104 protein-coding genes, 1 tRNA gene, 1 riboswitch and 5 other annotated features (2 of these 111 cut by a window edge) are annotated in these 115,343 nt (G+C 34.7%); of the genes, 97 read left to right on the forward strand and 8 right to left on the reverse strand.

Going from position 1 to position 115,343, the window contains the following annotated elements; all coding sequences use genetic code 11:
- From hflK to JOC75_RS18060, 19 genes are all read left to right on the forward strand, one after another.
- Positions 1-427, forward strand: the 3' end of a protein-coding gene (gene hflK / locus JOC75_RS17970) for an FtsH protease activity modulator HflK (RefSeq protein ID WP_204955395.1). 554 nt of this gene lie to the left of the window's left edge; 427 of the gene's 981 nt are visible here — the last part of the coding sequence; its start codon lies beyond the left edge, outside the window; its stop codon occupies positions 425-427.
- The gene (gene hflC / locus JOC75_RS17975; RefSeq protein ID WP_204955396.1) at positions 417-1,346 is read left to right on the forward strand and encodes a protease modulator HflC; all 930 of its coding nucleotides are present in this window, start codon (positions 417-419) and stop codon (positions 1,344-1,346) included. Before hflK ends, hflC begins: the two co-directional genes overlap by 11 nt.
- A 266-nt stretch (positions 1,347-1,612) precedes the next feature.
- Entirely contained in the window at positions 1,613-4,243 is a 2,631-nt protein-coding gene (gene polA, locus JOC75_RS17980) for a DNA polymerase I (protein ID WP_204955397.1), read from the forward strand.
- A 214-nt stretch (positions 4,244-4,457) separates the two neighbouring features.
- Positions 4,458-5,282 carry a DNA-formamidopyrimidine glycosylase gene (gene mutM, locus JOC75_RS17985; RefSeq protein ID WP_204955398.1) on the forward strand — a complete coding sequence of 275 codons (825 nt, stop codon included), beginning with the start codon at positions 4,458-4,460 and terminating at the stop codon, positions 5,280-5,282.
- A gap of 290 nt (positions 5,283-5,572) precedes the next feature.
- The gene (gene ytaF, locus JOC75_RS17990; RefSeq protein ID WP_204955399.1) at positions 5,573-6,223 is read left to right on the forward strand and encodes a sporulation membrane protein YtaF; all 651 of its coding nucleotides are present in this window, start codon (positions 5,573-5,575) and stop codon (positions 6,221-6,223) included.
- A 22-nt stretch (positions 6,224-6,245) separates the two neighbouring features.
- Positions 6,246-6,839 carry a dephospho-CoA kinase gene (gene coaE / locus JOC75_RS17995; RefSeq protein ID WP_204955400.1) on the forward strand — a complete coding sequence of 198 codons (594 nt, stop codon included), beginning with the start codon at positions 6,246-6,248 and terminating at the stop codon, positions 6,837-6,839.
- A 166-nt stretch (positions 6,840-7,005) separates the two neighbouring features.
- Complete coding sequence (locus tag JOC75_RS18000; protein WP_204955401.1) at positions 7,006-8,025, forward strand: glyceraldehyde-3-phosphate dehydrogenase; 1,020 nt, start codon at positions 7,006-7,008, stop codon at positions 8,023-8,025.
- Between the two features lie 346 nt (positions 8,026-8,371).
- Positions 8,372-8,752 carry an adenosylmethionine decarboxylase gene (speD, locus tag JOC75_RS18005; protein WP_204955402.1) on the forward strand — a complete coding sequence of 127 codons (381 nt, stop codon included), beginning with the start codon at positions 8,372-8,374 and terminating at the stop codon, positions 8,750-8,752.
- A gap of 146 nt (positions 8,753-8,898) precedes the next feature.
- Positions 8,899-9,297 (forward strand): cytosolic protein, encoded by a 399-nt coding sequence (locus tag JOC75_RS18010; RefSeq protein WP_204955403.1) that lies wholly within the window; start codon positions 8,899-8,901, stop codon positions 9,295-9,297.
- A 93-nt stretch (positions 9,298-9,390) separates the two neighbouring features.
- A complete protein-coding gene (gene nrdR / locus JOC75_RS18015) occupies positions 9,391-9,849 on the forward strand; it encodes a transcriptional regulator NrdR (protein WP_204955404.1) in 459 nt (152 codons plus the stop codon).
- A gap of 137 nt (positions 9,850-9,986) precedes the next feature.
- Positions 9,987-11,435: a replication initiation and membrane attachment family protein gene (locus tag JOC75_RS18020; protein WP_204955405.1), complete on the forward strand. Its 1,449-nt coding sequence runs from the start codon at positions 9,987-9,989 to the stop codon at positions 11,433-11,435.
- A gap of 178 nt (positions 11,436-11,613) precedes the next feature.
- Positions 11,614-12,552 (forward strand): primosomal protein DnaI, encoded by a 939-nt coding sequence (gene dnaI, locus JOC75_RS18025; RefSeq protein ID WP_204955406.1) that lies wholly within the window; start codon positions 11,614-11,616, stop codon positions 12,550-12,552.
- Positions 12,553-12,766: 214 nt separating this feature from the next.
- A complete protein-coding gene (gene ytxC, locus JOC75_RS18030) occupies positions 12,767-13,588 on the forward strand; it encodes a putative sporulation protein YtxC (protein WP_204955407.1) in 822 nt (273 codons plus the stop codon).
- 567 nt (positions 13,589-14,155) lie between these two features.
- On the forward strand, positions 14,156-16,093 hold the full coding sequence (gene thrS / locus JOC75_RS18035; RefSeq protein ID WP_204955408.1) for a threonine--tRNA ligase: 1,938 nt from the start codon (positions 14,156-14,158) through the stop codon (positions 16,091-16,093).
- 197 nt (positions 16,094-16,290) lie between these two features.
- Positions 16,291-16,414, forward strand: a sequence feature (ribosomal protein L20 leader region).
- An 82-nt stretch (positions 16,415-16,496) separates the two neighbouring features.
- Positions 16,497-17,018: a translation initiation factor IF-3 gene (gene infC / locus JOC75_RS18040; protein ID WP_168714488.1), complete on the forward strand. Its 522-nt coding sequence runs from the start codon at positions 16,497-16,499 to the stop codon at positions 17,016-17,018.
- Between the two features lie 20 nt (positions 17,019-17,038).
- Complete coding sequence (gene rpmI, locus JOC75_RS18045; protein WP_066326889.1) at positions 17,039-17,239, forward strand: 50S ribosomal protein L35; 201 nt, start codon at positions 17,039-17,041, stop codon at positions 17,237-17,239.
- A gap of 31 nt (positions 17,240-17,270) precedes the next feature.
- Complete coding sequence (rplT, locus tag JOC75_RS18050) at positions 17,271-17,630, forward strand: 50S ribosomal protein L20 (RefSeq protein ID WP_146949269.1); 360 nt, start codon at positions 17,271-17,273, stop codon at positions 17,628-17,630.
- 102 nt (positions 17,631-17,732) lie between these two features.
- Complete coding sequence (locus tag JOC75_RS18055; protein WP_204955409.1) at positions 17,733-17,999, forward strand: DUF1294 domain-containing protein; 267 nt, start codon at positions 17,733-17,735, stop codon at positions 17,997-17,999.
- Positions 18,000-18,459: 460 nt separating this feature from the next.
- Positions 18,460-19,059 (forward strand): TVP38/TMEM64 family protein, encoded by a 600-nt coding sequence (locus JOC75_RS18060; protein ID WP_338036607.1) that lies wholly within the window; start codon positions 18,460-18,462, stop codon positions 19,057-19,059.
- A gap of 40 nt (positions 19,060-19,099) precedes the next feature.
- Here JOC75_RS18060 and JOC75_RS18065 read toward each other — a convergent pair whose 3' ends face one another.
- Positions 19,100-19,495, reverse strand: coding sequence for a sigma-w pathway protein ysdB (locus JOC75_RS18065; RefSeq protein ID WP_204955411.1), 396 nt, complete (start codon positions 19,493-19,495; stop codon positions 19,100-19,102).
- Between the two features lie 334 nt (positions 19,496-19,829).
- Here JOC75_RS18065 and dut point away from each other — a divergent pair, with 334 nt between their 5' ends.
- Together dut and JOC75_RS18075 are read left to right on the forward strand one after the other, a co-directional pair.
- Positions 19,830-20,267: a dUTP diphosphatase gene (gene dut, locus JOC75_RS18070; RefSeq protein WP_204955412.1), complete on the forward strand. Its 438-nt coding sequence runs from the start codon at positions 19,830-19,832 to the stop codon at positions 20,265-20,267.
- Positions 20,268-20,456: 189 nt separating this feature from the next.
- On the forward strand, positions 20,457-21,542 hold the full coding sequence (locus JOC75_RS18075; RefSeq protein WP_204955413.1) for a M42 family metallopeptidase: 1,086 nt from the start codon (positions 20,457-20,459) through the stop codon (positions 21,540-21,542).
- A gap of 47 nt (positions 21,543-21,589) precedes the next feature.
- Here JOC75_RS18075 and sspI read toward each other — a convergent pair whose 3' ends face one another.
- The gene (gene sspI / locus JOC75_RS18080; protein WP_146949257.1) at positions 21,590-21,799 is read right to left on the reverse strand and encodes a small acid-soluble spore protein SspI; all 210 of its coding nucleotides are present in this window, start codon (positions 21,797-21,799) and stop codon (positions 21,590-21,592) included.
- A 116-nt stretch (positions 21,800-21,915) separates the two neighbouring features.
- Between sspI and JOC75_RS18085 the strand changes: the two genes are divergently transcribed.
- From JOC75_RS18085 to pheT, 3 genes are all read left to right on the forward strand, one after another.
- Positions 21,916-22,668, forward strand: a complete 753-nt coding sequence (locus tag JOC75_RS18085) for a TrmH family RNA methyltransferase (protein ID WP_204955414.1) — start codon at positions 21,916-21,918, stop codon at positions 22,666-22,668.
- Between the two features lie 51 nt (positions 22,669-22,719).
- Positions 22,720-22,960: a binding site (T-box leader), on the forward strand.
- 103 nt (positions 22,961-23,063) lie between these two features.
- On the forward strand, positions 23,064-24,098 hold the full coding sequence (gene pheS, locus JOC75_RS18090; RefSeq protein WP_204955415.1) for a phenylalanine--tRNA ligase subunit alpha: 1,035 nt from the start codon (positions 23,064-23,066) through the stop codon (positions 24,096-24,098).
- A 16-nt stretch (positions 24,099-24,114) separates the two neighbouring features.
- Positions 24,115-26,529: a phenylalanine--tRNA ligase subunit beta gene (gene pheT / locus JOC75_RS18095; protein WP_204955416.1), complete on the forward strand. Its 2,415-nt coding sequence runs from the start codon at positions 24,115-24,117 to the stop codon at positions 26,527-26,529.
- 257 nt (positions 26,530-26,786) lie between these two features.
- Here the strand turns inward: pheT and rnhC are convergent, their stop codons facing one another.
- On the reverse strand, positions 26,787-27,719 hold the full coding sequence (gene rnhC / locus JOC75_RS18100) for a ribonuclease HIII (RefSeq protein WP_204955417.1): 933 nt from the start codon (positions 27,717-27,719) through the stop codon (positions 26,787-26,789).
- 121 nt (positions 27,720-27,840) lie between these two features.
- On the opposite strand from rnhC, the gene zapA reads away from it, so the two are divergent.
- The 13 genes from zapA (at position 27,841) to JOC75_RS18165 (ending at position 44,856) form a co-directional block, all read left to right on the forward strand.
- Complete coding sequence (zapA, locus tag JOC75_RS18105) at positions 27,841-28,098, forward strand: cell division protein ZapA (protein WP_204955418.1); 258 nt, start codon at positions 27,841-27,843, stop codon at positions 28,096-28,098.
- Positions 28,099-28,107: 9 nt separating this feature from the next.
- Positions 28,108-28,650 (forward strand): CvpA family protein, encoded by a 543-nt coding sequence (locus JOC75_RS18110; RefSeq protein WP_146949245.1) that lies wholly within the window; start codon positions 28,108-28,110, stop codon positions 28,648-28,650.
- Positions 28,651-29,210: 560 nt separating this feature from the next.
- Entirely contained in the window at positions 29,211-30,938 is a 1,728-nt protein-coding gene (gene polX, locus JOC75_RS18115; protein WP_204955419.1) for a DNA polymerase/3'-5' exonuclease PolX, read from the forward strand.
- A gap of 112 nt (positions 30,939-31,050) precedes the next feature.
- Positions 31,051-33,411, forward strand: coding sequence for an endonuclease MutS2 (locus tag JOC75_RS18120; protein ID WP_204955420.1), 2,361 nt, complete (start codon positions 31,051-31,053; stop codon positions 33,409-33,411).
- A 14-nt stretch (positions 33,412-33,425) separates the two neighbouring features.
- Positions 33,426-33,830 (forward strand): DUF350 domain-containing protein, encoded by a 405-nt coding sequence (locus JOC75_RS18125; RefSeq protein ID WP_204955421.1) that lies wholly within the window; start codon positions 33,426-33,428, stop codon positions 33,828-33,830.
- Positions 33,831-34,170: 340 nt separating this feature from the next.
- Positions 34,171-35,862: an AMP-binding protein gene (locus JOC75_RS18130; protein ID WP_204955422.1), complete on the forward strand. Its 1,692-nt coding sequence runs from the start codon at positions 34,171-34,173 to the stop codon at positions 35,860-35,862.
- Positions 35,863-36,156: 294 nt separating this feature from the next.
- Entirely contained in the window at positions 36,157-36,738 is a 582-nt protein-coding gene (locus JOC75_RS18135) for a TetR/AcrR family transcriptional regulator (RefSeq protein ID WP_146949238.1), read from the forward strand.
- Between the two features lie 323 nt (positions 36,739-37,061).
- On the forward strand, positions 37,062-37,835 hold the full coding sequence (locus JOC75_RS18140) for an enoyl-CoA hydratase (protein ID WP_204955423.1): 774 nt from the start codon (positions 37,062-37,064) through the stop codon (positions 37,833-37,835).
- An 88-nt stretch (positions 37,836-37,923) separates the two neighbouring features.
- Entirely contained in the window at positions 37,924-38,697 is a 774-nt protein-coding gene (locus tag JOC75_RS18145) for an electron transfer flavoprotein subunit beta/FixA family protein (protein WP_204955424.1), read from the forward strand.
- A 55-nt stretch (positions 38,698-38,752) separates the two neighbouring features.
- Positions 38,753-39,730, forward strand: a complete 978-nt coding sequence (locus JOC75_RS18150; protein WP_204955425.1) for an electron transfer flavoprotein subunit alpha/FixB family protein — start codon at positions 38,753-38,755, stop codon at positions 39,728-39,730.
- 700 nt (positions 39,731-40,430) lie between these two features.
- Positions 40,431-40,745 (forward strand): thioredoxin, encoded by a 315-nt coding sequence (gene trxA, locus JOC75_RS18155; RefSeq protein WP_146949231.1) that lies wholly within the window; start codon positions 40,431-40,433, stop codon positions 40,743-40,745.
- Positions 40,746-41,215: 470 nt separating this feature from the next.
- Positions 41,216-42,988, forward strand: a complete 1,773-nt coding sequence (gene uvrC, locus JOC75_RS18160; protein WP_204955426.1) for an excinuclease ABC subunit UvrC — start codon at positions 41,216-41,218, stop codon at positions 42,986-42,988.
- 83 nt (positions 42,989-43,071) lie between these two features.
- Positions 43,072-43,254, forward strand: a riboswitch (Lysine riboswitch).
- Between the two features lie 372 nt (positions 43,255-43,626).
- Positions 43,627-44,856, forward strand: coding sequence for an aspartate kinase (locus tag JOC75_RS18165; RefSeq protein WP_204955427.1), 1,230 nt, complete (start codon positions 43,627-43,629; stop codon positions 44,854-44,856).
- Between the two features lie 89 nt (positions 44,857-44,945).
- On the opposite strand, the gene JOC75_RS18170 is transcribed toward JOC75_RS18165, so the two are convergent.
- Complete coding sequence (locus JOC75_RS18170) at positions 44,946-45,440, reverse strand: YslB family protein (protein WP_338036608.1); 495 nt, start codon at positions 45,438-45,440, stop codon at positions 44,946-44,948.
- Positions 45,441-45,962: 522 nt separating this feature from the next.
- Here JOC75_RS18170 and JOC75_RS18175 point away from each other — a divergent pair.
- The 26 genes from JOC75_RS18175 (at position 45,963) to yihA (ending at position 75,952) form a co-directional block, all read left to right on the forward strand.
- On the forward strand, positions 45,963-46,571 hold the full coding sequence (locus JOC75_RS18175) for a succinate dehydrogenase cytochrome b558 subunit (RefSeq protein WP_204955429.1): 609 nt from the start codon (positions 45,963-45,965) through the stop codon (positions 46,569-46,571).
- 32 nt (positions 46,572-46,603) lie between these two features.
- On the forward strand, positions 46,604-48,367 hold the full coding sequence (gene sdhA, locus JOC75_RS18180; protein ID WP_204955430.1) for a succinate dehydrogenase flavoprotein subunit: 1,764 nt from the start codon (positions 46,604-46,606) through the stop codon (positions 48,365-48,367).
- On the forward strand, positions 48,367-49,128 hold the full coding sequence (gene sdhB, locus JOC75_RS18185; RefSeq protein WP_146949222.1) for a succinate dehydrogenase iron-sulfur subunit: 762 nt from the start codon (positions 48,367-48,369) through the stop codon (positions 49,126-49,128). Before sdhA ends, sdhB begins: the two co-directional genes overlap by 1 nt.
- 243 nt (positions 49,129-49,371) lie before the next feature.
- Positions 49,372-49,551 carry a hypothetical protein gene (locus JOC75_RS18190; protein WP_204955431.1) on the forward strand — a complete coding sequence of 60 codons (180 nt, stop codon included), beginning with the start codon at positions 49,372-49,374 and terminating at the stop codon, positions 49,549-49,551.
- A 575-nt stretch (positions 49,552-50,126) separates the two neighbouring features.
- Positions 50,127-50,351 carry a spore germination transcription factor GerE gene (gerE, locus tag JOC75_RS18195; RefSeq protein ID WP_003184172.1) on the forward strand — a complete coding sequence of 75 codons (225 nt, stop codon included), beginning with the start codon at positions 50,127-50,129 and terminating at the stop codon, positions 50,349-50,351.
- A 138-nt stretch (positions 50,352-50,489) separates the two neighbouring features.
- Positions 50,490-50,942 (forward strand): MarR family winged helix-turn-helix transcriptional regulator, encoded by a 453-nt coding sequence (locus JOC75_RS18200; protein ID WP_420828041.1) that lies wholly within the window; start codon positions 50,490-50,492, stop codon positions 50,940-50,942.
- A 9-nt stretch (positions 50,943-50,951) separates the two neighbouring features.
- Entirely contained in the window at positions 50,952-51,767 is an 816-nt protein-coding gene (racE, locus tag JOC75_RS18205; RefSeq protein ID WP_204955432.1) for a glutamate racemase, read from the forward strand.
- A gap of 152 nt (positions 51,768-51,919) precedes the next feature.
- Positions 51,920-52,999, forward strand: a complete 1,080-nt coding sequence (locus JOC75_RS18210) for a GerMN domain-containing protein (protein WP_204955433.1) — start codon at positions 51,920-51,922, stop codon at positions 52,997-52,999.
- A 253-nt stretch (positions 53,000-53,252) separates the two neighbouring features.
- Positions 53,253-54,020 carry a ribonuclease PH gene (rph, locus tag JOC75_RS18215; protein ID WP_204955434.1) on the forward strand — a complete coding sequence of 256 codons (768 nt, stop codon included), beginning with the start codon at positions 53,253-53,255 and terminating at the stop codon, positions 54,018-54,020.
- Positions 54,017-54,604 (forward strand): XTP/dITP diphosphatase, encoded by a 588-nt coding sequence (locus tag JOC75_RS18220; protein WP_204955435.1) that lies wholly within the window; start codon positions 54,017-54,019, stop codon positions 54,602-54,604. The genes rph and JOC75_RS18220 overlap by 4 nt, the downstream gene beginning before the upstream one ends.
- Positions 54,605-54,626: 22 nt before the next feature.
- On the forward strand, positions 54,627-55,136 hold the full coding sequence (locus JOC75_RS18225; RefSeq protein WP_204955436.1) for a metallophosphoesterase family protein: 510 nt from the start codon (positions 54,627-54,629) through the stop codon (positions 55,134-55,136).
- 205 nt (positions 55,137-55,341) lie between these two features.
- Positions 55,342-55,418: transfer RNA gene (locus JOC75_RS18230), tRNA-Arg, on the forward strand.
- Positions 55,419-55,944: 526 nt separating this feature from the next.
- Positions 55,945-56,850 carry a branched-chain-amino-acid transaminase gene (gene ilvE / locus JOC75_RS18235; protein WP_204955437.1) on the forward strand — a complete coding sequence of 302 codons (906 nt, stop codon included), beginning with the start codon at positions 55,945-55,947 and terminating at the stop codon, positions 56,848-56,850.
- A 12-nt stretch (positions 56,851-56,862) separates the two neighbouring features.
- Positions 56,863-57,118, forward strand: a binding site (T-box leader).
- A 103-nt stretch (positions 57,119-57,221) separates the two neighbouring features.
- The gene (gene ilvB, locus JOC75_RS18240) at positions 57,222-58,943 is read left to right on the forward strand and encodes an acetolactate synthase large subunit (protein ID WP_204955438.1); all 1,722 of its coding nucleotides are present in this window, start codon (positions 57,222-57,224) and stop codon (positions 58,941-58,943) included.
- The gene (gene ilvN, locus JOC75_RS18245) at positions 58,940-59,455 is read left to right on the forward strand and encodes an acetolactate synthase small subunit (RefSeq protein ID WP_204955439.1); all 516 of its coding nucleotides are present in this window, start codon (positions 58,940-58,942) and stop codon (positions 59,453-59,455) included. Before ilvB ends, ilvN begins: the two co-directional genes overlap by 4 nt.
- A 100-nt stretch (positions 59,456-59,555) precedes the next feature.
- Positions 59,556-60,587 (forward strand): ketol-acid reductoisomerase, encoded by a 1,032-nt coding sequence (gene ilvC, locus JOC75_RS18250; RefSeq protein ID WP_146949208.1) that lies wholly within the window; start codon positions 59,556-59,558, stop codon positions 60,585-60,587.
- Positions 60,574-62,124 (forward strand): 2-isopropylmalate synthase, encoded by a 1,551-nt coding sequence (locus tag JOC75_RS18255; protein WP_204955440.1) that lies wholly within the window; start codon positions 60,574-60,576, stop codon positions 62,122-62,124. The genes ilvC and JOC75_RS18255 overlap by 14 nt, the downstream gene beginning before the upstream one ends.
- A gap of 22 nt (positions 62,125-62,146) precedes the next feature.
- Positions 62,147-63,259 (forward strand): 3-isopropylmalate dehydrogenase, encoded by a 1,113-nt coding sequence (gene leuB, locus JOC75_RS18260; protein ID WP_204955441.1) that lies wholly within the window; start codon positions 62,147-62,149, stop codon positions 63,257-63,259.
- Between the two features lie 153 nt (positions 63,260-63,412).
- Entirely contained in the window at positions 63,413-64,840 is a 1,428-nt protein-coding gene (gene leuC, locus JOC75_RS18265; protein WP_204955523.1) for a 3-isopropylmalate dehydratase large subunit, read from the forward strand.
- Between the two features lie 129 nt (positions 64,841-64,969).
- On the forward strand, positions 64,970-65,566 hold the full coding sequence (leuD, locus tag JOC75_RS18270; RefSeq protein ID WP_204955442.1) for a 3-isopropylmalate dehydratase small subunit: 597 nt from the start codon (positions 64,970-64,972) through the stop codon (positions 65,564-65,566).
- A 579-nt stretch (positions 65,567-66,145) separates the two neighbouring features.
- The gene (locus JOC75_RS18275; RefSeq protein WP_204955443.1) at positions 66,146-67,156 is read left to right on the forward strand and encodes a tetratricopeptide repeat protein; all 1,011 of its coding nucleotides are present in this window, start codon (positions 66,146-66,148) and stop codon (positions 67,154-67,156) included.
- A 263-nt stretch (positions 67,157-67,419) separates the two neighbouring features.
- The gene (gene tig / locus JOC75_RS18280) at positions 67,420-68,709 is read left to right on the forward strand and encodes a trigger factor (RefSeq protein WP_204955444.1); all 1,290 of its coding nucleotides are present in this window, start codon (positions 67,420-67,422) and stop codon (positions 68,707-68,709) included.
- Between the two features lie 495 nt (positions 68,710-69,204).
- A complete protein-coding gene (gene clpX / locus JOC75_RS18285) occupies positions 69,205-70,470 on the forward strand; it encodes an ATP-dependent protease ATP-binding subunit ClpX (RefSeq protein ID WP_146949199.1) in 1,266 nt (421 codons plus the stop codon).
- A 572-nt stretch (positions 70,471-71,042) separates the two neighbouring features.
- Positions 71,043-72,722 (forward strand): ATP-dependent protease LonB, encoded by a 1,680-nt coding sequence (gene lonB / locus JOC75_RS18290; RefSeq protein ID WP_204955445.1) that lies wholly within the window; start codon positions 71,043-71,045, stop codon positions 72,720-72,722.
- A gap of 324 nt (positions 72,723-73,046) precedes the next feature.
- Complete coding sequence (gene lon / locus JOC75_RS18295) at positions 73,047-75,368, forward strand: endopeptidase La (RefSeq protein ID WP_204955446.1); 2,322 nt, start codon at positions 73,047-73,049, stop codon at positions 75,366-75,368.
- Positions 75,368-75,952 (forward strand): ribosome biogenesis GTP-binding protein YihA/YsxC, encoded by a 585-nt coding sequence (gene yihA, locus JOC75_RS18300; RefSeq protein WP_204955447.1) that lies wholly within the window; start codon positions 75,368-75,370, stop codon positions 75,950-75,952. Before lon ends, yihA begins: the two co-directional genes overlap by 1 nt.
- A gap of 121 nt (positions 75,953-76,073) precedes the next feature.
- Here the strand turns inward: yihA and JOC75_RS18305 are convergent, their stop codons facing one another.
- Positions 76,074-76,562: a LiaI-LiaF-like domain-containing protein gene (locus JOC75_RS18305; RefSeq protein ID WP_204955448.1), complete on the reverse strand. Its 489-nt coding sequence runs from the start codon at positions 76,560-76,562 to the stop codon at positions 76,074-76,076.
- A gap of 420 nt (positions 76,563-76,982) precedes the next feature.
- Between JOC75_RS18305 and hemA the strand changes: the two genes are divergently transcribed.
- The 8 genes from hemA (at position 76,983) to ysxE (ending at position 85,968) form a co-directional block, all read left to right on the forward strand.
- Positions 76,983-78,341: a glutamyl-tRNA reductase gene (hemA, locus tag JOC75_RS18310; protein ID WP_204955449.1), complete on the forward strand. Its 1,359-nt coding sequence runs from the start codon at positions 76,983-76,985 to the stop codon at positions 78,339-78,341.
- 18 nt (positions 78,342-78,359) lie between these two features.
- Entirely contained in the window at positions 78,360-79,190 is an 831-nt protein-coding gene (locus JOC75_RS18315) for a cytochrome C assembly family protein (protein WP_239589564.1), read from the forward strand.
- Positions 79,191-79,219: 29 nt separating this feature from the next.
- On the forward strand, positions 79,220-80,152 hold the full coding sequence (gene hemC, locus JOC75_RS18320; protein ID WP_204955450.1) for a hydroxymethylbilane synthase: 933 nt from the start codon (positions 79,220-79,222) through the stop codon (positions 80,150-80,152).
- Positions 80,152-80,937 (forward strand): uroporphyrinogen-III synthase, encoded by a 786-nt coding sequence (locus tag JOC75_RS18325; RefSeq protein ID WP_204955451.1) that lies wholly within the window; start codon positions 80,152-80,154, stop codon positions 80,935-80,937. Before hemC ends, JOC75_RS18325 begins: the two co-directional genes overlap by 1 nt.
- Positions 80,938-80,950: 13 nt before the next feature.
- Positions 80,951-81,934, forward strand: a complete 984-nt coding sequence (hemB, locus tag JOC75_RS18330) for a porphobilinogen synthase (RefSeq protein WP_146949190.1) — start codon at positions 80,951-80,953, stop codon at positions 81,932-81,934.
- A gap of 30 nt (positions 81,935-81,964) precedes the next feature.
- The gene (gene hemL / locus JOC75_RS18335) at positions 81,965-83,251 is read left to right on the forward strand and encodes a glutamate-1-semialdehyde 2,1-aminomutase (RefSeq protein WP_204955452.1); all 1,287 of its coding nucleotides are present in this window, start codon (positions 81,965-81,967) and stop codon (positions 83,249-83,251) included.
- A 383-nt stretch (positions 83,252-83,634) separates the two neighbouring features.
- Entirely contained in the window at positions 83,635-84,855 is a 1,221-nt protein-coding gene (gene spoVID / locus JOC75_RS18340) for a stage VI sporulation protein D (protein WP_204955453.1), read from the forward strand.
- Between the two features lie 81 nt (positions 84,856-84,936).
- Positions 84,937-85,968 (forward strand): spore coat protein YsxE, encoded by a 1,032-nt coding sequence (ysxE, locus tag JOC75_RS18345; protein WP_204955454.1) that lies wholly within the window; start codon positions 84,937-84,939, stop codon positions 85,966-85,968.
- Between the two features lie 154 nt (positions 85,969-86,122).
- Here the strand turns inward: ysxE and JOC75_RS18350 are convergent, their stop codons facing one another.
- Positions 86,123-86,314: a hypothetical protein gene (locus JOC75_RS18350; protein ID WP_204955455.1), complete on the reverse strand. Its 192-nt coding sequence runs from the start codon at positions 86,312-86,314 to the stop codon at positions 86,123-86,125.
- Positions 86,315-86,708: 394 nt separating this feature from the next.
- Positions 86,709-86,959: a binding site (T-box leader), on the forward strand.
- Between the two features lie 141 nt (positions 86,960-87,100).
- On the opposite strand from JOC75_RS18350, the gene JOC75_RS18355 reads away from it, so the two are divergent.
- From JOC75_RS18355 to pheA, 25 genes are all read left to right on the forward strand, one after another.
- The gene (locus JOC75_RS18355) at positions 87,101-89,749 is read left to right on the forward strand and encodes a valine--tRNA ligase (RefSeq protein ID WP_204955456.1); all 2,649 of its coding nucleotides are present in this window, start codon (positions 87,101-87,103) and stop codon (positions 89,747-89,749) included.
- Positions 89,750-89,822: 73 nt separating this feature from the next.
- Entirely contained in the window at positions 89,823-91,124 is a 1,302-nt protein-coding gene (locus JOC75_RS18360) for a bifunctional folylpolyglutamate synthase/dihydrofolate synthase (RefSeq protein WP_204955457.1), read from the forward strand.
- Positions 91,125-91,225: 101 nt separating this feature from the next.
- Positions 91,226-92,932, forward strand: coding sequence for a sensor domain-containing diguanylate cyclase (locus JOC75_RS18365; RefSeq protein WP_204955458.1), 1,707 nt, complete (start codon positions 91,226-91,228; stop codon positions 92,930-92,932).
- A 243-nt stretch (positions 92,933-93,175) separates the two neighbouring features.
- Positions 93,176-93,949 (forward strand): prepilin peptidase, encoded by a 774-nt coding sequence (locus JOC75_RS18370; protein ID WP_204955459.1) that lies wholly within the window; start codon positions 93,176-93,178, stop codon positions 93,947-93,949.
- A gap of 16 nt (positions 93,950-93,965) precedes the next feature.
- Positions 93,966-94,961: a type IV pilus biogenesis protein PilM gene (gene pilM, locus JOC75_RS18375; protein ID WP_204955460.1), complete on the forward strand. Its 996-nt coding sequence runs from the start codon at positions 93,966-93,968 to the stop codon at positions 94,959-94,961.
- A gap of 4 nt (positions 94,962-94,965) precedes the next feature.
- Positions 94,966-95,547: a hypothetical protein gene (locus JOC75_RS18380; RefSeq protein ID WP_204955461.1), complete on the forward strand. Its 582-nt coding sequence runs from the start codon at positions 94,966-94,968 to the stop codon at positions 95,545-95,547.
- Complete coding sequence (locus JOC75_RS18385; RefSeq protein WP_204955462.1) at positions 95,544-96,311, forward strand: hypothetical protein; 768 nt, start codon at positions 95,544-95,546, stop codon at positions 96,309-96,311. The genes JOC75_RS18380 and JOC75_RS18385 overlap by 4 nt, the downstream gene beginning before the upstream one ends.
- 120 nt (positions 96,312-96,431) lie before the next feature.
- On the forward strand, positions 96,432-97,469 hold the full coding sequence (locus JOC75_RS18390; RefSeq protein ID WP_204955463.1) for a hypothetical protein: 1,038 nt from the start codon (positions 96,432-96,434) through the stop codon (positions 97,467-97,469).
- Positions 97,470-97,744: 275 nt separating this feature from the next.
- Positions 97,745-98,314 carry a Maf family protein gene (locus JOC75_RS18395; RefSeq protein ID WP_204955464.1) on the forward strand — a complete coding sequence of 190 codons (570 nt, stop codon included), beginning with the start codon at positions 97,745-97,747 and terminating at the stop codon, positions 98,312-98,314.
- A gap of 153 nt (positions 98,315-98,467) precedes the next feature.
- The gene (radC, locus tag JOC75_RS18400) at positions 98,468-99,157 is read left to right on the forward strand and encodes a RadC family protein (RefSeq protein ID WP_146949165.1); all 690 of its coding nucleotides are present in this window, start codon (positions 98,468-98,470) and stop codon (positions 99,155-99,157) included.
- Positions 99,158-99,445: 288 nt separating this feature from the next.
- Positions 99,446-100,468 (forward strand): rod shape-determining protein, encoded by a 1,023-nt coding sequence (locus JOC75_RS18405; protein ID WP_146949164.1) that lies wholly within the window; start codon positions 99,446-99,448, stop codon positions 100,466-100,468.
- 240 nt (positions 100,469-100,708) lie between these two features.
- Positions 100,709-101,629 carry a rod shape-determining protein MreC gene (gene mreC, locus JOC75_RS18410; RefSeq protein ID WP_204955465.1) on the forward strand — a complete coding sequence of 307 codons (921 nt, stop codon included), beginning with the start codon at positions 100,709-100,711 and terminating at the stop codon, positions 101,627-101,629.
- On the forward strand, positions 101,626-102,144 hold the full coding sequence (gene mreD / locus JOC75_RS18415; protein WP_158638610.1) for a rod shape-determining protein MreD: 519 nt from the start codon (positions 101,626-101,628) through the stop codon (positions 102,142-102,144). The genes mreC and mreD overlap by 4 nt, the downstream gene beginning before the upstream one ends.
- A 137-nt stretch (positions 102,145-102,281) precedes the next feature.
- A complete protein-coding gene (gene minC, locus JOC75_RS18420; RefSeq protein ID WP_204955466.1) occupies positions 102,282-102,965 on the forward strand; it encodes a septum site-determining protein MinC in 684 nt (227 codons plus the stop codon).
- 2 nt (positions 102,966-102,967) lie between these two features.
- On the forward strand, positions 102,968-103,771 hold the full coding sequence (gene minD / locus JOC75_RS18425) for a septum site-determining protein MinD (RefSeq protein WP_146949160.1): 804 nt from the start codon (positions 102,968-102,970) through the stop codon (positions 103,769-103,771).
- A 277-nt stretch (positions 103,772-104,048) separates the two neighbouring features.
- On the forward strand, positions 104,049-104,837 hold the full coding sequence (locus JOC75_RS18430) for a M23 family metallopeptidase (RefSeq protein WP_204955467.1): 789 nt from the start codon (positions 104,049-104,051) through the stop codon (positions 104,835-104,837).
- Complete coding sequence (locus JOC75_RS18435) at positions 104,830-105,696, forward strand: M50 family metallopeptidase (protein ID WP_204955468.1); 867 nt, start codon at positions 104,830-104,832, stop codon at positions 105,694-105,696. The genes JOC75_RS18430 and JOC75_RS18435 overlap by 8 nt, the downstream gene beginning before the upstream one ends.
- An 87-nt stretch (positions 105,697-105,783) precedes the next feature.
- Positions 105,784-107,235 carry an Rne/Rng family ribonuclease gene (locus JOC75_RS18440; RefSeq protein WP_204955469.1) on the forward strand — a complete coding sequence of 484 codons (1,452 nt, stop codon included), beginning with the start codon at positions 105,784-105,786 and terminating at the stop codon, positions 107,233-107,235.
- Positions 107,236-107,442: 207 nt separating this feature from the next.
- Positions 107,443-107,524 (forward strand) — a sequence feature (ribosomal protein L21 leader region).
- Between the two features lie 13 nt (positions 107,525-107,537).
- Positions 107,538-107,846, forward strand: coding sequence for a 50S ribosomal protein L21 (gene rplU, locus JOC75_RS18445; RefSeq protein WP_204955470.1), 309 nt, complete (start codon positions 107,538-107,540; stop codon positions 107,844-107,846).
- Between the two features lie 11 nt (positions 107,847-107,857).
- Positions 107,858-108,217, forward strand: a complete 360-nt coding sequence (locus tag JOC75_RS18450; protein ID WP_204955471.1) for a ribosomal-processing cysteine protease Prp — start codon at positions 107,858-107,860, stop codon at positions 108,215-108,217.
- Entirely contained in the window at positions 108,211-108,501 is a 291-nt protein-coding gene (rpmA, locus tag JOC75_RS18455; RefSeq protein ID WP_146949154.1) for a 50S ribosomal protein L27, read from the forward strand. Before JOC75_RS18450 ends, rpmA begins: the two co-directional genes overlap by 7 nt.
- 493 nt (positions 108,502-108,994) lie before the next feature.
- Positions 108,995-109,558 carry a Spo0B C-terminal domain-containing protein gene (locus tag JOC75_RS18460; protein ID WP_204955472.1) on the forward strand — a complete coding sequence of 188 codons (564 nt, stop codon included), beginning with the start codon at positions 108,995-108,997 and terminating at the stop codon, positions 109,556-109,558.
- A 55-nt stretch (positions 109,559-109,613) separates the two neighbouring features.
- Positions 109,614-110,897 (forward strand): GTPase ObgE, encoded by a 1,284-nt coding sequence (gene obgE / locus JOC75_RS18465; protein WP_204955473.1) that lies wholly within the window; start codon positions 109,614-109,616, stop codon positions 110,895-110,897.
- Between the two features lie 240 nt (positions 110,898-111,137).
- Complete coding sequence (locus tag JOC75_RS18470; protein ID WP_146949151.1) at positions 111,138-111,581, forward strand: ACT domain-containing protein; 444 nt, start codon at positions 111,138-111,140, stop codon at positions 111,579-111,581.
- Between the two features lie 24 nt (positions 111,582-111,605).
- Positions 111,606-112,475: a prephenate dehydratase gene (pheA, locus tag JOC75_RS18475; protein ID WP_204955525.1), complete on the forward strand. Its 870-nt coding sequence runs from the start codon at positions 111,606-111,608 to the stop codon at positions 112,473-112,475.
- Positions 112,476-112,816: 341 nt separating this feature from the next.
- Here pheA and JOC75_RS18480 read toward each other — a convergent pair whose 3' ends face one another.
- Positions 112,817-113,362, reverse strand: a complete 546-nt coding sequence (locus tag JOC75_RS18480; protein ID WP_204955474.1) for a transcription repressor NadR — start codon at positions 113,360-113,362, stop codon at positions 112,817-112,819.
- A 43-nt stretch (positions 113,363-113,405) separates the two neighbouring features.
- On the reverse strand, positions 113,406-114,536 hold the full coding sequence (locus tag JOC75_RS18485; RefSeq protein ID WP_204955475.1) for an IscS subfamily cysteine desulfurase: 1,131 nt from the start codon (positions 114,534-114,536) through the stop codon (positions 113,406-113,408).
- A gap of 117 nt (positions 114,537-114,653) precedes the next feature.
- Between JOC75_RS18485 and nadB the strand changes: the two genes are divergently transcribed.
- Positions 114,654-115,343 carry the beginning of an L-aspartate oxidase gene (nadB, locus tag JOC75_RS18490; RefSeq protein WP_204955476.1) on the forward strand. The gene runs 855 nt beyond the window's last position, so the window shows 690 of its 1,545 coding nt (coding positions 1-690); its start codon is at positions 114,654-114,656; its stop codon lies off the right edge, out of view.

The raw sequence follows: 115,343 nt of genomic DNA on the forward strand, positions 1-115,343 counted from the left end.
TCAGGATGTGGATCTGCCAAATGAAGAAGTTAGAAAAGCATTTACAAATGTTACAGATGCACGTGAAACGATGAATACAAGAAAAAATGAAGCGAATAAATATAGAAATAAGCGTACTGAGGAAGCACTTGGTGAAAAAGATGCGATTATATCAGCTGCTGAAGGTGATAAGGCTGCACGTATGCAAGAAGCTCGTGGAGATGTAGCTCAGTTTAATGCAATATATAACGAATACAAAGATGCTCAAGATATTACACGTAAACGTTTAGTTCTTGAAACAATTGATCAAGTATTGCCAAATGCTGAGGTATATATAATGGAGGATAACGGTAATACAATGAAATATCTTCCGATTAAGGATGCATCATCAACCACCAAACCTGTAGCACCGGTTGAACAGGAAGGAAGTGAAAAGAATGGACAATGATAACGTTGTAAACATGGACGAAAAAAAGCCTTCATTCTCTTTCAAAGGATATCTTCGTGGAGGTATAGTTTTATTAATTATCTTACTTATTCTCTTTATCACATTAACAAACTTATATATTGTAAAAGAAAATGAATATAAAGTTGTTCGTCAGTTTGGTGAGGTTGTTAGAATTATTGAAGAGCCTGGACTAAATTATAAAATTCCATTTATCCAGTCTGTTACAACATTACCAAAATATCAAATGACTTATAATGTTGAAGAAGCAGAGATTAATACAAAAGACAAAAAACGCTTAATCATTGATAATTATACAGTTTGGCATATTGAAGATCCTAAACAAATGATTTCAAATGCTCGAACAATTGTTAACGCTGAAACGAAGATGGCGGAGTTTGTTTTTTCAACAGTGCGTTCAGAGTTAGGGCAGTTAGACTATGATCAAATTATTAATGATGAGAAATCATCAAGAGGAAGTTTAAATGATCAAGTAACTGACATTGTTAATGAATTATTAGCAAAAGATGGATATGGCATCAAAGTAACAGATGTAAGAATGAAACGAACGGATTTACCTGCTGAGAATGAACAATCAGTATTTACCCGCATGATTTCTGAACGTGAATCAACGGCACAAGGATATCTTTCAAAAGGTGACGCAGAAAAAAATAGGATTATAGCAAATACCGATCGAGAGGTAAAAGAACTGTTAGCTGAAGCTAAGGCAGATGCTGAGATAATCCGAAGTGAGGGTGAAAAAGAAGCTGCTAAACTTTACAACACATCCTATTCAAAAGACCCTGAATTTTATGAGCTGTTTAGAACTCTTCAATCATACAAACAAACAATTAATGAGGAAACAGTTCTAATCATTCCATTTGATTCTCCGTATGCAAATTTACTTAAGGGTAGTGAATAAGTAACAATAATGAACCACAGTTTTCCTTTCTATTTGGACTCATGATAAAATAGAGGAAGGCTAAGGTTCTTTTTTTATTGGTGCTTCCCACTATTTTTCTATAAGGTTGTTGCTAATTAACTTGTACTTGAAATCAACAAAGTTTAAAGAGGATTTCTAGAAAAATGTAAAATTTGTATGATCATTAGCTAAGAAGACCTGAGAGACAAACATAATTAAGTAAATGATATGAAAAACCTATTTACAAGCTATTGGAGGATTAAAAATTGACTAAAAAGAAAATTGTATTGATTGATGGAAACAGTATTGCATATAGAGCGTTTTTTGCTTTGCCGCTACTAAATAATGATAAAGGTGTACATACGAATGCAATTTATGGATTTACTATGATTTTAATGAAGATACTTGAGGATGAAAAGCCATCACATATGCTTGTAGCATTTGATGCAGGAAAAACTACCTTTAGACACAAAACGTTTCAGGAATATAAAGGTGGTAGACAAAAAACTCCTCCTGAATTATCAGAGCAATTTCCCTTTATTCGTGAACTACTTGATGCTTATCAAGTATCACGATATGAGCTTGAGAATTATGAAGCCGATGATATTATTGGGACTCTTTCTAGGCAGGCTGAAAAGGATGGCTATGAAGTTAAGGTCATCTCAGGTGATAAAGATTTAACACAATTAGTTACAAATAACATAACAGTTGATATAACACGTAAAGGAATCACTGATGTGGATTCTTATACTCCTAGTTTTGTACAAGAGAAATATGGCTTAACTCCCGAGCAAATTATTGATATGAAGGGCTTAATGGGCGATACTTCGGATAATATTCCAGGTGTACCAGGTGTGGGGGAAAAAACAGCGATTAAGTTACTAAAGGAATTTGCGTCTTTAGAAAATGTATTAAATTCAGTTGATCAAATAAATGGGAAGAAATTGAAGGAAAAGCTTGAGGAAAATCGTGAACAAGCTTTAATGAGTAAAGAGCTTGCAACAATTGACTGTGATGCCCCAATCACAATTGGGTTAACGGAATTAGAGTATGAAGGATTTGACCAACAAAAGGTAGCAAATATATTTAAGGAACTTGGCTTTAATTCATTATTAGATAAAGTTGGGGAAGAAGAATCACAAGATATAGCTGTAGAAGAGATAGAGTTTAAGAATGTAACAGATCTTACGAAAGAAATATTAATCGATGAATCTGTGCTATATATTGAAGTTCTTGAAGAAAGCTATCACCAAGCTGACATCATTGGGATATCGATTGTAAATAAAAATGGATTATTTTATGTGCCAGCCGATACTGCTTTAACTTCTGAAGAGTTTAAAGCATGGGCGGAAGACGAGTCAAATAAGAAAATAGTTTATGATGGTAAGAAAACAACGGTTGCTTTAAATTGGAAGGGTATTTCATTAAAAGGAATTAACTTTGATGTATTAATCGCTGCTTATTTACTAAATCCTTCAGCAACCTTTGAAGATGTTTCAAGTGTGGCAAAGGTCAACGGACTCTCGATCGTTCAAACAGATGAAAGTGTTTATGGTAAAGGAGCAAAACGATCAATTCCAGATGTAGAGCAATTGAGTGAGCATATTGTTAGGAAAGGACAAGCTCTTTTCTTATTGAAAGAAACACTAGAAGATCAGTTAGCTGAAAATGATCAAACTTCTTTATTAAATGACTTAGAATTACCTCTTTCTCTTATTCTTGCAAAGATGGAAGCAACCGGTGTTAAGGTAGATATAGAACAGCTTAAAGGTATGGGAAAGAAGCTTGCTGAAAAGTTAAAATCGCTGGAAGAGAATATTTTTGAACAAGCTGGTGAATCTTTTAATATTAATTCTCCCAAACAATTAGGCGTGATTTTATTTGAAAAATTAGGTTTACCAGTTATGAAAAAAACGAAAACTGGATACTCAACATCAGCAGACGTTTTAGAAAAACTTGAAGACAAACATGAGATCGTAAGGGAGATTCTTCACTATCGTCAGCTTGGGAAATTGCAATCAACCTATATAGAAGGTTTATTAAAGGTGGTTCATAAGGATACGCATAAAATTCATACACGATTTAACCAGGTGTTAACAACAACAGGTAGATTAAGTTCAATTGATCCTAATTTGCAAAATATCCCTATCCGTCTTGAAGAAGGGCGTAAAATTCGTCAAGCCTTTGTAGCTTCAAATAAGGATTGGGTTATCTTTGCAGCAGATTATTCACAAATTGAATTAAGAGTATTAGCTCATATTGCTAATGATAAAAATCTTGTTGAAGCTTTTAGAAATGATCTTGATATTCATACAAAAACAGCTATGGATGTATTTCATGTTGAGCAAAATGAAGTTACTTCTAACATGAGAAGACAGGCAAAAGCAGTAAACTTTGGAATAGTTTATGGAATTAGTGATTATGGACTTTCACAAAATCTTGGAATTACCCGTAAAGAAGCGGGAGAGTTTATTAAACGATATTTAGAAACATTTGTTGGTGTTCAGGAATATATGGACGATATTGTGGCAGATGCAAGAGGAAAGGGATATGTTAAAACATTACTTCATAGAAGAAGATATATCCCAGAGCTTACAAGTCGTAATTTTAATATAAGAAGCTTTGCAGAAAGAACAGCGATGAATACACCGATTCAGGGAAGTGCAGCTGATATTATTAAAAAAGCTATGATCGATATGGCAGATCGTCTCAAACAGGAAAAGCTTCAAACAAAATTATTGTTACAAGTTCATGATGAATTAATTTTCGAAGCTCCAAAAGAAGAAATTGGGATTCTAGAGAAAATTGTGCCTGAAGTAATGGAAAATGCTGTTGAGTTAATTGTGCCATTAAAGGTAGATTATTCTTACGGTGATTCATGGTATGATGCTAAATAATAAATTTTAAATCTGTTTGAAAGATAATAAATCCCTCTCACAGTTAGGTAAGGGGGAGTGACTGGTCTAAAAGACCTTGAGCTCTACACACATACTATTGGAAAGTAAAGCCTCTTTAGATACCCTAGAGGCTTTATGTGAAGTTTCTCTTGGATCTTTATTGTGTTAGACAATTAGACTTAGTTCTAGAACATAGATAAAAGGAAGTGATGATATGCCAGAGCTGCCAGAGGTTGAAACTGTACGCCGCACATTGCTTCAGCTTGTAAAAGGAAAAACAATCGAAAACGTAACAATACATTGGCCCAAAATGATTAAAAAGCCAGAGGAACCAGATCAATTTGTGGATGCATTAATTGGTCAGACAATTCACGACGTTAACCGAAGAGGAAAATTTTTAAAATTTATATTAGATGACTATGTACTGGTTTCTCATTTGCGAATGGAAGGTAGATATGGATTGTTTGAGCAAAAAGAGGAATCTGATAAACATACACACGCCATATTTACATTTACTGATGAAACGGAGCTACGTTATCGAGATGTACGCAAATTTGGCACAATGCACTTATTTAAAAAAGGATTAGAAGAAAAGGAATTACCTCTTTCTCAGTTAGGTCCAGAACCATTTTCTAAAAATTTTACTGTATCTTATCTTGAAGAACGATTAAAGAAAACAGCTAGAAAAATTAAATCTGCTTTACTTGATCAAACAATTGTTGTTGGACTTGGAAATATATATGTTGATGAGGCATTATTTCGCTCTGGAATAAACCCTGAAAGAATTGCCAACACATTAACAAAAAAAGAGTATCACCTATTACATAGGGAAATCATTTTAACCCTAGAAGAAGCTGTTGCCCAGGGAGGCAGTACTGTGCGCTCTTATGTAAACACACAGGGTGAGATAGGTATGTTTCAACTACAGCTATATGTATATGGTAGAACAAATGAGCCGTGTAAAAAATGTGGGACAATATTAACAAAGACAGTAGTGGGCGGAAGAGGTACACACTTTTGTGAAAAGTGTCAGAAATAAATAATTTATAAAAGCGAGAAGCATTATTATGTTTTTCGCTTTTTTTCTTTGATGTGATTTATTTTCACTGATTTTAACATTTTTATGCCTACTTAGATTAAACAAAATTTAAAGTTTTATTTAATTCATATCAACCTAAAGCTAGCCATAAACTCAATACAGTTCTGTTTTCGAACTATTTTTAAGCAACAAGGTTTACTGAAAACAGCTCTTAGAAAAAACCTTCTTTAACATTATATAGGCTACTATCATACACTATGTTAGCAATTAGAAGGAAGGGGCTAGGCTTTATGGTTCAATATTTATCATTATTGTTGTTAGCATTCGCAGTAAGCTTAGATAGCTTTTCTGTAGGATTTACGTATGGGATGAGAAAAATGAGAATACCATTTAAATCGATCATTGTTATTGCTTGTTGCTCAGCAGCAACAATGCTTGGAGCAATGGTAGTTGGTGATTTGCTAACAAAGATATTTCCTATTTATGTTACAGAAAGGCTCGGCGGAGTTATATTAGTCCTAATTGGTATGTGGGTTTTATATCAATTCTTTCGTCCTGGAAAAGAACATTCAGAGGAAGCAGAAAAGATAGAAAAAACAGAAAAAACATTAATTAACTTTGAAATTAAAACACTAGGTATTGTCATCAATATTTTAAGAAAGCCAATGTCTGCAGATATTGATAAATCTGGAACTATAACGGGTATTGAAGCATTTTTGCTAGGCTTTGCATTATCACTTGATGCGTTTGGAGCAGGAATAGGTGCATCATTGCTAGGCTATTCCCCGATGATAATGAGTATTCTTGTTGCATTAATGAGCTCGTTATTTGTCTCAATAGGCATACATTCTGGAAATGTACTATCAAGATTTAGCTGGATGGACAAATTTTCTTGCCTCCCAGGTATCATTCTCATTATGATAGGAATATGGAAAATATAAGGATGTACTGGAGGAAATGGTTGTGACAATTGTCATTGGATTAACAGGTGGAATTGCAAGTGGAAAAAGTACGGTTTCTACTATGCTTCAAGAAAAAGGAATTCGAGTAGTGGATGCTGATCACATTGCAAGGATTGTAGTGGAGGTTGGTAAACCATCTTATAACCAAATTGTTGAAGAGTTTGGTATCGGAATATTAAAAGAGGACAAAACAATCAATCGAGAAAAGCTAGGGACAATCATTTTCTCTAATGAGAAAAAACGTCAAACGTTAAACAGCATTGTCCACCCAGCTGTAAGGAATGAAATGCTAAAACAAGTAGAAGAAGAAAAAAACAAGCAATCTAATGCTGTTGTTTTAGATATTCCTTTATTATTCGAAAGTAAACTAACATATATGGTTGATAAAACTCTACTTGTGTACGTAGATCAAGAAACACAGAAGAAAAGGTTAATGAAAAGAAATGGATACAATGAAGAAGAAGCTAAAATGAGATTGAACTCTCAGCTGCCATTACATGAGAAAAGAGAGCTTTCAGATTACATTATTGATAATAATGGTTCAATTGAATCAACGAAGAACCAGTTAAATTATCTACTAGAAAAGCTTCTCTAGGTGCAGAATTTTAACTATATAAAAGCTTGAGAACCAGGAGACTAGAAATAGTCTCTTTTTGAATGGAAAAAAATTAATAAAGAAGTTAAATATATCATTGTATGTGTTATACTTAATGTGAAAATAAAATAATTAGTATAACATATATAGTGAGAGGGGTAATATGATGAGAGCCAATATTGCAATAAATGGTTTTGGTCGTATTGGGAGAATGGTTTTTCGTAATGCAATGATGCAAGGTATGAATATAAAGGTCATTAATGCGAGTTATCCAGCAGAAACGTTGGCACATTTAATAAAGTATGACACAAATCACGGTAAATTCGACGGTAATGTGATTGTAGAAGAAGGTCAGTTAATTGTAAACGGTAGCAAAGTAATCTTAATTAATGAAAGAAATCCTGAGAATCTACCATGGAAACAATTGGGGATTGATATTGTCATTGAAGCAACAGGTAAATTTAATCACAGAGATCAAGCCATTCTTCACATTAAGGCTGGTGCTAAAAAAGTTATCTTGACCGCACCAGGTAAGAAGGAAGATCTAACAGTTGTTATGGGAGTAAATGAAAATAAGTATAATTCAGAGCAACATAGTATTATTTCAAATGCATCTTGTACGACAAATTGCTTAGCTCCTGTGATGAAGGTTATTGATGAAAATTTCATCGTCAAAAATGGCTTAATGACAACAATACACGCATATACAAATGATCAAAGAAACATTGATAATCCACATAAAGATTTACGAAGAGCAAGAGCCTGTGGGCAATCAATTATTCCAACTTCAACAGGTGCTGCTAAAGCTTTAGAGTTGGTGTTACCACAATTAAAGGGGAAGATGCATGGAATGGCATTGCGTGTTCCAACACCTAATGTCTCTTTAGTTGACGTAGTGGTAGATGTAGAGAAGTCTGTTTCTGTAGATAGCGTGAATTTAGCCTTTCAGCAAGCAGCAAAAGGCTCTCTAAAAGGAATTCTTGATTATACAAACGAACCTTTAGTATCAATAGATTTTAATACAAACCCTTTTTCAGCAATCATTGATGGTTTATCTACAATAGTTATGGCAGGTAATAAAATAAAAGTTTTAGCTTGGTATGATAATGAATGGGGATATTCATGTCGCGTGACAGACCTTACGATGATGGTTGAGAAAAAAATGAATCATATGATTGAGGTTTAAGCATTTACCTTTTGTATACGAACCGTCCAAATGGTCGTGATCATTCACAATCTGGACGGTTTTTTTATCTGAAAATCAGCATGAATAGAATAAAAATACATGAGAAAAATAGTAAGCGATTGCCCCTTAACTTTAATGATTAACAAAACTTTTTGAAAAAGTTTGTTGCAAAAGGTATATAAACAAAGTATACTATTTTTCGTGAACTTCTTATAAAAAGCCAAGGTGTTAAAGGCTACTTAAAGGGTTAGGACCTCTCTGGACTAACTTTCCCCCGTGGTAGTTACACATATACCATTAAGCAGAGAATTCATGTAAAAAAATAGTTAAAGGGGGATCCATTAATATGGAAACAATGGGTAGACACGTTATCTCAGAATTATGGGGATGCGATTTTGATAAGTTGAATGATATGGATTACATTGAAAAAACATTTGTAAATGCGGCATTAAAGTCTGGTGCAGAAATTAGAGAGGTTGCTTTTCATAAATTTGCTCCACAAGGAGTAAGTGGTGTAGTAATTATTTCTGAATCGCATTTAACAATTCACAGCTTTCCTGAGCATGGTTATGCAAGTATCGATGTTTATACATGCGGTGATTTAAATCCGAATATAGCAGCAGATCATATTGCTGAATCTTTAGGTGCTCAAACTCGTGAAAATATCGAGATTCCTAGAGGCATGGGTCCTGTTCAAGTAAAACAAGCTCAAGCAAAAGTTCTTTAATTTTCGACTAATATTGAACATTTAGTTAAGAGGTGTGGATTTATTTAATCCACACCTCTTTTTATTATTGCAAAATTTCAGTATGATAGTAGGTAGAATACTTTGGACACGACAAGTGAAAATTTTGATAAAGGGGTTAAAACATAATGAGTTTTGTAAACAAGCTTAAAGATATTTTTAGTACACATCAAGAAACGCGTGAAAATCATTATAATGAAGATCTGAAAAGTCATTATTATAAAACAACGTATAAAAATGCTTTACAATCTGTTAAAACGATTATTGAAGAAACACCAGGAATGACAATAACATCGATATCTGAAGATCGTGGTGAAATGAGTGTAAATATCGATCGACCAAAAAAAGGTTTCTTAATTGTAACAATCATATCTGTTCGTCCTTTTGAAACAGCAGTTGATTTTACAGCAACAACAAATACCGTCTTACCAACAGATTTTGGATATAGTAAAAAGGTAATTCTTGAGCTATATAAAAAGCTTGATAAAAAAGAAACATTTGTAGGAACAGGTAAAAGTGGAAGATAAATAAAAATTTTATTATATACTGGTACATACTAAGAAAAATAATGTTATTCCAATGAATGTAATTATTTGAGAAATTGATTGGAGTTGGGTTTTATGAAATGTCCTTCATGTCAACATAATGGGACAAGGGTATTAGATTCTAGACCTGTTGACGAAAGTAAATCGATAAGACGTCGACGTGAATGTGAAGAATGTCAGTATCGTTTTACTACGTTCGAAAAAGTTGAAGAAATCCCTCTAATTGTTGTGAAAAAAGAAGGGACTCGTGAAGAATTCAGTAGAGAAAAAATATTAAGAGGTCTAATTAAAGCGTGTGAAAAAAGACCTGTTCCATTGCAAATATTAGAAGATCTTGTTCATGATATAGAAAAAGAATTAAGAAACCAAGGTGTATCTGAAATAAACAGTGAGCATGTCGGTGAAATGGTCATGAATCGCCTTGCGGTAATCGATGAAGTTGCTTACGTTCGGTTTGCTTCAGTGTATCGCCAATTTAAAGATATAAATGTATTTATTGATGAATTAACAGATTTAATTAAAAAAGTAAGATAAAAAAGGAAGAGCTAGTAAAGAAAAATTTCTTATAGCTCTTTTTTCAGTGAGTTAGGAAATGGTCAACAAAAGTTAACCAATGCCTTAGAAAATGAAACAAAGTGATGAGCGAATATGTTTTGAAAGGTTTGAAGGGGATGGATCAGCATCATTGGAAAGAAATTCTTGCAATTGATCGTTACAAGGTGAAAAGTAATTCGGTTCTTAACGATCTTGATCGTAAGATTTTAACATTATTATATCAACCTTTGATTGGTTCAAAATGTTTTAGTCTTTACATGACACTCTGGGGAGAGCTTGAGCAAAGCAGGGTATGGAGTGTAGAAAAAACACATCATAGTTTGATGACAATCATGCAAAGCAATCTTCGGGACATATATCTTGAACGTATAAAGCTTGAAGGATTAGGTTTATTAAAAACCTATATGAATGAATCAGAGGGGTGTAAACGATACGTATACGAGCTTCATGCACCGTTAAAACCTAATGAATTCTTTCAAGATGGTGTTTTAAATGTCTACTTATATAATCGAGTAGGTAAAAATACTTTCCTACACTTAAAGCAATTTTTCTCAGATGATCGAATTGATACAGAGATGGGTGAGATCACGAAATCCTTCGATGAGGTTTTTGATTCTGGGCAATCTGCTGATATGATTGCAAAATTGAACAATGAGACATTGGAAGATTTAACATTGCAAGTAGACAAAGAATATATGCAAACTGAAACCCGGGCATCAATGGAAGTATCAGATCATGCGTTTGATTTCGACTTGTTTTTATCAGGTATTTCGAATGTGATTATTCCTTCGAAATCAATTACGGCTAATGTGAAGGATGTTATAAAGAAATTATCGTACCTTTATGGCATTAATGCTGTAGATATGAAAAATGTTGTCATGAATAGCATTGATCAAAATGATTCTATTGATATTGAAATTTTACGAAAGTCAGCACGTGATTGGTATCAATTTCAACATGGTGATGAACTACCTGGTTTGTTAGATAAATATCAACCTCTTCCGTTAAGGTCAGAAATGAAGAAAGAAAACCTTACAAAGGACGAAGAATTGATACTACAGTTAGAATCTATAACTCCAAGGAAATTTTTAATCGATGTTTCTGGTGGTGTTCCACCTAGTGCTGGAGATTTGAAAATTATTGAGGAAGTTATGATTAACCAAAAACTTCATCCTGGTGTTATAAATGTATTGATCTATTATGTTTTACTAAAAACGGATATGAAATTAACTAAATCTTATGTAGAAAAAATTGCTAGTCATTGGAAAAGAAAAGAAATAAAGACTGTAAAAGCAGCGATGGACTTAGCTAAAAGTGAGCATCGCCAATATCAACAATGGGCAGAGGAAAATGCTAATAAGAAAAAAACAAATTATAAAAAAGCTCCAGTTCGAAAAGAATTGTTGCCAGCTTGGCTTGATCAAGAACAAGAAAGTCCAAATAAAGAAATCGAATCAAAAAAACCAGATGAGAAAACAGATCTTGAGCGTGAACAATTTGAGCTTGAGAAAAAGAAATTATTTGATCGAATAAAGAATTACAAGGATAATAAAACAAAAGAGTAATCAATGCTGTTTTCAATAGCTTTTTTACGATTTGAAAGTTGAAATGAATAGGAATGAATTTGGCGGCATCTTTTCTTCATAGATTGTACCCTTTAGTGAAAAAAACTATCTCCACCACATAGATCAACAATCTTCCAGAAAAGAGCCTCAATTAAAGAAAGAACTGAGGTGAAAAAGAATGGAACATATGAGTAAATCTCTTAAAAAATTACAAAGTAGACCTGATTTTAAAGATCGATATAATGATTTAAGAAAACAAGTTCTAAATGATCCAGATGTACAAGCGTTTATAACCAATCATGCATCAGAAATTGAGAGTGGGATGATTGATCGAAGTATCGGTAAATTATATGAATTCACGAATCAAAGTAAAAACTGCAAGAAATGTCCTTCTTTATCACAATGTCAAAATTTATTGCAAGGATATCACCCTCGATTAATGATTGTTGGAAGAATGATTGATGTCCAATATGATAAATGTCCAACAAAGGAAACTCATGATGAGCGCAAAAAACATGAGTCTTTGATAAAGAGTATGTATATTCCGAAAGATATTTTAGAAGCTCAATTTCATAATATTGATGTTGATGTAGAAGAAACAAGTAGACTAAAAGCAATAGGTATCGCACAAGACTTTGTCGAGGAATACAATAAAGGTAAACGTCCAAAAGGTTTATATTTATATGGCTCCTTCGGGATTGGTAAAACATATATCTTAGGAGCGATTGCCAATGAACTGGCTTCACATCGAGTTTCGTCGATGCTCGTTTATGTTCCTGAGTTTATGAGAGAGCTAAAAGGATCTTTCCAAGATTCTTCTTTAGATGAAAAATTGGAAGCTGTAAAGAAAATACCTGTGCTGATGTTAGATGACATAGGTGCTGAATCTGTATCAAGCTGGATGCGTGATGAAATTTTAGGGACGATTTTACAATATCGAATGCTAGAAAATTTACCAACGTTCTTTTCGTCTAACTTTAATTTGAAGCAGCTTCAACATCATTTATCTGTATCACAGCGTGGTGAAGAAGAGCCAGTTAAAGCAGCTAGAATTTTAGAACGGATTAAACATATGGCGATTCCTATTGAGTTAATTGGGAAAAATCGAAGAGGCTAGAAGATTAACGCTTATGATGAAAAACATCTAAAATAATATTATAATTTGTAGACCAAATCGATCATTGATTTGGTCTATTAATTTATCTTAATAGAAAAAAATAATAAACAATAAAATAACATGTGAATTTTGTTTTCTCTACATTCTTTACTTCTAATTTTAAATGTTTCCCCATATACATAGAACCAGGTATTGGTAAAAAGGGGGGACAAACATGCTTGAGATTTTATTTTCGTCTCCGAAAGAGGCAAGAACAATTTACGCTATTTTTCGTTCCATTCGTAAAGAGTTCCTTTCAGAATTACAACTTATTAATGACGAGCTTATAAAAATTAGCCCTAAATCATGGGATGTATCATTAGAGCAAATTGTAATTCCTGGATTTATTCAATTTATTTTAGAATATAAAGAACATCAATTCATGCTCTCAATACTTAAAGAAGAATATTATTTTGTAGAAGAAATAGAACAGCAACATATTTTACAAATTGCCAATTCAATCATTGAAGGGGAAAGAACAGACATACCAAGAATTCAGGGATTATGCTCCCGTGATGAAGTACTCAAGGAGACCTTGGGGATGTTTTTAAAGCCTGAGTTGAATTTCTCATTTGCTTCGTTTCAAAAATTCCGTCTTCATCGATATATTGCTAGATTAAGAGAATATGTTGAAGTGGCCATTGAGGAGTACAAGCTAGAGCAAGAATATCAATCCTTTATCCAAAGCTTACGAGATTATCAATGTGAACAGAAATCTAAATTAGAGAGGATTTCAATTGTACATAAAGAGGGCTATGATGTTTATGATGATAATAAACATCATCTAAGTGATGCTCAACTAACTACTTATGTAGATCAAGGGTTTATTTATCAACATCCAATGTATATTGATTCGAATTTATTGGCTCCTTTAGTATCAATTGCACCAAAAGAAATTTGCATCTACACAAATGACTCACTAGATGGTATGATTCTAACAATTCAAAATATCTTTCAAGAAAAAGTGAGAATACATAGTTTAGCTGAATTTACATAATAATTATTATAGTGAAATGTCTGCTTGATTTTAGAACCAAAACAATTTATAATACGAATTAATTGAAAAAATCATCAGTATTGATAAGGACATGAGCTTGTTTATACGGTTTTACAGAGAGGGAAGGATATGCTGAAAACTTCCTAACACGATAAACAACCTTACCACCTTTAAACTTCAGCTGTGAACACGATGTTTAGTAATAGCTGACGGTCTTCCCGTTATCGATTTAAAGCCATATCTATTTTTTTGCGTTTTTCTTTAAATGCAAAATCAATGATTTAATTAGATATTGGGAATAAGGGTGGAACCACGATCCATTGACTAGAGTATAACTCGTCCCTTTTTTAGGGGCGGGTTTTATTTGTTTTTAAGGGGATTTTAGGAATGTCCAATAGCTGATAAACAATTTTAAAAGATACTTTTGCCGTATTGTAGATGTTAAGACTATGAGCCACTTATAAATAGAATGTAAACATGTGCTTTCCCTTCTATTTATAAGTGTCTTATACAACGGATCTAATTCAAGAGGCACAACTATTAAAGATGATAGAGGAGTGAACAAGGATGTCAGACGTTATAAAGATTGCGTTCCCAGACGGAGCTGTTAAGGAGTTTGCTAAAGGTACCACAACTGAAGATATTGCGGCATCCATAAGCCCAGGTCTAAAAAAGAAATCTTTAGCTGGAAAATTAGATGGTCAAGTAATCGATTTACGTACACCTATTCAACAGGATGGTGCGATTGAAATTGTTACACAAGATAGCGGAGAAGCGCTTGAAATCATGCGTCATTCAACTGCACATTTAATGGCCCAAGCAATAAAGAGAATATATAAAGATCAATCTGTAAAGCTAGGTATTGGACCTGTTATTGAAAATGGTTTTTACTATGACATTGACATGGAGCATGCAATAACACCAGAGGATTTGCCCGTTATTGAAAAGGAAATGAAGAAGATTGTAAATGAAAACTTAGATATTACACGAATTGAAGTAACTCGTGAAGAAGCTAAGCGTCGATATGAAGAATTAGAAGATCCACTAAAGCTTGAGCTTCTAGAGGTAATTCCAGAAGGTGAAGCAGTATCTATTTATGAGCAAGGTGAATTTTTCGATTTATGTCGTGGAGTACATCTTCCTACAACAGGGAAAATCAAGGAATTTAAACTACTTAGTGTCGCTGGTGCTTACTGGCGTGGAGATAGTAAAAATAAAATGCTGCAACGTATTTACGGAACAGCCTTTTTTAAGAAAGCTGATTTAGACGAGCATCTACGTATTCTTGAAGAAGCAAAAGAGCGTGATCATCGTAAGCTTGGTAAGGAGTTAGGCTTGTTTGCTACATCACAAAAGGTAGGACAAGGTTTACCATTATGGCTTCCAAAGGGTGCAACTATTAGACGAATTGTAGAACGTTACATAGTTGACAAAGAAGAGCGACTAGGCTATCAGCATGTATATACGCCAGTTCTAGGTAGTGTTGAGCTTTATAAAACATCAGGTCACTGGGAGCATTACCAAGAAGATATGTTTCCGAAAATGGAGATGGATAATGAGGATCTAGTACTTCGCCCAATGAATTGTCCTCATCATATGATGATTTATAAAAATGATATTCATAGCTACCGTGAATTACCTATTAGAATTGCTGAATTGGGAATGATGCACAGATATGAAATGTCAGGTGCTTTAACAGGTTTACAGCGTGTTAGAGGAATGACATTAAATGATGCACATATTTTTGTACGCCCAGATCAAATCAAAGATGAGTTCATCCGTGTTGTTCGTTTAATCGAAGCGGTTTATAAAGACTTTGGTATTGAAAAATACTCATTTAGATTGTCGTATCGTGACCCAGAAGACAAAGAAAAATATTTTGACGATGATAGCATGTGGGAAAAAGCACAAAGCATGTTAAAAGGTGCAATGGATGAGTTAGGTCATGATTATTTTGAAGCAGAAGGAGAAGCTGCATTTTATGGTCCTAAGCTTGATGTTCAAGTAAGAACAGCACTTGGCAAAGATGAGACTCTTTCAACTGTTCAACTTGACTTCTTACTACCTGAGCGATTTGATTTAACATATGTGGGTGAAGATGGTAAGCAGCACCGACCAGTAGTCATCCATCGTGGAGTTGTATCAACAATGGAACGTTTTGTTGCTTTCCTTATTGAAGAATACAAAGGGGCATTTCCAACTTGGCTTGCTCCAACTCAAGTTCAAGTCATTCCAGTGTCTCCTGGTATCCATCTTGATTATGCTAAACAAGTACAGGAAGAGCTTCAAGAAGCTGGATTACGAGTTGAGTTAGATGCTCGTGATGAAAAAATCGGCTATAAAATTCGTGAATCACAAATGCAGAAAATTCCTTACATGCTTGTAGTAGGCGATAACGAAATCGCAGAAAAAGCTGTTAATGTTCGTAAATATGGTGAGCAAAAATCTGAAACACTTGCGTTTACTGAGTTTTTACAGAGCATAACAAATGAAGTAAAAAGATAAGAATAGTTTTTTAGTACAATGAGTTGCAGCAGAAAACACTTGATTTTAACAGTAATAAGAGCTTTTAAATAAAAGTGTTGCGGAATGATCATTGGTCTGATAGAATAACATATGTTGTTGAAATAAACATATAGCATCTACTTGCAATATCTTTTGTTCGATGTTATAATGTTCAAGGTAATTGAATAGTCTTTCATATATACAAGTAGAAGCACCCGCTTCTCACCTGATTGACACATCCGTTTGTAGTTGACAGGTTGCGATGAATTTTTATATACAATCGTAGTGTGGGTGTTTATACATCCGCACTTTTTTATTTTACAATAAAAAAACCAAGATCTATCTACAATTAAACGGATTTGAAAAACTACTATTCAGTTTGATAAAACCTTGGAGGTGGCTAATTATTAGCAAAGATATGATGGTAAATGACGGAATCCGCGCACGTGAGGTTCGTCTGATCGGTGCCAATGGAGATCAGCTTGGAATTAAATCTCGTCAAGAGGCGTTAGAAATTGCTACTAGAGCTAACTTAGATTTAGTTTTAGTTGCACCAAATGCAAAGCCTCCTGTATGTCGCATCATGGATTACGGAAAATTCCGTTTTGAACAGCAAAAGAAAGACAAAGAGGCTCGTAAAAATCAAAAGATCATTAATTTAAAAGAGGTTCGTTTGAGCCCAACTATTGATGAGCATGACTTTAACACTAAGCTTCGAAATGCACGTAAGTTCTTAGAAAAAGGCGATAAAGTAAAAGCTTCTATCCGTTTCAAAGGCCGTGCCATTACACATAAAGGAATTGGTCAAAAGGTGCTTGATCGATTCTCAAGCGAATGTGCAGACTTAAGTACAATTGAGTCTCATCCAAAAATGGATGGTCGTAGCATGTTCTTAGTATTAGCACCGAAAAACGAAAAGCAATAATTCTTAAGGAGGAATCCCTTATGCCAAAAATGAAAACACACCGTGGAGCTGCGAAACGTTTCAAAAAGACCGGATCTGGTAAACTTAAACGTTCACATGCTTACACTAGTCACTTATTTGCTAACAAATCTACAAAAGCTAAACGTAAACTACGTAAATCAACTGTAGTAAGCAAAGGCGATTTCAAACGCATTCGTCACTTATTAGACAATATTAAATAATCGGAACATCGTAATATAGGAGGGAATTTACATGCCAAGAGTAAAAGGCGGTATCGTTTCACGTAAACGTCGTAAAAAAGTATTAAAATTAGCTAAAGGTTATTTCGGTTCTAAACATACATTATACAAAGTTGCTAACCAACAAGTAATGAAATCATTAATGTATGCTTACCGTGACCGTCGCCAGAAAAAACGTGACTTCCGTAAGCTTTGGATTACACGTATCAATGCAGCTGCACGTATGAATGGTCTTTCTTATAGCCGTTTAATGCATGGCTTAAAGCTTGCTGGTATCGAAGTAAACCGCAAAATGCTTGCTGATATAGCTGTAACAGATGAAAAAGCATTTGCTCAATTAGCTGACGCTGCAAAAGCTCAACTAAGCAAATAATATATAAACATAAAAGAGTTGATTCCTAAGTGGATCAGCTCTTTTTTTGCTTCGTTTTGGGAAATGGATGGTACTATATAGAGAGAAAAGGAGAGATATTAAATGATCTTTATATTTTTATACTACTTAATAATAAATGTTATTGGTCTAGCTTTAATGGCTATTGATAAAGGGAGAGCCAAACGCCAGGAATGGAGGATCAAAGAAACTACATTGTGGTCTGTATCTCTAATAGGTGGTGCACTTGGGAGTTATATTGGAATGAGGTTATATCGTCATAAAACAAAGCATACTTCATTTAAAGTTGGCTTGCCTTTGCTAGTTTCTTTACATTTTGGTTTAGTTTTATATATAGCTATATTTTGGTGATTCTCTTTTATGGTGCGGGAGTGATTTCCCGACCAGATTTGGATGATCATACAGCCAAGAAAGCTGTAACAGCACGTGAAAGCGTATTCATCTTTGTTTTAAAAGCTGAACACGTGGGATTTTTTTATCTAACTAAGTTATTGTGAAAATTTATCGGCGATTTTTAAATTTTATCAGCGATTTTCTCGATTTATCGGCGATTCTGCAAATTTATCAGCGATTTTTCGGATTTATCGTCGATTAGACATTTTTCGACAAAAATCACCTTTGTATAGAAAAATCCCACTTAAAAAGAAAGCCACCACAACATTAGTCTTCTACCTTCTACAAACAACAGAAAAGAAAACAACCTGATTCCATACACACAAGAAGTTATCCGACGAATGAATTAGCATAAATCACAAAAATTCTCGTAAAATGTATAAACACTACTAACCTGCCAGAAATGACAAACAAGAAAGTGGTGATTAAAATCGAGCTTGCGACCTCTACTGTTTTAACTGCCATCCAAACTACAGGATTATTTGCACCGCTGTTCTTTATTTTATTTCATATCATTAGACAATTTCTGTTTATTCCAGTAGCTGTTGTTTGTGTTGCTGGTGGTATTTTATTTGGTACTGAATTAGGATCGTTATATTCAGTTATTGGACTTACTTGTGCTAGTATAACTTTTTATTTATTTTCTAGGATTTTCCCTAACTTGATTCATCGATTTGTGAAAATGAAAGAAAAATGGATAGGTGCGTACACCTATTTTTCAACAGGTCAAATTATGGTTTTACGCTTGATTCCATTTGTTAACTTTTCACTTATCTCTCTTTGCATTTTAGAAAAAACAAAAGGATTTATGAGGTATGTGAGGCTTTCATTTATCACTCATATACCATCATCACTTTGTTTTACCTTTTTAGGGGCATCAATTCAAAATTTGTCACCAATATTGATAGCTTCTATCTTATTAACCTTGCTTTTTCTTATTTATTTTTTAAGAGAGAAACAGGTCTTTATCAAGTGGGAAGATTTCTTTTTAAAAGAAAAAGGTACAGCTCGGCAATGAACTGTACCTTTTCTTACGAATAAGACTTAAATTTATGTTTCTATTTCTCACGTTTTTTTACAAGAAGCTCTTTAATTGGACTTTTCCAATCAATTTTTGCATGTGGATAACGTTTTTTTATTTGTTCCTCTACATATGAAAAATCCTCTAATGTTAATCCTTGTAGTGAACTAGTGGCTTTTGCCCATATGAAAATGGAGACAACCTCAAACGAATGTGTTGTTGTACCTAAGTATTTTTCCCCTTCAAATAATACACCTTTGTAGGTTAATAAAAAATTCTTGCGGACATTTTCTTTATCATCTAAGAAATGAAATTGTTTTTGTTCATGAGCTAATTCAAGCTTACGCTTTGGATTAAATAAATATTTAAATCCGGAATAAATAAGAAATAGAATGAAAATGATTAAGAGCAGCCTTAATAATATGACAAACATGTTTAACCCCTCCTGAGGGTATTTTTCCTTATTTACGAATAAAGAACCTAAAAGGTTTCAAGTTTTTTTCAATTTGATATAATTTTTTAGTAGGATTATTATATTTGGGGGCAAAATTGATGGGTTTTTCAAGTTTATTTCAAATGTGAAAATAATTAAATCTAAGATTTGAATCACAGCATTCGTTAGAAAAGGTAAAATAATAAAGTGAAAATACTGGTGTTAAAAATTTAGTTTGAGAACTTTGATCATCAATAAAAAGAGTCAGGAATATTTTTCCTCAAAAAACAGAAGTGATTATAGAAGTTAATACGAAATCAAGGGAGAGCTAAAATTGAAATATAAGTTGAAGGTAAAATTAGTAAATAAAGATGCTTTATTACCACTTCAAGCTAATGAAGGAGATGCTGGGTTTGATTTGTACTCTAATGAAGAAAAAGTAATTATGCCTGGGGAGGCTGAGTTGATAAGTACGGGTATTAGTATTGAGCTTCCTGAAGGAACTGAAGCACAAGTTAGACCTAGAAGTGGTTTAGCATTAAAGCATTCAGTAACAGTATTGAACAGTCCTGGAACAATTGATGAGGGCTATAGAGGGGAAATTAAAGTTATCTTAATAAACCATGGGAAAAATGAGTTTAAAGTAGAAAAGCACGTAAGAATTGCACAAATGGTTATTGCTCCAGTTCCGACAGTTGAATTAGTTCAAGTTGAAGAATTATCTAGCTCTGTAAGAGGTGAAGGTGGATTTGGTTCATCTGGATTGAAGTAAGATGTATTCAGGTATTAACTGGCTGAATAAAATATGTCACCTCAGAAAGTAGAAGAAGCGTATGTTTCTAAAAATGAAGTAAATCATATAAAACAACAAGGTTATTAAGCCATTCAAGTTCAGAAGTTCGTACAGGTAAGTGCTCTCATGTATAATAAAGATGATTGTTAATTAAGGAGGATTTACATAATGACTAAACTAGATGAAACATTAACAATGCTTAAAGATTTAACAGATGCAAAAGGAATTCCTGGAAACGAGCGGGAAGTTCGTGATGTGATGAAAAAATACATATCGAGTTATTCTGATGAAGTTTACACAGATCATCTTGGTAGCTTAATTGCTAAAAAAGTAGGTCAAGAAAACGGACCTAAAATCATGATTGCAGGTCATTTAGATGAAGTTGGATTTATGATTACTCAAATTGATGACAAAGGGTTTCTACGTTTTCAAACTGTAGGTGGCTGGTGGTCACAGGTTATGCTTGCACAGCGAGTGACGATTGTTACAAATAAAGGTGATGTAACGGGAATTATCGGATCAAAGCCACCACATATTTTACCTCCCGAAGCTCGTAAAAAACCAGTTGATATTAAAGATATGTTCATTGATATTGGGGCATCAAGTAAAGAGGAAGCCATTGAATTTGGTATAAAACCAGGAGATCAGGTTGTTCCATATTTTGAATTTACTGTTATGCAAAATGAGAAGATGCTTCTTGCTAAAGCATGGGATAATCGCATTGGCTGTGCAATCGCAATTGATGTTCTTAAAAACCTTAAAGAAACTGATCATCCTAATGTTGTTTACGGTGTTGGAACTGTTCAAGAAGAAGTAGGACTTCGTGGAGCTCGTACATCTGCAAACGTAATTCAGCCAGATATTGCATTTGGTGTTGATGTTGGAATTGCTGGAGACACACCAGGAATATCTGAAAAAGAAGCTGCAAGTAAAATGGGAAAAGGTCCACAAATCATTCTTTATGATGCATCAATGGTCTCTCACAAAGGCTTACGTGATTTAGTAACAGATACAGCTGATGAATTAGATATACCATATCAATTTGATGCGATTGCTGGTGGTGGAACTGATTCAGGTGCTATTCACATTTCAGCAAATGGTGTGCCAGCTTTATCAATCACAATAGCTACACGCTATATTCACTCACATGCTGCAATGCTTCATCGTGATGATTATGAACATGCAGTAAAATTAATTACTGAAGTTGTAAAACGTTTAGATCGCGATACTGTGAATAAAATTACATTTGAATAACAAAAAATGCTGGGACATAAGTGCCCAGCATTTTTAAAAGTTTTGTATTATTTCTTTAATCCTTGTTCTAAAGTTGCTAACATTTCTTGTTTATCCTGATCATTTGCATTTTGCCAAATTACCTCGAAAAGAACTCCTAAACCTGGTAGCATTTTTTCTTCTCCACTTTGAATGGCATCAACAATAGTATCTTGTAGCTGACCTTGGTCGTTTCCAGAAACATTTGAAATAACAGCATGACGAAGATTTAAATTCATTAATATCAACTCCTTTGCAGAAATGTTACTACTTATCCTATAGCATTTGTTAAACGATAAAATATTATGTATGATGAGTAAGAGAATTTGTAAAAGCACTTAAAAGGGGTATGAATGTGGACCGAATCGAATCTGTAAAAAACTCTAAAGTAAAACAATGGCGTAAGCTGCACACAAAAAAAGAACGTGAAGCAACAGGCACATATATTATAGAAGGATTACATTTAGTTGAAGAAGCATTAAAAACGAAAGATATTATTAAGGATTTAATTGTGTGCGAAGATATCACGATGCCAACACATTGGAATGTAGATGGCTTAAATATAATTTTAGTGACAAATGAGATCATGAAGGCTATAAGTGATACAGAAGCTCCACAAGGTGTTGCGGCAATTTGTGAATTTCAAAACCAGCATACACCAGACACATGGCAGAAAATCCTTTTAGTTGATAGTGTTCAAGATCCGGGTAATCTTGGGACAATTATTCGTACAGCTGATGCTGCAGGGATTGATGGTGTTATTTTAGGAGAAGGAACAGTTGATCATTATAATTCAAAGGTTATACGATCTAGTCAAGGCTCCATTTTTCACTTGCCTATTGTGAAGGGAAACTTGTTAGAAAAGATAATAGGTTATAAGGAACAGCAAATTCCGATTTACGGAACTTCTTTACAAAATGCGATAAGTTATAAAGAAGTAGAATCATCTGAGCAATTTTGCTTAATTATTGGTAATGAAGGTAGTGGAGTTAACGCTGATTTACTTGAGAAAACAGATGAAAACTTATTCATTCCAATATATGGTGGTGCTGAATCATTAAATGTTGCGATTGCAGCAGGAATTCTCTTATATCATTTACGTGGGTAGCCTTGCAGTAACATTTTGTTTTGATTATAATAGTATAGAAATTACATATGAAACAAAACGATGACAGAGCATAGTAATTTATCATTCGTTCATTCAGGGATAAAGTGCCTTAGACTGAAAGCACTTTTATGAAAGAGATAAATGAATTCACCTCTCGAGTTGACACTTAGACCATATGATAAATATGTAAAGGTGTTCCGGTTTTTACCGTTATGGAAATGAAGTGAGTCGTACGAGTTTTTCTATGTGCGATTAACAAGGGTGGTAACGCGAATTCAAACTCGTCCCTTTCTGGGGCGGGTTTTTTATTTTGCAAAAAAAGCTACTTTTAGAATGGCTTTAGTAATTAAACAAATGAAGTAAAACAGAAAGCCTAAAATAAGGAGGAAAAAATGATGCAGGAGCAATTAAAACAGCTGCAACAAGAAGCGCTTGAAAAGATTGAACAAGCGCAGGAACTAAAAGCGTTGAATGATATACGTGTTGCATACTTAGGAAAGAAAGGCCCTATTACAGAAGTGCTACGTGGAATGGGGAAATTGTCTGCTGAAGAACGACCAGTAATGGGAGCTCTAGCAAATGAAGTTCGTGAAGTGATCGCAAATGCTATTTCAGGTAAGCAAGAGCATTTAGAACAGTTAGCAGTAGAAAAAAGACTAGCAAATGAAACAATTGATGTTACGTTACCGGGACGACCTGTAAAAGTAGGAAATCATCACCCAATAACAGCGGTTGTAGAAGAAATAGAAGATCTTTTCCTAGGAATGGGCTATCAAATTGCAGAAGGACCTGAAGTTGAAACAGATTATTTCAACTTTGAAGCATTAAATCTTCCAAAGGGTCATCCAGCTCGCGATATGCAGGATTCATTTTATATCACGGAAGAATTACTTTTACGTACACATACTTCCCCAGTACAAGCTAGAACAATGCAAAAACATGAAGGTCAGGGACCAGTGAAAATTATTTGTCCTGGTAAGGTATACCGTCGTGATAATGATGATGCAACACATTCTCATCAATTCACACAAATTGAAGGACTTGTTGTTGATGAAAACATTAGCATGAGTGATCTTAAAGGTACTCTTGAAGTGTTTGCGAAGAAAATGTTTGGTGAAGAACGTGAAATTCGCCTACGTCCTAGCTTCTTCCCATTTACTGAGCCTTCAGTTGAAGTTGATGTGTCTTGCTTCTTATGCAGTGGAAAAGGCTGCAAAGTTTGTAAAAAGACAGGATGGATTGAAATGTTAGGGGCTGGAATGGTCCATCCAAATGTACTTAAAATGGCTGGTTTTGATCCGGAAAAATATACTGGCTTTGCATTTGGAATCGGTGGAGAGCGTATTGCTATGTTAAAGTACGGTATTGACGATATCCGACATTTCTACACAGATGATGTGCGTTTCTTAAAACAATTTAAACGAGCGTAAATAGGAGGATTTAAACATGTTTGTTTCATATAAATGGTTAGCAGAATATGTTGATTTATCAGGCATTACTCCAGATGAATTAGCAGAAAAAATTACACGTAGCGGAATTGAAGTTGAAGGTGTAGATGTCTTAAATGAAGGCATGAAGGGTGTAGTGGTCGGGCATGTTGTAGAAAAAGAACAACATCCAGATGCAGATAAACTTAATAAATGTCAGGTTGATCTAGGTAATGGTGAGCTTGTTCAAATTATTTGTGGAGCAAAAAATGTTGATAAAGGTCAAAAGGTAGCTGTTGCGACTGTTGGTGCTGTACTACCTGGCAACTTTAAAATAAAAAAAGCTAAACTTCGTGGTGAGGTTTCTAATGGAATGATTTGTTCGCTACAAGAACTTGGTATTGAGTCAAAGCTAGTGGCAAAAGAATATTCTGAAGGTATTTTTGTTTTTCCTAGTGATGTTGAAGTTGGAAAAGATGCACTAGCACAATTAAACCTTGATGATGCGGTTCTTGAGTTAGGGTTAACGCCAAATCGCTCAGATGCATTAAGCATGTTAGGTGTTGCACATGAAGTGGCAGCAATTTTAAGCCGGGAAGTTAAATACCCAGAGATTTCTTATGACAAATCTTCGGAAAAAGCTTCAGCTGTTGTAAGTGTCAATGTTGATGCAACAGAAGATAACCCACTATACATTGCTAAAGTGATTAAAAATGTTACAGTTGCACCTTCACCACTATGGATGCAAACACAATTAATGGCAGCAGGAATTCGTCCACACAATAATGTTGTCGACATAACAAATTTTGTTCTATTAGAATATGGCCAACCATTGCATGCTTTCGATTATGATCGTTTTGGTTCAAAGGAAGTACTTGTTCGTCGTGCTAATGATGGTGAAAAGATCGTGACGTTAGATGATCAAGAACGTACGCTAACATCTGAACATTTAGTGATAACAAATGGAACAGAACCAGTAGCATTAGCTGGTGTGATGGGTGGAGCAAATTCTGAAGTTCAAAATGATACAAAAACAATATTATTAGAATCTGCATTATTTAATGGTCAACGAATTCGAACTGCTTCAAAAGATCATGGTTTAAGAAGTGAAGCTAGTGCTCGTTATGAAAAAGGAGTAGATCCGAATCGTGTTCAAGCTGCAGCAGAGCGTGCAGCACAACTGATCTCCTTATATGCAGGTGGAGAGGTTTTAGAAGGATCTGTTGAAGTTCAGTCAGCTTCATTTGAACCAGCTGTTGTGCAAACTACAGTTGAGAAGGTAAATAGAATCTTGGGAATGAATATTTCTGGTGAAGAAATGAAATCTATCTTTGACCGTCTGCAATTTGATGTTGAGCTTGATGGATCTACATTGACTGTAACTGTTCCAACTCGCCGTGGAGATATTACTATTGAAGAGGATTTAGTTGAGGAAGTAGCAAGACTATATGGTTATGATAATATTCCAACTACATTACCAGTAGGTCAAGCAATTCCAGGTAAATTAACGGCATATCAAGAAAAACGTCGTAAAGCACGTCGTTATCTAGAAGGAACAGGTTTATATCAAGCAATCACTTATTCATTAACAAGTGAAGAAAAAGCTGCTAAATATGCTTTAGAAACAGCAGAATTAACAAAGCTTTCATTGCCAATGAGTGAAGAGCGAAGTGTGCTACGTTTAAGTCTACTTCCTCATTTATTAGATGCATTAAGATATAATGTAGCAAGACAAATTGATCAAGTTGCTTTATATGAAGTGAGTTCTGTTTTTCTATCACAAGGAAAAGATACTCAACCACTTGAAAAAGAAAGATTATCAGCTGCAATAACAGGTTTATGGCACTCACATTCATGGCAAGGTGAGAAGAAGCCAGTTGATTTTTATGTTGCTAAAGGAATAGTTGATGGTCTTGTTTCATTATTAGGCTTAACAAATCAAATTGAGTATAAGCAAGCAAAACGTGAAGGTATGCATCCTGGACGCACAGCAGAAATCTATTTAGGCGATAAGCTTGTTGGTTTTGTAGGTCAAATTCACCCTACTGTTCAAAAAGAATTAGATCTAAATGAAACCTATGTATTTGAGTTATCTTTAGAAGATCTATTAACTTTTGATGTTGAAGAAACACGCTTTGAGGTTATTCCACGTCATCCTTCTATCACGAGAGATATCGCTCTTGTTGTTGAAAAAAATGTTGTAGCAGGTGATATTGAGAAGGTAATCACTGAAGCTGGCGGAAAAATGTTAAAAGATGTGTCTGTTTTTGATTTATACGAAGGAGATCGTCTTGAAGAAGGTAAAAAATCGGTTGCTTTCTCATTACGTTATTTCGATCCAGAAAGAACATTAACAGATGAAGATGTGACAAAGGTCCATGATAAAGTACTAAAAGCTGTTGAAGAAAAAGTGAATGCTTCTTTACGTGGATAAATGTCGTAATTAAATCAAAAAGGAATCATCGAGGATGATTCCTTTTTGATTGCCATTTTTTAACGTAATGTATAGCTTCTAGTTTGTCGAAATTTGCAGAATCGCCGATAAATCCTCAGAATCGCTGATAAATCCAGAAAATCGCCGATAAATCTTAAAAATCGCTGATAAACTGAACCAATCTGTTCGCATGACTGAAAATCAGCCTGCATTTCAAGAATTCCGCATCTTTTAAAAGATCACATGAAATGTTGTTTTTATCTTTTAGCGATCTTAAGTACTTTTTCGGTATTAGCAAAATGCTTTTTCGTAATCGATGCTAAAAATTCCCCACCATTTCTTTTTAAAATCTTCGCAGCAGCTAGATCTACATGAGCTCCAGCACCTTTAGGTATTGTTACACCTGCAATATCTGATAACCGATCAAACTCTTTTACAAATGAATACCTTGCAATAATGGAGGCTGCTGCAACTGCCAAATGAATACCTTCAGCCTTTGTTGAGAAATAGGTTTTTTCATCAGGGATTTTTTTTCCTGCTAAGTGTTTAAAGTATATATTTGGATCTACAAATTGATCAATTAGCAATCCGTCAGGTTTTTGTGGTGCAATTTTACTTAATAAACGATTAATTGCTTGATTATGTAGTAAAGCTTTCATTTTACCCTGTGACATACCTTGCTGTTGAAGTTCATTATATTTTTCATTATGTAAAACAAGTAAACTATATGGAATTGTTTTGATAAGATCTTTAGCAATTTCGATAATTTGTGGATCTTTTAAATTTTTTGAATCCTTTACACCTAGTTCTTTAAGCAAAGGAATTTGCTCTTTTTGAACATAAGCAGCAACTACTGTTATAGGTCCGAAGAAATCTCCTGTTCCTACCTCATCTGAACCAATAATTGATAAACTTGCAATATTTGAAGGTGGTTGATAACTTGTTGGCGTTTTACTAGATAAAGCTGGCTTTTCTTTCTGCTCTAATTTAGTTCCCCATTTTGTTGATTCCGCTTCTGCAGATCCACCTTGGAATAAGACCTTACCTGATTTGTATGCAGTAATAGTACATCCATCTATTTTCGCAGAGAAAACAGCTCCTGGAGGTATTTTTGCTGTTTTATGATTTGAGTAATGAGCATCCATTTTATTAATAATAGATTGATTTACTTTAATAACGGAGTTTGCCAATAGGGACATCCTTTCTAGTACATGATTTAACTCATTTAAGAGTCTATTGAACTTCTTCCCATATCATTAAGCTTCGTGTTATGATAAGGAATAGGATTTGCAGGAAATGGAGGATTTATCGTTGTCAAATCGCCCTAAATCGAAAACAACAGTAGATATATATGGTCATCAATATTCAATTATTGGTTCAGAAAGTACGAGCCATATTCGGGCTGTTGCTTCAATTGTTGATGATAAAATGCGAGAGATTAATAGTAAAAACCCTTCTCTTGATATAAATAAGCTAGCTGTGTTAACAGCGGTAAATGTAGTGCATGACTATCTGAAACTAAAAGAAGACTATGAAAAATTAGAGAAACAATTAATAGAAAAGGATTGAAGCCAAGAAATGCTAGATTTCGTATTATTTATTATTTTAATGTTTGGGATACTAGTCGGCTTAAAACGCGGATTTATCCTTCAATTTATCCATTTAACTGGGTTTGTTGTTGCCTATATAGTAGCATACCAGTATTTTGATGATCTTGCACCGAAATTAAAGCTTTGGATTCCATACCCTGTAACAAGTGAGGGACCAGCAATACTCACATTATTAAGTGGGGAAGATCTTGAAGGAGCTTTTTATCGAGCGGTAGCGTTCGTTATATTATTTATAGGAACAAAAATTGTTATGCAAATCATTGGTTCTATGTTAGATTTTGTTGCATTATTACCAATATTAAAGCAATTAAATCGTTGGGCTGGTTCAATTTTGGGATTTCTGGAATCATATCTGGTTTTATTCATACTCCTTTTTATCGGCGCATTACTACCAATTGAACAAATTCAACTTGCCTTAGATCAATCTGTGCTTGCAGATTTAATTGTGAATCATACTCCATACTTCTCTGATAAAGTTAATGAGCTTTGGATTCAATACATATCATCATAAGAGGCTGACTTAATGAAACAATCCTTCCTCATAATCAATACTGGTTTGAGTGTCATAAATCATTCATTACTAGTGTTGTATGAAGGAAAATGTTTTTTTAAGTCAACCTCTTTTTTCTAGAAACAAACTTAAGGTGGGAAACAGTTAAAATACATAACAGATAAACAGTAGACCAACTTGTGAAGATGAATTGGTCTGCTTTTCTGATTTTAATTCTAATTTGATAAGATTAACCTATATAGTGATATCTGTAACAAAGTATTGACGTAAAAGATAAAGGTCATTCTATGATAAAATAGATGGAAGAGTTCTAAAGTGGCTCTGTATTATTAGACTATTTTTTTCGGAAATGATTCAGTACATAATTAAAAGTGGGGCAAATTTCAAACGTAAACCTGCAAATCGTAAATTATTGTATAAGCCTTTGCTTATAGGTTTAAATAAATAGTTTTGATATTTTATGTTGAAAATAGAATTCATCAATACCGGTAAAAAATTGTACATTTGTATTTTTTATTTGTATCATTTTTAATAACAAGTTACATATAGAGGTGAAAAAAATGGAACTACATAAAAAGGACGTTATTCGTCTATTAGAAAAGATTGCAGTTTTAATGGAATTAAAAGGGGATAATCCCTTTAAAATATCAGCATTTAGAAAAGCGGCAAATGCACTTGAAGTTGATGATAGAAGCTTATCACAAATAGATGATTTTACTAAAATCGCAGGAATTGGCAAAGGAACTTCTGCTGTTATTAAAGAGTTTGTTGACTCGGGAAAATCCGAAGTTCTTGAGCAATTGGAAGAGGAAGTTCCTTCAGGGTTATTACCATTACTAAAGCTACCAGGTCTCGGCGGTAAAAAAATTGCTAAGTTATATAAAGAACTAAATATCGATTGTGTAAATTCTTTAAAGCAAGCATGTGAAGACAATAAAATTCAAGCTTTAGCAGGCTTTGGCAAAAAATCAGAAGAAAAAATATTAGCTGCTATAGCTGAGATAGGAAATCGACCAGATCGTTTACCGTTAGCTTTTATGCTACCGATATCAGAAGATATTGATCAATATTTGCAGCAATGTGAGGGGATAGACAAATTCTCCAAAGCCGGAAGTCTTAGAAGAATGAGGGAGACAATAAAAGACTTAGATTTTATCATTGCAACAAATCAACCTGAAAAAGTAAGGGATCAGTTATTAGCGATACCAAAGCTTTCTGAAATTATTGCAAGTGGTGACACAAAGGTTTCCATTCAACTTAGCTATGAATATGAGGTTAGTGTTGATTTTAGATTAGTGAAGCCAGAAGAATTTGCCACAACACTTCATCATTTTACTGGTTCAAAAGACCATAATGTTAGAATGAGACAGCTAGCTAAAGAGCGTGGAGAAAAAATAAGCGAATATGGCGTTGAAAATATTGAAACAAACGAAGTGAAAACGTTTGAAACAGAAGCAGACTTTTATGAGTATTTTCAATTACCACATATTCCACCTGAATTAAGAGAAGATGGAACTGAGGTTGAATTATTTCATCATGAAACAAAGTCAAAGTTAATTACTTTAGATCATATAAAAGGCGATCTTCATATGCACTCTACCTGGAGTGATGGGGCATACACGATTAGGGAAATGGTTGAGGGATGCAGAAAAAAAGGCTATAAATATATAGCTATTACTGATCATTCACAATATTTAAAGGTTGCAAATGGATTAACATCAGAACGATTAAGAGCACAACGCAAAGAAATAGATGCTTTAAATGAAGAGTATAGTGATATAACCATTTTAGCAGGTGTAGAAATGGATATTTTACCTGATGCAACATTAGATTATGATGATGAATTATTACAAGAGATGGATCTCGTCATTGCCTCTATCCATTCGAGTTTTTCACAATCACAGGAAGTGATTATGGACCGCTTAAAAACAGCTTTAAAAAACAATCATGTTGATATCATTGCACATCCAACAGGAAGAATTATTGGCAAAAGAAAAGGATATGACGTAGATATAGATATGCTTATTGAGCTGGCAAAAGAAACGAATACCGCACTTGAGTTAAATGCAAATCCTAATCGTCTAGATTTAAGTTCAGAATATATTAAAAAGGCCCAGGAAGCGGGAGTAAAACTAGTTATTAATACTGATGCTCATAATATTGATATGCTTGAACATATGACAATTGGTGTGTCGGCTGCAATAAAAGGCTGGATTAAAAGTGAAAATGTCATAAACACATGGGATATTGACCAATTAAAAGCCTTCTTAGATAGGCACCATAATTAAAAAGATCAACTATTATGATGAAAAAGATATATTGATGAACACATGGATAAAGTGAAAAGGTGCTAGTGCTACTTAGAAAAAGTACATTGCATTTCATAGGAGGTTTATCGTTTTGCAGCAAAAAGTACTACATGTATTAGAGTTTGAAAAAGTAAAAGATCAGCTTGTTCAACATGCATCATCTTCTTTAGGGAAGGAAAAAGCAAAGGCGTTAATTCCTTCAACTAACTTTCAAGAAGTAGTGGTAGCTCAGGAGCAAACAGATGAAGCAGCTAAAGTATTACGCTTAAAAGGAAATGTTCCACTAGGTGGACTTGTTGATATAAGAACAACAATGAAAAGAGCTAAAATAGGTGGGATACTGAATGCAGTTGAATTAAACGAAGTTTCAGGAACACTATATGCAGCTAGGCAAATGAAAAGGTTTATTGAAAAGATGGTGGAGGAAGAGATTGAGCTTGTTCATTTACCGGTATTTGCTGATAAAATCGTCGTCTTACAAGAAGTAGAAAGGAAAATTTCTGAATGTATTGATGATAATGGCTATGTTCTTGATAGTGCAAGTGTTGCATTAAAAGGCATTCGTCAGCAATTACGAACAACAGAAGCAAGAGTTAGAGATAAATTAGAGTCAATGATCCGTTCGTCATCCGCATCAAAAATGCTATCAGATGCCATTATTACGATAAGAAATGAACGATTTGTGTTACCAGTTAAACAAGAATATCGCGGCTCTTATGGAGGAATTGTTCATGATCAGTCAAGCTCAGGAGCTACATTATTTATTGAGCCTCAAGTTATCGTTGATTTGAACAACACACTTCAACAAGCGAAGGTCAAAGAAAAGGTAGAGATTGAACGGATTTTAACGATTTTATCTAATGAAGTGGCTGAATTTAGTGATGACATATTACAAAATGTGTATTGTCTTGCTGAGTTGGATTTTATGTTTACAAAAGCCAAGTATGCTAAGAAAATGAAGGGCACTAGACCTGATGTTAATGAAAGTGGAATTGTTAGGTTAGTAAGGGCTCGTCATCCATTATTAGCTGAAAATGAGGTTGTTCCTAATGATATTGAGCTAGGTACAGATTTTACTACGATTGTTATAACAGGTCCTAACACAGGTGGTAAAACAGTAGCATTAAAAACGCTAGGACTTTGTACGATAATGGCACAAGCTGGATTACAAATACCTGCAATGGATGGCTCTGAAATTGCAGTATTTCAAGCGGTATATGCAGATATTGGTGATGAGCAATCGATTGAACAAAGCTTAAGTACCTTTTCATCACATATGGTGAATATAGTTGATATACTTGATAAAGTTGATCATAAAAGTTTGGTGTTATTTGATGAGCTAGGAGCTGGAACCGATCCTCAAGAAGGAGCAGCACTTGCTATCTCTATTTTAGATGAAGTGTATAACAGAGGAGCTCGTGTTGTGGCAACAACGCATTATCCAGAGCTTAAAGCATATGGTTATAACCGTAGCGGGGTTATTAATGCAAGTGTTGAATTTGACGTAGCAACATTAAGTCCAACTTATAAGCTTTTAATAGGAGTGCCTGGTCGAAGTAATGCTTTTGAAATATCCAAACGATTAGGGTTGCAGGAAAAAGTGATCAATAAAGCAAAAGCACAAATGACTGATGAGCATAATGAAGTAGATACAATGATTGCTTCATTAGAAACTAGTAAAAAAACAGCTGAAAATGAGTTAATAGAAGCTGAAAAAATCCGTAAAGAAGCAGAACAGCTACATAAAGAACTGCAGAAGCAAATACTAGAGTTTAATTCACAACGAGATGCTTTGTATGAAAAAGCAGAGCGTAAAGCACAAGAAAAAGTAGAGGAAGCTTCACAAGAGGCTCAAAAAATAATCCATGATCTACGAAAAATGAGAAAAGAGCAACATGCACAAGTAAAAGAGCACGAGCTTATTGATGCAAAAAAACGGTTGGAAGATGCGTTACCACAATTTGAAAAAAGTAAAAAAATTGATAAAAGTCAACCTGTTACACAATCCTTACAACCTGGTGATGAAGTGAAAGTAATAAGCTTTGATCAAAAAGGTCATTTAATTGAAAAAGTAAGTGATCATGAGTGGCAGGTCCAAATGGGAATTATGAAAATGAAGGTAAAGGAAAAAGATCTTCAATATATAAAAAGACCTAAACAGGAAATACAGGAAAAGCCTTTAGCAACTGTAAAGGGTAAGGATTATCATGTCTCACTAGAACTAGATTTACGTGGTGAACGTTTTGAAAACGCGTTGTTAAGAGTTGAAAAATATTTAGATGATGCTGTTTTAGCTGGTTACCCTAGAGTTTCAATTATTCATGGTAAAGGAACCGGTGCTCTTCGCACAGGTGTTAAAGAGCTACTTAAAAATCATCGAAGTGTGAAGAGTACACGCTTTGGAGAAGCAGGAGAAGGTGGCTCTGGTGTAACAGTTGTTGAACTCAAATAGCAGGGAGAAGAGTAATGAATACATTTTGGGAAAATGACTTAGTTCAGACTGCTGCTTATTACAGCGTTGTTGTTTTAAGCATAATCGTATTTTTAACAATTTTTGAGCTTGTGACTAAATATAAAAACTGGGACGAGATTCAAAAAGGAAATATGGCAGTGGCTATGGCAACAGGTGGTAAAATTTTCGGTATAGCTAATATCTTTCGTTTTTCAATAAACCAACACGACAGTGTGTTGGAAATGATGGGTTCGGGGTTATTTGGATTTATTTTGTTATTGTTAGGTTATTTTATTTACGAATTTATGACACCCAAATTTAAAATTGATGAAGAAATTCGAAAAGATAATCGAGCTGTAGGTTTTATATCACTCGTTATTTCAATAGGTTTGTCATATGTTATTGGGGCTAGTCTGTAAGGAGAGTGTAATGTGGAAACATTAGCTAAAGTCATGTTCGGACTATGTGGAGTATTTATTTTAATAGGAGTTATTTTTTTAGCTTTTTTCTAACGTTTTTATCATTCAGTATCTTAAAAAATGCTTAAAGAAAAAGTTTAGAAAAAACAGCCTTTTCTGAAATAATAATTTCAATATTGTAATAAAAAGGAAAGTCTATATACAAAGGCCTGACCCAATATGGTGTCAGGCCTTTGTATTATTTAAAAATATTTATATTTCTGAAAAAAGAAAAACCTGCTATACTTTTTACAAGGGGAGAAAACAGTTTTTAGTTATTAGATTTCAAGGGGGAGATAAGATGGAAGTGCAAAAACCTTGGTTAACTTTATATCCAGAAGAAATTCCTCACGAATTATTGCTTGATGATGGTAAATCATTACATGATTATCTTAAGCAATCTGCATTAGAATTCCCAACCAAAACAGCAATACATTTTCTAGGGAAAGAGCTATCATATTCAGAGGTTTATAATCAATCTTTGAAGCTGGCTAATTATTTCCAATCTCTTGGTTTACAAAAGGATGAACGTGTTTCAATTATGTTACCTAACTGTCCTCAAGCAGTGATTGCATATTATGGGGTTTTGTTAGCTGGAGGAATTGTTGTTCAAACAAATCCACTTTATATGGAAAGAGAGCTTGAATATCAGCTAAAAGATAGCGAGTCCACATTTATCATTACGTTGGATTTGTTATATCCGAGAGTTTCTAAAATGAAAGCGTTAACAAACATAAAGCATATTATTGTAACAAGTATTAAAGACTATTTACCTTTCCCAAAAAATCTTTTATATCCAATGGTACAGAAAAAGCAAAATCAATTAGTTGTAAAAGTTGAGCATGAAGGAACAACACATCAATTTAAAAAAATCATGGAAATAGCACAACCAGACATTGAGATTAAGGATTGTGATCCGATAAACGATATTGCACTTCTTCAATATACGGGTGGAACAACAGGATTTCCTAAAGGAGTAATGTTAACTCATCATAATGTTGCATCAAATACAAAAATGTGTTCAACCTGGATGTATAAATGCAAAAGAGGAGAAGAATCGATTTTAGGAATTATCCCATTTTTCCATGTGTATGGAATGACTACTGTTATGAATCTCTCTGTTATGCAGGGCTATAAAATGATTCTCTTACCGAAGTTTGATGCAAAGGATGCACTAAAAACAATAGGGAAATTAAAGCCAACATTGTTTCCAGGTGCACCTACAATTTATATCGCGTTACTAAATCATCCAGACATTCAAAAATATGACCTATCTTCAATTAAATGCTGTATTAGTGGATCAGCACCACTACCAGTTGAGGTTCAAGAGAAATTTGAGCAAGTTACTGGAGGACGTTTAGTTGAAGGATATGGATTATCTGAAACTTCTCCTGTTACACATGCAAATTTTATATGGGGTGAAAGAAAAAAAGGCAGTATTGGTGTACCATGGCCAAATACAGAGGCAATCGTTTATTCATATGAACGCGATGGTTTGGCTGAACCTAACGAGCTTGGTGAAATAGCTATTCGTGGGCCTCAGGTTATGAAAGGCTATTGGAATAAAAAAGAGGAGACAGAAGCCACTTTTAAGGATGGCTGGTTACTAACTGGAGATATTGGATATATGGATGAAGCGGGCTATTTTTACATTGTTGATCGTAAAAAAGATATGATTCTAGCAGGTGGTTATAATATATATCCTCGAGAAATTGAGGAAGTATTATACGAGCATGAGAAAGTACAAGAGGTTGTTGTTGCAGGTGTACCTGACCCTTATCGAGGAGAAACAGTAAAGGCTTATATTGTTTTAAAAGATGGCCATGATGCTACAACTGAAGAATTTAATGAATATGCTCGTAAGCATTTAGCAGCATACAAAGTACCGCGCATCTATGAATTTAGAGATGAACTTCCAAAGACAGCAGTTGGGAAAATACTTAGACGTGCATTAGTTGATGAAGAAAAAGAAAAAATGAAAAATGCTAACTAAATAAATGAAGAGCCATTTGGTTTAGCATGGTTCATTTTCTTTTACTGAAATTGTATCATGCTAAGTTTGTTTTCAATCTAAGCTTAGTAGACTCTTTTGTTGCTTAATATTGACCTAACTAAACAGTATTTTTTATTAGATACTTTTCTACTTACGCAAACAAGTTTACGAACATAGCCATTATAGTTACGAATAAAATCTATTTTTTTATGAAATAGTATTGACATAATAGAAAGGAAAAACTATGATTAAATTATGAATGATGATTCATTCATTTCAAAAGGAGAGTTTAGATTGAAACAGAAAAAACCAAAATACAAACAAATAATTGATGCAGCAGTTATTGTAATTGCTGAAAATGGCTACCATCAAGCACAGGTTTCGAAAATTGCAAAACAGGCTGGTGTAGCTGATGGAACCATTTACCTCTACTTTAAAAATAAGGAAGATATTCTCGTATCTCTTTTTCAAGAGAAAATGGGAAACTTTATAGAAAAAATTGAAGAGGAAATTGAGTTAAAGCAAACAGCTGCTGAAAAGCTTTACTCTCTTATAGAAAAGCATTTTTCTTTATTATCAGAAGATCATCATTTAGCCATTGTAACACAACTTGAGCTTAGACAATCAAACAAAGAGCTAAGATTAAGGATCAATGAAGTGTTAAAAGGATATTTAAATGTTGTAGACAAAATCATAACTGCTGGTAAAGAAACAGGAGAATTTAAAGCAGAGCTAGATACAAGGATAGCTAGACAAATGATTTTTGGTACAATCGATGAAACCGTAACAACATGGGTTATGAATGAACAAAAATACAATTTACCAAAACAAACCGCAAAAGTTCATAGTTTATTTATTAACGGTTTTGCAAACTAAGTATAAATAACATTTTATCTTTAGAAGTTCATATCTAATTCAAAAGCTATGTTAAAGCTTAATGTTAATTATTAGCACTTTGTTGATTGTAGTGAAAGGCATGAAACTCCTGCGGGAGGAGCGTGTCCAGAGGAGACCCCACAGGCGCTCTCGCCGAGGAGGCTCCCAGACCGCCCGCGGAAAGCAAATGCCTGTAACGTAAATCAACAACAATGTTTAAAAGCGCAATATCTAAAGATAAGGTGTTTAAAATATAGGCATTTTCCTACATGATAAAAAATATAGTAAAAGGATTGATACTAGTCATAGGAGGAAAGAAAAATATGGGACTTTTAAAGGTGAATATATCTGATTTCATAGCCATTGTAACAATTGATAATGCACCAGCAAATGCTTTAGCATCAGGAGTTTTGAAAGAGCTTTCAAACCTTTTGGATGAATTTGAGAATAATGATGCTGTTAGAGTGATCATTTTACATGGTGAAGGCAGATTCTTCTCTGCTGGCGCAGATATTAAAGAATTTGTACAAGTACCATCTGGAGAAGAATTTTCTAAATTAGCTTCTAACGGTCAGGATCTTTTTGAACGAGTTGAAAATTATAGTAAGCCTATTATTGCTGCGATACACGGTGCAGCTTTAGGTGGAGGATTAGAGCTTGCGATGTCATGTCATCTTAGACTTGTAACTGAAGATGCAAAGTTAGGATTACCAGAACTACAATTAGGCATCATACCTGGCTTTGGTGGTACTCAAAGATTACCAAAATATGTAGGTGCAGGTCGGGCGTTAGAAATGATGTTAACAAGTGAACCAATTTTAGGATTAGAGGCTGTAAAATTAGGCCTTGCTAATCATGCATATCCCGAAGAAAAGCTTTTAGAGGAAACGAAAGCATTAGCAAGTAAATTTGCTCAAAAAAGTCCAAATTCAGTAAAAGCTGTTATTGAGCTTTTGAATATTGCCAAAACTGAAACCTACCAAAATGGAATGAAAAAAGAAGCAGAATTATTTGGTGGTTTGTTTGGTAGTAATGATGCGAAAGAAGGTATTACAGCATTCATTGAGAAGCGAAAACCAAACTTTACAGGTAAATAATTACTAATAACATATTGTCTTATATAGAAGTAAAAGAGATCTGTTTTTTCCTTTTTAAAACTACTTAATGAACATGGGGGAATGGGAAATGAATATCTTTGTAATGATGAAAAGAACATTTGACACTGAGGAAAAAATCACTGTACAAAATGGACAGATTAGTGAGGATGGAGCAGAGTTTATTATCAATCCTTATGATGAATATGCAATAGAAGAAGCAATTCAAGTTCGTGATGCAAATGATGGGGAAGTTACAGTTGTAACAATTGGTGGAGAAGAGTCTGAGAAAGAATTAAGAACAGCATTAGCAATGGGGTGTGATAAAGCTGTTTTGATTAATATTGAAGATGATCTTGATGAAGGTGATCAATATACAACTTCAAGAATATTAGCCGAATTTTTTAAAGATAAAAATGCTGATTTAATTATTGGTGGAAATGTTGCTATTGATGGGGGTTCAGGTCAAGTTGGTCCGCGTTTAGCAGAGTTACTTAATATTTCATATGTAACAACAATAACAAAGCTTGAAATCAATGGAGATAAAGCAACTGTTACAAGAGATGTTGAGGGTGATTCAGAAGTGATTGAGACAACATTACCCCTGCTAGTAACAGCTCAACAAGGTCTAAATGAACCGAGATATCCTTCTTTACCTGGAATCATGAAAGCAAAGAAAAAACCACTTGATGAGTTAGAACTCGATGATCTTGATTTAGAAGAAGATGATGTAGAGCCAAAAACAAAAACAATTGAAATATATTTACCACCGAAAAAAGAAGCAGGAAAAGTGTTAGCAGGTGAGCTTGAGGATCAAGTAAAAGAGCTTGTAACACTACTTCGTAATGAAGCAAAGGTTGTTTAATCATAGATTAATAGAGTGATAGGGAGAAAAAATATTTGAACAGGGGGAAATAATCATGGCAAGAAAAGTACTTGTATTAGGTGAAGCTCGTGATCAATCATTAAGAAATGTATCTTTTGAAGCAATTGCAGCAGGTAAAACCATCTCTGAGGGTGGAGAAGTAATCGCTGTATTACTAGGTGATCAGGTTGAATCACTTGGTACGGAGTTAATCCACTATGGTGCAGATCGCGTGATAATAGTTGAGGATGCAAAACTTAGCACATACACTCCTGATGGTTATTCTCAAGCAGTTTTAGCTGTAATTAAAGAGGAAAATCCCGAGGGTATTGTATTTGGACATACAGCGTTAGGAAAAGATTTATCACCAAAAGTAGCTGCAAAGCTCAACTCAGGACTAATTTCTGATGCAACCTCCATTGAAGTTGCTGGTGGAAATGTGGTGTTTACTCGTCCAATCTATTCAGGTAAAGCTTTTGAAAAGAAAATCGTAACAGATGGTATCATTTTTGCCACGATACGTCCAAATAATATTAGTTCATTAGAAAAAGATGAAACAAGAACAGGAGATGTTCGTGCTTTATCTGTCGAGATCAAGGATTTACGTACAATTGTTAAAGAAGTAGTCCGCAAAGCTACAGAAGGTGTCGATTTATCAGAAGCCAAGGTAGTTATTGCAGGTGGTCGTGGAGTAAAGGGTGAGGATGGTTTTGAACCATTGAAAGAATTAGCTGACGTTCTTGGCGGAGCAGTTGGGGCATCGCGTGGTGCGTGTGACGCGGAATATTGTGATTATTCTTTACAAATCGGCCAGACAGGGAAGGTTGTAACACCTGATTTATACATTGCTTGTGGAATTTCCGGTGCGATTCAACATTTAGCTGGAATGTCAAATTCCAAAGTTATTGTGGCAATCAATAAAGATCCAGAAGCAAATATATTCAAAGTTGCTGATTATGGAATCGTAGGCGATCTTTTCGAGGTAGTTCCGTTACTAACAGAAGAGTTTAAAAAGTTAAACGTACACGCATGATAAAGGTAAAAGCACGCTTTAAGTGTGCTTTTACCTTTTTTTATTTGAGTAGTTGCGAATTGTTGAAATTTGCTAATGAAGGTGTGAAAGCCTTAAAGGAAGTAAGTGGACATTCGAAGATGAGAGCATGGTTGGTAAGTATAGGAGAATGGTCGATAAACTGGGCTTGATGGTCTGGAAGAGTGTAACTGATGCGCAAAGATGAGAGCATGGTCGATAAATACAGGAGAATGATCGATAAACTGAGTTTGATGGTCGGGAAGAGTGTAACTGATGCGCAAAGATGCGAGCATGGTCGATAAATACAGGAGAATGGTCGATAAACTGGGTTTAGTGGTCTGAAAAAGAGCAGCAGGCGCTCAAAGATGAGAGCATGATCGACAAATACAGGAGAGTGGTCGATAAATTGGGCTTAATGGTCTGGAAGAGTGTAACTGGTGCGCAAAGATGCGACCATGGTCGACAAATACAGGAGAATGACCGATAAACTGGGCTTGATGGTCGAAAATTACATAAGGATGGTCAAAAAAATCAATTAGATGACCTGAATGGGAAATTCAGAGTAAAAAAACTATAGAAAAAACTATGTTTTAATCGTGAATCATAGGGAAAAGTAAAACAGAAGCAAAATGTTCGCTTACTTACTATGTGAATGCTATAATTTAAACATATTTTAACCAAGATATTAGGAGGAATTTCAATGGCTATAACAAATGTAACAGATCAAACTTTTTCAGGTGAAACAAACGAAGGTGTCGTATTAGTAGATTTTTGGGCACCATGGTGCGGACCATGTAAAATGATTGCTCCAGTTCTTGAAGAACTTGATACAGATATGGGAGATAAAGTGAAGATTGTAAAAGTTGATGTTGATGAAAACCAAGAAACAGCTGGGAAATTTGGTGTAATGAGTATCCCAACTTTATTAGTATTAAAAGATGGCGAAGTTGTTGACAAAGCTGTTGGTTATCAACCAAAAGAAGCACTTGCAGAAGTTTTGAACAAGCACCTTTAATTTAGTCTATGCCAAAGGTTAATGTTGATTTTTAGCACATTGTTGATTGGAGTGAAAGGCATGAGACTCCTGCTTAGAGAAGCGTGTCAAAGGGAGATCCCACAGGCGCGCAGCTTACGAGGAGGCTCCCGGACCGCCCGCGGAAAGCGAATGCCTGTAACGGAAATCAACAACAAAGTTTAACAAAGCCTTAATTCAAAGGGAATTCTTTAATACACAAAAGGGATTGACTTATGTCAGTCCTTTTTTCTTAGCAATCATTTCTCCGGAAATAATTGTATATATTTCGACATTTTAACATAAGACGAAACATGATTTAACATGATAAAATAGTTTGTTAGTAGGCAGTAATGTGTCATTTTTAATCAAGTCTGTTTTTGCCTTTTAGGAACTTAAAATGTAAACAGCACCTTATAAAATGGTAGATTACTGCCTATCACATATAAATAAGATAATGGGGAGTGTTTGCTATGAGAGAACATTTTAAGGAAAAGCTCGCACTTCTTCCTGATCAGCCTGGCTGTTATATAATGAAAGATAGACAGGGGACAGTTATATATGTTGGGAAGGCAAAGGTATTAAAAAATCGTGTTAGATCTTATTTCACAGGTTCTCACGATGCTAAAACATTACGATTAGTCAATGAAATTGTTGATTTTGAATATATCATTACATCTTCTAATCTTGAAGCACTCATTTTAGAATTAAATCTGATTAAAAAATATGACCCAAAATATAATGTTATGCTCAAGGATGATAAAACTTATCCGTTTATTAAAATTACAAATGAGCGTCATCCTCGGTTACTTGTAACTCGAAAGGTGAACAAAGATAAAGCAAAATACTTTGGTCCTTATCCCAATGTTTTTTCTGCACGGGAAACAATCAAGCTATTAGATCGATTATATCCATTACGAAAGTGTTCTACATTACCTGACAGAGCTTGTTTGTATTATCATATGGGACAATGTTTAGCACCTTGTGTGAAAGACGTTTCTGAGGAAACAAATCGTCAAATGGTTGAAGAAATAGCTAAGTTTCTTAATGGCGGATTTAAGAAAATTAAAGAAGAGTTATCTGAGAAGATGGGGAAAGCATCTGAGGAATTAGATTTTGAACGAGCTAAAGAATATCGCGACCAAATTCTTCATATTGAAGCCACAATGGAAAAACAAAAAATGACATTAAATGATTTTGTTGATCGTGATGTGTTTGGTTATGCATATGACAAAGGCTGGATGTGTGTACAAGTATTTTTTATTCGTCAAGGAAAACTAATTGAGCGTGATGTATCACTGTTTCCAATCTATGATAGTCCAGAGCAGGAATTTTTAACATTTCTTGGACAGTTTTATTCAAAATCAAGTCATTTTATTCCTAAAGAGATTGTACTACCTGACAGCATAGAGGTTGATGTGATCGAGCAACTGCTTGAGGTATCAACAATTCAACCGAAAAGAGGGAAGAAGAAGGATTTAATATTACTTGCCCATAAGAATGCAAAAAATGCACTTGTAGAAAAATTTGCTCTTATAGAAAGAGACGAAGAAAGAACAATTAAAGCTGTTGAAAATTTAGGAGATATTTTAGGAATAGCAACACCACATCGTATTGAGGCTTTTGATAATTCTAATATTCAAGGAACAGATCCAGTGTCTGCAATGATTGTGTTTGAAGATGGTAAACCTGCTAAAAAGCATTATCGTAAATATAAAATTAAGGGTGTTGAAGGTCCTGATGATTATGAATCAATGAGGGAGGTTGTAAGAAGACGTTACAGCCGTGTGTTAAAGGAAGAACTACCTTTACCAGACTTAGTGATCATTGATGGTGGAAAAGGGCATTTAGCAGCAGCACAGGATGTATTAGTTAATGAATTAACACTTGATATCCCAGTTGTTGGACTTGTTAAAGATGATAAACATCGTACATCAGAGCTTTTAATAGGATCTCCTCCAGAGTTTATACAATTAGAGAGGAATAGTCAGGAGTTTTATCTTTTACAGCGAATTCAAGATGAGGTTCATCGATTTGCCATTACATTCCACAGGCAGTTGCGGGGAAAAACAGCTTTTCAATCAATCTTAGATGATATTCCTGGGGTGGGTGCACAGAGAAAGAAATTGTTATTGAAGCATTTTGGTTCGTTAAAAAAGATGAAGGAAGCTAGCTTGGATGACTTTATTGAGGCAGGAATGCCCAATAGTCTTGCAAATACGATATATGAATATTTAAAGGAGTAACAGTTAGATAAAAATATGCTTGCATGCATAATAGAAGTCTGATAATCTAGTAAGTAATTTGATATATGATCGTTAGTTTGTTAAATGAGGGTAGAGGTGCGAACATTATTAGTAACCTGCTTGAGGAGAAATGGTTTCCGATGAAAGCTGGTGAAAGGAATATTCGCCGAAGTGATTAAAGCACCATTTGTTTTAATTGCTGGTTTTACATTTAAAAGATGTGAAATTGTCAAGAGTTTTTATATTCTTGGAGAGCTATCTCATTGTAAAGAACGAATTTATTTTTTCGTTTTAAAAGCAATGGGATATTTTTTATTCCATTGCTTTTTTTATTGCACTTTTTAAGCTTCTAAAATCCTCTAGGAACATACGGAGAATGGACGTTTAGCAGGATTATAGTGATAACTTTGGGCTCCCTTTAGCAGACAATGATCGATTATCTAGGCTCTTTTCTGAAAGATTTTTGCTATGTAATCAAAATATGCAGTAGAAACAGTGTATTTTCGCATCTAGAGCTATCTTTTTATGAAGAAAAGATGCTACTAGACATAATGATGTGCTGATTTCTTTGGATATTTCAAGCAACAAAGTTTGAGAATACAGCCATTATCTAAAACAATTGAAGGGTGAGGTTACTCATGGGAATAATCGTTCAAAAATTTGGTGGTACTTCTGTTGGTTCAGTTGAAAGAATTCTAAATGTGGCAAATCGAATTATTCAAGAAAAAGAAAATGGTAATGATGTTGTGGTTGTCGTTTCTGCAATGGGGAAATCCACTGATCAGTTAGTTGATTTAGCAGCTCAAATTACTGCGAAGCCAAGTAAAAGAGAAATGGATATGTTGTTGACTACAGGTGAGCAAATTACGATCTCACTGCTTACGATGGCACTAACGGAAAAGGGATATGATGCAGTATCACTTACAGGCTGGCAGGCTGGAATTGAAACAGAAGCTGCTCACAGTAATGCGAGAATAACTAATATTAATACAGATAGAATTAAAAATGAGTTAACAAAAGGTAAAATTATCGTTGTAGCTGGTTTCCAAGGAATCTCAAGTGATCAACAAATTACAACATTGGGGCGTGGGGGTTCAGACACTACTGCTGTAGCTTTAGCAGCTTCACTAAAAGCAGATAAATGTGATATCTACACAGATGTTACTGGTGTTTTTACAACAGATCCTAGATTTGTCAAAGAAGCAAGAAAACTAGCTGCTATATCATATGATGAGATGCTTGAACTTGCTAATTTAGGAGCGGGTGTATTACATCCTCGTGCTGTGGAATTTGCAAAAAATTACAACGTACCGCTAGAAGTTCGTTCTAGTATGGTAAACGAGCGAGGAACAATTATTGAGGAGGAAACAAATATGGAGCAAAATTTAGTCGTAAGAGGAATTGCATTTGAGGATCAAGTAACAAGAGTTTCTGTTTTAGGATTACCTAATGAACTAACAACATTATCAACAATTTTTTCAACTTTGGCTAAAAATGGTCTGAATGTAGATATTATTATTCAAAACACAACAAGTGATGATCGGACATCAATATCCTTCTCTGTTAAAACGAGTGACTTAGAAGATACTATAACAATTCTAGAGCAACATAAATCTGTCTTACAATATGAAAAAGTTGAATCAGAAACTGGGTTATCAAAAGTATCTATTGTTGGGTCTGGTATGGTATCAAACCCAGGTGTTGCTGCTGAGATGTTTGACGTATTAGCAAATGAAGGTATAGCCATTAAAATGGTAAGCACCTCTGAAATTAAAGTTTCTACGGTTATCGATCAAAACCATATGGTGAATGCTGTAGATATCCTTCATAATGCTTTTGAGCTATCTAAAGTAGCGGCTATTGTATAAACTTCCTGATAATTATTAGCTTTATCAAAACATATGTTATGTAGTTAAACATAGGGGCTTTAAGAAAAGCCCCTTGTTTTTAAGGGAGATTAAAGTTTTCGTTCACTTCTTTTTCCAATTGAGTTTTCTTCAGTTTGAATAGGATCTTTTTGATCCCACTTTACTGTAAAAACAACTTTATTTGCTCGTTTTTTTAATTGTTCATATGTTTCAGTTATTTGATTATTTAAAGTTTGAAGTTGTTCAGCAATAAAACCAGCTTCCATTTGAAATGTATGCTCGTTTGATTTTTTAAAACGAATGGTGATTAGCTCACCACTTAGCTCAAATTCCATTTCACTTTTTTTATTATGTACTAGTGAAAGATTCCCCCATCCAGCTTTTTCAAAAAATGCTGTTAATTCATCTAGGGATGAAACAGGATATTTGCGAGCTAATGCTTTCCCTGCCCAGTAAAGCATTTGAGGATGATCTTGTCCTAGTATATCAGGAATAAGGACTTCTCTTAATAATTCAAAACCAAATGCAGGAACTGAGATATCCTGTAGTTCTTCTAAGTTAATGATTGTAGATTGTTTATTCACGAAATTCCCCTCTTTCTTTCGTTTATTATATAACAACATACATGTTGAAACACATGTAATATTAAGTAAAATCATATGAAAGTTTAATTTTGGAGTCACTACAGCTTGAATAAATTGCTAAGGTTTATTGATCAAATGGGTTATCAAGAAAGATTTTCTATTGTAAGGAAAATATCGGTACATGAGGGAAAAGAGGCTTTCTATACTTGCTTGAATTTTAAGTATACTGATAAAATAAATTTTATAAGGATTAGTTATTTATCAAAAAAGTTCAATTTATGAACGCGTTTTCTTGACGCTAATTCTTTATGGGAGTAAAATGTATTTGTCACAAATTTATCTCGAATAACATACAGATGGGATTTTTATAGTCTGTAAGTTTGATTCCAATACTCTATTTTCTAACATTCACTAAAAGACCATCAGTGATAAAGGTAAATTTTATTAGGAAAGAATTATTGGATTGAGAATTGTATTTGTTTTTGAATCGTGAGCGCATTATTGATACTAGGGGGTAAGTACATGGCTGGAAACCGAGAGTTTATGAATCGCAGACTGCACTCATTATTAGGAGTTATTCCGGTAGGGATCTTTTTGATTCAGCATTTAGTTGTTAACCATTTTGCAACAAGAGGTGCCGAAGCATTTAATGAAGCTGCACATTTTATGGAAATGCTTCCATTTAGGTATGTATTAGAAATTGTCATTATCTTTCTACCACTTCTCTACCATGCTATTTACGGAGTTTACATCGCATTTACAGCTAAAAACAATGTGAGTAACTATGGATATTTACGTAACTGGCTATTTATGTTACAGCGTGTTTCAGGGGTAGTTACATTTATCTTTATTGCTTGGCATGTATGGGAAACAAGAATAGCAGCTGCACTAGGGGCAGAAGTAAACTATGACATGATGGCTTCCATTTTAAGTAGTCCATTTATGCTAGCATTCTATTTAATCGGAGTTATCTCTACTATTTTCCATTTTGCTAATGGATTATGGTCATTTGCAGTAAGCTGGGGAATTACTGTTACTCCTCGCTCACAAGTTATTTCCACATATGTAACTCTAGCAATCTTTATTGCTCTTTCATATGTTGGTGTTCGCGCAATTTTCGCATTTGTATAATCCAGAAATAGCTATAAAAGGGAGTGGGGTTAATGAGTAAAAGTAAAATTATCGTTGTCGGTGGCGGATTAGCTGGTTTAATGGCAACAATCAAAGCTGCTGAAGCAGGTGTTCAAGTAGATTTATTTTCATTAGTACCTGTTAAAAGATCTCACTCAGTGTGTGCACAGGGTGGAATTAATGGTGCAGTAAATACAAAGGGTGAAGGAGATTCACCTTGGGAACATTTTGATGATACAGTTTATGGTGGAGATTTCTTAGCGAATCAACCACCTGTTAAAGCTATGACAGAAGCAGCACCAGCGATCATTCACCTATTAGACCGAATGGGTGTAATGTTTAATCGTACACCAGAAGGGTTACTTGACTTTAGACGCTTTGGTGGGACTCAGCATCATCGTACAGCCTTTGCAGGTGCAACAACAGGACAACAGCTTCTTTATGCACTAGATGAGCAAGTTAGACGTTATGAAGTAGCTGGCCTTGTTACGAAATATGAAGGATGGGAATTCTTAGGTGCCGTTATCGATGACGATAATGTGTGTCGAGGCATCACATCGCAAAATTTAACATCTATGAAAATTGAGTCATTTAGAGCAGATGCAGTAATTATGGCAACTGGTGGACCGGGAATTATTTTCGGGAAATCAACAAATTCTGTTATCAATACAGGATCTGCTGCTTCTATTGTTTACCAACAAGGAGTTTATTATGCAAATGGTGAGTTCATTCAAATTCATCCAACAGCAATTCCAGGAGATGACAAGCTTAGATTAATGAGTGAATCAGCTCGTGGGGAAGGTGGACGAGTTTGGACATATAAAGATGGTAAGCCGTGGTATTTCCTTGAGGAAAAATATCCTGCTTATGGAAACCTTGTTCCTCGTGATATTGCTACACGTGAAATTTTTGATGTATGTGTAGAGCAAAAGCTAGGTATTAACGGAGAAAACATGGTGTATCTAGATTTATCTCATAAAGATCCGAAAGAGCTTGATATTAAACTTGGTGGTATTATTGAAATATATGAAAAATTCATGGGTGATGATCCACGTAAAGTTCCGATGAAAATCTTCCCTGCAGTTCACTATTCAATGGGTGGATTATGGGTTGATTATGACCAAATGACAAACATTCCTGGTTTGTTTGCAGCTGGAGAGTGTGACTATTCTATGCACGGTGCAAATCGTCTAGGAGCTAATTCACTTCTTTCTGCTATATACGGAGGAATGGTAGCTGGACCTAATGCCGTTAAGTATATAAACGGTCTTGAAAAGAGTGCTGAAGATTTATCATCTTCTGTGTTTGATAACCATGTTAAACAGGAAGAAGATAAATGGAACAACATTATGAATTTAGACGGTAAAGAAAATGCTTATGTTCTTCACAAGGAATTAGGAGAGTGGATGACTGACAATGTAACTGTTGTGAGACATAATGATAAGCTTCTAAAGACAGATGAGAAGATTCAAGAGCTAATTGAAAGATTCGATAACATTAATATCAATGACACAGCGAAATGGAGTAATCAAGGTGCTGCATTTACTCGTCAATTGAAAAATATGCTACATTTATCACGAGTGGTTACACTTGGTGCTTATAATCGTAATGAAAGTCGTGGAGCACATTATAAACCAGATTTCCCTGAGAGAAATGACGAAGAATGGTTAAAAACAACAATGACTAAATTTACAGGGAATCGTACAGCTCCAGAATTTACGTATGATGATGTAGATGTGTCTTTAATTAAACCACGTAAGCGAGATTATTCTAAAAGCAAAAAGGGGGATAAATAATGAGCGAGAATAAAGTAGTTCAGTTTGTTATTACCCGTCAAGATTCGCCTGAAGCAGCTCCTTATGATGAGAAATTTGAGATTCCTTACCGTCCTAATATGAATGTTATTTCGGCATTAATGGAAATACGCCGAAATCCAGTCAATTCAGCTGGTAAGGAAACAACACCAATTAACTGGGATATGAACTGTCTTGAAGAAGTATGTGGTGCTTGTTCGATGGTTATCAACGGCAAACCACGTCAATCATGTACAGCACTTGTTGATCAGCTTGAGCAGCCTATTCGCCTTGAGCCAATGCGTACTTTCCCGGTTGTTCGTGATCTACAAGTGGATCGTAAGCGTATGTTCGATTCACTTAAGAAGGTTAAAGCATGGGTACCAATTGATGGTACGTACGATTTAGGACCAGGACCTCGTATGCCAGAGAAAAAACGTCAATGGGCTTATGAATTATCGAAATGTATGACATGTGGTGTATGCTTAGAGGCATGTCCTAATGTTAATAGTAAATCTAACTTCATTGGACCTGCTCCATTATCTCAAGTGCGTTTATTCAATGCACATCCAACAGGTGAGATGAATAAATCAGAGCGATTAGAGTCGATCATGGGTGATGGTGGATTAGCGAATTGTGGAAACTCACAAAACTGTGTGCAATCTTGTCCGAAGGGAATCCCTTTAACAACTTCAATTGCTGCACTAAACCGTGATACAGCTATACAATCATTCCGTAATTTCTTTGGTAGTGACCAAGGATAAAAATAGATGAGTAGAAAAAAGGCTGACCTTATATAAATTTGGTCAGCCTTTTTGTGTGCATTCGATTATTCTGATTTTTTTTAGGTTTAAAATTAAGGCTATGTTAAGGCTTAATGTTGATTTTTAGCAGTTTGTTGATTGAAGGTGAATATATGAGACTCCTGCTTAGAGAAGCGTGTCAAAAGGAGACCCCACAGGCGCGCAGCTTATGTGGAGGCTCCGGGACCTAGGAAGAATTGTCCTTTGAAAAAGCCGGCAGTTGGGATTTTTCATTATTCTTCCCTAGGAAAAAACGAATTGCATTTTTTCCCTGGAAAGCGAATGCCTGTAACAGCAATCAACAACAAAGGTTTAACAGAGCCAAAATTTATGATGATCAGTAAGGGCTATTTTCACAAACTTTGTTGCTTTTATATGCCTTAAGAAGTCAGTACAGTAATTAAGTTTAGGGGCATCTTTTCTTTATAAAATGGTATCCTTATATGCAAAAAAACACTGTTTCTACTGGATATTTTGGTTACAAAAGAGCCTAGGTAAAAGTAAAATGCCTAGAATCATGAACAATGTTGTCACTTTTTACATACTTTGAAGAAAAGGCTATTACTTTCACAAGTTTTTATCAATATAGTTGGAGAAATGGTCATACATAGCATGGTACCTTCTTAGAGATAAACCACAGCTGCTATGGATGTTTAGGTAGATTTTAAACAAATATAAATAAATGGTGATTATTAACGCTTTCATTCAAATTTAGGGAGAGACTTTTTAGTGAGGAACAATGTGCAGATTTATAAAATGGAGATCAGATGATGTTCGTATACTAAAAAGGATATCTAATAGCTTATTTTATACAACGGTAGAAATTGGACGCAGTAAAGCAACTTTTCCTATAAGTATTCTGTCACAGTAGTTCTCATTAGCACATAGTATATGTTGACTAAATATATTATACCCATCTGGTAGATCAGCTCTCACCTTAGCAAGGAGGGTTACAATACTTGAAAGAGAAAGAATTTCAATCAAAACCACTACTCACGAAAAGAGAGAGAGAAGTTTTCGAATTGTTAGTTCAAGATAAGACAACTAAGGAAATTGCTAGTGAGCTCTTCATAAGTGAAAAAACGGTTCGGAATCACATCTCGAATGCGATGCAAAAGCTTGGTGTTAAGGGACGTTCTCAGGCGGTTGTTGAGCTCCTTCGAATGGGTGAACTAGAGCTCTAATCAAAACCGGCTATCCTTTTAAGTAAAGGGAGCCGGTTATATTTATTTTATATTATTATATGTAACTTGCATTTTATTAAAAAAACATGGAAAATAGCTAGTGAAATATATAAGTAAAATGTTAGTGAGGGTTTATAAGTGACAATAGAACGTGCAGATGTTACGAATGAAACAGTAGCTGATCTTGAAAAGGCACTTCGTCATATTTCAGCTATTATAAAGCAAAAGGGTCGAGAAATATTAAACGACTATAGCATCACACCACCGCAATTTATTGCTCTACAATGGCTCTTTGAAAATGGTGACTTAACAATTGGTGAGCTTTCGAATAAAATGTTTTTAGCTTGTAGTACAACTACTGATTTAGTGGATAGAATGGAGAAGAATGAGCTGGTTGTTCGAGTAAAAGATCCTCATGATCGACGAGTGGTCCAAATTCATTTATTAAAAGAAGGCGAACGTATAATAGAAGAAGTAATTGAAAAACGTCAAAATTACTTAAGAGATAAGCTTGTTAATTTTGAAGATAAAGAAATTGCTTTGCTTGAAAGGTCATTAATAAAGCTACAGCATGATATGAGAGAAGAATGAGGCGATAATTTGAAAAGACCGATTGGTGTTATTGATTCTGGAGTGGGTGGTTTAACAGTCGCAAAAGAAATCATGAGACAGTTACCAAAAGAAGAGATCATCTATTTAGGTGATACAGCTCGTTGTCCTTATGGACCAAGAGAAGCTGATGAAGTTCTACGTTTTACATGGGAAATGACGAACTACTTACTTGAGCATCATCATATAAAAATGCTGGTAATTGCATGTAACACTGCAACAGCTATAGCACTTCAGGAAATTCAGGACACAATAGATATACCGGTTATCGGAGTTATTTTACCAGGAGCTAGAACAGCTATTAAAGTAACTAAAAATGATCATATTGGTGTTATTGGAACAGTTAATACAATTAAGAGTGCAGCATATGAAACAGCTCTTAAAACGTTAAACAATGGATTGATTGTTGAAGGATTAGCTTGTCCAGAATTTGTACCTCTTGTTGAGAGTGGGAATTTTGAAGGTCAAGTGGCAAAAGACATTGTTGAGAATTCTTTGATAAGCTTTAAGGAAAGTAATATTGATACACTTATTTTAGGATGTACACATTACCCAATCTTACAAAAACAAATAGAGGAATATATGGGACAAGCAGTAAAAATTATCTGTTCAGGTGATGAAACCGCTAGAGAAGTGAGTACGATATTGTCGTTTAAAAAGATACTCAATCAAGATACTAGTCAAAAAGAACATAAATTTCTGACAACAGGTCCTAAGCAACTATTTGAGAAGATTGCCTCTAAATTATTTGAACAACCGATCCTACATGTAAAATCGATATCGTTAGAATCTACTAAGAACTATTAATATGATTATAAAAAGTACAGTGTGTTAAAGCACTGTGCTTTTATTTATTTAAGCTAATTTTCAGTTCTCTAAAAGTTTGTACAAAAAATCGGTCTAATTTGAATAATAGCTCGTATACATAGTAGTACAAACTGCCTTTGGAGGGATTGGAAATGATTAAATACAACAAACAGATTGCTGTTACTGTTCTTGCTTCATCTATGTTACTATCTGGTTGTGGTTTATTTGATGCAGATAAAGCAACAAAGGAAATTGATCCACCACAGGATGTAACCTTTACGGAAGATGGGGAGCTTATTGAGGGTGAAGAATCAGCTGTAGGAGAAGATGGAAAAGAGGATGCTGCAGTAGAAACAGTTTCTAGTCAATTGTTTTTATTTGATAAAAGTGGTTTTGTTGTGCCTTATACAATGAATTTGCCTAAAACAGACAGTATTGCTAAACAATCTTTAGAATATTTAGTTGAAGGTGGGCCTGTTTCTAATGTACTACCAAATGGGTTTAAAGCCGTATTACCTCAAGATACTCAAGTGCTAGGAGTAAATATTAAAGAAGATGGCACAGCAATTGCAGATTTCTCAAAAGAGTTTAACAATTATAATAAAGAGGATGAAGCGAAAATTCTTCAAGCCATTACTTGGACATTGACTCAATTTGATTCAGTGAAAAAAGTGAAGATTTGGGTGAATGGACATGAACAAAAGGAAATGCCTGTTAATAGCACACCAATAGGTGAAGGTGTTAGTAGAGCTGATGGTATTAACCATGATTCAAGTGATATTGTTGATATCACGAATACTCATCCTTTAACTGTTTATTATATGTCAGAGTCTGATGGTCAACAATATTATGTACCTGTAACAAAACGTGTGAGCAACGAAAAAACAGATCCAATTGTATCAGCAGTAGAAGAGCTTGTAGAGGGCCCTTCACAATCTCTAGGTTTAATGAGTGATTTTCAAGAAGGCGTAAAGCTGCTAAGTGCACCAAAATATGCTGATGGAAAAGTTACTCTTGATTTTAATGAATCTATTTATGGTAGTTTTGATGAAGAACAAAAAATTGTTTCATCTCAAGCACTTCAATCACTTGTTTTAACATTAACAGAGCAACAGGGAATTGAAAGTATTGCAGTTACAGTTAATGGAAAGGCAGAGTTAATAAACGAAAACGGTGAAAAACTAACAGAACCTGTAACAAGACCAGCAAAAGTAAACACAGGTAGTTTTTAATTTACTTGTTTTTGATATACTATATAGAGGGTAAAGAGAGGTATGCTTATAAAAAGCTACCTCTTATTTAATTTTATTACAATGTTGAATTCAAGGATTAATCCAAACCCAATTACAGTCTTGAGAGGCTGATAACTACTTGAGTTTGTGAGCACACGACCTGTAATTTCACTAATTGGTTTTAATCAATTGCAGGATTTAATAGTGCCAGACATACATATATAAAATAAATTGAATTTATGGAGGAATTTAAATGAGACATGATGGAAGACGTGATGATGAGTTAAGAAAAGTTGATATTAGTAAGGATTTTGTTATTCATCCAGAAGGCTCGGTTTTAATATCCGTAGGTGAAACGAAAGTAATCTGTAACGCTAGTATTGAGGACAGAGTTCCTCCATTTATGCGTGGTGAGGGCAAAGGGTGGATTACTGCAGAATATTCTATGCTCCCTAGAGCAACAGAACAACGAACAATTAGAGAATCATCTAAAGGTAAGATAACAGGACGTACAATGGAAATACAGCGTTTAATTGGGAGAGTATTACGTTCAGTTGTGAACTTAAAAGAGCTTGGTGAAAGAACGATATGGATCGACTGCGATGTGATTCAAGCAGATGGTGGAACAAGAACAGCATCAATAACTGGTGCGTATGTAGCCATGACAATTGCACTTGGAAAATTACTTGATGAAGGTAAATTAAAGACTTTGCCTATAACTGATTATCTTGCAGCCGTTTCAGTAGGTGTTGATCGGGAGCATGGCGAAATATTAGACCTGAATTATAAAGAAGATTCAAAAGCGGAAGTGGACATGAATATTATTATGACTTCTCTGGGAGAACTTGTTGAAGTACAAGGAACTGGAGAGGAAGCAACATTTACACGTCAACAATTAAATAGTATGCTCGATTTAGCTGAAAATGGCATTAGGTCACTTATTGAAATTCAAAAAGAAGCACTTGGAGATCTTTCTCTAATTGTTGAAGAAAATATAAAAAAGCAGGGCGAAAACAAGTGAACAAAATAATTATTGCAACAAAAAATAGAGGTAAAGTAAACGAATTTGAAGCATTGCTAGCTCCTTTAGGTTATCAAGTACAATCTCTTTTAGATTATCCAGATGCAATAGATGTTGAAGAAACAGGTAGTACGTTTGAAGCTAACGCAATATTAAAAGCAGAAGCTATTTCAAAGCAATATGAAATGGTAACAATAGCTGATGATTCAGGTTTAGAAGTTGACTATTTAAATGGGCAACCAGGAGTTTATTCAGCACGTTATGCTGGTACTGAAAAAAGTGATCAAGCTAATATGGAAAAGGTACTGAAAGAATTAAGTTTTGTTACTGAATTGGAAAAACGATCAGCTAGATTCATCTGTGCATTAGCATTGTCTACCCCTGGACATGTTGTTCAAACTGTAAGAGGGGCATGTGAAGGCTTTATAGCTAAAACCCCAACAGGTGAAAATGGCTTTGGCTATGATCCTATCTTTATTTTGCAAAATTCAAATAAAACGATGGCACAGCTTTCTAAAGAAGAAAAAAATAAAGTTAGTCATCGCTCAGATGCACTTAAGAAGCTTATTGAACTGATTAGCTAAATTAATTAAGGCGGGGAATTTCATGAAGGTTTTACTAATAAGTGATAGTCATGGTTTAACTTCAGAAGTTGATATCATTAAAAAGAGACATGAGGATGAAGTGGAATTAATGCTACACTGTGGAGATTCAGAATTAACTTCAACAAGTCCACAATTAAGTTCATTCAAAGGTGTAAAAGGAAATTGTGATTTTGGATCTGATTTACCAAATGAAATAATTGAAGATCTAAATGGCCAAACGCTTTATATGACACATGGACACTTATACAATGTAAAAGTTACCCTTATGAGCTTAAAATACCGAGCTGAAGAAGTAAATGCTAAAATTGTTTGCTATGGACACTCTCATGTTGCTGCTGCTGAATTAATTGATGGGATTTTATTTATCAATCCGGGTAGTATTAGGCTACCATTACAACGGAGACAGAAAACCTATGTAATAATTGAAGTTGAGAATTCCCATGCAAATGTTAAATTTTTTGATGTAAGCGGAGAAGAGATACAAGAATTGTCAAATGATTTTATGATCTAGTGGCTGTTTTAATACTTGGTTTTTGATCTTTTCGGTTACCTGCATTCGCTATCCTGGGTCAAAATGTAGTTCGTTTTCTCCCAGGTAAAAAAGTTTTAAAAACAATTTGATAAAAATCCTTTAAAGTATTGACTTTTATATGCAAGAGAAATATAATAATAAATGTCGATGAAAATCAACAAATATTAACAAGTCAATATCAAATGTCCCAGTAGCTCAGCTGGATAGAGCAACGCCCTTCTAAGGCGTCGGTCGGGAGTTCGAATCTCTCCTGGGACGCCACATATTACATACTCAAACCTTCTATTGGAAAATAGAAGGTTTTTTTGTTGATCTAAAAGTGCATGAAACTCTACTAATTTGGATGTCCAATGTTTGGTTGAATATTTCATGTTAGATTTTATGCCAAGTTTGTTTTCTTGTTGCCCATTCAGTTGTAATATATGGATATCAAGCTTCTGTTTTGAGTATTCGGTTATTACCCCAAAGAATCCCTCAATATAATTCCTTTATCTGCAAATCTCCACACGTGCGGATTTTAAAAATTTCTTTATTTTTTTGAAAATAGAGCTCTTCCCATCATACCAACAATGAAAGCGGATACAAAATAATTAATAAATCTAAATAGTCAAATAATTCGTAAAACACTGTTGACACTTAGATTTATTGAGCGTAATATAAGTTCAAATAAAGTTATACGAACATTTGAAAAAGTGTAGAAAATTCTTTAAAATTAAAGTTTTCTTTTAACTATCATAATGTTCAATGATCTAACAGATTCAACTTATATAAAGGAAGGCGTGCTCTTATGGGTGATCAGTGGATCTTTCTAAACGATGATTTTGTAAAGAAAGAAGATGCAAAAATATCAGTTTATGATCACGGTTTTTTATATGGTGATGGAGTATTTGAAGGAATACGAGTTTACAGTGGGAATATATTTCGGATGAAGGAACATATGGACCGATTATATCAATCAGCTAAATCAATTTTGTTAACTATTCCATACACACAAGATGAACTTACAGAATTAGTCGTTAAAACTGTTGAAAAAAATGGTTTAAGCGATGCGTATATTCGGTTAGTTGTCTCTCGTGGAACAGGTGACTTAGGTTTAGATCCTTATAACTGTAAACGAGCAAATACGGTAATTATCGTTGAGCCACTTTCAATTTTTCCTAAACATCTTTATGAGACCGGGATTGACATTGTGACAGTTGCTACAAGGAGAAACAGACCCGATGTCTTAAGTCCAAAGGTTAAATCTCTAAATTATTTGAACAATGTGTTAGTTAAGATTGAAGCACATTTAGCAAACGTAAGTGAAGCGTTAATGTTAAATGATCAAGGTTATGTTGCAGAGGGATCTGCTGATAACGTCTTTATTTTTAAAAACGGGAGGTTATTAACGCCCCCTGGATATATAGGTGCTCTTGAAGGAATTACACGTAATGCCATCATTGATATTGCAAAAGAAATGGATTACGAGGTATGTGAAGAGCCATTTACTCGACATGATGTTTATACAGCTGAAGAGGTTTTCTTAACTGGAACAGCTGCAGAAGTTATTGCAGTGGTAAAAGTTGATGGTCGTATCATTGGTGAAGGAATTCCTGGTGATCAAACCAAGAGGCTTTTGGAAGCATTTCGTAAAAAAGTTGTTGAAGAAGGCGTTAAAGTGGAGAATATTCCACAAAGTCTTCATGTAAGCTAACAATTATCATATAGTAAAACGATGAAGAGGATAAGTAGTCTTTGGTAAAAGTATCTACAGAGAGCCGGTACAGGTGGAAGCCGGTGATACTCCCATAGGTGAACTCGCCTCTGAGTGTTAATCCGAATTTTTAGTAGGGTTGACCGAGTCCCATTCTTCGGTACTCGTTACAAAAGGGAACAGGTTATCTGTTCGTAAGGTGGTCATATTATTTGACCATGAAGAAGGGTGGTACCGCGAAAAGTTTATTAACCTTTTTGCCCCTTTGGCACACAAAATAATGTGGAGTCTTATGAGGGGTGGGAAGGTTTTTTATATGCAGTTTATATCAAAAAAACAAAGGCTAAGAGCCTGCTAAGGGAGGAAAGAAAATGGGTACAAATGTACAGTTGAATAACTCAGCTGCCAAATGTACAAACACAATGTCGGGATCTTTGATGTTAATTGAAGCACTTAAGCAGGAAAAGGTAGAGGTAATTTTCGGATATCCTGGTGGTGCTGTATTACCTATCTATAATAGTCTTTATGATTCAGGTGTGTTTCACGTATTATCCCGACATGAACAAGGAAGTATACATGCTGCTGAAGGATATGCACGTGTTTCTGGAAAGCCAGGTGTTGTTATCGCAACAAGTGGACCAGGTGCAACAAATTTAGTAACTGGCTTAACAGATGCAATGATTGATTCCTTACCATTGGTTGTTTTTACAGGTCAAGTTGCAACATCTGTAATTGGGTCAGATGCTTTCCAAGAAGCTGACATTTTAGGGATTACAACTCCTATCACAAAACATAACTACCAAGTTCGTGAAGTAAGTGAACTTCCTAGAATTATAAAAGAAGCATTTCATATTGCGACTACAGGCAGACCAGGTCCTGTCTTAATAGATATTCCAAAAGACATTGCAATATTTGAAGGTGAATTTAGTTATGATATGCCTGTTAATCTACCAGGCTATCAACCAAATAGCGAACCGAATTATTTACAAATTCGCAAATTAGTAGAAGCAGTAAGTAGAGCGAAAAAGCCGGTTATTTTAGCTGGTGCAGGTGTATTACATGCTGATGCATCTAAAGAGCTAACAAAATTTGCAGAGCAACAGCAAATCCCAGTTGCTAATACACTTCTTGGATTAGGAGGCTTTCCATCTGATCATCCATTGTTTTTAGGAATGGCTGGTATGCATGGAACGTACTCAGCAAATATGGCACTTTATGACTGCGACTTATTAATTAGTGTTGGTGCAAGGTTCGATGATCGTGTAACAGGTAATTTAGAGCATTTTGCCAAAAAAGCAACGATCGCTCATATTGATATCGATCCTGCTGAAATTGGGAAAAATGTACCGACGGCAATCCCAATTGTAGGTGACGCAAAGCTTGCTTTAGAGCAACTAATAAAGCAGGATGGCAAACAAGGTGATAATGAAGAATGGAATGAACTTGTTTCATCTAATAAAAAGGAATTTCCATTAGTTTATAAAGAAAGTGATACAGAATTAAAGCCTCAATATATTTTAGAGCTTATTCATAAATGGACGAATGGTGAAGCAATTGTTACTACCGATGTAGGGCAACACCAAATGTGGGCTGCACAATATTACAATTTTAATAATCCTAACAAATGGGTTACATCTGGTGGTTTAGGAACAATGGGATTCGGCTTACCATCAGCAATTGGTGCACAACTAGCAGATAGAGAAACACCAGTTGTTGCTATTTTAGGTGATGGTGGATTCCAAATGACTTTGCAGGAATTATCAGTAATTCATGAATTAAATCTACCTATTAAAATTGTTATCTTAAATAACGGTGCACTAGGTATGGTAAGACAATGGCAGGAGTTATTTTACGAAGAACGATACTCTCATTCAAAGTTTGTTACACAACCTGACTTCGTAAAAATTTCAGAAGCTTACGGTATAACTGGTGTTCGTATTGAAAATAGTGAAGGCTGGGAAGAAAAGTTAAAGCAAGCCATTACTTCTAATGAACCAGTATTACTAGATATTCATGTTGCTAAGAATGAAAACGTCTATCCAATGGTTGCTTCTGGCAAAGGGTTACATGAAATGGTAGGTGTGAAATTATGAAAAGAATTCTCTCTTTAACAGTTTTAAACCAAACTGGTGTTTTAAATAGAATTACAGGTTTATTTACAAAAAGGCATTACAATATTGAAAGCATCACAGTTGGTCATGCTGAAACAGAAGGCGTTTCTAGAATGACAGTTGTGGTAAATGCTTCAGAGGAAAAAGAAGTTGAACAAATTACAAAACAGCTTAATAAACAAATTGATGTCTTAAAGGTTACAGATATTACTTCACAATCAATTGTTTCAAGAGAGCTTGCTTTAATAAAAGTAATGTCAACAGCTGCTACAAGGATGGAGCTTCAAGGTCTTATTCAACCATTTAGAGCGTCAGTCATTGATGTTAGTCGTGAAAGTGTAGTTGTTCAAGTGACAGGAGAGCCTGAAAAAATTGAAGTTCTAATTGATTTATTAAAGCCTTATGGCATAAAAGAAATTGCTAGAACTGGTACAACTGCTTTTACTCGTGGAACTCAAAGAACAACAAAAGAAGTGCCGATTTCAATCGTCTAAATCAAGTTAGTAATCTTGCCTGAAAACCAGGTTTAAAGATTCATATAAAGCAATAGATCTATTATAAAAATTATAAATCATATTAAGGGAGAGATTATACATGACAACAGTATATTATAACGGAGACGTAAACGAAGCAGCATTACAAGGGAAAAAAGTAGCAATCATTGGTTATGGTTCACAAGGTCATGCACATGCATTAAATTTAAAAGAAAGTGGAGTAGACGTAGTAGTAGGTGTACGTCAAGGCGGTTCTTTTAATAAAGCAGTTGAAGATGGTCATCATGTTGTAACAGTTGCTGAAGCAGCAGAGCTTGGCGATTTAGTAATGGTATTACTTCCAGATGAGCAACAAGCAAAGGTATATGAAGCAGAAATTAAGCCTGGATTAGAAGCTGGTAATTCATTAGTATTTGCTCATGGCTTCAATGTACATTTCAGCCAAATCGTACCACCAGCTGATGTTGATGTATTCCTAGTAGCTCCAAAAGGTCCAGGACATTTAGTAAGAAGAACATATGAGCAAGGTGCTGGAGTTCCTGCATTATTCGCAATCTACCAAGATGTTACTGGTACTGCAAAAGAAAAAGCATTAGCATACGCGAAAGGTGTAGGCTCAGCTCGTGCGGGTGTTCTTGAAACTACATTTAAAGAAGAAACAGAAACTGATTTATTCGGTGAGCAAGCAGTACTTTGTGGTGGTTTAACTTCATTAGTAAAAGCAGGTTTCGAAACATTAGTAGAAGCTGGATACCAACCAGAAGTTGCTTATTTCGAGTGTTTACATGAATTAAAATTAATCGTTGATTTAATGTATGAAGATGGTATGGCAGGAATGAGATATTCAATTTCTGATACAGCACAATGGGGTGACTTTGTTTCAGGACCAAGAGTTGTAGACGGACGTTCTAAAGAAGCAATGAAAGAAGTATTAAAAGATATTCAAAATGGTAAATTTGCTAAAGATTGGATCTTAGAAAACCAAGCAAATCGTCCTCAATTCAATGCAATCAATAACAATGAAAATGAACATCAAATTGAAGTAGTTGGGAAAAAATTACGTGCAATGATGCCATTTGTAAAATCAAACCAAAAACAGAAAGAAGCGGTGAGTGTGAGTGCGAAAAATTAACCTATTTGATACAACGCTCCGTGATGGTGAGCAATCTCCTGGTGTAAACCTTAATGTAAAGGAAAAACTTGAGATTGCGAAACAACTAGAAAAACTCGGAATGGACGTTATTGAAGCAGGATTTCCTGCTACTTCAAAAGGTGATTTATTAGCAGTTCAAGAGATCGCGAAAACTGTAAAAAATAGTTCTGTAACTGGTCTTGCTCGCTCAGTTAAAGGAGATATTGATGCAGCGTGGGAAGCATTAAAATATGCAGAAGAACCTAGACTTCATGTGTTCCTAGCAACTTCTCCAATTCACAGAGAGTTTAAGTTGAAGAAAACAAAGGAACAGGTTATTTCGACAGCAGTTGAATCTGTTAAATATGCTGCTCAATTTTTCCCAATCATTCAATGGTCAGCGGAGGATGCTTGTCGAACTGAATTACCTTACCTAGCTGAGATTGTTGAACAGGTAATTGCAGCAGGTGCACACGTTATTAATATTCCTGATACAGTAGGATACATTACGCCTAAGGAATATGGTGAAATTTTCACATATCTTCGTGAGAATGTAAAAGGAATCGAAAATATTATTCTATCAGCACACTGTCATGATGATTTAGGCATGGCAGTTGCTAATTCTTTATCAGCGATTGAGCATGGTGCTGGTCAAATCGAAGGAACAATCAATGGAATTGGTGAAAGAGCAGGTAATGCAGCCTTAGAAGAAGTGGCAGTAGCACTTCATATTAGAAGCGATTACTATAAAGCTAAAACTGGTTTATATTTGAAAGAAACAAAACGCTCGAGTGATCTGATTAGTAGTTTAACTGGAATGGCTGTTCCTGGAAACAAGGCAGTGGTTGGTAAAAATGCCTTTGCTCATGAATCGGGAATCCATCAGGATGGTGTATTAAAAGAGAAAACAACATACGAAATCATTTCACCAGATCTTGTTGGTGTATCTACAAATTCTATGGTTCTTGGGAAACATTCCGGACGTCATGCATTTAAAAATAGATTACAAGAATTAGGTTATGAGATTTCTGATGAAGAAGTGAATAAGTTATTCGTTGCATTTAAAGAATTAACAGAAAAGAAAAAAGAAATTTCTGATGATGATTTAAAAGCACTGTTAATTGAAGAAAAAGTGTCAAATAAAGAAGCTGCATACGAATTGAAGTCATTACAAGTTCAATACGGTACAGCACAGATTCCAACTGCAACTATTACGTTAACAAATGCAGATAATGTAATAATCCAGGAAGCTGCAACAGGAGCAGGAAGTGTTGAGGCAATCTATAACACACTAGAACGTTGTATCGGTCAAACAATTAACCTAGTTGATTATCGTATCCAATCCAACAGTGGTGGTAGAGATGCTCTTGCACAAGTATATGTAAAAATGCAAATTGGTGAACATGAAGCAAGTGGTAGAGGTATGGCACAAGATGTTTTAGAAGCATCAGCTAAAGCTTATATCAATGCAGTTAACCGTATTTCATTGCTTTCTGAAATGCCAAATGAATTATTAGAAGCAAGTCTACTAAAATAAATTACTCGGAGGGGGTTAGAACATGAAGAAAAGAATTGCATTATTACCGGGTGATGGAATAGGCAAAGAGGTAGTGGATGTAACAGTTGAAGTATTAAAAACAGTAGCAGAACACTTTCACCATCAATTTCAGTTTGATTATGGACTTATCGGTGGAGATGCAATTGATCAAAAGGGAAATCCATTGCCAGAAGAAACAATTGCTATTTGCAAGCAGGCGGATGCAATTATTCTAGGTGCTGTTGGTGGACCCAAATGGGATCAAAACCCAATGGAGCTTCGTCCAGAACGTGGACTATTAGCGCTCCGAAAAGAGCTTGATTTGTTTGCGAATCTTCGCCCGATTACTACGTTCGATAGCTTACTAGATTCTTCCCCTTTAAAGAAGGAGTATGTTAATGGAGTAGACTTTGTTATCGTACGCGAACTAACAGGTGGGTTGTATTTCGGTAAACCAAGTGAACGTATAACGTATGAAGGTCAGGAAGCTGTTGTTGATACACTTCTTTATAAACGCTCTGAGATTGAGAGAATTATTGAATCAGCATTTGAAATTGCATCAAAACGACGACGAAAACATATTACATCAGTTGATAAAGCAAATGTATTAGAATCTAGTCGTGTTTGGAGAGAAGTAGCTGAGGAGGTAGCAAAACGCTATCCTGATGTTACACTTGAACATATGCTAGTGGATAATGCAGCAATGCAACTAATTCGTTCGCCAAAGCAGTTTGATGTTATTGTCACTGAAAATATGTTCGGGGATATATTAAGTGATGAGGCGTCGATGATTACTGGATCACTTGGAATGTTAGCATCTGCAAGTCTTTCTTCAACAGGACTACATTTATATGAACCAATTCATGGTTCTGCTCCTGATATTGCTGGGAAAAATATAGCAAATCCTGTAGCGACTATTCTGTCAGCAGCAATGATGCTTCGCCAATCGTTTGGTTTAGAGGAAGAAGCAAAAGCAATTGAGAAAGCTGTTGATAATGTTCTGAACTCTGGGACTCGTACAGCAGATCTTGCTCAAGGTAATAAAGCTGCCTCAACACAACAAATGGCTGAGGAAATCAAAAATGCACTTGCAGATGACCATGCTATTTTAAACATTATGGAAGCTTATTCGTAAACCTTAGAACCAATAAGAAGGATAGTTTTCTATTATTGAAACGAATGTAAGTAATATAGTGTTTTTATAAAACCTATTTTGTATGAGGGGCCTGACACTTACTTCGTCAGCCCCTCATTTTTCAATCAAAGAGGGGGTTTGAAGACCATGACCGTGAAACCGAGAACAATAATTGAAAAAATTTATGATGAGCATATTGTTCAACAAGAACAGGGTAAACCAGATCTTATTTATATAGATTTACATTTAATCCATGAAGTTACATCACCACAAGCATTTGAAGGATTACGTGAAAAGAATCGTCAAGTGAGAAGACCAGATCGAACTTTTGCAACAATGGATCATAATGTTCCAACTGTTAATCGTTTTGTTATAAATGACGAGGTTGCGAAAAATCAAATTAGTGCATTAGAACGAAACTGTAAAGAATTTGGTATTCGCTTAGCAGACTTAACAAGTGAAGATCAAGGAATTGTTCATGTTATTGGGCCGGAGCTTGGATTAACACTACCTGGAAAAACAATTGTTTGTGGTGATAGTCATACATCTACACATGGAGCATTCGGCTCAATTGCTTTTGGTATCGGAACGAGTGAAGTAGAACATGTTTTAGCAACGCAGACATTATGGAGACAGCGTCCAAAAACACTTAATATTCATGTGCCTGGTAAACTTCAAAAAGGAGTTACTGCAAAGGATGTTATTTTAGCTGTTATTGGAAAATATGGTGTTCGCTTTGGAACAGGGTTTATTATTGAGTATACGGGTGAAGTTATCGAGAATCTTTCAATGGATGAGCGTATGACTATTTGTAATATGTCAATTGAAGCAGGAGCTAGAGCTGGATTAATCGCACCTGACGAAACAACATATTCTTATATTAAGGGTCGAAAATATGCACCAAAAGGTGAAGAGTTTGATAAAGCAGTAGAGTATTGGCAAACGCTGAAGACTGATGAAGGTGCAGAGTATGATGAAGTTATTACATTAAATGGTGAAGATATTCCACCAATGGTAACTTGGGGAACTAATCCTGGAATGTCAGTTGGTGTTGATGAGAAAACACCAGATCTTGCTAGCTTTACTAATGAAGAAGAAGTTGATGAAGCTAAGCGTGCATACAGCTATATGGGACTTGAGCCTAATACTCAAATTGAAAAAATTACAGTTGAGCATGTATTTATAGGATCTTGTACAAATTCACGTATAACAGACTTAAGACAAGCGGCAGAAGTGATTACAAGTCTAAAAGGATTAAAAGTTCCTTCAAATGTTCGTGCGATGGTTGTTCCAGGATCACAAAAGGTTAAAAAGGTAGCAGAAGCAGAAGGTCTTGATGTGATCTTTAAAGAAGCTGGCTTTGAATGGAGAGAATCAGGCTGTAGTATGTGCTTAAGTATGAATAATGATGTTGTACCAGACGGAGAACGTTGTGCTTCAACATCTAACCGAAACTTCGAGGGAAGACAAGGTAAAGGTGCTAGAACTCATTTAGTTAGTCCGGCAATGGCAGCAGCAGCTGCTCTACATGGTAGATTTGTAGATGTTCGTCATATCAAGGAAGGTGCAATGTCCTTTTAATATAGGCTCTATTAGGGTGATAAACAGTGTTTTCAGAGAATAAAAGTACTAATCTATCACGAAAAGATGTTCGGAAGAAAACCTTAATTAAAAGCAATATTATGAATGAGTAACTTTAGGAGGGGAAATATGAAACCTTTTACAACACATACAGGGAAAGTAGCTGTATTAAATCGTGCAAATGTTGACACTGATCAAATCATTCCTAAGCAATTCTTAAAGAGAATAGAGAAAACAGGATATGGTAGATTTGCTTTTTTTGATTGGAGATACCTTCCAGATGGAAGTGAAAATCCAGATTTTGAATTAAATCAAGAGCAAAGTAAAGGGGCCTCCGTTCTTCTTGCTGGTGAGAACTTTGGCTGTGGATCATCTCGTGAGCATGCACCATGGGCTCTATCAGATTATGGATTCCAAGTGATTTTAGCACCTTCTTATGCTGATATCTTTCATCAAAACTGTTTAAAAAACGGAATATTACCTATAGCATTAGATCAATCTGTTTTAGATTTAATACGTCAGAGATCCTATGTTGAAGGCTATGAATTGAAAATTGATTTACAGAAGCAAAAGATTTTAGATAATGATGGATTATCACAAGATTTTTCTGTTGATCCTTATTGGAAAGATATGCTTTTATATGGTAAAGATGAAATAGATTTAACGTTAAATTATGGTGAAAATATCACGAAATATGAAGATACTAGAAAAGCAACATTTCTATGAGCGTAAAGTTAATTTAATAAAATATATTCAATAATTGTTGAGCTTCTCTTTAAAATGAAGCTCAATTTTTTGTTTGTGACTATTAACAAGTTCGTTCCATTTCTCTCCAGACACAAGATTCGCCGGGGAGGAAGCTTTGTCTCCTCGGCTTCGTGTGGCATCTCACCCTCTCCTCTAAACCCGCAGGAGTCAAGTGTCTTCCGCTCCATTCCACTATAATGTATCCAACTACAATAAATTCTTTTAAGATACTTTGTGAAAATCAAATGCATGTAATGAAATAAACAACAAAATATAATTATTAAGAAAATAAATTAACACAAAAACTCATTTCAGAAAGAAATACCTACTAGTAAAAATGTATTTTTTATACTAGGCTCGGTAGACTCTATGTAAGCCTGTTAACTTCAATCAACAATTTCATAATAAGCATCATTAAGCTGACTTTGTTTCATAAAAATATGTTTAGTTAACCGTTATAAAAATTAAATCAATTTCACTGTTTGAACTTGCGCTTGTTTTCCAAGACTTGGATTGTTACACTTGTATGCATACAAAGGTTGCTGGAGTTGACCACATATGAAGGAAGATAAACGATCAAATGTTATCCCTTTTCCGAATTTAAAAGAGAAATTTTTGGATAAAGGAATGGCACTTTTAAAGGAAAAGAAATACACTGAAGCACTTGGAATGTTTTCAGAAGCAAAAGCATTAAATGAGGATAAGGCAGAAATTTATTTAGGAATGGCCATTTGCTTGATGGAGCTTGGTGAGTTAAATGAAGCAAAAGATGTTTGTAAAAAAATGCTTCAAGAAGATATAGGGCATTATTTCACTGTTCTACAAATTTATTTAACAATCTTGATTCAATTAAGAGAGTATCAAGAAGTACAAGCAACAATAGAGGCTGTTTTAGAAGAAAATACCCTGCCTGCAGAAAGTGCTGAACATTTCTATAAATTATTAGAGTTTAGCAGAAAAATGACACAAAATCAGGATGATATCGTTGAGGATCTAGAAGAGACCCAAGAACCTACGATGTACATAGAAGATATCCTTGAAGATGTCTCAAAGCAAATGTCTTATGTTGAGTCTTTAAGAGATCGAAATATTAGTAAGCATTTTTCCTCACTAAAGGTACTGTTGGAAAATCCTATGACTCACCCTATGGTTAAGACAATGATTTTGCATTTGATGATTGAAAATGAGATAAGCAAAGAAGTAACAGTAACAAAGTTTGGTGAATCAATAAGTATAATACCTTCAGAGCTGAATGATATTTCAGATCATCTTTTCACAAAAAAGGTATTAAATATATTAGACGATACACTAGGAATAGAAAATCCTACTCTTTATGAAGCTGTAAAAGAAATCTGGATCAGACATTTATATGTACTATATCCATTTTTACCAAAACCAACTGAAGAGAAGCTATGGGCAGCGGCTTTACAAATTGTTGGCTATGAAATGCATGGAATTGGGTTAGAAATAGAAGAAATAGAGCAATTGTATGATAAATCAATTTCTCATCTAGAGGAAGCCTGTCAAAAAATATATCAAATAGAAGAAATTTCTTATATGCAAATATAAGCTAAATGTTGAAAGGTATATATTCTATGTTATAATTAAATGGTTGCAAAATAGTGATCATCGTATATTAGGTCTTTTTTATCGTGGGCAAAATAGGCCTTCTTTTTTATTACGAAATCCTGAGCATGGTTAGTATCCGGTTATTGTTTACCGTACATAAAAACAGGTATATGATCTAGGCAGTTTGTTCAAACTGGACAAGCAGCCAAAAATTACCTATCACTTATTCGCACATCATAATAGATCTTTGGAGGGAACAACATATGTCAGTAAAATTTGAAAAACTTGAGGGGAACGAAGGCGTTCTTACGGTTGAAGTATCTGCAGAGGACTTCACACAAGCACTTGACGAAGCATTCAAAAAAGTAGTAAAACAAGTATCTATTCCAGGATTCCGTAAAGGCAAAATCCCACGTGGCATGTTCGAGCAACGCTTTGGTGTTGAATCATTATATCAAGATGCTTTAGATATTATCTTACCAAAAGCATATCCAAATGCAGTTGACGAAGCTGGAATCGATCCTGTTGATCGTCCTGAAATCGATGTTGAACAAATCGAAAAAGGCAAAAGCTTAATCTTCACTGCAAAGGTTACAGTTAAACCTGAAGTTAAATTAGGTGAATACAAAGGTCTAGAAGTTGAAAAACTTGACGATACTGTAACAGATGAAGATATTGAAAATGAATTAAAGCAACTTCAAGAGCGTAATGCAGAGTTAGTTGTTAAAGAAGAAGGTTCAATTGAGAATGGTGATACAACTGTTATCGATTTTGACGGATATGTTGATGGTGAAGCATTCGAAGGTGGAGCTGCTGAAAACTACTCGTTAGAAATTGGATCAGGATCATTTATCCCAGGTTTTGAAGAACAGCTTATTGGTTTAGAAGCAGGCGCTGAGAAGGATGTAGAAGTAACATTCCCAGAAGAGTACCATGCAGAGAATCTTGCAGGAAAGCCAGCAGTATTTAAAGTGAAAATTCATGAAATTAAAACAAAAGAGCTTCCAGCTTTAGATGATGAATTTGCTAAAGATGTTAACGAAGAAGTTGAAACTCTTGATGAACTTAAAGCTCAAACAAGAACTCGCCTTGAAGAAGCGAAAAAGACAGAAGCTGAAAACCACTTACGTGATACATTAGTAGAAAAAGCTGCTGCAAGTGTTGAAGTTGACATTCCAAATGCATTGATTGAAAATGAAATTTCAAGAATGATGCAGGAATTTGAACAACGTCTTCAAATGCAAGGTATGAATTTAGAGCTTTACTTCCAGTTCTCTGGACAAGATGAAGAAGCACTAAAAGCACAAATGAAAGATGACGCTGAAAAACGCGTTAAATATAACTTAACACTTGAAGCGATTGTAAAAGCAGAAAACATTGAAGTTTCTGATGAAGATGTAGAAGCAGAAATCGCTAAAATGGCTGAGATGTATAACATGCCTGTTGAGAACGTTAAACAAGCATTAGGTGGATCAGCTGATGGACTTAAGGAAGATCTAAAAGTTCGTAAAGCAATTGATTTCCTTGTTGAAAATAGCAAAGTTGTTGCATAATATAATTATAGAACAAGGCGCGAGTAGATCGTGCCTTGTTTTGTACAAATAAGGGCTGTTAATAGTTCAGTTACATATAGCTAATTCGTAAAGTTTGAAGTTTTATTATTTACATAGTATGAGATTTAAGTTTACGTATAATTAGACCACTTTTAATAATCATGTTTTAAATAATCATGTTTTAAATATATTCCTTTGGGAATGATATAAGAAAGCCATTACATACATAAAATAAGATAACATGCACCACCATTCTTACTAAAAAAATCATGAACACTTGCAGGATAGGGTAGTTGAGGCTTGTTTATATTTGTCAATCTTCATCTTTGTAACCTTTTTCAGGTGACAAAAGTAGTATCACTACCTCTCATTGCTCTACTTATGGTAAAATGCAATACATACCTGTTTTACAATTTCTGTTTGAGGAACTACTACCTACATGGAGAGATTTGGGTAGCTCGGATTGATTGAGATAAAGATATAAGGGGTGAAACAATGTTTAAATTTAACGACGAAAAAGGACAACTAAAATGTTCGTTTTGTGGTAAAACTCAAGATCAGGTTCGTAAATTAGTTGCAGGACCTGGAGTATATATATGTGATGAGTGTATCGAACTCTGCACAGAGATCGTAGAAGAAGAACTTGGTACTGAAGAAGAAGTAGAATTTAAGGATGTACCAAAACCAAAAGAAATTAATGATATTCTTGATGAGTATGTAATTGGTCAGGATAATGCGAAAAAATCATTGGCAGTGGCTGTTTACAATCATTATAAAAGAATTAACTCCAATAGCAAAATTGACGATGTTGAATTATCAAAAAGTAATATCTCAATGATTGGTCCAACTGGTAGTGGTAAAACTCTACTTGCACAAACATTAGCTCGTATACTTAATGTACCATTTGCAATTGCTGATGCTACGTCATTAACTGAAGCTGGTTATGTTGGGGAAGATGTTGAAAATATCTTACTAAAGCTTATCCAAGCTGCAGATTATGATGTTGAAAAAGCTGAAAAAGGTATTATTTATATTGATGAAATTGATAAAGTTGCTCGAAAGTCTGAAAATCCATCAATTACACGTGACGTTTCAGGTGAGGGAGTTCAGCAAGCTTTATTGAAAATTCTTGAAGGTACTGTGGCAAGTGTTCCACCTCAGGGCGGAAGAAAACATCCACATCAAGAATTTATCCAAATTGATACAACGAACATTTTGTTTATATGTGGTGGGGCATTCGATGGTATTGAACAAATCATCAAGCGTCGTTTAGGCAGAAAGGTAATTGGCTTTGGATCTGATAATAAAAATGCTGATCTAGACAAAAAAGCACTTCTTTCACAGGTATTACCGGAAGATTTACTTAAATTCGGTTTAATTCCTGAATTTATTGGACGTTTACCTGTTATTGCAAGCTTGGAGCCACTTGATGAAGAGGCTTTAGTAGAGATTTTAACTAAGCCAAAAAATGCATTAGTTAAGCAATATCAGAAAATGCTTGATTTAGATGGAGTGGAACTTGAGTTTGAAGATGGTGCACTGTTAGAAATTGCGAAAAAAGCAATTGAAAGAAAAACAGGCGCTCGTGGACTTCGTTCGATAATTGAAGGAATTATGTTAGATATGATGTTTGACTTACCATCAAGAGATGATATTGTTAAAACAATTATTACGGATGAAGCAGTAAAAGGTGAAATGCCACCTAAACTTGTCTTAAAAGACGGAACTGTTATTCAAGAAGATAAAAAGACTTCTGCTTAATTGAATACTTATTAAAAAGGGATGAAAGCTGTAAACAGCTTTCATCCCTTTTTTGATTTCCATAATGCAGTATTACCTGAATCATAAACATAGGAAATTCTTCAATAGAATCTATAAATGATGTTTAATCCTTCCATTGCTAGGAGATACTAGCTATAAATAACCGCTTCTAAAATAGTTAAAAAATAGTGTTGCTTAAGAATTAAGAATGACAAGCAGTAGCTTGTCTTTTGTTAACTATTAGGGTAATTCCCCTAACTACATAACAATTTTTATCTGATTTATATTTTTTAGGAAGAACTATTGACTAGGTTCTAATCTGGAAGATTGTTGTTTGTAAAGGTACGTGGCTTATGTTATTCATATTATCCTTTTTGTTTTGTACTTTTTATGGGAAGTGTAATTCAAAATGAAAACATAACCAAGAATCTTAAAAGAAACAGGTTTTAAGTATTCCTAGAAGAAATATGTGTATCAAGATTATCAATATTCTTTTACAACGCCTTAAAGTATTTAGATTTAATTTATTTTTCACCTTTGTGGTAATAAGCATCTTAGTAGGAGGGACGACAATGAGCTGGACAAGTATTGCTTTGTTTATTCAATTGTTCTTTGGAATTATTATAGGAATGTATTTTTGGAACCTATTAAAAAATCAACGGTCACAAAAGGTCTCAATTGATCGTGAATCTAAAAAAGAGATGGAACAGTTGAGGAAAATGAGGGCTATAAAGCTAACGGAACCATTAGCGGAGAAAGTTAGACCAAATAGTTTTGATGATATTGTTGGACAACAAGATGGTATTCGTTCACTACAAGCTGCATTATGTAGTGCTAATCCACAGCATGTTATTGTATATGGACCACCAGGAGTTGGAAAAACAGCTGCAGCAAGACTAGTATTAGAGGAAGCAAAACGAAATAAACGATCACCATTTAATAATAACGCTGTATTTGTAGAGTTAGATGCTACGACAGCAAGGTTTGATGAAAGAGGAATTGCGGATCCTTTAATTGGCTCAGTGCATGACCCTATTTATCAAGGTGCAGGTGCTATGGGACAAGCTGGAATTCCACAGCCAAAACAGGGTGCAGTAACACATGCTCACGGTGGTGTTTTATTTATTGATGAAATTGGAGAACTTCATCCAATTCAAATGAATAAGCTTTTAAAAGTTCTTGAGGATCGAAAAGTTTTTCTAGAAAGTGCATACTATAACGAAGAAAACAATCAAATACCAACACATATTCATGATATTTTTAAAAATGGATTGCCAGCAGATTTCCGCTTAATTGGTGCAACAACACGAACGCCAAATGAAATCCCACCTGCAATTCGATCAAGATGTTTGGAAGTATTTTTTAGAGAATTAGAGCAGGATGAATTAAAGGTAATTGCAAAGAAAGCTGCTAGTAAAGTAAGCATGGACGTAAGTGATGAAGGCATTGATTTGTTAACTTCTTATGTACGAAATGGTCGTGAAGTTGTTAACTTAATGCAGATTGCAACTGGTGTTGCATTATCTGAGGATCGTGGCATCATTACAGTTGAAGATATTGAATGGGTTATTAATTCTAGTCAATTAACACCTAGATATGATCGTAAAATAAATGAAAGTGCTAAGGTAGGTTTAGTTAACGGTTTAGCTGTTCATGGACCAAATACAGGGGCGCTATTAGAGATTGAAGTAACGGTTATTTCAGCAGAGAAGGACAAAGGTACGATTAACATTACAGGTATTGTGGAGGAAGAAAGCATCGGTGATCGATCAAAGTCGATTAGAAGAAAAAGTATGGCAAAAGGCTCGATTGAAAATGTAATAACTGTTTTGCGCTCAATGGGAATTAATGCGAGCGATTTTGATATCCATGTGAATTTTCCAGGTGGAACACCGATCGATGGGCCCTCAGCAGGTATTGCAATGGCAACAGGAATCTTTTCGGCCATACATCGCATAGCAATTAATAATAAAGTCGCCATGACTGGAGAAATAAGTATCCATGGAAATGTAAAGCCTATCGGAGGCGTTATTCCTAAAATTAAAGCAGCGAAAAAAGCTGGAGTAGAAACAGTTATTATTCCACAAGAGAATATGCAATCTATTTTAAAGGAAATTCAAGGAATTAATATTGTGCCTGTTTCTAATTTACAGGAAGTATTTGATTTAGCACTGGTTGATCCACCAACCGAAAAGGTTGAAACGATTATCCAAAAGGAATCACAAGCTTTCCCACAGCAAGAATCTGTATAATAGGAGAAAACCTACTCGAGTAATGTATGAGAACTCGAGTAGGTCTTTTTTTTGGGGTTTTTTCATAGTTAACAAAGTAATATAAGGTGTTAAAGATTGTTTTTTATGTTAATCACTAAGCTAAGCATCTCTTTATGGTAAAACAATAACTCTTTAGTAAAAAGCTCATTTTTATAAATGATTTTCAGATTTTCTTTTTCAAATGTGAGGAATAGGGTATACTACGTATGGAATTGGTTGTAAAGTTGTTACAAATAGACACTTGAAAAAGAATAAGATAGAATTGAACAATAACTTACTATTATGTCATGGAGGTGTAAACGCATGGCGAAATCAACTACTCAAATCGTCCCACTTCTTCCGTTAAGAGGCTTATTAGTCTATCCGACGATGGTATTGCATCTTGACGTAGGAAGAGATAAGTCTGTACAGGCGTTAGAGAAGGCAATGATGGAAGATCATATCATCTTTTTAACAACACAAAAAGAGATTTCGATAGATGAGCCACAAGAAGAAGACATTTATGAAATTGGTACTTTAACAAAGATTAAGCAAATGCTTAAATTACCAAATGGGACAATTCGCGTTCTCGTAGAAGGAATCGAACGAGGAGAAATAGAACGTTTTGTTGAAGAAGATAACTATTATTCTGTAGAAATAACCATGCATAAAGACCCAGAAGAAAAAGGTGTGGAAGAAGAAGCTTTAATGAGAACAATGTTGGAATACTTTGAACAATACATAAAGCTTTCTAAAAAAGTATCCGCAGAAACATATGCAACTGTTTCAGATATTAATGAACCAGGTCGTATGGCAGATATTATTTCATCCCACCTACCACTTAAGCTTAAAGAAAAGCAAGAGGTTTTGGAAACTCTGGATGTGAAAGAAAGACTAAACAAAGTAATTTCGATTATTCATAATGAAAAAGAAGTTCTTCAGCTTGAGAAAAAGATTGGTCAGCGTGTTAAGCGTTCAATGGAAAGAACACAGAAAGAATATTATTTGCGTGAGCAAATGAAGGCCATTCAGAAAGAACTTGGAGAGAAGGAAGGGAAACTTGGAGAAGTTTCTTCACTTTCCGAAAAGATTGAAGCAGCAGGAATGCCTGATCATGTTAAACTACTTGCTTTAAAGGAACTTGATCGTTATGAAAAAGTTCCATCAAGCTCTGCTGAAAGTGCCGTTATTCGAAATTATATTGACTGGCTACTTTCTTTACCTTGGACAAACGCAACTGAAGATAGATTGGATGTTAATGTTGCTGAGAATATTCTAAACGAAGATCATTATGGCTTAGAGAAAGTAAAGGATCGTGTGATTGAATATTTAGCTGTTCAACAGCTTACTAATTCGCTAAAAGGTCCTATACTTTGTTTGGCAGGACCTCCTGGAGTTGGGAAAACATCCTTAGCACGATCAATCGCAAAATCGCTAAACCGTAATTTCGTCAGAATTTCTCTAGGTGGAGTAAGAGATGAATCTGAAATTCGTGGTCATCGCCGAACATATGTGGGAGCAATGCCAGGCAGAATCATTCAAGGGATGAAAAAGGCAGGAACAATTAACCCAGTGTTTCTTTTAGATGAAATTGACAAAATGTCCAGTGATTTCAGGGGAGATCCTTCAGCGGCTTTACTAGAAGTATTAGATCCAGAGCAAAACCATAATTTTAGTGATCATTATATTGAGGAAACATATGATTTATCAAAGGTAATGTTTATTGCAACAGCAAATAATTTGGCGACAATACCTGGTCCTCTGCGTGATCGTATGGAAATCATTACGATTGCTGGGTATACTGAGCTGGAAAAAGTTCATATAGCGAAAGATCATTTACTACCCCGCCAGTTAGAAGATCACGGCTTAAAGAAAGCGAATTTACAAATACGCGAAGATGCAATTCAAAGTATTATTCGTTACTTTACTAGAGAAGCTGGAGTGCGTGGCTTAGAGCGTCAATTAGCTTCGGTATGTCGAAAGGCAGCAAAGCTTGTAGTAAAGCAGGAGCGTAAGAAAATTATTGTTACGGATAAAAACATTGAAGAGTTTCTTGGCAAAAAGCAATTTAGATATGGACAGGCCGAGCTTGAGGACCAAATTGGGGTTGCAACAGGCTTAGCTTATACAACCGTAGGTGGAGATACGTTATCAATAGAGGTATCAGTTTCACCTGGTAAAGGGAAATTGATTTTGACTGGTAAGCTTGGCGATGTTATGAAAGAGTCTGCACAAGCTGCTTTTAGCTATATTCGCTCTCGAGCTGAAGAGCTAAAAATTGACCGTGATTTTCATGAGAAAAATGATATCCATGTCCATGTTCCAGAAGGTGCTGTTCCAAAGGATGGGCCATCAGCAGGAATTACAATGGCAACAGCTCTTATCTCAGCTTTAACTGGTAGACCTGTTCGTAAAGAGGTAGGAATGACTGGGGAAATAACGTTACGTGGAAGAGTACTTCCAATAGGCGGATTAAAAGAGAAAACGCTAAGTGCGCATCGTGCAGGGTTAACTAAAATTATTGCACCTAAGGATAATGAAAAGGATTTAGATGATATCCCTGAGAGTGTTCGTAATGAACTAACCTTTTTACTTGTGTCACATTTAGATGAAGTATTAAAACATGCGTTAGCAGAGGAGAAATAATGAAGGTTACAAGTTCTGAAATTGTTATTAGTGCTGTAAAGCCTGCGCAATATCCTGATGTAAATATTCCGGAGATAGCATTAGCAGGTCGATCAAATGTTGGGAAATCATCATTTATAAATAAAATTTTAGCAAGAAAAAATCTTGCTAGAACATCCTCCAAACCTGGTAAAACACAAACGTTAAACTTTTATATAATCAACGAAATTCTTCATTTTGTTGATGTGCCTGGTTATGGATATGCAAAGGTTAGTAAAAAAGAGCGTGAAGCATGGGGCAAAATGATTGAAACATATATTACAACACGAGATCAGCTGAGAGCTGTTGTGTTATTAATTGATGTTCGTCATCCACCATCTAAAGATGATGTTTTAATGTATAATTTTTTAAAGCATTATAATATCCCAACAATTATTGTTGCGACAAAAGCAGATAAAATCCCTAAAGGGAAATGGCAGAAGCATGTTAAAGTGATTAAAGATACATTAGACATGGATAAATCAGATTCATTAGTTTTATTTTCATCAGAAACAGGTCAAGGTAAAACAGAGGTATGGAGCATTATTGAACACTATACTTCATAATGAAAAAGGCTGACTAAATGATAGTCAGCCTTTTTTGCGTTATTTAGCTTTAGGAGTATAAAATCCGAAGCGTCTATACCCTATCACACTTCAGAGCAAGTTCCTGTGTTTTTATGCACGATTACTTGCGTTTCTTCATTAATAATAAGTAGCTACCAATTATAATAAGTAAAAGAGGCCAATATTTTTCAATTAAAGTTGCAAAATTTTGAAGTAATGTTATGGATTCGATGATTCTTTGGAAAAAATGCAGGAATAATCCAGTAGCAAATAATGCAACCCCTTGAACATAGCCTGTTTTCGTTTTAATAGAAGTTAAAATCATCCCGATTGCTAGTATGAATAAAAACGCTGCTGGATAATCCGGCCATGAAGTGAGTTTATCATGATAAATGAAATGCACACCAAGTCCAGTTAAGATAACTCCTGGTAATATAGATGAAAAATCTTGGGCAAAATGTCCGCTAATTAAGAATGCAAAGCCTAGTAAAATTAATAACATTTGCCAACTATTTTGGAAGTTAAATAAATGGATATTAAAATTTTGGATAGAATAAAAAATACCGAGAGCCAATAAGATAATTGCTGGTAATAATTTTTGGTTTTTCATCGTACACCTCTAGGAAAATAATTGATTAATCCGAGCTTTTTTCGTAAACTTAGCTGCTTTAGTATATTTAAGGAATAGCATTGTATAAAGTCTAGTGGCATCTTTTCATCGAAAAATATACATTTTAACTAACAACAAATTTATAAAAAAAGCTTTATGTCATACTTGATAAATTGAAATGCTAATACGAGCCATTAGCTTGATTATTACGTTAATATTTGTTATTGTACTCATTGAGAGTATGAGTAATTTGTCTTAGTATGTAGAATGTTTAATGAGAATAGATGATTTTCAATAAATAATGAACAAACATATTTTATCATATAGTTTCAAACACTGTTCACATTTTTTAACAGAGTTTTTACTATAAGATGATATACTAGTAAATAGAGATCCTTGTATGTGGGGGTGTAAAAGGGAATGCATATACTTGTTGTCGGGCTAAACTATAAAACTGCCCCTGTTGAAATTCGTGAGAAGCTTAACTTTCAACCAGAAGAGCTTGCAGTTGCGATGAAACAGTTAAAAAAACAAAAAAGTGTACTTGAAAATGTAATTGTATCTACATGTAATCGAACTGAGTTATATGCGGTAGTTGATCAGCTACACACTGGTCGTTACTATATAAAAGCATTTTTAGCTGAGTGGTTCGGATTAGATAAAGATGAGATCACACCATATTTAACGATATTTGAACAAGATGGAGCACTTGATCACTTGTGTAAAGTTGCTTGTGGGCTAGATTCAATGATTCTAGGTGAAACACAAATATTAGGACAGGTTCGTTCTAGCTTTTTACTTGCGCAGGAACACAACACAATTGGTACAATCTTTAATCAATTGTTCAAGCAAGTTATCACATTAGCTAAACGCTCACATTCTGAAACTGATATAGGTGCAAACGCAGTATCTGTTAGTTATGCAGCTGTGGAGCTAGCTAAAAAAATCTTTGGTGATTTACGTTCAAAGCATGTTCTTATTTTAGGTGCCGGAAAAATGGGCGAGCTTGCTGTGCAAAATTTACATGGCAGTGGTGTTGGAAAAGTAACTGTTATGAATAGAACATTGCAAAAGGCAGAAGAGCTAGCAAATCGTTTTGATGGTAATGCGAAGGGGATTAACGAACTTCAATGTGGCTTGATTGAAGCGGATATACTTATTAGTTCAACAGGAGCTAAAAACTTCGTGATTACAAAGGAAATGGTCACTCATGTTGAGAAAATGAGAAAAGGTCGCCCATTGTTTATGGTTGATATTGCTGTACCGAGAGATTTAGATCCGAAGCTAGCCGATTTAGATAGTGTTTTCCTATATGATATTGATGATCTTCAAGGAATTGTAGAAGCGAATCTTCAGGAACGTAAAGTTGCTGCTGAGAAAATTGAACTTATGATAGAGGAAGAGATCGTTCAATTTAAGCAATGGATTAATACACTAGGTGTTGTACCAGTCATTGCTGCTCTTCGTAATAAAGCACTAACTGTTCAAGCAGAAACAATGGAAAGCATTGAACGAAAAATGCCAAACTTAACTGAACGTGAAAGAAAAGTGCTTAATAAGCATACGAAAAGCATCATCAATCAATTGCTAAAAGATCCTATTGTTAAAGTAAAGGAACTTTCTGCTGAACCAAACGCTCAAGAATCATTGGACCTTTTTAAAAAGATATTTAACATTGAAGATGATGTTGAAGAACAAATGGTTAAAGAAAGATTGGAAAAGCAATCATTAAGATCTAATGAGCAGATGATCGATTATCGTGCTTCACTTCAATCGTAAGTGAAAGGACCTTTCATTATGGAAATGAGTTTGACTAGAATTAATGAAGTTACCATCATTCTTTATGCATTATGTGTACTTTTATATTTTATAGATTTTCTTAATAATAACCGGAAGGCTAATCGTGCTGCCTTCTGGTTACTTTCTATTGTTTGGCTTTTGCAAACAATTTTTTTATTTGCCCGTATGTTTGAAACAGGGCGCTTTCCAGTGCTTAATATGTTTGAAGGGCTATATTTTTACACCTGGGTACTTGTAACACTCTCTGTAGTATTAAACAAATTTCTTCGAGCAGAATTTATTATCTTTTTTACAAATATCATCGGATTCATTATGATGTCCATTCACACATTTGCACCGGCGCAATATGAATCTGCTGCAGTATCAAGTCAGCTAGTATCTGAGTTACTATTAATTCATATTACGATGGCTATTTTATCTTATGGGGCATTTTCACTATCATTTGTATTTTCTACTTTATATGTTATTCAACATAACTTATTAAAAAAGAAAAAATGGGGAAAACGTCTGCTTCGTATAGAGGATTTATCAAAGCTTGATCACATGTCATATGTATTAAATGTAATTGGTGTGCCGATGCTTTTATTAAGTTTGATATTAGGTATTATTTGGGCATATATCAAAGTGGTAAACTTCCATTGGTATGATGCAAAAATACTAGGTTCTTTTACAGTTTTACTCACATATAGCGCTTACTTGTATATAAGAATTGTAAGAGAATTGCAAGGTAAATCAGTAGCATTAATGAATATCGCAGCTTTTCTAGTGTTATTAATAAATTTTTTCTTATTTGGTAGTTTATCAAGATTTCATATTTGGAATTCATAAAGAATCTAGGGATGTAGTAGGAGGAAAACATGCGTAAAATTGTCATAGGCTCAAGACGGAGTAAATTAGCATTAACGCAAACAAATTGGGTAATTAATCAATTAAAGGCTTTTGGTTTACCCTTTGAATTTGAAATAAAGGAAATCGTAACAAAAGGTGATCGAATCTTAGATGTAACTTTATCAAAGGTTGGTGGAAAAGGGTTATTTGTTAAAGAAATTGAACAGGCAATGATTGATGGTGACATTGATATGGCTGTACATAGCATGAAAGATATGCCTGGTATTCTTCCAGATGGTTTAACAATTGGTTGTATTCCAAAACGAGAAGACCATCGTGATGTACTAATTTCAAAGGATCATAAAAAGCTTTCTGAGCTTCCAGCAGGAGCAATTATTGGCACAAGTAGTTTAAGACGAAGTGCACAGCTATTGATCGAACGACCTGATATTGAAATTAAATGGATTCGTGGAAACATAGATACCCGACTTGATAAATTAAAAACTGAAGATTATGATGCTATTATTTTAGCAGCAGCAGGTTTATCAAGAATGGGATGGAGTAAGGATGTTGTGACAGAATTTCTAGAGCCTGAGTCATGCTTACCTGCAGTAGGTCAAGGTGCACTAGCAATTGAGTGTCGTGAAAATGATGAAGAGCTATTAAACTTATTAGAAAAGTTAACAGATATGAGAACTAAGTTAGCTGTAACAGCAGAAAGAACCTTCTTAACAAAAATGGAGGGTGGATGCCAAGTGCCAATTGCAGGCTTTGCAACGGTAAATGAAGATGATGAAGTTTCCTTTACTGGCTTAATCGCTTCTCCTGATGGAAAAGAGTTATATAAGCAACATGTTACAGGTAATAATCCTGAGGAATTAGGCAGAAAAGTTGCTGAAGCTTTAACTGAACAAGGAGCAAAAGAATTGATTGACCGAGTGAAAGAGGAGCTAGATCAATAATGAAAAGCATAGATCCTTTGCAAGGGAAGCGAGTATTAATAACACGAGCGAAATCTCAGGTTGAAGGATTTATTCGCAAAATTGAAGAGTCAGGTGGAGTAGCCATTTCTGCTCCACTTCTTCAAATAGAAGCAAATGATTCGAATGAAGCAGAAATTGCAACCATACTTAATAAACTTGAAGATTATCATTGTATTGTTTTTACCAGTGCGAATGGTGTCATACATTTTAAACATTATCTAGATAATTATCATATATCCTATGATTCTTTACAGCATTTAATTGCTGCTTCAGTTGGTAGAAAAACAAGTGAAAAAATGAAAGAGATCGGTCTAGAAGTTTCAATTGTTCCAGAGGAATTCGTTGCTGAAAAATTAGCAGAAAGCATATCCACTAACCTACATACGAACGCTAAAATACTTGTTATTCGTGGTAATCTTGCACGACCAACCCTTGTAACAGAATTGCAAAATAAAGGGTATGAAGTAACAGATCTAGTTGTCTATAAAACAGTACATAATGTTTCAGAAGCAAAAAAGCTACACAGTCATATAGTGAACGATGAGATTGATTATATAACCTTCACAAGCTCTTCAACGGTTGATAGCTTTATGAAGGTGCTTAATCAAGAAGAACTACATCATCACTTAAAAAAGCTGACTTTTATCTGTATTGGTCCCATTACGAACGATACACTTAAAGGCTACGGATTTATAGGGTTTATGCCACAAAATTATACAATTGATGATATGGTACAGTTAATGATAGAACTTGAGGATAACTAAGGGAGGACTTCAGATGAATATCGAATTTACAAGACATCGTCGTTTACGAAACAGTGATAGCATGAGATCAATCCTAAGGGAAACACATCTTAGAGCAGAGGATTTTATTTACCCAATTTTTGCAGTTGAAGGGGAAAATAAGAAAAACGAAGTTCCATCTATGCCAGGTGTTTTTCATTTATCACTAGATCTATTAAATGCTGAGATAGAAGAAATTGTTTCATTAGGTATTAAATCTATTATTTTATTTGGAGTTCCAGAAGAAAAAGATGATGTTGGCACGCAAGCCTATCATGATAATGGAATCGTTCAACGTGCAACAAGACAGGTTAAGGAAGCTTTTCCAGAGCTTGTTGTAGTGGCTGATACTTGCTTATGTCAATACACTGATCATGGACATTGTGGCATTGTAGAGAATGGGAAAATATTAAACGATCCTACATTAGATTTATTAGCACGTACTGCAGTGAGTCAAGCAAAAGCTGGCGCAGATATTATTGCCCCTTCAAATATGATGGATGGCTTTGTTGCAGCCATTCGCTATGGTTTAGATGAAGCTGGCTTTGAGCATATTCCGATTATGTCTTATGCTGTTAAATATGCAAGTGCATTTTATGGTCCTTTCCGTGATGCAGCACACAGTACACCGCAGTTTGGTGATCGTAAAACATATCAAATGGATCCGGCTAATCGTGATGAAGCGTTAAGAGAGGCACAATCAGATATAGAAGAGGGTGCAGATTTCTTAATTGTGAAACCTGCTTTAGCTTATTTAGATATTATTCGTGATGTGAAAAACAACTTTAATGCTCCTGTTGTTGCGTATAATGTAAGTGGAGAATATTCAATGATTAAAGCAGCAGCGCAAAATGGTTGGGTAGATGAAAAAGCAATGGTTATGGAAATGCTAATTGGGATGAAGCGTGCAGGTGTAGATTTAGTCATTACTTATTTTGCAAAAGATGTAGCACGTTGGTTAAAAGAAGATCAACAATGAATAAATCAATTGTAAGAAAGGGGAATACTAATGAGAAGTTACGCGAATAGTGAAAAGGCATTTAAAGAAGCGCAAACATTAATGCCTGGAGGAGTAAACAGTCCTGTACGTGCATTTAAATCTGTTGGAATGAACCCAATTTTTATGGAACGTGGAAAAGGCTCTAAAATTTTTGATATTGATGGTAATGAGTATATCGATTATGTGTTATCTTGGGGGCCGCTTATCCACGGACATTCAAATGACACAGTTGTGGAAGCTATTAAAAAGGTTGTTGAATCAGGTACAAGCTTTGGAGCCCCAACATTAATAGAAAATGAATTAGCGCAGCTTGTTATTGATCGTGTGCCGTCAATTGAAGTTGTGCGTATGGTAAGCTCTGGAACGGAAGCAACGATGAGTGCCTTGCGCCTTGCAAGAGGTTATACTGGCAGAAATAAGATTATTAAATTTGAAGGATGTTATCATGGTCATGGAGATTCTTTATTAATTAAAGCTGGCTCTGGTGTTGCTACATTAGGTTTACCAGATAGCCCTGGTGTACCAGAAGGTATTGCAAAGAATACCATTACAGTACCATACAATGATCTTGAAAGTATTCGTTACGCATTTGAAGAATTCGGAGAAGATATTGCGGGTGTAATCGTAGAGCCTGTAGCAGGTAATATGGGAGTTGTTCCACCACTGCCTGGCTTCTTAGAAGGATTGCGTTCAGTTACTGAAGAGTTTGGCGCTTTGTTAATCTTTGATGAAGTAATGACAGGCTTTAGAGTTGATTTCGGCTGTGCTCAAGGGTTTTACGGCGTTACACCAGACTTAACTTGTCTAGGAAAAGTAATTGGTGGAGGCTTGCCTGTAGGTGCCTACGGTGGGAAAGCGGAAATTATGCAGCAAATAGCTCCAAGTGGACCAATTTATCAAGCAGGTACTTTATCAGGAAATCCTTTAGCAATGACAGCTGGACTTGAAACATTAAAGCTGTTAACAAAGAATTCTTATAAAGAATTTCAACGTAAAGCTGATCTCCTTGAAGAAGGACTTTCAAAAGCTGCAGCTGAGTATGAAATTCCCCATACAATTAACCGTGCAGGCTCAATGATCGGCTTCTTTTTTACAAACGAAGAAGTGACAAACTATGAAAAAGCAAAATCATCTAATCTTGAATATTTTGCAAAATATTATAGAAGTATGGCAAACGAAGGTGTTTTTCTACCACCATCTCAATTTGAAGGACTGTTCCTTTCAACAGTACATACTGATGAAGATATTCAATATACAATTGAGGCAGCTAGAAAATCATTTGCTAGTCTTAAATAAAGCTACTTATATCGTGGTGCGTGGATCCTTAGAAAAGGGATTCACGCTTTTTTGTGGTTGGCTTTTTCATTAGGGGAGTATGAGAAATAATAAAGGTCTTCATAGCAATGATGAAGCCCAAAAGGAAGTGGAAAGTTAAAATGAATAAAGCGCATCATACAATAAACCCTTAGATAACCAACAGAAAAAATTGGTATCAGTTCTCATCTTTACTCATATCATTGTCCTAACAGCTTATTTAAGTGACAAACAGTTCTGCTTTTCTCTGAAATTCATGCTATAAACCAATAATTCCGTAATAAATCAATCATATTTTTCAGTTTTCATACATACATCTGTATTGTCATAGTAATTTACTAGGCTATTTGAAAGGAGGAATTCTTTTGTCACAGGAACAGCAGCTACGTTTCTCTGTAGAAGAATCAGTTTGGTTTCAAAAAGGACAGGAAGTATCTGAACTTTTATCAATTTCATTAGATCCTGATATTACAATTCATGAACATGATCAGTACATTTCAATTCGAGGTGCATTGCAACTTACGGGAGAATACAAAATAGATAATGACGCGAGTGCGAAGGAGCAATTTGAATATGCAAATGTTCGGTATGTGAATGAGGTGTCAACTCGGGAGGATGGAGTAAGTGTATTGAACCATCGCTTCCCTGTTGATATTACAATTCCTAGAAATCGGATTGAACAATTAGAAGAGGTTTATGTATCGATTGAGTCATTTGATTATGAATTACCAGAATACAAATGTTTGAAGCTGATTGCAGATTTATCAATAAGTGGAATTTCTGATGGGCAAGTAGAACAAGTTTCTACTGAAGTAGAGAGGCCTGAGGAAAAGGAAGAAGCATTTGAAGCATTATTCAGAGGTCAGCAGCAACAACCAAATGCTGCTGTTGAGACACCAACACCAACACCACCTCAAGTAAATGAAGAAGAAAATGTATCTCCATTTTCATCTTTTTATGAAGACTCAACAAGTGAACAAGACTTGGACAAATTCTCTTCATTTCAATTAGAGGAAACAGAAGTGAAAGAAGATCGAGTTCTTGAAGAAAGTCACTCTGAAGTTGAACAACTTACTTCACCTAAAGATGTAAATAACAGTGAAGTAGAAGAAACGATATTAACTAATGAAATTGAACAGCAAGAGGAAGAGGTTATTGTTAGTGAAGAACAAGAAGAACAAAAGGAAGAAGATCCACAAGAGGACTTATATGATCCTTTCGTAGTTGAAGTAAGAAAAGAAGCTCAAGAGGTTGAAGATGAGCCTAAAGAGGTGCAGTATTCCTTCTTTTCTAAAACAGAGGAAGCTTCTTTAGAATCAGAAACTGAAGAAGATGATGTTGATGGAAGAGATGAAACAAATCCTAAAGATGCTCATTATTTAACTAGTTTATTTGCGAGAGATGAAGAAGAAGATTTCTCAAGAGTAAAAATGTGCATTGTGCAGCAAGGTGATAGCATTGAGCTTATTAGTCAACGCTATGATATTTCGGTTCAACAGATTTTAAGAGTAAACGACTTTCATGCAGATCAAGATGTTTATGAAGGGCAAATCCTTTATATTCCCTCATATTCTACTAGCAAATAAAATGAAGAAACAGCATGGGGCAAATTCTACCTCAGCTGTTTTTTTCATTAATAAGTTGAGCTGATTGGAGGTGTTGTTGGAATGTCTATACAAGTTGAAGCTATCACACCGTTGCTGAAGCAATATGATTTGAATTTAGAGTATTCAGAAGAAATTAGTAAAAAAGTGGTAAAGGTATATACAGATAATGGTTCATATGCTTTAAAAAAATTAGCAAAAAATCCAAATCCCTATTTTATTGAATCATATTCAATCTTGGATCAAACAAAATATGCTAAATATGTTCCACTCGTTAGAAATCGCTCAAATCAAACAATTTCACAAATGAATGGTGAATATTACTACTTAATGCCATGGTTAACAAATGAAACGGAAGAAGAACGAGATGCGAGACATCAATATCTTTTTAAAGAAGTTGCAGAGCTACATAGTCGAACAGAAAGAGATGTCAAACTATCTAGTGATGCTGCTTCTCATCATTATGAATCTTTTGAAAAACATCTTGATGAAACAAAGATCTATTATGAATCCTTTGTTGAAGAGTGTGAACAGAAATTATATCTTTCTCCTTTTGAATTACAAGCAGTAACTTATTTTATAGAAGTGAGTAGAGCAATAGATTTCTCAAAGAAAAAGCTTACAGAATGGTATGAAAAAATGCAAGAAAAAGAGTCATCTAGAATGGTTTTAACACACGGGAAAATCTCAGCGCGTCATTTCCTATATGATGGTGAGGGAAAGGGATATTTAGCAAATTTTGAGAAATCTAAATATGCAGCTCCGATCGATGATTTTTTATATTTTATCAATCGAACGGCAAAAACATATCCAATACCAAGTGATGATTGTGTGAACTGGTTTTATACGTACCAAAAAGGCTATCCATATACAGAAGAAGAAATGCTTCTCTTTTTCAGTTACTTATCTTATCCAGAACGAATTTGCCGGCTTATTAAATCCTACTCTCCTAAAAATAAATCAACGGAGTTAGAGAAAAATAGACAATTGGTAAAAGCCTACTGGCAATTTAAAAACATTGAGTATTTTGTTATGAAGATTTCTGAAATTGAAGAAAAACGAAAACAGGAAGCTCAACAAGCTCAAGAACAGTAGATTTCATTAGGCTTTATCAATTTTTCTGGTCCAAGTGTACTTTTGACTGGAATAACACATTAACCACAACCTAGTTAGTATCTATCATTTATTGAAAAAGCAGAGGTTCACTCTTTTTAAAATGAGTAAGCCTCTGCTATTAAATAACTTTTCATTATAACCATTCAAGGCGTAATGCTATTGCTAATAAAATTAATAATCCTAATAGTAATACATCAAATGACGTTGGGAAGAAAACAGTACGAATTCCTTGAAAAATCGTTAAAGGTATAATAATTTGAATACCAATCTCTCGCATTTGTCTTACCCATGGTGGAAGTGTGTAAGGATTATAACGCCGCTTCATTTAAACCCCTCCTCTTTCAAAAGGCTCTATTTTCGTAATCTATATGCTTTTATAAATCTGAAGGATACAGCATTGTATAATGTCTAGTGGTATCTTTAAAGAAAAGAGCCTTCAAAATACTCTATAAAAATTTAATGCTCACCTGTATAAAAGAGATAAGCATTTGTCATAAATATAATCGTAAGATAAAATATGCACCCAAATCGTGATATGTGCCTGTATGAAAAAAGATAAACATGGCAAAGATATTGACGAAAAAAAGGATTGTTTAGTAATATATAAGAGATGTTATAATTTAAAAGCTGTTTTGTGAAAGATTGTTGTTTTTACATCTAAACTTTACATTGAACCTAGTGCAGCTAAATGGTTCATTGCTAACTACCAATTTAATATTGAATAAACGAAGATTGGGAAGAGTACAATCACCATCACTTTACAGAGAGAGAAATCATTTGCTGAAAGGTTTCTTAAGCCAGAGGGATTGGAATGTCGCCCAGGAGTTGTTTCTTTGAAATGATAGTAGAAGAAACCGGTAAAAACCGTTATTTTGTTGAGTGTATAGACTATGGAAAAGACCCTAGCTTTATTTGGTTATAGTCTGTAAAAAAAGGTGGTACCACGAAAATATTCTCCTTCGTCCTTTTATGGATGGAAGGAGTTTTTATTTTTTCTGCTACTGTTTAGAACGGACTGTTGATTTTATGGGTATTCGATGAAGTTAACAATAAGTGATAACAGTGTCAAATATCGTACATAAATAATACTTAGTAATAAGGAGGAAATAAAATGGAGAACAATGAACAACAATTATCTTTACCAACAAAGTATGATCCAAATGCAATTGAAAAAAATCGTTATTCCTTTTGGTTAGAAGGTAAATATTTTGAAGCAACAGGTGATGAAACGAAAAAGCCTTATACAGTTGTAATCCCACCACCAAACGTAACAGGTAAGCTACATCTAGGACATGCTTGGGATACGACACTACAAGATATTGTGACACGTATGAAAAGAATGCAAGGCTATGATGTGTTATGGCTTCCAGGAATGGATCATGCAGGAATTGCAACTCAAGCAAAGGTTGAAGCTAAGCTTCGTGAAGAAGGTATTTCACGTTATGATTTAGGACGTGAGAAATTCATAGAAGAAACGTGGAAGTGGAAGGAAGAATACGCTGGTCATATTCGTGAGCAATGGTCAAAGGTTGGACTAGGATTAGATTATTCTCGTGAAAGATTTACTTTAGATGAAGGATTATCAAAAGCTGTTCGTGAGGTTTTCGTTAATTTATATAAGAAAGACCTTATTTATCGCGGTGAATATATAATCAACTGGGATCCACAAACGAAAACAGCACTTTCTGATATTGAAGTTATTTATAAAGATGTTCAAGGCGCATTCTATCATATGCGTTATCCTTTAGCAGATGGAACAGGCTCTATTGAAATTGCAACAACACGTCCTGAGACAATGCTAGGTGATACAGCTGTAGCGGTTCACCCTGAAGATGAGCGTTACAAGCATTTAATAGGTAAAAAGGTACTATTACCAATCGTAGGAAGAGAAATTCCAATCGTTGGTGATGATTATGTAGATATGGAATTTGGATCAGGAGCTGTTAAAATTACTCCTGCACATGATCCGAATGATTTTGAAATCGGAAATCGCCATAATCTAGAGCGTGTGCTTGTTATGAATGAAGATGGCACAATGAATGATAAAGCTGGGATTTATAAAGGATTAGATCGTTTTGAATGTCGCAAGAAAATTGTAAAAGATCTTCAAGAGCAACAAGTGTTATTTAAAATTGAAGAGCATATGCATTCCGTTGGACATAGTGAACGAAGTGGTGCAGTTGTCGAACCTTATCTATCAACACAATGGTTTGTTAAAATGCAGCCATTAGCAGATAAAGCAATAAAACTTCAGCAAGAAGAAGATAAAGTTAATTTTGTTCCAGATCGTTTTGAAAAAACATATTTACGCTGGATGGAAAATATCCGTGATTGGTGTATTTCACGTCAGCTATGGTGGGGTCACCGTATTCCAGCCTGGTATCATAAGGAAACAGGTGAAGTATATGTAAATCAAGAGCCACCAGCAGATATTGAAAACTGGGATCAAGATAATGATGTATTAGATACATGGTTTAGTTCAGCTTTATGGCCTTTTTCAACGATGGGTTGGCCAGATGTTGAATCTGCTGATTTCAAGCGCTATTATCCAACTGATGTGTTAGTGACTGGGTACGATATTATTTTCTTCTGGGTATCTCGTATGATTTTCCAAGGACTAGAATTTACAGAGCAACGTCCATTTAAAGATGTATTAATTCATGGTCTTGTGCGTGATGAGCAAGGACGTAAAATGAGTAAATCATTAGGCAATGGTGTTGACCCAATGGAAGTAATTGATCAGTACGGAGCTGACTCTCTTCGCTTCTTCTTATCAACAGGAAGCTCTCCAGGTCAGGATCTACGTTTTAGCTATGAAAAAGTAGAATCAACTTGGAACTTTGCCAATAAAATCTGGAATGCATCTCGTTTTGCACTTATGAATATGAATGGTTTAACATTTGAAGAAATTGATTTAACAGGCAAAAAAACGGTGGCAGATAAATGGATTTTAACACGTCTGAACGAGACGATTGAAAATGTAACAAAGCTAGCTGATCGATATGAGTTTGGAGAAATCGGTCGTTTGCTTTATAACTTCATTTGGGATGATTTCTGTGATTGGTATATTGAGATGGCAAAGCTTTCTTTATACGGAGAAGATGAAGCTGCGAAAAAGACAACTCGATCTGTATTAGCTTATGTTTTAGATTCTACGATGAGATTGCTTCACCCATTCATGCCGTTTATTACAGAGGAAATTTGGCAATCACTTCCACATGAAGGTGATTCAATAACTGTAGCTTCATGGCCAACAGTAAATACCGAACTATCAGATGATAAATCAATAGTTGAAATGAAGCTTTTAGTTGAAGTAATTCGAGCAGTTCGTAATATTCGTGCTGAAGTGAATACACCTATGAGTAAGCAAATACCAATGAAAATTAAAGCAAAAGATAATAGTGTAGTAACACAGCTTGAAGATAATCGTGCTTATGTAGAAAGATTCTGTAACACAAGCTCATTGGATGTTTCTACTGACATCTCAACAAGTGAAAAATCAATGTCAGCTGTTGTTACAGGTGCAGAGATTATTTTACCGATAGAAGGATTAATAAATATTGAAGAAGAAATTAAACGATTAGAAAAAGAACGTGAAAAGCTTGATAAAGAAGTAGAGCGCGTACAGAAAAAATTAGGTAACGAGGGCTTTTTAAAGAAAGCTCCTGATAAAGTAATAGAGGAAGAAAAAGCTAAAGAAAATGATTACATTGAAAAGCGAGAAATCGTTTTAGCAAGAATTAAAGAGTTAAGAGGTTAAGTTTAGTTACTCGGGTGGTGCTTTATAGCGCACCCGAGTTTTTAAATAGATAAAATAAAAGGAGGTTCATAAATTGTTTAATACGTATGAAGAAGCGTTGAATTGGATTCATGGTCGTCTTAAGTTTGGTGTTAAGCCTGGATTAAAGAGGATGGAATGGCTTTTAGAGCAAATGAATTCTCCTGAAAGAAATATACCCATTATCCATGTAGCAGGAACAAATGGTAAAGGCTCAACTATTTCTTATCTGTTACACATGTTAACAGAGGCAGGATATGATGTAGGAACCTTTACATCTCCTTATATTGAGACTTTTAATGAAAGAATTAGTGTGAATGGTAAACCAATTTCAAATCAAGAAATGCTGCAGCTTGCTAACGAGGTGAAACCATATGTAGATAAAGCTGAAACAACTGAGCTTGGTGGTCCGACCGAATTTGAAATTATTACAACGATGATGTTTTTATATTTTGGAAAATACCATAAACCTGATTTTGTGCTGCTTGAAACAGGACTAGGCGGAAGATTAGATTCTACAAATATTGTTACTCCAATCTTATCAATCATTACAAATGTAGGGTATGATCATATGAATATATTAGGCTCAACGATTTCTGAGATTGCTTCTGAAAAAGCAGGAATAATCAAACAAGGAATCCCTGTTTTCACAGGATCAGAAAACAAGGAAGTAGTAGAAGTCTTTTCGCGTATAGCTAATCAAAACCAAGCTCCTTTATTTAAAATTGGAGAAGAATTTCAAATACTAAATAGTTCCCAACAACAAAAAGGTGAAATGTTTTCGATGAAAACGAATCATAATGAATATAATCAAGTCTCGATCATGATGAAGGGACAACATCAAGTTCAAAATGCTACTTTAGCAATAGCTGCTATTGACTACTTAAATAATCTTGAAATAGTTTCTCTAAAGAAAGAGCATATATATGCTGGCATTAATAAGGCATTTTGGATGGGAAGATTTGAACAAATTTATACTAATCCTGAAGTGATTATTGATGGGGCTCATAACAAAGAAGGAATAGAATCACTAATAAATACGGTTAACAGACACTATCCTAATCGAAAGATCCATATCCTTTTTAGTGCGTTAAAAGATAAGGAATACAGTGAGATGATTAATAGATTAACATGTATTGCAACGAGCATCAGCTTTACAACCTTTGATTTTCCTAGAGCAGCTTCTTCAGAAGAGCTTTTCTTAGCATGTGAATTTTCAAAGAAAGACTATTTCCCTTCATGGAGACAAGCAGTAGAGGAAATGTTGATTAAATACGAAAATAAGGATGACTTGATTCTTATAACTGGGTCACTTTATTTTATTTCAACAGTTCGTGAATACGTGAGAAAAAAGTAATATCTTTATCATAATGAAACAAAAATAACAATATGACAAAAGTTAGAAAATTTGCTAAAATAAAGGAATATGATAGTTGGATGTAATTAGGAGGCGTAATTTTGGACAAAAAAGTACAGGTAGGATTATGGTTATGCTGGTTAATTGTTACCCCTGTTTTATTGTGGGTTGCCTATCAACTTGCGCCTCCAACATTTAATGGTCTTGAAGTAGATATCTTAGCTTTTTTAATCTTAATGTGTCTTGTCTCCTTTTGGCCAATCATCATCAACGAAACACCTATTTTCTATGTTCAAGGTGTATCACTAGTTGTATTTCTTTACTTTGGTTTATTTATTGAAATGATTTTAACTCAGATAGCAGTCATTGTGTTGCTTTTAAAGGTACGAGTTAACCTAAAGGATTTATATAGATATCCTCTTAATTCATTATTATTTTCCTTAGGTTCATTAGGTGGTGCGGTTGTTTTTTATATGATCGGAGGAACACATGGAAGAGTTTTATTTAGTGATACCTTCCTCACAACAATCATCTCTTATGAATTAACGGTTTTTCTATTAAATCAATTTTTATTTAATATCCTTCAACTAGTAATCTATAAAAAAAGATTCAAGATATTAACTAGAAGCTTTTTGTGGGAATTCTTTACCTCACTAGTCATCTTTCCAATTGGTATTGCTCTTTATTTCCTTTATCTTGAAGTTGGTATTGAAGCGATTATTTTTATTGGGACTCCATTATTAGCATTATCTATCATTTTAACTTTGTATTATAAAACACAACAAATTAATCATTATTTACAGCAAGCAAGTGAAATTGGTCATCAATTAACAGGAAGATTAAATATTAAAAATGTTCTTGATATTTTTATGGATAAAGTTACTACAATGATACCTGTAGAAGCAGCTTATATCATTGATGTTGATCATGAAAAACTAAGAATAGTAAGAAAGTATGAAAATGGAACAATCCAGATAGATACAGAAGAACCTAAATCTCCTGATCGTGGACTTTCCGGACATGTTTATGTCATGAGGGAAAGTATATTATTCCATAGTCGCAAGGAATGGAATCATATTCACCAATCCCAATTACCTAATACAGTTGAAAGTGTGATTGGTGTTCCTGTAATGAGAAATCAAGACTTAATTGGTATTGTCATACTTGCTTCAAATAAAAAGCATGCTTTTGACAAAGCTCAGCTTATGATTATTGATTTATTATCTGCTTACTTAGGTGTTGCAGTAGAAAATGCAAAGAATTATGAAGAAACAAAAAGACAAAGTGAGCATTGCTCGTTAACCGGTCTATATAATTATCGTTATTTAGAAAATAAATTAGAGGAAAGCTTTTTATCTCTTAATCAACGGAAAGTCGAAACACTTTCACTCATTTTATTAGATATTGATCATTTTAAAGCGGTAAATGATACATATGGTCATCATGCTGGAAATGAAGTATTGATTCAGCTTGCAAACCGCCTACTAAGAACATTTCGTCACAGAGGAATTGTTGCAAGATATGGCGGGGAGGAATTTGTCATACTTTTAGCTGATTATTCTAAGGCAGAGACAATTGCTATTGCTGAAGAGGTTCGTTTGTTAATTAGCAATACACCTTTTGAGATTCAACAAACCTTACATAATAGCAATACACCAATATCTATTTTTATAACAGCTAGTATAGGTGTAGCAATAGCTCCAGAAGATTCAGAAGATGCTGTTTCTCTAGTAAGACACGCAGATCGAGCTATGTATATTGGAGCAAAAAGAGCAGGTAGAAATAAAGTTGCTGAATATGTAAGTTAGTTTTTACAAGAGTTGAATAGAAGTTATTTCCTGCGCAATAATCGACATGATTTTGTAGAGTTTGTGTAAATTATTTCTTTTAATTTTAAGTATTATAATAGCTAGTTACAATAAACACTTCTATATTTTACAAAAACAGTAATGCACTTTATGATAGTAATCTAAAAAAGATAACAGCATTAACAAATAAGATGATAGTCCCTTAATGAATAATCTATCTTTCTATAAAAAGGAGCCAAAACCATGCCAACAACCATCATCCTATACACCTACATCTTCATCCTTGGCGCAGTTCTTGGCTCCTTTTATAATGTTGTAGGAATGCGTATCCCATTAAAACAATCAATCGCATATCCTGGCTCAGCATGTCCAGTATGTAGCAAGAAACTAACAGCTCTAGAACTAATTCCAATTTTTTCATACCTCTTTCAAAATGGTAAATGCAAAAACTGCAAAACATCAATCTCACCTTTATATCCATCTATTGAACTAGTAACGGCAATTCTTTTTACGATTTCACCGATGTTGGTGGGATGGTCAAAGGAATTGATTTTAGCATGGTCACTTATTTCTCTATGTATGATTGTGACTGTTTCTGATTTAAAATATATGATTATTCCAGATAAAGTGAATTTGTTTTTTCTTGTCCTTTTTACAGTTGAGAGAGTGTTTATTCCAGCTGATCCTTGGTATGATCCGATTGCTGGCTTTCTTGTAGGCGGGTTAGTTCCTCTTGTTGTCATCCTAGTCAGTCGTGGTGGTATGGGCGGCGGAGATATGAAACTCCTTGCTGTTTTTGGGATTATTTTAGGATGGAAGCTTGTGCTTTTATGCTTTTTTCTGGCTACCTTGGTCGGAACGATTGTTGGATTTCTTGGAATGATGAGAGGCTCTGTTAAAAAGGGCAAGCCCTTTCCATTCGGTCCATTTTTAGTTGTTGGAGCACTACTTTCATATTTCTTTGGAAATGAATTAATTCACCTGTATTTATCGTACTTCTTTTCTTACTTTTATTAAGAAGGGGTTTTTATAAATGGCAATTTCGCTATTTCGTCAAAATCATCAATTTGTGAACTTATATATATCAAATTATTCAATACAATTACTTGAATTAAAAAGCAGCGATCCACTTGTTGTTAGTCGTTTTGTTGAAAATTATCTTCCAGAAGGTGTTGTTGTTGATGGAAGTATTAAGGATTTTGAGAAGCTTTCCATGATACTTGAACAGAGCATTAATGACTGGGGTATTAAAGGGAAAAAGGTCCGTTTTATAACACCTGATTCTGCTGTTAGTGTTCGTAAAGTGAAGGTTCCTTTGGAATTGAGTGAAGATGAAATAAAAGGCTATCTGTATTTAGAGCTAGGTAATAATATTCATCTACCATTTGAAGAGCCTGTTTTTGATTTTGTATTACTAAATGAAACGGACAAAGATAAAGAGATTCTTTTATTTGCTGCACCAGAAACAATGATAAAAGAATACACTGAGCTTTTAGACAATGTGAAGCTTACAGCTAGTGTTGCTGATTTATCATCATTAAGCATGTACCGTTATTTATATAAAATGCAAAAAGTAACACAAAAGGAAAATACATTATTAATTGAAGTAAAACTTGATTGCATTAATTTTAGTATTTTTGAAAATTTAAAGCCTATTTTTACAAGACATATGCAACTTGAAGGTGAAATGCGCGATTGGACGTATCATATCGATGCTGAAACACAATGCTTTTATAAATATGAGTTGAAGGATAGAGAACCGTTATTGGTACAATTTCAAGATGTGGCAAAGGAAATTGAAAAAATCATTAATTTTTATCGTTTTAGTATTCATCAAGGTGACCAACAAATCACCCAAATTATCTTAGTGGGAGATAATCCATATATTGATGAACTCCTTACACTATTAACAAATGCTATTACAACGATTTCAATCACTCATTATCAAAATCGAGTGTATACGTATAAAAATTTGGCTGTTCCGAGTAAGTTTCAAACTGTTCTTGGCTTAGCGTTAAAAGAGGTGTAGGCAAATGTTAGCTGAAATTAATTTACTACCTCAGAAGCAAAAACGTGATTACACCAATCTATTAATTGCTGCATCATTAATCGTGATTATTATTACTACAGTGATGATTATCGTATCTTTAGGAAATCAAAAGAATAAAGAAATTAGCGCATTGCAGCAGGAATATACATTAGCTCAAAAACAAACAGAGGTTCTACAGCAACAGGCAAATCAAAGTAATGCAAGCTCAGCCGTTTCTGAGCTTGAAAAAGCAATTTCATGGTCAGAAAGATACCCAGTAGATTTTGTTCCGATTTTAAATGAATTAACTAACATATTACCTGAAAAAGGGTACTTTTATGGTTTAGATTATGAAAATAGCTCTTCATTAAATTTACTTATTCAATTTGAAAGCTCACGTGAAGCTGCATTTTATTTAAGTCGTTTAAAGGAATTAGAGATTTTGGAAACTGTAAAATTGTCCACTATAGAAACAGTGCCTTTACAAAATGAGGATGAAACAGTTCCACGTTATTTAGCAACATATCAGCTTTTAATTGATCGTACTGTCCTTAAAGCGATTCAAGAGGAGGACAATGAGAAATGATTGAATGGAGAAAAAAACATACAATAATTATTGTTCTAGCTCTATTATTAGCTGCTTTAGCCTGCTATTTTTCATATGTGCTTTTTGTTCAGCCTAAAAATTTAGAGCTTACTAGCCTGGAAAATCAGATTGAAACAGAAAATAAATTAATAGAATCATTGCAGAAATCAACTGGTTCCTCAACAGAAGAAGCACTGTTATCAGCAGTTGAATTGCAAAAGATCTTACCTGTTAGTCCATTTGAAGAGCAGTTTCTTTTAGAGCTAGAAAAAGCTGAAACCATGTCTAGCAGCGAAATTACATTTATTTCTTTCCAAGATGGTGGAACGGTTGAATCAGAAGACCAAGGTGACGAAATGGTTGAAGCCTATGATGAAAAATTAGATCCAGATAGTGAAGATAGTAATGAAGCAGAGCAAACGGAGTCTCTTAACACAGAAGCTATTCCTGAGGGCTTAGAGAAGCTAACAGTTGAGCTAGAGGTGAAATCTCCTAGTTACTACGAATTAGAGGATTTTATAAAGATACTAGAAAATACAAATCGTATTACACAAATCGAGTCATTACAGGTAGAGGGTTTTCCTGAGCTTATTCAAATTGTTGAAGATCCTGATACAACTTATGAATATAAAGTGGTTGTTTCTACTTACTATTTCCCAACACTTGATGAGCTACGAGAACAGCTTCCACCGTTTTTTGCTCCTTCACCTAGTGAAAAGGAAAATCCGTTTACAGATATAATTGAAGAAAAAGATGAAGAATAAAAAAATTGACGAAAAATATTAAGGATGAGACGACAAATGTCTTGTTCTTTTTTTTTGTTCTTCTGATAGCATTATAGCCATGCTTGTGTGAACGGAATTGAAAGGAAAGGTGGTAGGCATATGGACAAGCAATCGTCTGAGACTATCAAAATTAAAATAAATGGTGAAGATCGTCCAGTGTCAAAAGGTAATGAACCATCAAAGGACATTCCATTTTCAACATGGGATGAAAAGGCGAAAGCTGAAAAAGAGATGGCTTCAGCTAAACAGCCAATAAATGATGAAGAAGAATTTCCTTGGCTATTACCTGATGAAGAGGATTCTGATTTTAAAGAAGATCCGAAGGTTGTGACATCACCAAAAAAGAAGAAGGTATATTCAAATTCAACCGTAGCACCTTATCTTTACTCGAAAAAGAGTAATCGTAAGGTTCCTCATATTGCTTTTCCATTTAAACAAATCGTCACAATTGTTTTATTAGCAATAGGAGTAGGAACAGGGTTCGGTTATATTGCATTAAATTTTTTATCAAACAAAGATATGCCGGTTATGGCTAATCCGAGTGGAGGGGCTGAAGCTGTGGTTCCTGGAGAAACCGGAGAAGATACAGCAGGTACTAAAGAAGCTAATGATGCAAGTGCATCTGCTGCATCAAGTGCCACACTTCAAGTCTATGCAGTACAAGGTGGCATTTACACTTCCAAAGAAGGTGCAGATTCTGTTGTTGCAGAGATTAAAGCTAAGAACCTGGCATCAACAGTGTTAGAGCTTGATGGTAAATTTACGGTTATTGCAGGCTTAGGTAAAGCAAAGACAGAAACTGATGCACTTAATGAGATTTATAAACAAAAGGAATTTGTGGATTTTTGGGGAGGAAAGCAGCTCGGACTTGAGCTTTCTACAAGTAGTTCTGCCGATCAATGGGTAAACATAATTACAGAGCTCGCACCTTTAGCATCAGCCGCTGCTACTGGGTCAGATGTAAGCAGTGAAAATATTACAAAATTAGAGACGCAAATTAACGGCATTTCACCTAATGATGCTGAAAAGCCTTTGGTTGATAAGCTACAACAAGCTGTTTCAAATCTTAAAGAACAAAATGGCTGGCAAGCACAGCAAAATTTGTTAGAGGTTGTGCAGGCGATACAGAAGAAGTAAGGTAGAATCAAAACTTAAAATAGCAATAACAAATTAATATTAATAAAATCTTAATAAAGAGAGAAAGTTACTTCTAAAACACTATCATAACAAAAACAAATAGATGATAAAGGTCGCATTTTTTGCGGCTTTTTTTGTATGCAACATGATATCAGGTACGTCACTTAAATTTTATTTATCTCCAAAAATGAAAAATGTAAAATTGTTACGATACACTTGATTTGGTAAGATGTAGTAGTATCTTCTTATCTGAAACGAAGAAAGGACGGAACATCATGAAATCAAGCCTCATCTTAGCTTCAGCTTCTCCCCGTAGAAAAGAACTACTCGAGCATCTTCAACTGCCATTTGAGGTGATTCCAAGTTTGGTAGAGGAAGTTATGGACGAGGAGCTACAACCAGCAGAAATGGTTCAATCTTTAGCACAACAAAAGGCAGAAGGTGTTGCAAAAGATCATCAGCATGCATTTGTTATTGGCTCCGATACGATTGTTGTTAGCAATAATAAAATGCTAGGTAAACCCAAAGACCTTGACGAAGCAAAAGAAATGCTTAGAAATTTATCTGGTAAAACACATGAGGTTTTTACAGGTGTGTCGATTATTAATGGAGAAAAAATTCATACTTTTTATGAAAAAACGGCTGTAACTTTCTATCACCTTACAGAAAGTGAAATTGAGGATTATGTGTTATCAGGTGAACCAATGGACAAAGCGGGTGCATATGGTATTCAGGGCCTTGGCGCACTTTTAGTAAAAGAAATATCAGGTGATTATTTTTCTGTTGTTGGTCTGCCGATTGCCAGAACAAGCAGAGAATTAATGAAAATGGGTTTTAGCAAATAAAAAGGCTGTTGGAAAATCTTTGAGCCCCTCTTATGAAACAAGTTTTTCAAATACACACAAATAAAACAACATGGAATAAAACGGGTACGTAGGAACATTATAATACACATAGAAAATAAATATTTGAGCAGAAAGGGAAATGAAGGAGGACAAATGGAGCTGTCAACTTTTAAAATCCGTGATTTTCCCGAAGACGAACGACCTAGAGAACGCTTGTTAAAGGAGGGTGCTGATAAGCTTACAAATCAGGAGCTTCTAGCCATTTTACTTCGTACAGGCACGAAAAAAGAATCGGTTTTAGATCTTTCTCAACGTTTATTAAAGCATTTTGAAGGCTTGAGAATGTTAAAGGATGCATCTGTTGAGGAAATTACAACGATATCAGGCATTGGAAATGCAAAAGCCGTTCAAATTTTATCGGCTCTTGAGCTTGGAAGAAGAATGAATCGTCTTACTTATGATGAACGTTATGTGATTCGCTCCCCACAAGATGGTGCAAATTATGTGATGGAGGAAATGAGGTTTCTAAGTCAGGAGCATTTTGTTTGTTTATATTTAAATACAAAAAATCAAGTTCTTCATAAACAAACAGTGTTTATCGGAAGTTTGAATGCCTCAATCGTCCATCCGCGAGAGGTGTTCAAGGAAGCTTTTAAACGATCTGCCGCCTCACTTATTTGTATTCATAATCATCCATCAGGAGACCCTTCACCAAGTAGAGAGGATATCGAAGTAACGAAAAGATTGGCAGAGTGTGGAAAGGTTTTAGGTATAGAACTTTTGGATCATCTTATAATTGGTGAACAAAAATTTGTTAGTCTTAAAGAAAAAGGCTACGTGTAATACTTTTTTTTTTGCGTAAATACGATATAATAAGGTTTATGAGTTTTTTTGATTCGTTTCTTTCTATAATCCAGGTTTTCACCTTTTTTAAAGAAATTCACTTATAAAATAAAGCTCATAGCAGGAAATATGAAGAAGAGCAAAAGAAGAATTCCTCTGATTTATAAAGAAAATTCTAACATTCATGATTGAAAGTAGTTTAACTACCACAATATAGAAAGTTGTTTTCTATCAATTTTCCTAAAGATAAGAAAAAGTATATTCGTTTCAGAAAGGAAGATACACCCTATGTTCGGTATTGGTACAAGAGACCTTGGAATAGATTTAGGGACAGCTAACACACTTGTATTTGTAAAAGGAAGAGGAATTGTTGTTCGTGAACCTTCTGTCGTTGCTTTACAAACAGATACAAAGCAAATTGTAGCAGTCGGTAATGATGCGAAAAATATGATTGGTCGTACACCTGGTAATGTTGTTGCGCTTCGTCCAATGAAAGATGGAGTTATTGCAGATTATGAAACAACAGCAACAATGATGAAATATTATATAAGACAAGCAACAAAAACAAAGGGTGTTTTTTCTAGAAAACCTTATGTTATGATCTGTGTTCCTTCTGGAATTACAGCTGTAGAAGAGCGCGCTGTTATTGATGCAACAAGACAGGCTGGAGCTCGCGATGCTTATACAATAGAAGAACCTTTTGCAGCTGCAATTGGTGCTAATTTACCTGTTTGGGAACCAACAGGAAGTATGGTTGTAGATATTGGTGGAGGTACAACAGAAGTAGCTATTATCTCACTTGGCGGAATTGTGACAAGTCAATCGATTCGCGTTGCTGGTGATGAGATGGATGATGCGATTATTACATATATTCGTAAAACATATAACTTAATGATTGGTGATCGTACTTCAGAAGCGATTAAAATGGAAGTCGGATCAGCAGGATCTCCTGATGGTGTTGAAAATATGGACATTAGAGGTAGAGACTTGTTAACTGGTTTACCAAAAACAATTGAAATTACAGCTGCTGAAATTGCAGATGCATTAAAAGATACAGTTTATACAATTGTTGATGCTGTAAAAAACACACTTGAAAAAACTCCACCTGAATTAGCAGCAGATATTATGGATCGTGGAATTGTGCTAACAGGTGGTGGAGCATTGCTTCGCAACCTAGATAAAATCATCGGTGAAGAAACAAATATGCCTGTTTTAATAGCAGAAGATCCATTAGACTGTGTAGCTATTGGTACTGGTAAGGCTCTAGAGCATATTCACTTATTTAAAAACAAAGCAAGAGATAGTAGATAATTGCTTTAAAGAAAGTATAGGCGAGCAAGTTTTTATACTTGGCGAAAAATTGTATAAGTTAGCTTAGGTCAATAACAAATGAATAGTATTATTCTTTTTGTTCATAATTTGTGTATTTTCTAGAAATAGAATCATGAAAAGAAGGAGAGAAGACCTTCTTTTCATGATTAACTTTTATTTGACCAAGCTTAAATCTGCTCGCGATTTGTTGATGAAATATAAGGTAAGAGGGTGTTCATCATGCCACAGTTTTTCTTAAATAAACGCCTCATCTTGTTGCTAGTAAGTGTTATTGTTTTAGTGGCATTGATTGGCTTTTCTATTAAAGGAGATCGCAAGTTAACTTGGCCTGAACAATTTATACAAGATACAGTAAGTGTTTTTCAATCAATTTTCCATACACCAGCATCATATGTATCAGGCTTCTTTGAAAATGTAAATGATCTTAAAAATACATACGAAGAAAATGAGCTTTTAAAAAGTAGACTTGATGAGTATATGCAGTTAGAAGCTGATTTACAAGAATATAAGCTTGATAATGAAAAGCTCAGAACTGAACTCGGAGCAATCTCAGATTTAAGAAAATATGACCCGGTTTTTTCAGCTGTTATCGGTCGAAATCCTGATCGATGGTATGATTATCTATCAATTGACAAAGGTGAGCAGGATGGAGTAGAGCCAAATATGGCTGTTGTGACTGCACAAGGCTTAATCGGGAAGGTGAAGTCAACATCCCAGTTCACTTCAACTGTTCAATTGTTAAGTGCGACAGACTTGAAAAATAGAATTTCAGCTGAGGTTCTTCCTCTAACAACTGAAGAAAATAAAGAAGCGGATAATGAAGTGAAAGAAAAAGTAACAGGCTTAATTGAAGGATATGATGAAGAAAAAGGTGCTCTTTTACTTCGTCGTATTGAATCAAAGGTGAAGCTAGAAGTAGGGCAGAAGGTCACTACTGCGGGCTTGGGTGGAGTTTTCCCAGGTGGTATTATGATTGGCGAAATTATTGAAATTGAACCTGATTCATATGGATTAGATCAAATGGCTTATATCAAGCCAACTGCCAATTTCTATGATCTTGATCGTGTGTGGGTAGCAAAACGTCAAGCCGAATCAGAAGATCCAGTACAAGTATTAACGCAAGAGGAGGAAGAATCGTGAAACGTTTCTTTCTTCCTTTTCTCGTACTTTTTGCCTTTATTAGTGAAAGCTCATTTGCTCATTTAGTCCACTTTACCTTTGTTTCTGAAGACTATTTATTTATTCCACGGTTTGTCTTAATATTTGTCATCTTTATTACAGTTTATTTGAATCGTACACAAGGTATGGTCCTAGGCTTCTTTTTTGGCTTGTTGCATGATATTGTTTTTATAGAAGTGATCGGTATTTATTTATTTGCTTATGGAATATTGGCTTATCTTATTCATAAAGCAATGAAAGCATTACACGGACATATATTGATTGTCTGGTTATTAATCATTTTATCTATATCAGTACTTGAATTTTATGTATATGGAGTCAATTATTTGATAGGAGTCACTAATATATCACTTTACAAGTTTACAACCTTAAGATTATTACCGACTTTATCATTGAATTTAATTGCTGCAATTTTGTTTAGTTATCCTATCAAAGTGTATTTAACAAAGTTAAAACTTGAAACGACTGAGGATTAAGTAAATGCCATTTAATTTAGTTAATCCTTCGTTATGCTGTATTAACAGAAGGATCCTAAAAACTATTAGATAAATATCTACTAAAAGAAGGATTTCATGCATTTCTGTCGAATAGTACAATCGTTGAGGTGAACGTCATGAAGGTCCAAAAACAACAATTTGTTACGATAAAAGGCACAAAAGATGGCTTAACGTTACATCTCGATGATTCATGTTCTTTTGACCAATTACTCCATGAACTCGAGGAAATGCTATCTTTGAAACAATACATTCAGCAGGATGGTCCCGTGATCGGAGTGAATGTAAAAGTTGGAAATCGTTTTGTAAACAAGAAGCAACGGGAGAAATTAGAATTAATCATTAAACAGAAGCGTAACTTAATGATCGAATCTATTGAAAGTAATGTGATAACAAAGGATGAGGCTCTTAGATTAAAAAGAGAAACCGAGGTTATTTCAATTGCTAAAATTGTACGATCTGGACAAGTGTTAAAAGTTAAAGGTGACTTACTACTTATAGGTGATGTAAATCCAGGTGGGACTGTCATAGCATCAGGCAATATCTTTGTTCTGGGTGCTTTAAGAGGAATTGCTCATGCAGGTGTTGAAGGAAATATACAAGCCGTAATTGCAGCTTCTTTAATGAAGCCGGCACAATTGCGTATTAGTGATATAATTAATCGTGCACCAGATCATTTACCTCATGAAGGTAATGAACTAGAATGTGCACATATTAATGAAAATGGTGAAATGATTATTGAGCGACTACAGCAACTTACTCATTTACGACCTAATTTAACAAGGTTTGAAGGGGGAATCTAACAATGGGTGAAGCAATTGTCATAACTTCAGGTAAGGGTGGAGTTGGTAAAACAACGACATCAGCTAACATTGGAACATCTTTAGCTATATTGGGCAAACGTGTTTGCCTTGTAGATACAGACATCGGTCTTCGTAACCTAGATGTTGTAATGGGATTAGAAAACAGAATTATTTATGATTTAGTAGATGTAGTAGAAGGTCGATGTAAAATACATCAAGCTCTTGTGAAAGATAAGAGATTTGAAGACTTACTATATTTATTACCTGCAGCTCAAACTAGCGATAAAACCGCTGTTAAACCAGAGCAAATGAAAAAGCTTATTGACGAGTTAAAGCAAGATTATGATTATATTATTATAGATTGTCCAGCCGGAATCGAGCAGGGTTACAAAAATGCTGTTGCAGGTGCTGATAAAGCTGTTGTTGTCACAACACCTGAAATTTCCGCTGTACGAGATGCTGATCGAATAATTGGATTACTTGAACAAGAAGATATAGAACCACCTAAGCTGGTGATTAATCGTATACGTAATCATCTTGTTAAAAATGGTGATATGCTGGACGTTGATGAAATTGTTACACATCTATCAATCGACTTAATCGGCATCGTAGCAGATGATGATGATGTGATTAAAGCTTCTAATAATGGAGAGCCTATTGCAATGGACCCAAACAACAGAGCTGCAATTGCTTATCGTAATATAGCTCGACGTATTTTAGGTGAATCTGTTCCTTTACAGTCTTTAGACGAACCAAATAAAGGCGTTTTAGTAAAACTGAAGAAATTTTTTGGTGTACGAGTTTAATAGAATATGATGATATAACGACTAGTTTACATTCTTGCTCCTAAAAGAAGCTGCAGAATCTCACTAGTCTTTTTTTTGTTTCTATTTATATGACTGCTTGAAATCTTCATGGTTGATTTCAATCAATTTCAATCAATTATCAAATTAAGAAAACAGCTAATATTTCGTGTAATTGACTATAACACTTCGAAAAAGAGACCTAAAAAGAAAAGATTTGATCATATCTCCACTGGACAAGGCATAGACTTGTACAAACTTGCTAAAAGGATGGATGGGGATGAGTCATCGAGCGGACGAAATAAGAAAAAGAATTGCTAAAAGAAAAAGAGAACGAGGAACCTCTTCAGAACAGGATTATTCAAAACGAACATCGTTATTTATGTCTGATGAAGAACGGCACGGTGGGTTTTATGCTCCGCCGAATTATGATATGGGACCTAACAAAAATCAATCAGGACATCCATTATTTCGAACAGAGGTTTTTATTTTTAAGGTTTTATTATCTGCCGTTTTGATACTTGTGACAGCGATTGTCTTTAAAAATGGATCACCTATGTTTGATCAAGCAAAATCAGTGATTACTTATTCTTTAGAAGAAGAATTTCAATTTGCTGCTGTTTCAACATGGTATCGTGATCAATTTGGAGAACCATTAGCTTTGTTTAACACAAACAAAGAAACTAGCGATGTTGTAGATGAAAAAACTCAAACTGCTCAATTAGCTGTGCCTGCATCAGGAAAGATCTTAGAGTCATTTAAAGATAATGGTCAGGGAATAATGGTGGAAACGAATAAACCAACTGTCGAAGCAATGAATGAAGGTATCATTATTGAAGCTAGTGAAAAAGCAGAAACAGGTTTAACAATTGTTGTCATGCATGCCGATGGAACGAAATCATGGTATGGAAATTTAGATAAAGTAAATGTGGCCCTATATGATTTTGTTAAAAAAGGAACTGAACTAGGAAAAATAAAATTATCTGAAAAGCAAAAAGGTACCTATTATTTTGCCATTAAAAAGGGTGACGCTTTTATAGACCCAATTCAGGTGATCAAATTTGAATAACTATCTAGGTCTACTTCGGAAGATTCATATACATCCTTTGTTATGGGTAATAATAGGGCTTAGTGTTGTGACTGCAAATTTTAAATCATTATTTTTGTTAATGCTTATCGTTTTTGTTCATGAAATGGGCCATGCAATTAGTGCTCATTTTTTTTCTTGGCGAATAAAAGCGATCATGTTACTTCCATTCGGCGGAGTAGCTGAAGTAGATGAGCATGGCAATCGTCCTTTAAAGGAAGAATTTATAGTTATATTATCTGGACCATTACAGCATTTTTGGCTTCAAGGAGCGGCATTTATTTTACAATTTGCAAACGTAATAAATAGTAGTGATTATCAGCTTTTTACCTTCTATAATTTATCGATATTATTGTTTAATTTGCTCCCTATTTGGCCATTAGATGGTGGTAAGCTGTTATTTATTTTGTTCTCAAAATCCTTCTCTTATCGCAAAGCACATTTGTATATGATGCTAACATCGATCTTGTTTTTGATTATATATGTTTTAACAATTGCTATTACTTCTCCAAATCATCTGAATATGTGGATTATTACAACTTTTCTTATATATAGCTTATATTACGAATATAAACATCGAATGTATAGCTGTATGCGTTTTTTAATGGAACGTTATTACGGAAAACAGAACACAATTTATAAATTAAAACCAATTATTGTTGATGAATCAGAGCTAGTATATAATGTTTTACTTCAGTTTCAAAGAGGCTGCAAACATTTAATCGTTGTTGAAAAAAATGGTGCAAAAGTATCTGAAATGGATGAAAATGAATTATTACATGCTTATTTTGCAAACAAACTAACAAATTCAAAAGTAGGCGATCTTGTTTATCCCTATTAGGTGAAACGTACACACTTACTTTCAAAAATGTTATAGTTTAATGTAACATTAAAGTGGACATTAGCTCCTCAGAAAGAGAGTCTTACCGTGCGAAAAATATTTATAAATGAAAAAATAAGTGAAAAAAGACTAGCTGTTTTAGAAAATGATTCGTTAACAGAGATCCATCAATCACAAGCATCTGAAGAAGATATTGTTGGTAATATATATAATGCTCGAGTCAAAAAGGTCCTGCCAGGTATGCAAGCAGCATTTGTTGATATAGGATTAAATCAAAATGGATATCTTCATCGTAATGATTTAATATCCTATCAATTAAGTCAGCATAAAGATTCAAAACCATCTATATCTCATTATATTAGAGAAGGTGAGCAAATACTTGTACAGGTTGTGAAGGAAGGCAATGATCAAAAGGGACCTAAATTAACAACAAATATTGAATTTAGTGGAAGCTCAATTGTTTTTATGGCATATGGCAACTATACTGCAGTTTCAAAAAAAATCACTGAAGATCAAGAGAGAAAACGGCTTTTACATATTGCAAATGAGTTAAGACAAGAAAATGAAGGGCTTTTATTTCGTACATCATGCCAAAACCAAACCAAAGAAGAGCTTTGTCACGAATATATAAAATTAAGGGAAATGTTTTTATCACTACAGATAAAGCAAAGTGATAAACCAGTTTGTGTTTATGAAGCAAAAAGCTTTGTTGATCGTTTATTAAATGAAATTGTGATCAATCAAGAAGATACAATTATTTGTGATGCTATTGATCGGGTGCAAAATTTAAGAAGAGAGTTTCCAAATACAACAATTGTTTTTCATGATAAAAAGGAGGCGCTTTTTTCCTTCTATAATCTTGAACAAGAAATAGATAAATTGTTTAAAACAATTGTTTGGTTAAAAAATGGTGCGTATATTATCATTGAACAAACAGAGGCTATGGCGATTATTGACGTAAATACAGGAAAATTTTCCGGGAAATTATCGATGCGTGACACTGTGTTAAAAACAAATCAGCTAGCTGCAATTGAAATTGCCAAGCAAATTCGATTACGCAATTTAAGTGGCATAATTTTGATTGATTTTATCGATATGAAGTATAAAGAAGATCAAAATGATGTAGTAAATACAATTAATAATGAAATGAAGAAAGATCGTGTTCAACATAAGGTGATTGGTTTTACAGAGCTTAATATTTTGCAAATAACAAGAAAAAAAGTCCGCCAGCCTCTTATCACAAGCATAACTAATCAATGCTCAACATGTAATGGTTTGGGAAGAGTCGTTTCTGCTGAAACAGTTGCTTTTAAATTAGAGAGAGAGTTATGGAATTATCAATTTATGGATAATGAAGCCATCTTAATAGAAGCAACAGGTGATGTTATACAATTATTGAATAATGAGAACCACATAGCTAAGTTAGAAAGCACACTACAGTATAAAATAGTGTTTACAGAATACTCTCGAAGAATCCCTAGCTATCATATTAAACATATTGGGGATATGAAAACTGTTCTTGAGAGATCAGAAAACTAATTATTAAGTTAGCTATTTTATAATTAAGGCTTTTGCTTAAAGAAGTAGCCCATATGAGCCCCCACTTGCACTAGCACCAAAGAGGCTCCTAGAGCGAATACCTGTGACGGAAATTAATAACAAAGCTTAAAGAGAGCTAGATGAAAAAAACAGTTGCATATTTCAAAAGATATTGGTATTATATTTAATGTTATGACTTGTAGCGCACCCGTGCTACAACCGCTCAAATTTAGGTATTAAAGTGATGTTTTAATACATACACCTCATTTTGGCGAGTCTGAGTTTATAGGAGGTGCATTGGAATGTACGCAATTATCGAAACTGGTGGAAAGCAAATCAAAGTAGAAGAAGGTCAAGTGATCTACATTGAAAAGCTTGGTACTGATCAAGGTGAAACTGTTACGTTTGACAAAGTTTTATTTGTAGGTGGAGACAACGTTAAAGTTGGTAGCCCAACTGTTGAAGGAGCGACTGTAACTGCTAAAGTTGAAAAGCATGGTCGTCAAAAGAAAATCACTGTCTTCAAATATAAAGCTAAGAAAAACTATCGTAAAAAGCAAGGTCACCGTCAGCCATACACTAAAGTTGTTATTGAAAAAATCAACGGGTAAGGCTATTTGAAATGATAAATATTAAGATTTATCGTTCAAATGAGGGACTTATAACATCGTTCATTTTGTCTGGACATGCTGAGTTCGCTGAGCATGGCAAGGATCTTGTTTGTGCTGGAGCATCAGCTGTTACCTTTGGATCTGTTAATGCAGTGCTTAGTTTAACAAAAATTGAGCCACAAATTGATCAAGGTGGGGATGGAGGGTATCTACATGTTAGATTACCTAAAAATCTCGATCAATCAACTAGTGATAAAGTTCAACTTTTGTTAGAAGGTATGGTTGTTTCTCTTCAAACAATTGAAACAGACTATGAACAATATATTTCGGTATCAATTATGAATGAAACAGGAGGTGAAACTTCATGTTAAGATTAGATCTTCAGTTCTTCGCATCTAAGAAAGGGGTAGGTTCGACTAAAAATGGTCGTGACTCTATTTCAAAACGTCTTGGTGCAAAGCGTGCAGATGGACAGTTAGTATCTGGTGGTTCAATTCTTTACCGTCAACGTGGTACGAAAATTTACCCAGGTGAAAACGTAGGCCGCGGTGGTGATGATACTCTATACGCTAAAGTTGATGGTGTTGTTAAGTTCGAGCGTTTCGGACGTGACCGCAAAAAAGTTAGTGTATACCCAGTAGCACAAGAAGCATAAGTTCATTTAGAAAAACTCTAACCTAACTTAGGTTAGAGTTTTTTTTATGAAGCTGGGACGTAATTATTTAAGCTAATGATAAGCTCGAAGCTTAGGTGATATTTTCAATAATTTCTGCCTGCATTTTTGGGTTTCTATACTAACTACAATAGAAATTTTAATTGTGCATAGTTATTATTAAGAACTAGTACAATGGAACGGACTTTTTTTAGCTTAACTGATTAATAGAAAACAGTATGATATATTGAATAATTTAGCTTTATTATGGGTGATTTCTTTAATTTTATAGATACGATTTCTTACACCTGTTTTCATTGTACTTTTTTTGTTTCTAGGTAAGTAATCACTTACTTTCGATTTTCTTATGCTTATTTCTAGTGAAATTAGGAATATCCCTTATGTTCTAATTCAATGTTTGTTATAATTTCTATTGCAGCCTAAAATAATGACTCCTTAATGAAAATAATTATTTTTAAAATAGTGGGAGAAATGTATGGAAAATAAATCGAACGAAGCAAGAATTGTTGATATATTAAGTCATTCACGCCACGATTGGATGAATAAACTACAACTAATTAAGGGAAACCTATCTTTGCAAAAATATGATCGAATTAAAGATATTATTGAGGAAATTGTCATAGAAGCACAGCAAGAATCAAAGCTATGTAATCTGAAAATGCCTGCTTTTGCTAGCTTTCTTATGACATTTAACTGGAGTAAGCATCAATTTTATCTAGAGTATGAGGTTATAGGTGAACTAAAAGTATTAAAAGAATATGATGAATTATTAACTAAATGGTCTAAAGGTTTTTTGGATATACTAGATCATACAGTTGATAGTACATGTGAAAATCATCTTTGTTTAACACTTAAAACAGACGATCAAGTTAAAGATAAAATTTGTTTTATCTTTGAATTTGATGGGAAAATAAATAATACAGAGCTAGTAACAGAATGGATTCATTCAACAGATCATACCGAAATTGGTATTGATGACTTTGAAATAAGTACATATGAGCTTAATACAGCTATATCACTTACTATCACAGATCGTTAAAACAATGAATGATTCTTTTTAGCATATGTTATAGGCATTAGAACGGAGGAAGACAATGTTTGTCGATCAGGTCAAAATATATGTAAAAGGTGGCGACGGAGGTAACGGAATGGTTGCTTTTCGTCGTGAAAAATATGTACCAATGGGTGGTCCAGCCGGTGGTGATGGTGGTAATGGAGCTGACGTAGTATTTGAGGTTGAAGAAGGCTTAAGAACATTAATGGATTTCCGCTATAAAAGGCACTTTAAGGCTCCTCGTGGTGAGCATGGAATGTCAAAAAATCAGCATGGTAAAAATTCTCAACCAATGGTTGTTAAGGTTCCACCAGGAACAGTCGTTACAGATGAAACAACAGGACACATTATTGCAGACTTAACTGAACATGGTCAACAAGCGGTTATTGCAAAGGGTGGTCGTGGAGGACGTGGTAATTCAAGATTTGCCACACCTGCAAATCCAGCTCCAGAGCTTTCAGAAAATGGAGAACCAGGTATTGAGCGTAATGTTATTTTAGAGCTAAAAGTATTAGCAGATGTAGGATTAGTCGGTTTTCCAAGTGTAGGAAAATCAACTTTATTATCTGTTGTTTCATCTGCAAAACCAAAAATTGCTGAATATCACTTTACAACACTTGTTCCTAATTTAGGGATGGTTGAAACAGAGGATGGTAGAAGCTTTGTTATGGCTGATCTTCCTGGTTTAATTGAAGGTGCACATCAAGGTGTTGGATTAGGTCATCAGTTCCTCAGACATATTGAGAGAACACGTGTTATTGTTCATGTTATAGACATGTCAGGGTTAGAAGGAAGAGATCCTTATGAAGATTACCTAACAATTAATGCTGAATTAAAGGAATATAACTTACGCTTAACAGAGCGTCCGCAAATTATTGTAGCAAATAAAATGGACATGCCTGACTCTGAAGAAAATCTAGCTGAATTTAGAAAGAAGCTTGATGACGATGTGAAAATCTTCCCAGCATCAGCTGTAACACGTGAAGGTGTTCGTGAGCTATTATTTGCAGTAGCAGATGCGATAGAAAACACACCTGAGTTTCCTCTTCATGAAGAAGAAATTACGGAAAATCGAGTTGTTTATGAATTCAAAAAGGAAGAACCGAACTTTGCGATTACACGTGATGATGAAGGTGCATTTGTGCTTTCAGGTGAAAAGATTGAAAAGTTATTTAAAATGACAGATTTCTCACGTGATGAATCAATTAAACGTTTTGCAAGACAATTGAGAGGCTTAGGTGTTGATGAAGCCCTTCGTGAACGAGGAGCAAAAGATGGCGATATCGTCAAACTGCTTGAATATGAATTTGAATTTATTGAGTAGAAGTGATTTTATCGCAGTTATAAATTGATGTAAGAAGGAGAGCTAATTAATGGCTCTCTTTTTTGTAGCTTTTTATCAATTTTTTATTTAAAGTATAAATGGTAATCTTTTATACTGCTATCTACTAGTATTTATTAAGTCATTTTATAATCATTTTCTCTTTTCTTTTAGAAAAAAGAAGAAATTTAGCCAATATTGTGATAAATTATCTACAGTGAGAAAAATCATGGGAGGGACATCATGAAGGATGATACCTTTTATTTAGTGCGTGAAGATATATTGCCAGAAGCAATGAAGAAAACGCTTGAAGTTAAGAAGTTAATAGAAAGAGGGAAAGTTGATTCTGTTGCTGAAGCTGTACAGCGGGTTGATTTAAGTCGTAGTGCTTTTTATAAATATCGTGATGCAGTTTTTCCCTTTCATACGATGGTAAAAGAAAAGTTAATTACACTATTTTTCCATTTGGAAGATCGAAGTGGAACACTTTCTCATTTGTTATCTGTTGTAGCAACTGCTGGATGCAATGTGTTAACGATCCATCAATCAATTCCGATTCAAGGAAGAGCGAATGTTACTCTTTCTCTTAATACGAATGGAATGACAGAAGACATTAATCGCTTAATGACAAAGCTTAGAAGATTAGAGTTCGTAGAAAAAGTCGAAATTCTTGGTCAAGGTGCATAATAAGGAGTTGAAGGAAAGTTGACAGTGAAGGTAGGATTCTTAGGTCCTCGAGCAACTTTTACTCATTTGGCTGTACAAGCCTTTTTTGGAGAAAAAATTGAGGAAGTAGCATATTCAACAATACCTCAGTGTATTGATGCAGTTGCAGAAGGAAAAGTTGATTATGCTGTAGTACCTACAGAAAATGCATTAGAAGGATCAGTTAATTTAACAATGGATTACTTAATACATGAGCAACCATTAAATATTGTTGGTGAAATCGTTTCCCCGATTGAACAGCATTTAATGGTACATCCTGAAAACGCAGGAAAATGGGAAAATATCACAAGAGTTTTTTCACATTCCCATGCAATTGCTCAATGTCATAAGTTTTTACATCATACTTTTAATGGTATTACATATGATTATGCAACATCAACTGGAGCAGCTGCTCAATATGTAAGTAATCACCCAGATGAAGCTGTTGCTGCTATTGCTAACGAGCTTGCAGCAAAGGAGTATGGATTAGAGATTGTAAAAGAAAATATACATGATTATCAATATAACCACACTAGATTTGCGATCTTACACCCGGCGAAAAAGGAATACAATAGTCCCTTACTCTCACCAGATAGGGAAAAGTCTACTTTAATGATCACACTTCCATCTGACCAATCAGGAGCATTACATCAGGTATTATCAGCATTTACGTGGCGAAAATTAAATTTATCAAAAATTGAATCAAGGCCAATGAAAACTGGCTTAGGAAATTATTTTTTTATCATTGATATCGATATGCGAATAGATGAAGTGTTAATTCCAGGAGCTATTGCTGAATTAGAAGCATTAGGCTGTGGAGTGAAGCTACTAGGATCATACGAAGCTTATTCAATTAAGAAGAGTATTAAGAAATAATGACGTGTAAATAATGAAAGAGGCTGGGACATAAGTAGTAAGCTAATGATAAACCCGAATTATTAGGTGGAATTTCAAATGATCATTCTCCTAATAGTTCGGGTTTTTATTTGCTGTCTTCAATAGTTATTTGATTTTGCATACTATTTTTAAGCACTAGTGGAATGGAGCGGAAGACACTAAGGCGCCTACGGGAATAGAGGAAAGGCTTAGCTTCCTCCCCGTGGAAAGCGAGTGTCTGCAGCGCAATGGAACGAACTTGTTTTTCAGCTTAACTGAATTTAGATTTATTCTTTCTTTTGGATGATTTCTTTAGTTATGTCCCAGCCTCATTTATTGTTTTAAATATCACCATTAAATAAAAATCCAGCCCTCTCAAGCTCTTCACAGGCAAGATCAAGCTTATCAAGGGAATCAGCTTGTATAGTGTGTAAGTGCAGTCCCTCGGTTAATTGAGATAAATAGGAGGCATTATGCTCAGTAATCTTTTTTATAAACTCCTTGACATCATTTCGATTACCAACCATTATGGATGCTGTTAAGTCTCCATAAACAGGGTGCTCAACGATAACATCCTTTACAAAAACACCGTGATCAACAAGGATATTCAATTCATCCTTCGTCTGATCAGGATTATGTTTACAAGCTATGATTCGTTCATTCATTTTGGTTGGACTTTCTTCTTTTGCAATATAAACATACCCTTGGCTTGTTGCCATAATAGGATAATTTTTAGCCTTTAATAGGGAGATATCCTGTACTATAACTTGTCTACTTACATTGGCTAGGTTTGCTAACTCTCCACCTGTAGTAGGAGAAGCTGCTTTTATTAAAAAATCTAATATGAAATTTCTTCGTTCTTCCCCTAGAATTTTATCAGTTTTCATCGTATTCTACCTTTCTTTATGAATGGAGTAACAATCCGTCGTATTAAAAATTTTTAACGATCGAATATAACGTTTCTGTAAAGGTCTCAATTTGTTGCTTTGTGGTTTGTTTACCTAGTGATACTCTAATATATTGCTTTGCTTGCTGTTCGTCAAATCCGATAGCAGTAAGAGGCCGGGATGGAGCCTGCATGCCTACTTGACATGCACTTCCTGTAGAAATGGCATAACCATGCCTATTGCATTCTAACATTGTGTATTGCCCTTCTATCCCTTTAATCACGATAGGTAAAATATTTGGAAGTGATTGGTCGATATCTTCTGTTAATAATATGATTTTATCTTTAAAAGGCTTTAGTAAACCAATGAAATGCCTTTTTAACTGAAGAAAGTGTTCAGTATTTTCCTCCATTTCACTTACGATCTCTTGAGCAGCGGTTGCAAATGCTGCAGCACTTGGAACATCTACTGTGCCAGGTCGAAACCCTGATTCATGTGTAGTGCCAGCTATGAGTGGCTGCCAGTGAATGGCTGGATTGATATAGGCAGCTCCAATGCCTTTTGGTCCATAAATTTTGTGAGCAGATATTGAGATAGCATCAAGATAGGAATTCTCAACAGAAATTGGTAGCTTTCCAAATGTTTGTACACAATCACTGTGAAAAAGAATGTCTTTATTTTTTAATAAATGACCAATTTCTTTTAATGGTTGAATAGAGCCTATTTCTGAATTTCCATGTTGAATAGAAACTAAACCGGTATTTTGCTTAAGCTGATTTTCGAGATCGTATACAGAAATATGACCATTTTCATCAGGTATCAAAAATGTCACATCGTATCCTTCATTAGATAATGTTTTGAAATAAGTATGAAGAGAAGAATGCTCGATTTGTGTTGTGATAATATGATTCTTTTTCGAATTAAGTCCTTTTAATAATGATTGAACGGTTAATATATTTGCTTCACTGCCTCCACCTGTAAAAAAAACACCTTTCTCATTTGCACCAAGTAGATTAGCAATTATTTTTCTAGAAGCTGACAATGTTCTTGCTGAAAGATCACCAATATCATGTAAGCTACTACTGTTGCCGTAGGCAGTTTTAGCTACTTTACAATATATATCAAGTGCAGAATCACTTATTGGAGTTGTTGCTGCATAATCCAGATAAATCACTACCCTCACCTCACCCTTATCATAATCTTACTGTAAATCTAATAAAAACTCTTGTCATTATTTTAAATTTATGTAAATATAGGTGTCAAGACAGGTGTAATTTACAGGAGGGTTGTTATGCCTCAAACAGATGTAATTATAATTGGAAGTGGACTTGCAGCCCTTTCTACTGCATACCATCTTCGTCATAAGCATATTACAGTGATTACTAAATCTTCATGGGTGACAAGTAACTCGATGCTTGCTCAAGGGGGGATTGCAGCTGCAGTTCATTACCGGGATTCATGGAAAAGTCACTTTGCAGATACGTTAGTTGCTGGATGCTATCATAATAACGAAACAAATGTTGAGTATCTTGTGCAAGATGGTCCTTCTTCAATACTTGAATGGTGTGACCGGGGAATGAATTTTGACTACGATGAAAAAGGTGAATTGCTTCTTGGAAAAGAAGGAGCACATACTTATCATAGAATCATTCATGCAGGTGGAGATGCTACTGGTAAAGAATTAACAAAGTTTTTATACGAAGTAACAAAATCATCTATCAATTTAATCGAAAATGAACTGGTTATCGATCTTATTATAAAAAATGGTCAATGCATAGGCGTTTATACGAAAAATAAGCAAGGTGAAATAGAGCAATATCTAGCAAGTAAAACGATTATAGCTAGTGGTGGTTGTGGTGCTGTATATGGTCATACGTCAAATGCAGACGTTATTACAGGTGATGGAATTGCAATGGCTTACCGAGCAGGAGCAGAAATTGCAGATATGGAGTTTATTCAATTTCATCCAACAATGCTTCAC

It is taken from the genome of Metabacillus crassostreae (assembly GCF_016908395.1).
Lineage (GTDB): Bacteria > Bacillota > Bacilli > Bacillales > Bacillaceae > Metabacillus > Metabacillus crassostreae.

Bases quoted from the DNA above. Each gene is read 5' to 3' on its own strand.
- JOC75_RS18470 (WP_146949151.1), top strand. From the start codon at position 111,138: ATGAAGGATGATACCTTTTATTTAGTGCGTGAAGATATATTGCCAGAA.
- JOC75_RS18145 (WP_204955424.1), top strand. From the start codon at position 37,924: ATGAATATCTTTGTAATGATGAAAAGAACATTTGACACTGAGGAAAAA.
- pilM (WP_204955460.1), top strand. From the start codon at position 93,966: ATGGCAATTTCGCTATTTCGTCAAAATCATCAATTTGTGAACTTATAT.
- rph (WP_204955434.1), top strand. From the start codon at position 53,253: ATGAGACATGATGGAAGACGTGATGATGAGTTAAGAAAAGTTGATATT.
- sdhB (WP_146949222.1), top strand. From the start codon at position 48,367: ATGAGCGAGAATAAAGTAGTTCAGTTTGTTATTACCCGTCAAGATTCG.
- JOC75_RS18350 (WP_204955455.1), bottom strand. From the start codon at position 86,314: ATGAAGCGGCGTTATAATCCTTACACACTTCCACCATGGGTAAGACAA.
- rplU (WP_204955470.1), top strand. From the start codon at position 107,538: ATGTACGCAATTATCGAAACTGGTGGAAAGCAAATCAAAGTAGAAGAA.
- JOC75_RS18430 (WP_204955467.1), top strand. From the start codon at position 104,049: ATGAGTCATCGAGCGGACGAAATAAGAAAAAGAATTGCTAAAAGAAAA.
- ytxC (WP_204955407.1), top strand. From the start codon at position 12,767: ATGCTTGAGATTTTATTTTCGTCTCCGAAAGAGGCAAGAACAATTTAC.
- JOC75_RS18450 (WP_204955471.1), top strand. From the start codon at position 107,858: ATGATAAATATTAAGATTTATCGTTCAAATGAGGGACTTATAACATCG.
- JOC75_RS18460 (WP_204955472.1), top strand. From the start codon at position 108,995: ATGGAAAATAAATCGAACGAAGCAAGAATTGTTGATATATTAAGTCAT.
- yihA (WP_204955447.1), top strand. From the start codon at position 75,368: ATGAAGGTTACAAGTTCTGAAATTGTTATTAGTGCTGTAAAGCCTGCG.
- rplT (WP_146949269.1), top strand. From the start codon at position 17,271: ATGCCAAGAGTAAAAGGCGGTATCGTTTCACGTAAACGTCGTAAAAAA.
- JOC75_RS18380 (WP_204955461.1), top strand. From the start codon at position 94,966: ATGTTAGCTGAAATTAATTTACTACCTCAGAAGCAAAAACGTGATTAC.
- ysxE (WP_204955454.1), top strand. From the start codon at position 84,937: ATGTCTATACAAGTTGAAGCTATCACACCGTTGCTGAAGCAATATGAT.
- clpX (WP_146949199.1), top strand. From the start codon at position 69,205: ATGTTTAAATTTAACGACGAAAAAGGACAACTAAAATGTTCGTTTTGT.
- JOC75_RS18325 (WP_204955451.1), top strand. From the start codon at position 80,152: ATGAAAAGCATAGATCCTTTGCAAGGGAAGCGAGTATTAATAACACGA.
- obgE (WP_204955473.1), top strand. From the start codon at position 109,614: ATGTTTGTCGATCAGGTCAAAATATATGTAAAAGGTGGCGACGGAGGT.
- mutM (WP_204955398.1), top strand. From the start codon at position 4,458: ATGCCAGAGCTGCCAGAGGTTGAAACTGTACGCCGCACATTGCTTCAG.
- JOC75_RS18355 (WP_204955456.1), top strand. From the start codon at position 87,101: ATGGAGAACAATGAACAACAATTATCTTTACCAACAAAGTATGATCCA.
- hemB (WP_146949190.1), top strand. From the start codon at position 80,951: ATGAATATCGAATTTACAAGACATCGTCGTTTACGAAACAGTGATAGC.
- JOC75_RS18020 (WP_204955405.1), top strand. From the start codon at position 9,987: ATGGATCAGCATCATTGGAAAGAAATTCTTGCAATTGATCGTTACAAG.
- hemC (WP_204955450.1), top strand. From the start codon at position 79,220: ATGCGTAAAATTGTCATAGGCTCAAGACGGAGTAAATTAGCATTAACG.
- lonB (WP_204955445.1), top strand. From the start codon at position 71,043: ATGAGCTGGACAAGTATTGCTTTGTTTATTCAATTGTTCTTTGGAATT.
- JOC75_RS18225 (WP_204955436.1), top strand. From the start codon at position 54,627: ATGAAGGTTTTACTAATAAGTGATAGTCATGGTTTAACTTCAGAAGTT.
- ilvC (WP_146949208.1), top strand. From the start codon at position 59,556: ATGACAACAGTATATTATAACGGAGACGTAAACGAAGCAGCATTACAA.
- JOC75_RS18305 (WP_204955448.1), bottom strand. From the start codon at position 76,562: ATGAAAAACCAAAAATTATTACCAGCAATTATCTTATTGGCTCTCGGT.
- hflC (WP_204955396.1), top strand. From the start codon at position 417: ATGGACAATGATAACGTTGTAAACATGGACGAAAAAAAGCCTTCATTC.
- JOC75_RS18405 (WP_146949164.1), top strand. From the start codon at position 99,446: ATGTTCGGTATTGGTACAAGAGACCTTGGAATAGATTTAGGGACAGCT.
- JOC75_RS18395 (WP_204955464.1), top strand. From the start codon at position 97,745: ATGAAATCAAGCCTCATCTTAGCTTCAGCTTCTCCCCGTAGAAAAGAA.
- hemA (WP_204955449.1), top strand. From the start codon at position 76,983: ATGCATATACTTGTTGTCGGGCTAAACTATAAAACTGCCCCTGTTGAA.
- mreC (WP_204955465.1), top strand. From the start codon at position 100,709: ATGCCACAGTTTTTCTTAAATAAACGCCTCATCTTGTTGCTAGTAAGT.
- minC (WP_204955466.1), top strand. From the start codon at position 102,282: ATGAAGGTCCAAAAACAACAATTTGTTACGATAAAAGGCACAAAAGAT.
- thrS (WP_204955408.1), top strand. From the start codon at position 14,156: ATGTCAGACGTTATAAAGATTGCGTTCCCAGACGGAGCTGTTAAGGAG.
- JOC75_RS18275 (WP_204955443.1), top strand. From the start codon at position 66,146: ATGAAGGAAGATAAACGATCAAATGTTATCCCTTTTCCGAATTTAAAA.
- JOC75_RS18110 (WP_146949245.1), top strand. From the start codon at position 28,108: ATGCTAGATTTCGTATTATTTATTATTTTAATGTTTGGGATACTAGTC.
- pheT (WP_204955416.1), top strand. From the start codon at position 24,115: ATGTTTGTTTCATATAAATGGTTAGCAGAATATGTTGATTTATCAGGC.
- radC (WP_146949165.1), top strand. From the start codon at position 98,468: ATGGAGCTGTCAACTTTTAAAATCCGTGATTTTCCCGAAGACGAACGA.
- hemL (WP_204955452.1), top strand. From the start codon at position 81,965: ATGAGAAGTTACGCGAATAGTGAAAAGGCATTTAAAGAAGCGCAAACA.
- sspI (WP_146949257.1), bottom strand. From the start codon at position 21,799: ATGAATTTAAATCTTCGTCATGCTGTTATTTCAAATGTTTCTGGAAAC.
- JOC75_RS18210 (WP_204955433.1), top strand. From the start codon at position 51,920: ATGATTAAATACAACAAACAGATTGCTGTTACTGTTCTTGCTTCATCT.
- sdhA (WP_204955430.1), top strand. From the start codon at position 46,604: ATGAGTAAAAGTAAAATTATCGTTGTCGGTGGCGGATTAGCTGGTTTA.
- ilvN (WP_204955439.1), top strand. From the start codon at position 58,940: ATGAAAAGAATTCTCTCTTTAACAGTTTTAAACCAAACTGGTGTTTTA.
- JOC75_RS18385 (WP_204955462.1), top strand. From the start codon at position 95,544: ATGATTGAATGGAGAAAAAAACATACAATAATTATTGTTCTAGCTCTA.
- ytaF (WP_204955399.1), top strand. From the start codon at position 5,573: ATGGTTCAATATTTATCATTATTGTTGTTAGCATTCGCAGTAAGCTTA.
- nrdR (WP_204955404.1), top strand. From the start codon at position 9,391: ATGAAATGTCCTTCATGTCAACATAATGGGACAAGGGTATTAGATTCT.
- JOC75_RS18175 (WP_204955429.1), top strand. From the start codon at position 45,963: ATGGCTGGAAACCGAGAGTTTATGAATCGCAGACTGCACTCATTATTA.
- JOC75_RS18125 (WP_204955421.1), top strand. From the start codon at position 33,426: ATGAATACATTTTGGGAAAATGACTTAGTTCAGACTGCTGCTTATTAC.
- speD (WP_204955402.1), top strand. From the start codon at position 8,372: ATGGAAACAATGGGTAGACACGTTATCTCAGAATTATGGGGATGCGAT.
- JOC75_RS18065 (WP_204955411.1), bottom strand. From the start codon at position 19,495: ATGTTTGTCATATTATTAAGGCTGCTCTTAATCATTTTCATTCTATTT.
- JOC75_RS18000 (WP_204955401.1), top strand. From the start codon at position 7,006: ATGAGAGCCAATATTGCAATAAATGGTTTTGGTCGTATTGGGAGAATG.
- JOC75_RS18480 (WP_204955474.1), bottom strand. From the start codon at position 113,362: ATGAAAACTGATAAAATTCTAGGGGAAGAACGAAGAAATTTCATATTA.
- ilvB (WP_204955438.1), top strand. From the start codon at position 57,222: ATGGGTACAAATGTACAGTTGAATAACTCAGCTGCCAAATGTACAAAC.
- tig (WP_204955444.1), top strand. From the start codon at position 67,420: ATGTCAGTAAAATTTGAAAAACTTGAGGGGAACGAAGGCGTTCTTACG.
- JOC75_RS18165 (WP_204955427.1), top strand. From the start codon at position 43,627: ATGGGAATAATCGTTCAAAAATTTGGTGGTACTTCTGTTGGTTCAGTT.
- JOC75_RS18315 (WP_239589564.1), top strand. From the start codon at position 78,360: ATGGAAATGAGTTTGACTAGAATTAATGAAGTTACCATCATTCTTTAT.
- JOC75_RS18370 (WP_204955459.1), top strand. From the start codon at position 93,176: ATGCCAACAACCATCATCCTATACACCTACATCTTCATCCTTGGCGCA.
- JOC75_RS18140 (WP_204955423.1), top strand. From the start codon at position 37,062: ATGGGACTTTTAAAGGTGAATATATCTGATTTCATAGCCATTGTAACA.
- JOC75_RS18075 (WP_204955413.1), top strand. From the start codon at position 20,457: ATGACTAAACTAGATGAAACATTAACAATGCTTAAAGATTTAACAGAT.
- pheS (WP_204955415.1), top strand. From the start codon at position 23,064: ATGCAGGAGCAATTAAAACAGCTGCAACAAGAAGCGCTTGAAAAGATT.
- minD (WP_146949160.1), top strand. From the start codon at position 102,968: ATGGGTGAAGCAATTGTCATAACTTCAGGTAAGGGTGGAGTTGGTAAA.
- JOC75_RS18130 (WP_204955422.1), top strand. From the start codon at position 34,171: ATGGAAGTGCAAAAACCTTGGTTAACTTTATATCCAGAAGAAATTCCT.
- rpmA (WP_146949154.1), top strand. From the start codon at position 108,211: ATGTTAAGATTAGATCTTCAGTTCTTCGCATCTAAGAAAGGGGTAGGT.
- JOC75_RS18010 (WP_204955403.1), top strand. From the start codon at position 8,899: ATGAGTTTTGTAAACAAGCTTAAAGATATTTTTAGTACACATCAAGAA.
- leuB (WP_204955441.1), top strand. From the start codon at position 62,147: ATGAAGAAAAGAATTGCATTATTACCGGGTGATGGAATAGGCAAAGAG.
- JOC75_RS18390 (WP_204955463.1), top strand. From the start codon at position 96,432: ATGGACAAGCAATCGTCTGAGACTATCAAAATTAAAATAAATGGTGAA.
- rpmI (WP_066326889.1), top strand. From the start codon at position 17,039: ATGCCAAAAATGAAAACACACCGTGGAGCTGCGAAACGTTTCAAAAAG.
- JOC75_RS18055 (WP_204955409.1), top strand. From the start codon at position 17,733: ATGATCTTTATATTTTTATACTACTTAATAATAAATGTTATTGGTCTA.
- leuD (WP_204955442.1), top strand. From the start codon at position 64,970: ATGAAACCTTTTACAACACATACAGGGAAAGTAGCTGTATTAAATCGT.
- uvrC (WP_204955426.1), top strand. From the start codon at position 41,216: ATGAGAGAACATTTTAAGGAAAAGCTCGCACTTCTTCCTGATCAGCCT.
- lon (WP_204955446.1), top strand. From the start codon at position 73,047: ATGGCGAAATCAACTACTCAAATCGTCCCACTTCTTCCGTTAAGAGGC.
- polX (WP_204955419.1), top strand. From the start codon at position 29,211: ATGGAACTACATAAAAAGGACGTTATTCGTCTATTAGAAAAGATTGCA.
- dnaI (WP_204955406.1), top strand. From the start codon at position 11,614: ATGGAACATATGAGTAAATCTCTTAAAAAATTACAAAGTAGACCTGAT.
- JOC75_RS18150 (WP_204955425.1), top strand. From the start codon at position 38,753: ATGGCAAGAAAAGTACTTGTATTAGGTGAAGCTCGTGATCAATCATTA.
- ilvE (WP_204955437.1), top strand. From the start codon at position 55,945: ATGGGTGATCAGTGGATCTTTCTAAACGATGATTTTGTAAAGAAAGAA.
- trxA (WP_146949231.1), top strand. From the start codon at position 40,431: ATGGCTATAACAAATGTAACAGATCAAACTTTTTCAGGTGAAACAAAC.